The organism is Faecalibacterium sp. An121, assembly GCF_002160915.1.
GTDB lineage: Bacteria > Bacillota > Clostridia > Oscillospirales > Ruminococcaceae > Faecalibacterium > Faecalibacterium avium.
Window position 1 is genome coordinate 1 of sequence record NZ_NFLM01000010.1, and the last position, 109,662, is coordinate 109,662.

General features: G+C 63.7%; 97 protein-coding genes, 7 tRNA genes and 1 riboswitch. Of the genes, 52 read left to right on the plus strand and 52 right to left on the minus strand.

The features are described 5' to 3' along the window. The first annotated feature begins 118 nt into the window (after window positions 1-118). From B5E66_RS07015 to B5E66_RS07065, 11 genes are all read left to right on the plus strand, one after another. Window positions 119-1,054: an ATP-binding cassette domain-containing protein gene (locus B5E66_RS07015; RefSeq protein ID WP_087230629.1), complete on the plus strand. Its 936-nt coding sequence runs from the start codon at window positions 119-121 to the stop codon at window positions 1,052-1,054. A 301-nt stretch (window positions 1,055-1,355) separates the two neighbouring features. After that, window positions 1,356-3,086: a class I adenylate-forming enzyme family protein gene (locus tag B5E66_RS07020; RefSeq protein WP_087230632.1), complete on the plus strand. Its 1,731-nt coding sequence runs from the start codon at window positions 1,356-1,358 to the stop codon at window positions 3,084-3,086. Window positions 3,087-3,305: 219 nt separating this feature from the next. Then, entirely contained in the window at window positions 3,306-4,397 is a 1,092-nt protein-coding gene (locus B5E66_RS07025) for an SGNH/GDSL hydrolase family protein (RefSeq protein ID WP_242958120.1), read from the plus strand. A 244-nt stretch (window positions 4,398-4,641) separates the two neighbouring features. After that, window positions 4,642-4,715, plus strand: a tRNA-Arg gene (locus B5E66_RS07030). 8 nt (window positions 4,716-4,723) lie between these two features. Continuing rightward, window positions 4,724-4,800 (plus strand) — tRNA-His (locus B5E66_RS07035). Between the two features lie 261 nt (window positions 4,801-5,061). Then, window positions 5,062-5,646: a DUF3793 family protein gene (locus B5E66_RS07040; protein ID WP_087230638.1), complete on the plus strand. Its 585-nt coding sequence runs from the start codon at window positions 5,062-5,064 to the stop codon at window positions 5,644-5,646. Between the two features lie 254 nt (window positions 5,647-5,900). Continuing rightward, window positions 5,901-6,113 (plus strand): FeoA family protein, encoded by a 213-nt coding sequence (locus tag B5E66_RS07045; protein ID WP_087230641.1) that lies wholly within the window; start codon window positions 5,901-5,903, stop codon window positions 6,111-6,113. An 86-nt stretch (window positions 6,114-6,199) separates the two neighbouring features. Then, window positions 6,200-6,421: a FeoA family protein gene (locus B5E66_RS07050; protein WP_087230643.1), complete on the plus strand. Its 222-nt coding sequence runs from the start codon at window positions 6,200-6,202 to the stop codon at window positions 6,419-6,421. Window positions 6,422-6,454: 33 nt separating this feature from the next. Beyond that, on the plus strand, window positions 6,455-8,638 hold the full coding sequence (gene feoB / locus B5E66_RS07055; protein ID WP_087230646.1) for a ferrous iron transport protein B: 2,184 nt from the start codon (window positions 6,455-6,457) through the stop codon (window positions 8,636-8,638). 94 nt (window positions 8,639-8,732) lie between these two features. Beyond that, window positions 8,733-8,915, plus strand: coding sequence for a FeoB-associated Cys-rich membrane protein (locus B5E66_RS07060; protein ID WP_242955924.1), 183 nt, complete (start codon window positions 8,733-8,735; stop codon window positions 8,913-8,915). Window positions 8,916-9,003: 88 nt separating this feature from the next. Then, window positions 9,004-9,393, plus strand: a complete 390-nt coding sequence (locus B5E66_RS07065) for a metal-dependent transcriptional regulator (RefSeq protein WP_087230651.1) — start codon at window positions 9,004-9,006, stop codon at window positions 9,391-9,393. Window positions 9,394-9,463: 70 nt separating this feature from the next. Here the strand turns inward: B5E66_RS07065 and B5E66_RS07070 are convergent, their stop codons facing one another. Both B5E66_RS07070 and B5E66_RS07075 read right to left on the minus strand, forming a co-directional pair. Further along, window positions 9,464-9,991: a phosphatase PAP2 family protein gene (locus tag B5E66_RS07070; RefSeq protein ID WP_242958121.1), complete on the minus strand. Its 528-nt coding sequence runs from the start codon at window positions 9,989-9,991 to the stop codon at window positions 9,464-9,466. 12 nt (window positions 9,992-10,003) lie between these two features. After that, window positions 10,004-10,567 (minus strand): DUF1643 domain-containing protein, encoded by a 564-nt coding sequence (locus B5E66_RS07075; RefSeq protein ID WP_087230654.1) that lies wholly within the window; start codon window positions 10,565-10,567, stop codon window positions 10,004-10,006. Between the two features lie 261 nt (window positions 10,568-10,828). On the opposite strand from B5E66_RS07075, the gene B5E66_RS07080 reads away from it, so the two are divergent. Both B5E66_RS07080 and B5E66_RS07085 read left to right on the plus strand, forming a co-directional pair. Continuing rightward, window positions 10,829-12,805: a BMP family ABC transporter substrate-binding protein gene (locus B5E66_RS07080; protein WP_242955922.1), complete on the plus strand. Its 1,977-nt coding sequence runs from the start codon at window positions 10,829-10,831 to the stop codon at window positions 12,803-12,805. A gap of 72 nt (window positions 12,806-12,877) precedes the next feature. Then, window positions 12,878-13,540 carry a metallophosphoesterase family protein gene (locus tag B5E66_RS07085; protein WP_087230657.1) on the plus strand — a complete coding sequence of 221 codons (663 nt, stop codon included), beginning with the start codon at window positions 12,878-12,880 and terminating at the stop codon, window positions 13,538-13,540. Between the two features lie 109 nt (window positions 13,541-13,649). On the opposite strand, the gene B5E66_RS07090 is transcribed toward B5E66_RS07085, so the two are convergent. Beyond that, on the minus strand, window positions 13,650-14,639 hold the full coding sequence (locus tag B5E66_RS07090; protein WP_242958122.1) for a D-isomer specific 2-hydroxyacid dehydrogenase family protein: 990 nt from the start codon (window positions 14,637-14,639) through the stop codon (window positions 13,650-13,652). Window positions 14,640-14,843: 204 nt separating this feature from the next. On the opposite strand from B5E66_RS07090, the gene pepT reads away from it, so the two are divergent. The 4 genes from pepT to B5E66_RS07110 all read left to right on the plus strand — a co-directional run bounded on the left by pepT (window position 14,844) and on the right by B5E66_RS07110 (window position 18,383). Continuing rightward, a complete protein-coding gene (pepT, locus tag B5E66_RS07095; RefSeq protein ID WP_087230664.1) occupies window positions 14,844-16,067 on the plus strand; it encodes a peptidase T in 1,224 nt (407 codons plus the stop codon). Window positions 16,068-16,237: 170 nt separating this feature from the next. Then, window positions 16,238-16,993 (plus strand): GntR family transcriptional regulator, encoded by a 756-nt coding sequence (locus tag B5E66_RS07100; RefSeq protein WP_087230667.1) that lies wholly within the window; start codon window positions 16,238-16,240, stop codon window positions 16,991-16,993. Window positions 16,994-17,007: 14 nt separating this feature from the next. After that, the gene (gene pyrB, locus B5E66_RS07105; protein WP_087230672.1) at window positions 17,008-17,949 is read left to right on the plus strand and encodes an aspartate carbamoyltransferase; all 942 of its coding nucleotides are present in this window, start codon (window positions 17,008-17,010) and stop codon (window positions 17,947-17,949) included. A gap of 2 nt (window positions 17,950-17,951) precedes the next feature. Then, window positions 17,952-18,383, plus strand: coding sequence for an aspartate carbamoyltransferase regulatory subunit (locus tag B5E66_RS07110; RefSeq protein WP_087230675.1), 432 nt, complete (start codon window positions 17,952-17,954; stop codon window positions 18,381-18,383). A gap of 52 nt (window positions 18,384-18,435) precedes the next feature. On the opposite strand, the gene B5E66_RS07115 is transcribed toward B5E66_RS07110, so the two are convergent. Then, on the minus strand, window positions 18,436-19,326 hold the full coding sequence (locus B5E66_RS07115) for a LysR family transcriptional regulator (protein ID WP_087230678.1): 891 nt from the start codon (window positions 19,324-19,326) through the stop codon (window positions 18,436-18,438). A 166-nt stretch (window positions 19,327-19,492) separates the two neighbouring features. On the opposite strand from B5E66_RS07115, the gene B5E66_RS07120 reads away from it, so the two are divergent. The 12 genes from B5E66_RS07120 to B5E66_RS07175 all read left to right on the plus strand — a co-directional run bounded on the left by B5E66_RS07120 (window position 19,493) and on the right by B5E66_RS07175 (window position 31,990). Beyond that, window positions 19,493-20,332: a F0F1 ATP synthase subunit A gene (locus B5E66_RS07120; protein ID WP_087230681.1), complete on the plus strand. Its 840-nt coding sequence runs from the start codon at window positions 19,493-19,495 to the stop codon at window positions 20,330-20,332. A gap of 34 nt (window positions 20,333-20,366) precedes the next feature. Further along, window positions 20,367-20,744, plus strand: a complete 378-nt coding sequence (gene atpE, locus B5E66_RS13570; RefSeq protein ID WP_342394999.1) for an ATP synthase F0 subunit C — start codon at window positions 20,367-20,369, stop codon at window positions 20,742-20,744. Between the two features lie 16 nt (window positions 20,745-20,760). Beyond that, window positions 20,761-21,270, plus strand: a complete 510-nt coding sequence (locus B5E66_RS07130) for an ATP synthase F0 subunit B (RefSeq protein WP_087230684.1) — start codon at window positions 20,761-20,763, stop codon at window positions 21,268-21,270. Further along, the gene (gene atpA, locus B5E66_RS07135; RefSeq protein WP_087230687.1) at window positions 21,248-23,011 is read left to right on the plus strand and encodes a F0F1 ATP synthase subunit alpha; all 1,764 of its coding nucleotides are present in this window, start codon (window positions 21,248-21,250) and stop codon (window positions 23,009-23,011) included. The genes B5E66_RS07130 and atpA overlap by 23 nt, the downstream gene beginning before the upstream one ends. Window positions 23,012-23,014: 3 nt before the next feature. Then, a complete protein-coding gene (atpG, locus tag B5E66_RS07140; protein ID WP_087230690.1) occupies window positions 23,015-23,929 on the plus strand; it encodes an ATP synthase F1 subunit gamma in 915 nt (304 codons plus the stop codon). A gap of 5 nt (window positions 23,930-23,934) precedes the next feature. Continuing rightward, on the plus strand, window positions 23,935-25,338 hold the full coding sequence (atpD, locus tag B5E66_RS07145) for a F0F1 ATP synthase subunit beta (RefSeq protein WP_087230693.1): 1,404 nt from the start codon (window positions 23,935-23,937) through the stop codon (window positions 25,336-25,338). After that, on the plus strand, window positions 25,338-25,766 hold the full coding sequence (gene atpC / locus B5E66_RS07150; RefSeq protein WP_087230696.1) for an ATP synthase F1 subunit epsilon: 429 nt from the start codon (window positions 25,338-25,340) through the stop codon (window positions 25,764-25,766). Before atpD ends, atpC begins: the two co-directional genes overlap by 1 nt. A gap of 126 nt (window positions 25,767-25,892) precedes the next feature. Beyond that, window positions 25,893-27,434, plus strand: coding sequence for a DUF5046 domain-containing protein (locus B5E66_RS07155; protein ID WP_087230699.1), 1,542 nt, complete (start codon window positions 25,893-25,895; stop codon window positions 27,432-27,434). Window positions 27,435-27,453: 19 nt separating this feature from the next. Next, the gene (locus B5E66_RS07160) at window positions 27,454-28,431 is read left to right on the plus strand and encodes a PstS family phosphate ABC transporter substrate-binding protein (RefSeq protein ID WP_087230702.1); all 978 of its coding nucleotides are present in this window, start codon (window positions 27,454-27,456) and stop codon (window positions 28,429-28,431) included. A 282-nt stretch (window positions 28,432-28,713) separates the two neighbouring features. Then, window positions 28,714-30,375 (plus strand): formate--tetrahydrofolate ligase, encoded by a 1,662-nt coding sequence (locus tag B5E66_RS07165; RefSeq protein WP_191425652.1) that lies wholly within the window; start codon window positions 28,714-28,716, stop codon window positions 30,373-30,375. Between the two features lie 254 nt (window positions 30,376-30,629). Next, entirely contained in the window at window positions 30,630-31,316 is a 687-nt protein-coding gene (gene trhA / locus B5E66_RS07170; RefSeq protein ID WP_087230708.1) for a PAQR family membrane homeostasis protein TrhA, read from the plus strand. A 158-nt stretch (window positions 31,317-31,474) separates the two neighbouring features. Then, window positions 31,475-31,990 carry a transporter gene (locus B5E66_RS07175; RefSeq protein WP_143406941.1) on the plus strand — a complete coding sequence of 172 codons (516 nt, stop codon included), beginning with the start codon at window positions 31,475-31,477 and terminating at the stop codon, window positions 31,988-31,990. Window positions 31,991-32,100: 110 nt separating this feature from the next. Here the strand turns inward: B5E66_RS07175 and B5E66_RS07180 are convergent. The 24 genes from B5E66_RS07180 to ybaK form a co-directional block, all read right to left on the minus strand. Next, window positions 32,101-32,177: transfer RNA gene (locus tag B5E66_RS07180), tRNA-Met, on the minus strand. 127 nt (window positions 32,178-32,304) lie between these two features. Beyond that, the gene (locus tag B5E66_RS07185) at window positions 32,305-33,357 is read right to left on the minus strand and encodes a DUF4349 domain-containing protein (protein WP_087230711.1); all 1,053 of its coding nucleotides are present in this window, start codon (window positions 33,355-33,357) and stop codon (window positions 32,305-32,307) included. Then, window positions 33,344-33,832: an RNA polymerase sigma factor gene (locus B5E66_RS07190; protein WP_087230714.1), complete on the minus strand. Its 489-nt coding sequence runs from the start codon at window positions 33,830-33,832 to the stop codon at window positions 33,344-33,346. The genes B5E66_RS07185 and B5E66_RS07190 overlap by 14 nt, the downstream gene beginning before the upstream one ends. 368 nt (window positions 33,833-34,200) lie before the next feature. After that, window positions 34,201-35,343 (minus strand): Gfo/Idh/MocA family protein, encoded by a 1,143-nt coding sequence (locus tag B5E66_RS07195; protein ID WP_087230717.1) that lies wholly within the window; start codon window positions 35,341-35,343, stop codon window positions 34,201-34,203. Between the two features lie 16 nt (window positions 35,344-35,359). After that, window positions 35,360-36,766, minus strand: coding sequence for a S41 family peptidase (locus B5E66_RS07200; RefSeq protein WP_087230720.1), 1,407 nt, complete (start codon window positions 36,764-36,766; stop codon window positions 35,360-35,362). A 177-nt stretch (window positions 36,767-36,943) separates the two neighbouring features. Further along, window positions 36,944-37,018, minus strand: a tRNA-Thr gene (locus B5E66_RS07205). A 54-nt stretch (window positions 37,019-37,072) separates the two neighbouring features. Next, a complete protein-coding gene (gene rsmA / locus B5E66_RS07210) occupies window positions 37,073-37,930 on the minus strand; it encodes a 16S rRNA (adenine(1518)-N(6)/adenine(1519)-N(6))-dimethyltransferase RsmA (RefSeq protein ID WP_087230723.1) in 858 nt (285 codons plus the stop codon). An 83-nt stretch (window positions 37,931-38,013) separates the two neighbouring features. Continuing rightward, window positions 38,014-39,387, minus strand: coding sequence for a S41 family peptidase (locus tag B5E66_RS07215; RefSeq protein ID WP_087230726.1), 1,374 nt, complete (start codon window positions 39,385-39,387; stop codon window positions 38,014-38,016). A 157-nt stretch (window positions 39,388-39,544) separates the two neighbouring features. After that, window positions 39,545-40,810 carry a M23 family metallopeptidase gene (locus tag B5E66_RS07220; RefSeq protein ID WP_242958123.1) on the minus strand — a complete coding sequence of 422 codons (1,266 nt, stop codon included), beginning with the start codon at window positions 40,808-40,810 and terminating at the stop codon, window positions 39,545-39,547. 31 nt (window positions 40,811-40,841) lie between these two features. Continuing rightward, window positions 40,842-41,747: a cell division protein FtsX gene (locus B5E66_RS07225; RefSeq protein WP_087230729.1), complete on the minus strand. Its 906-nt coding sequence runs from the start codon at window positions 41,745-41,747 to the stop codon at window positions 40,842-40,844. Further along, complete coding sequence (gene ftsE / locus B5E66_RS07230; protein WP_087230731.1) at window positions 41,744-42,436, minus strand: cell division ATP-binding protein FtsE; 693 nt, start codon at window positions 42,434-42,436, stop codon at window positions 41,744-41,746. The genes B5E66_RS07225 and ftsE overlap by 4 nt, the downstream gene beginning before the upstream one ends. 137 nt (window positions 42,437-42,573) lie before the next feature. Next, a complete protein-coding gene (locus B5E66_RS07235) occupies window positions 42,574-43,659 on the minus strand; it encodes a PucR family transcriptional regulator (RefSeq protein WP_087230734.1) in 1,086 nt (361 codons plus the stop codon). Window positions 43,660-43,923: 264 nt separating this feature from the next. Next, window positions 43,924-44,628, minus strand: a complete 705-nt coding sequence (locus B5E66_RS07240; RefSeq protein WP_087230737.1) for a pseudouridine synthase — start codon at window positions 44,626-44,628, stop codon at window positions 43,924-43,926. Window positions 44,629-44,685: 57 nt separating this feature from the next. Beyond that, window positions 44,686-44,895: a helix-turn-helix domain-containing protein gene (locus B5E66_RS07245; RefSeq protein WP_087230740.1), complete on the minus strand. Its 210-nt coding sequence runs from the start codon at window positions 44,893-44,895 to the stop codon at window positions 44,686-44,688. 309 nt (window positions 44,896-45,204) lie between these two features. Further along, on the minus strand, window positions 45,205-46,650 hold the full coding sequence (purB, locus tag B5E66_RS07250; protein WP_087230744.1) for an adenylosuccinate lyase: 1,446 nt from the start codon (window positions 46,648-46,650) through the stop codon (window positions 45,205-45,207). Window positions 46,651-46,677: 27 nt separating this feature from the next. Then, complete coding sequence (locus tag B5E66_RS07255; protein ID WP_087230748.1) at window positions 46,678-50,370, minus strand: phosphoribosylformylglycinamidine synthase; 3,693 nt, start codon at window positions 50,368-50,370, stop codon at window positions 46,678-46,680. 70 nt (window positions 50,371-50,440) lie between these two features. Continuing rightward, entirely contained in the window at window positions 50,441-51,736 is a 1,296-nt protein-coding gene (purD, locus tag B5E66_RS07260; RefSeq protein WP_087230755.1) for a phosphoribosylamine--glycine ligase, read from the minus strand. Window positions 51,737-51,757: 21 nt separating this feature from the next. After that, on the minus strand, window positions 51,758-52,939 hold the full coding sequence (locus B5E66_RS07265) for a phosphoribosylaminoimidazolecarboxamide formyltransferase (protein ID WP_087230913.1): 1,182 nt from the start codon (window positions 52,937-52,939) through the stop codon (window positions 51,758-51,760). Window positions 52,940-52,988: 49 nt separating this feature from the next. Continuing rightward, complete coding sequence (locus B5E66_RS07270) at window positions 52,989-53,762, minus strand: IMP cyclohydrolase (RefSeq protein ID WP_087230758.1); 774 nt, start codon at window positions 53,760-53,762, stop codon at window positions 52,989-52,991. Window positions 53,763-53,781: 19 nt separating this feature from the next. After that, a complete protein-coding gene (gene purN / locus B5E66_RS07275) occupies window positions 53,782-54,378 on the minus strand; it encodes a phosphoribosylglycinamide formyltransferase (RefSeq protein ID WP_087230762.1) in 597 nt (198 codons plus the stop codon). Then, window positions 54,372-55,418: a phosphoribosylformylglycinamidine cyclo-ligase gene (gene purM / locus B5E66_RS07280; RefSeq protein WP_087230765.1), complete on the minus strand. Its 1,047-nt coding sequence runs from the start codon at window positions 55,416-55,418 to the stop codon at window positions 54,372-54,374. Before purM ends, purN begins: the two co-directional genes overlap by 7 nt. Before the next feature lie 3 nt (window positions 55,419-55,421). Then, a complete protein-coding gene (purF, locus tag B5E66_RS07285; protein ID WP_087230768.1) occupies window positions 55,422-56,894 on the minus strand; it encodes an amidophosphoribosyltransferase in 1,473 nt (490 codons plus the stop codon). 35 nt (window positions 56,895-56,929) lie between these two features. Next, entirely contained in the window at window positions 56,930-57,430 is a 501-nt protein-coding gene (gene purE, locus B5E66_RS07290; protein WP_087230771.1) for a 5-(carboxyamino)imidazole ribonucleotide mutase, read from the minus strand. Between the two features lie 498 nt (window positions 57,431-57,928). After that, entirely contained in the window at window positions 57,929-58,414 is a 486-nt protein-coding gene (ybaK, locus tag B5E66_RS07295) for a Cys-tRNA(Pro) deacylase (RefSeq protein ID WP_087230774.1), read from the minus strand. Window positions 58,415-58,619: 205 nt separating this feature from the next. Here ybaK and aroF point away from each other — a divergent pair, with 205 nt between their 5' ends. The 9 genes from aroF to B5E66_RS12835 all read left to right on the plus strand — a co-directional run bounded on the left by aroF (window position 58,620) and on the right by B5E66_RS12835 (window position 65,737). Beyond that, the gene (gene aroF / locus B5E66_RS07300) at window positions 58,620-59,633 is read left to right on the plus strand and encodes a 3-deoxy-7-phosphoheptulonate synthase (protein ID WP_087230777.1); all 1,014 of its coding nucleotides are present in this window, start codon (window positions 58,620-58,622) and stop codon (window positions 59,631-59,633) included. 112 nt (window positions 59,634-59,745) lie between these two features. Continuing rightward, window positions 59,746-60,150, plus strand: coding sequence for a DUF3783 domain-containing protein (locus B5E66_RS07305; RefSeq protein WP_087230780.1), 405 nt, complete (start codon window positions 59,746-59,748; stop codon window positions 60,148-60,150). Next, window positions 60,147-61,247, plus strand: coding sequence for an FAD:protein FMN transferase (locus tag B5E66_RS07310; RefSeq protein ID WP_087230783.1), 1,101 nt, complete (start codon window positions 60,147-60,149; stop codon window positions 61,245-61,247). Before B5E66_RS07305 ends, B5E66_RS07310 begins: the two co-directional genes overlap by 4 nt. A gap of 154 nt (window positions 61,248-61,401) precedes the next feature. Then, complete coding sequence (locus tag B5E66_RS07315; protein WP_087230786.1) at window positions 61,402-62,073, plus strand: response regulator transcription factor; 672 nt, start codon at window positions 61,402-61,404, stop codon at window positions 62,071-62,073. Then, window positions 62,070-63,149, plus strand: a complete 1,080-nt coding sequence (locus B5E66_RS07320; protein WP_087230792.1) for a HAMP domain-containing sensor histidine kinase — start codon at window positions 62,070-62,072, stop codon at window positions 63,147-63,149. The genes B5E66_RS07315 and B5E66_RS07320 overlap by 4 nt, the downstream gene beginning before the upstream one ends. Then, the gene (locus tag B5E66_RS07325) at window positions 63,146-63,700 is read left to right on the plus strand and encodes a hypothetical protein (protein WP_087230794.1); all 555 of its coding nucleotides are present in this window, start codon (window positions 63,146-63,148) and stop codon (window positions 63,698-63,700) included. The genes B5E66_RS07320 and B5E66_RS07325 overlap by 4 nt, the downstream gene beginning before the upstream one ends. A 182-nt stretch (window positions 63,701-63,882) precedes the next feature. Further along, window positions 63,883-64,689, plus strand: a complete 807-nt coding sequence (locus B5E66_RS07330; RefSeq protein WP_087230796.1) for an alpha/beta fold hydrolase — start codon at window positions 63,883-63,885, stop codon at window positions 64,687-64,689. Between the two features lie 11 nt (window positions 64,690-64,700). Then, complete coding sequence (locus B5E66_RS12830; RefSeq protein ID WP_143406942.1) at window positions 64,701-64,895, plus strand: hypothetical protein; 195 nt, start codon at window positions 64,701-64,703, stop codon at window positions 64,893-64,895. Then, the gene (locus B5E66_RS12835; RefSeq protein WP_158098341.1) at window positions 64,892-65,737 is read left to right on the plus strand and encodes a DMT family transporter; all 846 of its coding nucleotides are present in this window, start codon (window positions 64,892-64,894) and stop codon (window positions 65,735-65,737) included. The genes B5E66_RS12830 and B5E66_RS12835 overlap by 4 nt, the downstream gene beginning before the upstream one ends. Window positions 65,738-65,940: 203 nt before the next feature. Here B5E66_RS12835 and B5E66_RS07340 read toward each other — a convergent pair whose 3' ends face one another. The 4 genes from B5E66_RS07340 to B5E66_RS07355 all read right to left on the minus strand — a co-directional run bounded on the left by B5E66_RS07340 (window position 65,941) and on the right by B5E66_RS07355 (window position 71,716). Continuing rightward, the gene (locus B5E66_RS07340) at window positions 65,941-67,857 is read right to left on the minus strand and encodes an ABC transporter ATP-binding protein (RefSeq protein WP_087230799.1); all 1,917 of its coding nucleotides are present in this window, start codon (window positions 67,855-67,857) and stop codon (window positions 65,941-65,943) included. After that, window positions 67,847-69,616, minus strand: a complete 1,770-nt coding sequence (locus B5E66_RS07345; protein ID WP_087230916.1) for an ABC transporter ATP-binding protein — start codon at window positions 69,614-69,616, stop codon at window positions 67,847-67,849. Before B5E66_RS07345 ends, B5E66_RS07340 begins: the two co-directional genes overlap by 11 nt. A 75-nt stretch (window positions 69,617-69,691) precedes the next feature. Next, window positions 69,692-70,138 (minus strand): MarR family winged helix-turn-helix transcriptional regulator, encoded by a 447-nt coding sequence (locus B5E66_RS07350; protein ID WP_158098342.1) that lies wholly within the window; start codon window positions 70,136-70,138, stop codon window positions 69,692-69,694. Window positions 70,139-70,498: 360 nt separating this feature from the next. Next, on the minus strand, window positions 70,499-71,716 hold the full coding sequence (locus B5E66_RS07355; RefSeq protein WP_087230805.1) for an ATP-binding protein: 1,218 nt from the start codon (window positions 71,714-71,716) through the stop codon (window positions 70,499-70,501). Window positions 71,717-72,284: 568 nt separating this feature from the next. Between B5E66_RS07355 and ilvB the strand changes: the two genes are divergently transcribed. From ilvB to ilvD, 4 genes are all read left to right on the plus strand, one after another. Next, window positions 72,285-73,949 carry a biosynthetic-type acetolactate synthase large subunit gene (gene ilvB / locus B5E66_RS07360; protein WP_087230808.1) on the plus strand — a complete coding sequence of 555 codons (1,665 nt, stop codon included), beginning with the start codon at window positions 72,285-72,287 and terminating at the stop codon, window positions 73,947-73,949. A gap of 13 nt (window positions 73,950-73,962) precedes the next feature. After that, window positions 73,963-74,538, plus strand: coding sequence for an acetolactate synthase small subunit (ilvN, locus tag B5E66_RS07365; RefSeq protein ID WP_087230813.1), 576 nt, complete (start codon window positions 73,963-73,965; stop codon window positions 74,536-74,538). A 92-nt stretch (window positions 74,539-74,630) separates the two neighbouring features. Next, entirely contained in the window at window positions 74,631-75,650 is a 1,020-nt protein-coding gene (ilvC, locus tag B5E66_RS07370) for a ketol-acid reductoisomerase (protein WP_087230816.1), read from the plus strand. A gap of 151 nt (window positions 75,651-75,801) precedes the next feature. Further along, the gene (gene ilvD, locus B5E66_RS07375) at window positions 75,802-77,460 is read left to right on the plus strand and encodes a dihydroxy-acid dehydratase (protein ID WP_087230819.1); all 1,659 of its coding nucleotides are present in this window, start codon (window positions 75,802-75,804) and stop codon (window positions 77,458-77,460) included. Between the two features lie 221 nt (window positions 77,461-77,681). Here the strand turns inward: ilvD and B5E66_RS07380 are convergent. The 4 genes from B5E66_RS07380 to B5E66_RS07395 form a co-directional block, all read right to left on the minus strand. After that, a tRNA-Gln gene (locus B5E66_RS07380) sits at window positions 77,682-77,752 on the minus strand. 78 nt (window positions 77,753-77,830) lie between these two features. After that, entirely contained in the window at window positions 77,831-79,225 is a 1,395-nt protein-coding gene (locus B5E66_RS07385; protein ID WP_087230822.1) for a sigma-70 family RNA polymerase sigma factor, read from the minus strand. 45 nt (window positions 79,226-79,270) lie between these two features. Further along, entirely contained in the window at window positions 79,271-80,179 is a 909-nt protein-coding gene (gene ymfI / locus B5E66_RS07390) for an elongation factor P 5-aminopentanone reductase (RefSeq protein ID WP_206393044.1), read from the minus strand. Window positions 80,180-80,383: 204 nt separating this feature from the next. Continuing rightward, window positions 80,384-80,881 carry a nucleoside deaminase gene (locus tag B5E66_RS07395; RefSeq protein ID WP_087230825.1) on the minus strand — a complete coding sequence of 166 codons (498 nt, stop codon included), beginning with the start codon at window positions 80,879-80,881 and terminating at the stop codon, window positions 80,384-80,386. 178 nt (window positions 80,882-81,059) lie between these two features. On the opposite strand from B5E66_RS07395, the gene B5E66_RS07400 reads away from it, so the two are divergent. Next, on the plus strand, window positions 81,060-81,914 hold the full coding sequence (locus B5E66_RS07400) for a DegV family protein (RefSeq protein ID WP_087230828.1): 855 nt from the start codon (window positions 81,060-81,062) through the stop codon (window positions 81,912-81,914). Between the two features lie 56 nt (window positions 81,915-81,970). Here B5E66_RS07400 and B5E66_RS07405 read toward each other — a convergent pair whose 3' ends face one another. Genes B5E66_RS07405 through B5E66_RS07420 form a run of 4 tightly spaced genes read right to left on the minus strand, consistent with a single transcriptional unit; the run spans window position 81,971 to window position 85,656 of the window. Beyond that, a complete protein-coding gene (locus tag B5E66_RS07405) occupies window positions 81,971-82,756 on the minus strand; it encodes a sulfite exporter TauE/SafE family protein (RefSeq protein ID WP_242958124.1) in 786 nt (261 codons plus the stop codon). A gap of 21 nt (window positions 82,757-82,777) precedes the next feature. After that, the gene (locus tag B5E66_RS07410) at window positions 82,778-83,659 is read right to left on the minus strand and encodes a serine hydrolase (RefSeq protein WP_087230835.1); all 882 of its coding nucleotides are present in this window, start codon (window positions 83,657-83,659) and stop codon (window positions 82,778-82,780) included. Between the two features lie 34 nt (window positions 83,660-83,693). Continuing rightward, window positions 83,694-84,683 carry a dipeptidase gene (locus B5E66_RS07415; protein WP_087230838.1) on the minus strand — a complete coding sequence of 330 codons (990 nt, stop codon included), beginning with the start codon at window positions 84,681-84,683 and terminating at the stop codon, window positions 83,694-83,696. A gap of 13 nt (window positions 84,684-84,696) precedes the next feature. Next, window positions 84,697-85,656: a C40 family peptidase gene (locus B5E66_RS07420; protein WP_242958125.1), complete on the minus strand. Its 960-nt coding sequence runs from the start codon at window positions 85,654-85,656 to the stop codon at window positions 84,697-84,699. Window positions 85,657-85,939: 283 nt separating this feature from the next. On the opposite strand from B5E66_RS07420, the gene B5E66_RS07425 reads away from it, so the two are divergent. Further along, the gene (locus B5E66_RS07425; protein ID WP_087230841.1) at window positions 85,940-87,694 is read left to right on the plus strand and encodes an ABC transporter ATP-binding protein; all 1,755 of its coding nucleotides are present in this window, start codon (window positions 85,940-85,942) and stop codon (window positions 87,692-87,694) included. Beyond that, window positions 87,669-89,513 (plus strand): ABC transporter ATP-binding protein, encoded by a 1,845-nt coding sequence (locus B5E66_RS07430; RefSeq protein WP_087230844.1) that lies wholly within the window; start codon window positions 87,669-87,671, stop codon window positions 89,511-89,513. Before B5E66_RS07425 ends, B5E66_RS07430 begins: the two co-directional genes overlap by 26 nt. A 52-nt stretch (window positions 89,514-89,565) precedes the next feature. Here the strand turns inward: B5E66_RS07430 and B5E66_RS07435 are convergent, their stop codons facing one another. Continuing rightward, a complete protein-coding gene (locus B5E66_RS07435; protein WP_087230847.1) occupies window positions 89,566-90,930 on the minus strand; it encodes a sensor histidine kinase in 1,365 nt (454 codons plus the stop codon). Further along, a complete protein-coding gene (locus tag B5E66_RS07440) occupies window positions 90,927-91,634 on the minus strand; it encodes a response regulator transcription factor (protein ID WP_087230850.1) in 708 nt (235 codons plus the stop codon). The genes B5E66_RS07435 and B5E66_RS07440 overlap by 4 nt, the downstream gene beginning before the upstream one ends. A gap of 182 nt (window positions 91,635-91,816) precedes the next feature. Here B5E66_RS07440 and B5E66_RS07445 point away from each other — a divergent pair, with 182 nt between their 5' ends. Beyond that, window positions 91,817-92,521 carry a transglycosylase domain-containing protein gene (locus B5E66_RS07445; RefSeq protein WP_087230853.1) on the plus strand — a complete coding sequence of 235 codons (705 nt, stop codon included), beginning with the start codon at window positions 91,817-91,819 and terminating at the stop codon, window positions 92,519-92,521. Window positions 92,522-92,590: 69 nt separating this feature from the next. Here B5E66_RS07445 and B5E66_RS07450 read toward each other — a convergent pair. Continuing rightward, window positions 92,591-92,666: transfer RNA gene (locus B5E66_RS07450), tRNA-Pro, on the minus strand. A gap of 58 nt (window positions 92,667-92,724) precedes the next feature. Here B5E66_RS07450 and B5E66_RS07455 point away from each other — a divergent pair. Both B5E66_RS07455 and B5E66_RS07460 read left to right on the plus strand, forming a co-directional pair. Continuing rightward, the gene (locus B5E66_RS07455) at window positions 92,725-93,204 is read left to right on the plus strand and encodes an HAD domain-containing protein (RefSeq protein WP_087230855.1); all 480 of its coding nucleotides are present in this window, start codon (window positions 92,725-92,727) and stop codon (window positions 93,202-93,204) included. Window positions 93,205-93,226: 22 nt separating this feature from the next. Further along, on the plus strand, window positions 93,227-93,604 hold the full coding sequence (locus tag B5E66_RS07460; RefSeq protein WP_087230858.1) for a PH domain-containing protein: 378 nt from the start codon (window positions 93,227-93,229) through the stop codon (window positions 93,602-93,604). Between the two features lie 76 nt (window positions 93,605-93,680). Here the strand turns inward: B5E66_RS07460 and B5E66_RS07465 are convergent, their stop codons facing one another. The 9 genes from B5E66_RS07465 to B5E66_RS07505 form a co-directional block, all read right to left on the minus strand. Next, window positions 93,681-94,295, minus strand: a complete 615-nt coding sequence (locus B5E66_RS07465; RefSeq protein ID WP_143406944.1) for a toprim domain-containing protein — start codon at window positions 94,293-94,295, stop codon at window positions 93,681-93,683. Then, complete coding sequence (gene holA, locus B5E66_RS07470; protein ID WP_087230861.1) at window positions 94,292-95,317, minus strand: DNA polymerase III subunit delta; 1,026 nt, start codon at window positions 95,315-95,317, stop codon at window positions 94,292-94,294. The genes B5E66_RS07465 and holA overlap by 4 nt, the downstream gene beginning before the upstream one ends. 25 nt (window positions 95,318-95,342) lie before the next feature. Continuing rightward, a complete protein-coding gene (locus B5E66_RS07475; protein WP_087230864.1) occupies window positions 95,343-97,472 on the minus strand; it encodes a ComEC/Rec2 family competence protein in 2,130 nt (709 codons plus the stop codon). A gap of 76 nt (window positions 97,473-97,548) precedes the next feature. Continuing rightward, a complete protein-coding gene (locus tag B5E66_RS07480) occupies window positions 97,549-98,088 on the minus strand; it encodes a phosphoribosyltransferase family protein (protein ID WP_087230867.1) in 540 nt (179 codons plus the stop codon). A gap of 33 nt (window positions 98,089-98,121) precedes the next feature. Next, complete coding sequence (locus B5E66_RS07485) at window positions 98,122-98,463, minus strand: histidine triad nucleotide-binding protein (protein WP_087230871.1); 342 nt, start codon at window positions 98,461-98,463, stop codon at window positions 98,122-98,124. A gap of 70 nt (window positions 98,464-98,533) precedes the next feature. Beyond that, the gene (gene alaS, locus B5E66_RS07490) at window positions 98,534-101,194 is read right to left on the minus strand and encodes an alanine--tRNA ligase (protein WP_087230876.1); all 2,661 of its coding nucleotides are present in this window, start codon (window positions 101,192-101,194) and stop codon (window positions 98,534-98,536) included. A 377-nt stretch (window positions 101,195-101,571) separates the two neighbouring features. Then, entirely contained in the window at window positions 101,572-102,369 is a 798-nt protein-coding gene (locus B5E66_RS07495; RefSeq protein WP_087230879.1) for an MBL fold metallo-hydrolase, read from the minus strand. A gap of 78 nt (window positions 102,370-102,447) precedes the next feature. After that, window positions 102,448-103,734 carry a UDP-N-acetylglucosamine 1-carboxyvinyltransferase gene (locus B5E66_RS07500; RefSeq protein ID WP_164474867.1) on the minus strand — a complete coding sequence of 429 codons (1,287 nt, stop codon included), beginning with the start codon at window positions 103,732-103,734 and terminating at the stop codon, window positions 102,448-102,450. A 282-nt stretch (window positions 103,735-104,016) separates the two neighbouring features. Next, entirely contained in the window at window positions 104,017-106,023 is a 2,007-nt protein-coding gene (locus tag B5E66_RS07505) for a fructose-1,6-bisphosphatase (protein WP_087230886.1), read from the minus strand. Between the two features lie 126 nt (window positions 106,024-106,149). On the opposite strand from B5E66_RS07505, the gene B5E66_RS07510 reads away from it, so the two are divergent. The 4 genes from B5E66_RS07510 (at window position 106,150) to B5E66_RS07525 (ending at window position 109,451) form a co-directional block, all read left to right on the plus strand. After that, entirely contained in the window at window positions 106,150-107,064 is a 915-nt protein-coding gene (locus B5E66_RS07510; RefSeq protein WP_087230889.1) for a 4Fe-4S cluster-binding domain-containing protein, read from the plus strand. A 216-nt stretch (window positions 107,065-107,280) separates the two neighbouring features. After that, window positions 107,281-108,369 carry a sugar kinase gene (locus B5E66_RS07515; protein ID WP_087230892.1) on the plus strand — a complete coding sequence of 363 codons (1,089 nt, stop codon included), beginning with the start codon at window positions 107,281-107,283 and terminating at the stop codon, window positions 108,367-108,369. A gap of 95 nt (window positions 108,370-108,464) precedes the next feature. Beyond that, window positions 108,465-108,566, plus strand: a riboswitch (TPP riboswitch). Between the two features lie 82 nt (window positions 108,567-108,648). Further along, on the plus strand, window positions 108,649-109,221 hold the full coding sequence (thiT, locus tag B5E66_RS07520) for an energy-coupled thiamine transporter ThiT (protein WP_087230895.1): 573 nt from the start codon (window positions 108,649-108,651) through the stop codon (window positions 109,219-109,221). Between the two features lie 154 nt (window positions 109,222-109,375). After that, window positions 109,376-109,451 (plus strand) — tRNA-Ala (locus B5E66_RS07525). The last annotated feature ends 211 nt before the right edge of the window (window positions 109,452-109,662 follow it).

Here is a 109,662-nt window from a genome sequence, read left to right on the forward strand (position 1 = left end):
CCCCTATTTTGAGGTCTCCCCCACCCACAGAGCCAAGACCTGGCTGCTGGACCCCCGCGCTCCCAAAATCGAGCCGCCGGCCGTGGTCCGCCGCCTGCGAGAGGAGGGGATCTGAGCCATGGCACAGCCAGAGATCCTGCTCCAGGTCAAGGACCTGGAGGTCACCTACGGCTCCGGGCGCAAAAAGTACAAGGCCGTGTCCCACGCCAACTTTGAGATCTACAAGGGCGAGACCTTTGGCCTGGTGGGCGAGAGCGGCTCGGGCAAGACCACCATCGGCCGGGCCATCATGCGCATCCTGCCCACATCGGGCGGCCAGATCCTCTACAAGGGCCAGCAGATCAACGGGCACATCCGTAAGGAGCTGGACCGCCAGGTCATCAAGGAGATCCAGATGATCTTCCAGGACCCCCAATCCTCCCTCAACGAGCGGGCCAAAGTCAGCTACATCGTGGGGGAAGGGCTGATGAACGTCCGCCCCGACCTCACCGCCGCCCAGCGGGAGGAAAAGGTGCGCCAGGTGCTGATGGAGGTGGGCCTGCTGCCCGAATTTGCCTCCCGGTTCCCCCATGAGTTCTCGGGCGGGCAGCGCCAGCGCATCGGCATCGCCCGGGCCCTGATCGTGGAACCCGAATTCATCATTGCCGACGAGCCCATTTCGGCGCTGGATATGTCCATCCGGGCCCAGGTGCTCAACCTGCTGCGGCATTTGCAGCAGCAGCGGGGCATCACCTACCTGTTCATCGCCCACGATCTGTCGGTGATGCGCTATATCTCGGACCGCATCGCCGTCATCCACAAGGGGGATATCGTGGAATTGGCCGCCGCCGAAGAACTGGTGGCCCATCCCCTGCACCCCTATACCCGCAGCCTTCTGTCCGCCATCCCCATGCCCAGCCCCCGGCTGGAGCGCCAAAAGAAGCTGGAGGTCTACGACCCCTCCATCCATCACTACGACGCCGATCCGCCCTCCTGGCAGCAGCTGCGGCCCAACCACTGGGTGCTGTGCAACGCCGGCGAAGCGGAGCGCTGGCTGGCGGCCCGTCCCCTGTGACATCGCTTCACAGCCGGACGCCTCTTTCCGTCTGCCTGTCCCGGACACCCATCTGCCGTGTGTCCGGGATTTTTTTGCCTTCGGATGATTTGTGTAAAATCAAAGTGAATACAAGGCAGCGTTCACTATTTCGTCAAATATTTCTGCTATACTGGCCCCTGTATGCAGCCAGGGGACAGCCGGTTTGTATTGACTTTCCCCGCCTGCACACCGTATAATGTGAACGATGCGCCCTCTGGCGGCCTTTTGCCCGCCGCCCTGCGCAAACCCCGCAAAATAAAACGGAAGAAAGAGGAACTTTATGCCTGTCACCCAAGAGCCGGTCTATGCGTCCAAGGCAATGCCCTGGCTTGCCTCCTACGACCCCAAATACCGGGATATGCCCGCACCCAACTGCTCGGCCTTTGACTACATCTGCCGCCAGAACAAGGGCCATCTGGCCGAGTGCGCCCTTATGTACTACAACAATCACATCACCTACGCCACCCTGTTCGTCAATGTCAAAAAGACCGCTGCCGCCCTGCGGGCTGCCGGGGTGGCCAAGGGCGACATCCTGACCGCCGTCAGCGTCATGACCCCCGAGCTGATCTACCTGTTCTATGCCTGCGACATGGTGGGCGCCACCCTCAATCTGGTGGACCCCCGTTACAGCCCCGAAGGCATCAACGAATACATCCGGGAGGTGGATTCCCGGATGCTGATCTGCATGAACCTGTTCTACGACAAGTGCCACCAGGCCGTCCGCCGCACCCGCGTGGAAAAGGTGCTGGTGTTCTCCCCGGCCGAGTCCCTCAAGGGCGCCATGAAGCTGGCCTACACCGCCGCCAACCCCGACCGCAACCGCTACGCCTCCAACGTCATCACCTGGAAGCAGTTCATGGCGGCGGGCCAGGGGGCCAGCACAGCCAGCGAGCCCTACGACCCCGACCATACCGCCGTCATCGTGCACACCGGCGGCACCACCGGCAGCCCCAAGGGCGTACAGCTGGGGGACGCAGCCTTCAACGCCCTGGCCCAGCAGTTCGCCGCCTATGAGGTGGTGTTCCAGCGCCAGCAGAAGCTGCTGAACATCATGCCTCCCTTCATTGCCTACGGTTATGCCTGCGGCATCCATCTGCCCCTGTCTCTGGGCATCACAGTGGTCATCGTCCCCAACCTCGACCCCGCCGAGCTGGGCAAGCTGGTGCTCAAATATAAGCCCGCCCATATGTTCGGCGTGCCCGCCCACTACCAGGTGCTGGCCGCCGACCCCCACATGAAAAAGAAAGACCTGTCCTTCGTGCTCAATTTCTGCTGCGGCGGGGACGCCATCTCCCTGGGCGCCGAAAAGACGGTCAACGACTTTTTGTCCAGCCACGGGGCCCGCTACGCCCTGGCCAAGGGCTATGGCATGACCGAGGTCTGCTCGGCTGCCACCGCCGCCGCCGGTACCCGCAACAAGCCCGGCAGCGTGGGCCTGCCTTTGCCCGGCACCATGGTCTCCATCTTTGAGCCGGGCACCGAGACCGAATTGCCCATCGGGCAGCGGGGCGAGATCTGCATCTCGGGCCCCAGCATGATGCAGGGCTATTACGACAAGCCCGACGAGACCGCCATCATCATGCGCCGCCATGCCGACGGCCGGGTGTGGATCCACAGCGGCGACATCGGCTACATGGACCAGGACGGCTACGTCTTTTTGGACAGCCGCATCAAGCGGATGATCATCCGCCACGACGGCTTCAAGATCTTCCCCTCCATGATCGAAAACGTCATCAGCACCCACCCCGCCGTCTCGGGCTGCTCGGTGGTGGGCTGCACCGACAAGGACCATGTGCAGGGCCGCCTGCCCCTGGCCTATGTGGTGCTCAATCCCAACTGCCAGAAGAAAAAGCGTCAGATCGTCCGGGAGCTGCGGGCCATGTGCGCCGACGAGCTGCCCGAGTACGTCCTGCCGGTGGGCTACAAGTTCATCGACAAGCTCCCCCTGACCCCCGTGGGCAAGGTGGACTACATCGAGCTGGAAAACCAGGTCACGCCCCAGGACTACTAAAGCCCCTTTTCCCCTGCATCCGCAAGCCGCTTTCTTTTGTAAAGAAAGCGGCTTGTTTTTTTGTCCAAATTCTGGAAAATGCCCCCAAAGGGTTGACATTTGCCCCTGGGGCTTTTATGATTGATAAATGTAACCATCCAAAAATACGTCATTTGTCCATATTTTGTCCGCATTTCAGCGGGTGTCCCGCACGGGCCGATGGACAAGAAGGAGTCTGTCATGAAAAAACGCATTCTCAGCTTTTTGCTGGCGGCAGCACTGGTGGTGTCCTGCACGCCTTTGGGCGCTTTCGCGGAAGATCCCGCGGACAGTGGGGTCATCGGCGGCGCCGACGGCCCCACCGCAATCTATGTGACCGAACAGGTGCCTGCGGACGGCCAGACCGCCCCCCAGGACCCTGCCCAGGACCAGGTCATGCTGATCCCCGAGACCCCCGCCGAGGACGCGGCTGAAGGCCCCCAGGACCAGCACTCCTTCACCTATGTAGCCCTCGGGGACAGCATCGCGGCCGGCGTGGGCCTGAGCGATTTCTCCTACACCCCCGCCGAGATCTTCTACGACATCAGCCCCAACTTTACCGGCTACCCCGAGAGCTGCTATGTATCCTATGTAGCCCAGGGCCTTGGGCTGGACCGGCAGCACGCCCTTGACCTGGGCCTGCCCGCCCTGATGACCAAAGACCTGCTGGAGATGGTGCGGGACGGCCAGATGTCCGAGTTCAACCAGCCCGCCGGCACCTATTATGTCTATCCCTCTTTCCCCGATTACATCCGCGAGGCCGACGTCATCAGCATCCAGATCGGCATGAACGACGCCATGGTGCCCTTTGTGGTGTCCATCGGCGAGGCCACCAACTGGAAGTCGGAGCAGCTGGCCAACACCATCGTGTCGGGCGGCTACCGGGACATGGACTTTAAGACTTTCGTCAGCATGGCCGAGCAGCTGTTCGGGATGCGGCTGACTTTCAAGGAGACCAGCGACCTGTTCTACGCCCTCACCACCGGCGCCTCCAAGGTGTGCAACCAGGCCTACGAGAACGTGGAGACCTACCTGCCCCAGATCATCGAGGCCATCCGGGCCATCAACCCCGACGCCCAGATCCTCCTGCTGGGCTGCTACAACCCTGTCCCCCTGCTGTGGACCTGGAGCCATTTCTTCAACCGCTACAACCGCTTTGTCCGCCAGCTGGCCGAGGACACCGGCTGCACCTATGTGGGCATCCCCCGCACCCGCACCGCCAACGACGGCCACCCCACCACCGCAGGCCACAAGTACATCGCGAATCAGATCATCGACGCCATCGACCGCTGAGCGGCCCCGTTTTGGCTGCACGATCCTTGTTCCCCGCCCGTGTGCACGCGCTGCCCGGACGGGGCTTTTTTGGCTGCGGTCCGCGCTGGAACGCATCTTTTTTCGGTGCGGCGGGTCGGCGAAAAAAATCCCGCACTTTTTTCCGGTTTTTTCTTGACAGACCGGCCCGATTATGCTATTATATCTCTCGCAGCCTGTGCCGAACGGCTGTCCCAACAATATCACCCCAATGGGATCAGGACGTGCGCCCGTAGCTCAGCTGGATAGAGCAACTGCCTTCTAAGCAGTGGGCCGGGGGTTCGAGTCCCTTCGGGCGCATTGCTGTGGTGCCCATAGCGTAGTCGGTTAACGCGCCAGATTGTGGATCTGGAGATCGAGGGTTCGAGTCCCTCTGGGCACCCCACCAAGCCTCTCTTGCCTACGCAAGGGAGGCTTTTTTGCGTGACGGAAAGGTCATGTTCGCTTCTCTGCGTCATCTTGTGCTTGACACAGGCGGTCCGGATGTGGTAAGATACACTCGTTAGTAATAGCTAACCTTTAAGGCAGACTTTCCTGCCTTCTTTTTAGCCCACAAGGTTAGCTTTGACTTACCATTTTGTATACCCGGCCCATTACCAGGCATACTGGATAGGGACCCATTCTGACTTGTGCGAGGTATGACCTTATGGAGAGAAACTTCGAGACCGTGATGATCGAGCAGTGCTCCCCCGTTCTGGCGGGGCTGAAGGCCGCCAACCTGTTCCGCCATGAATGCCGGGACCGGCAGGCCCTCTATGCCACCGTTGCCGGCTGGAACGCCCAGCTGAGCGGCCGGGGCATCCGCCTGCTGGTTTTGAAGGAATGCCCCATCCGGCATTGGTTCCTGATCTACCTGTACCGGCCCGCCCGGCTGGAAGCGGTACTGGGACGGCCCGAGGTGCGCCAGTTTTTGCAGCAGGAAGGCTACGCCCTGCCCTTGCAGGCGGCCGGCGATGCCTGCCAGCCGCTGCTGGCCCAGCTGGCGGGACGGCTGGCCTGCGACGGCGATTTCCCCCACGAGATCGGGGTCTTTCTGGGCTACCCGCTGGAGGATGTGGTGGGCTTTATCCGCAACCGCGGCCAGAACTTCACCTGCTGCGGCTGCTGGAAAGCCTACGGCGACCCCGACGCAGCCCGCCGCCTGTTTGCCCAACTGAACAAGTGCACTGCCGTCTATCTGCGGCTGTTCCACAGCGGCACCCCCATCCTGCGTCTGGCCGTGGCGGCCTGAGCTTTGCGTTTGGGCGAAGCCAAGTTCCATCCCCGCCTTTGCTTTGGTGCATCCGTTTCAGGCGCCAAAAGCGCCAAAAAGCCGGTTCCGGCCAGGGAGGAAAATTGTTAGTTTTTACAAACTTACCAAATTTTGGTCAAAGCGATTGACTTTCGAAGTTAGTAAGAGTAAACTACCTACTGTGAAGTTTGTATGAACGAACCGCGCCGTCCCCTGCCTGCGGCGGCGCGCCGATGAAAGGAAGCTGTATCGATATGATGCCTCTGACAATGGCAAGGCCGGGACAGACCGTCACCATCCGGCGGATCACCGGCCGGGACGAAGTGCGCCAGCATCTGGCCGAACTCGGCTTTGTGGTGGACAGCAATGTAACGGTGGTCCAGTCGATCGGCGGCAGCCTGATCCTGCAGGTCAAAGACGGCCGCATCGCCCTGGACGGCGGCATGGCCAACCGGATCCTGTTCTGACCCGCCCCTGTTTTGGTAAAACGGCCGGGGCCCCTTGCCCTGACGGTTTTGTATATTGCGATTTGATGCAGTAGGAGGAACAAACTATGAAAACGCTGAAAGACGCGAAGGTCGGCGAGACCGTCACCGTCGCCCGCCTGAACGGCGCCGGCCCGGTCAAACGCCGCATCATGGATATGGGCATCACCAAGGGCGTCCAGATCTATGTGCGCAAGGTCGCGCCGCTGGGCGATCCCATGGAGCTGAACGTACGCGGCTATGAGCTGAGCGTGCGCAAGGCCGACGCGGAAATGGTGGAGGTCAACTGATCGCGCATTGCGCACAGAAAGGAGAAGCTGTACATGGCAGAAATCAAGATCGCACTGGCAGGCAACCCGAACTGCGGCAAGACCACCCTGTTCAACAGCCTGACCGGCGCCAACCAATACGTGGGCAACTGGCCCGGCGTCACGGTGGAAAAGAAGGACGGCAAGCTGAAGGACAGCAAGGATGTGGTCATCCAGGACCTGCCCGGCATCTACTCGCTGTCCCCCTATACCCTGGAGGAAGTGGTCTCCCGCAACTACCTGGTCAGCGAAAAGCCCGACGCCATCCTGAACATCGTGGACGGCACCAACATCGAGCGGAACCTTTACCTGACCTCCCAGCTGATCGAGCTGGGCATCCCGGTGGTGGTGGCCGTCAACATGATGGACCTGGTGCGCAAGAACGGTGACAAGATCGACCTGGGCCGGCTGGGCGCCGCCATGGGCTGCAAGGCCGTGGAGATGAGCGCCCTGAAGGGCGAGGGCTGCAAGGCCGCCGCCGATGCCGCCGTGGCCGCCGCCCGCAGCGGCAAGCCCGCCGATCTGCCCAAGGTCTTTACCGGCAGCGTGGAAAAGGCCATCGAGACCATCGAGAGCCTGGTGCAGGGCAAGGTGGAAAGCCGCTTTGTCCGCTGGTACGCCGTCAAGCTGTTTGAGCGGGACGAAAAGGTGATGGCCGAGCTGCACCTGGACAGCGCCACCGCCGCTCAGGTGGAGCAGGCTGTGGCCGCCGTGGAGCAGGAGCTGGACGACGACGCCGAGAGCATCGTCACCAACCAACGCTATACCTTCATCCACACCGTCATCCAGAAGGCCTATACCCGCAAGGCCCGCAAGGACAACCTGACCGTTTCGGACCGCATCGACCGCATCGTCACCAACCGGATGGCGGCCCTGCCCATCTTTGCGGTGGTGATGCTGGTCATCTATACCATCGCCATGGGCGGCACCCCCATTTCCTTCGGCACCATGGGCACCGACTGGGTCAACGACGTACTGTTCACCGAGATCGTGCCCCCCGCCGTGGAGGGCTTCCTCCTGTCCATCGGCTGCGCCGACTGGCTGGTGGGCCTGATCAACGACGGCATTGTGGCCGGCGTGGGCGCAGCCCTGGGCTTTGTGCCCCAGATCCTGGTGCTGAGCTTCCTGCTGGCCATCCTGGAGGATATCGGCTACATGGCCCGTATCGCCTTTGTGATGGACCGCATCTTCCGCCGCTTCGGCCTGTCGGGCAAGAGCTTCATCCCCCTGCTGGTGGCCTCGGGGTGCGGTGTTCCCGGCGTCATGGCCAGCCGCACCATTGAGCAGGACCGGGACCGCAAATTGACCATCATGACCACCTGCTTCATCCCCTGCAGCGCCAAAATGCCCATCATCGGCCTGCTGGCCGGCGCCATCTTCGGGGGCAGCAGTCTGGTGGCCACCAGCGCCTATTTCATCGGCATCGCCGCCGTGGTGGTCAGCGGCATCATCCTGAAAAAGACCAGGGCCTTTGCCGGTGACCCGGCGCCCTTCGTCATGGAGCTGCCCGCCTACCATGTGCCCGCCTGGGGCAACGTGCTGCGCGCCACCTGGGAGCGCGGCTGGTCCTACATCAAGCGGGCCGGTACCGTTATCCTGGCCTCCACCGTGGTGCTGTGGTTCCTGCAGGGCTTCGGCTTCACCGACGGCGGCTTCGGGATGGTGGAGGACACCAATACGTCCCTGCTGGCCGCCATCGCCGGCGTGGCCGCTCCCATCTTTGCGCCTCTGGGCTTTGGCACCTGGCGCGCCACCACCGCAGCCGTCACCGGCCTGATCGCCAAGGAGAACGTGGTGGCCACCCTGGGCGTGCTGTACGGCCTGGCCGAAGTGTCCGAGGAGGGCGAGGAGATCTGGGCCAACATCGCCGCCGATTACACCGCCCTGTCCGCTTACAGCTTTATGATCTTCAACCTGCTGTGCGCCCCCTGCTTTGCCGCCATGGGCGCCATCAAGCGCGAGATGAACAACCCCCGCTGGACCGCCTTTGCCATCGGCTATATGTGCGTGTTCGCCTATGTGGTCTCCCTCATCGTCTACCAGCTGGGCGGACTGATTACCGGCGAGGTCGCCTTCAATCCCTTCACCGTCGTGGCGGTGGTGCTGCTGGCCGTCCTGCTGTACCTGCTGCTGCGCAAGAACCCCTACGAGTCCAAAGACGGCGTGCGCCTGAACCGCAAGGCCGCCGCCAACGCCTGATTTTTCCCATCCGGGATCTGTGCCGGAGCGCGCCGGTTCAAAACGCCGGCGTGCTCTCCGGATCCCCCTGCACCCTGCAAGGAGGTTTGCCGTTATGCTGGAGTTTCTAGCCGCCAATCTGTCCACCATCGTGGTGGGTTCCATCGTGTTCGCACTGGTGGGGCTGTCGGTGCGCGCCACCGTCCGCGACCTGCGGTCGGGCAAGTGCAGCGGCTGCAGCGGATGCAGTCACTGCGGCTCCGGCGGCAGCTGCCATGGCTGCGGCGGCTGCCACTGAGCAGATCCGCAAGCGGGCGTGTGCCGCCTTTTCCGGGGGCCGCGCCCGCTTTTTGGCTTCCATTGTGCCGAAAGGAGCTGTTCTTTTTATGGAGCTTTCCGCCGCCCACCTGCGCTATCTGCTGGCCATCTACCAGACCGCCCACACCCAGCGAGACGTCAGTTCCCGCACCATTGCCGAGCGGCTGGGGGTCACACGGCCCTCGGTGGCCCGGGCCCTGGGCCAGCTGATGGACCGCGGGATGATCGTCAAGGCCCACTATGGCAAGATCTATCTGACCGACCGGGGCATCTTTGTGGCCCGGCGGGTGCAGCAGCAGCTGGACTGCGTGCTGGAGCACTTCCCTCCCCTGGCCCTGGAACTGACTGCGGACGAAAAGCACCGGGCCGCCCTGGCCCTGGCTGCCGCCCTGCCCGAACGTCTCTTTACCGGTGAATACGAGCGCCTGTTCGGCCCCGACGACGCCCTCACCGGCTGAACCAGCAAAAAACGGCCCTGCCTCCCAAGCGGAAGCAGGGCCGTTTTGCGTTTGGATCTTCCGGGCGGCCTCACAGGCACAGGCATCCCACGGCAAAGCCAAGGGCTGCGCCGGCCAGCACGTCTCCTGCCGTATGCACCCCTGCCACCACGCGCTCGGCGCAGATGGCCGCATCCACCGCCGCCAAAACCGCGGCCCAGAGGGGACACACCGGCAGCCAGGCCATGGCGATCACCGCGCCGCTGACGGCGTGCCGGGAGGGAAAGGACCGCCCCCGGGTCTTTTTGGGCACCAGAGCCTCAAAGCCGGGCTGCTGGTAGGGCCGGGGGCAGTCCAAAACCCGGCGCAGCCAGCCGCAGCCCAGGAAAGCTGCCGCCGGCACCAGGACTGCGCGGGCCAGCTGCTGCATATCCTGATCCGTGGCGGCCCATCGCGCCCCCAGCACGGCCAGCAGCACCCCGTAGGAGGCCGCCGTCACCCAGGGCAGGCCCCGGTCCAGGGCCCGCAGGACACGCAGCGCCGCAGGGCGCGCCTCAAACCAGGCCCGTATCTTTTGGTACTGGGCCGGGGACATCCCCAGCCGGCTGCTTTGCATCATCCTGCCGCCCCCTCAAAAGCAGCTGTCCAGATACCCCTCCACATCGAAGGGCTCGGGCACCGCGTCCTTGCGCAGATAGAGCGGGTGGTGGGGGTGGCCCTTTTTGCTCCGTTTGCCGATGGTGACCCAGGGGATATCTTTTTCCCGGGTCAGCGCCACCATCTCCCGCATCAGGCCCGGCAGATAGGCCCGCTTTTCGATCAGGGTGCCCCAGGCTGCCCACATGGTGGGCTGCGTTTGGGCCAGCACTGCCGCCAGCCACCGCAGGTTCTCATCGCACAGGGCCCGGTCGGGCACAAGGTCCATATCGTTGGGATCGGTGGCCCGCTGGGGGTAGACATTGAACATGATCCAGCTGTCGAAGCCGTTGGAGGCCGCCAGCCGCTCCACGCTCTTGACGGTGGGGTCCAGCGCGCCGGGCTGTGCGGTGCTGGGGTTGATGCCGATGCACACCAGCGGCCTGTGTCCCGGCCGCCCCAGCACATACCGGTAGGGCATATAGACATGGGGCTCATAATACCACAGGCCCCCGGCGTATTCCCCCGCCTGGAGCGCGGGGAGGGTTTTTGTTTCCATCTTGATCCTGTTCCCTTCGTTTTTCTTTTATGGTACCTGAAAACCGGGCCGGTTGCAAGCGCCGGGCGCAAAAAAGGCCCTGCGCGTCTGCCCGGGGCGCCGGGGCTGCCGGCCGTCCCCCGCTGATGTATCCCAGCACTGTCTGCCCGACGGTAGAGACAAAACACAAAATCTGTGGTATACTGTAGGATAAGGCGGGCCGCCCCCGCCTTTGTGTGTGTGAGATCCGGCTTTTTTGCAAAGAAAGGAGCCTTTTACATTATGTCGATGGAAGAATATAAAGCAGCCCTCAAGGCAGGTCAGAAAGACTACCGCGCCCATGTGGCCCGGGGCCAGAACCCTTACCTGCCGGTGTTGGACGACATCCTTGTCAACGTGGACATTGTGGCCACCGAGCCTCTGGGCCTGGTGAATATGCCCAGCGAGAGCATCGTGGGCACCAAGACCAGCGGCCGCCACACCGCTTTTGCCCCCAACTTCATGCCCTTGCTGGACGTGGACACCGAGTTTGCCACCAAGTGGTCCAACCTCTGTGAGGCCCATCTGGAAGAGGGCATCCGCAACCCGGTCACCGCCTATGAGTTTTTGAACCAGTTCTATATCGAGGAGGGCAACAAGCGGGTGTCGGTGCTCAAGCACTTCGACTCGGCCAGCATCCCCGGCACCGTCGTCCGGCTCATCCCCGCCCGCAACAACAGCCTGGAGAACCGCATCTATTACGAGTTTCTGGATTTTTACAAGCTGAGCCGGGTGAACATCGTCCAGTTTTCGCGGCCGGGCAGCTACGCCAAGCTGCAAAAGCTGGTATGCAAGGCGTCGGGGGAGGAGTGGACCGATGACGACCGGCTGAACTTCAATGCCCTGCACACCAAGTTCCGCAAGCAGTTCCGGGCTCTGGGAGGCGCACAGCTGCCCCTGACGGTGGGCGACGCGCTGCTGGTGTACCTGTCGGTCTACCGCTACTCGGACGCCTGCGACGCCACCCCCGCCCAGATCAAGGAAAACCTGGCCCGCATCTGGGACGAGATCACCGTCCTGACCAAAGACCAGGCGGTGGAAGTGGTGCTGGAGCCCCACCCCGACACCGCCTCGCCCCTCACCAGCCTGACCAGCCTGACCAAGGGCAAGCTAAATCTGTTCAACCCCCGCCCCAGCGAGCTGCGCGTGGTCTTTCTGCACGAGTACAACAAGGCCACCAGCGCCTGGGTGCGCGCCCATGAAAAGGGCCGGGACGCCCTGGCCAACACCTTCACCGACCGGGTGATCCTGTCCTCCCGGGAGAACGTGGACCCCCAGGTGGACGCCGAGCAGGTGCTGGAGGAGGTGGCCCACGACGGCGCCGACGTGGTATTCACCACCAGCGTCCGGATGCACACCGCCTGCCTCAAGGTGGCGGCCCAGCACCCCAAGACCAAGTTCCTGAACTGCTCGCTCAACGCCCCGCACCCCCTGGTGCGCACCTATTACCCCCGCACCTATGAGGCCACCTATATCCTGGGGATGCTGGCGGGCATCCTCTCCCCCACCGACACGGTGGGCTATGTGGCCGCCAACCCCGTCTATGGCACCCCCGCCGCCATCAATGCCTATGCCCAGGGCCTGCGCTCGGTGCGGCCCTCCGGCCGGGTGGCGCTGCGCTGGGCCTGCCTGCCCGACCCGGCCCATCCCCTGGACTTTTCGGACCGCCCCGACGTGACTCTCTTTTACGCGCGGGACAGCCGTGAAGCTCCCGATTCCCACCGGGATTACGGCCTGTGCCAGCGGCTGCCCGACGGAGTCATCCGGCCCCTGGGCCTGCCCGACTGGCGCTGGGACGTGTTCTATGTGGAGATCATCCGCTCCATCCTCAACGGCAGCTGGGACAACGCCGACACCGGCAAGGCCATCAACTACTGGTGGGGCATGAAGAGCGGCGCCGTCAGCATCCGTTACAGCGACGGGCTGCCCGGCGGCTCCCTGCAGCTGCTGGGCCTGATGGAGACCCAGCTGCACAGCGGCCTGCTGACCATCTTCCCCACCAAGGTCTATGCACAGGACCATCAGATGCACTCGCCCCAGAAGGTGGTCTACACCCCCAAGGAGCTGATGCTGATGGATTGGCTGGACGCCTGCGTGGAGGGCGAGCTGCCCGGCTACGACCAGCTGGACGTCAAGACCCGCGCCCTGGCCGACATCTGCGGCCTGGACGTCATCAAGGGCCAGCCCGAAGCGCTGGCCGCCCCCAAGGCAAAGCAGTGACCCCCGCTGCGGCAAAACGGCAAATGGTAAAAAGGTAAAAGGAAATTCAAACAGAACGGAGCATGAGGGAACGTGAAGATACTCGCAATTTCGGATGTAGCCTCAAAGGCGCTGTGGTCATCCCAATGCCGGGAGCGGCTGGATGGCGTAGACCTGATCTTGTCCTGCGGGGACCTGCCCCGCGCCTACCTGGAATATCTGACCAACTTCACCGCCGCGCCCATCCTCTACGTCCACGGCAACCACGACAACGATTACGCCCAGCATGAGCCGGGCGGCTGCATCTGCGTGGACGACGGGGTCTACAACTGGAAGGGCCTGCGGATCATGGGCCTGGGCGGCTCGATCCGCTACAACCGCGAGAGCCCCTACCAGTACACCGAGCGCGCCATGCGCCGGCGCATCGCACGGCTGCGGCCCAAGGTGCGCCGGATGGGGGGCATCGACGTGCTGCTGACCCACGCCCCCGCCCGGGGCCTGAACGACGGCGACGATCTGCCCCACCAGGGTTTCGCCTGCTTCAACAACCTGCTGGATGAGCTGAAGCCCAGGTGGTTCGTCCATGGGCACATCCATTTGTTCTACAACTACAAGCTTCCCCGGGTGTGCCAGCGGGGCGAGACCACCGTCATCAACGCCACCGAGCGCTATCTCTTTGAGGTGCCCGACCCCGAGCCTCTGGATACACGGAAAGTGTTCTTCTTCCGCTCCGTTATTGCGTCCATCTCCAAATAACGACCCGCTTTGGGACCCCCGCGGCTTTGGCTGCGGGGGTTTTCGTGTACCGAAAAACAGGCCCCGCCCGGACGCATCGCATCCGGACAGGGCCTGTTTGGATGAGGTTTTACGCCAGGCTGACGTCGTGGCGGGTCGGCTCTCCCCTGGCAAAGGCGGCGGCGCTCTCAAAAACGCCCCGCACCATGCTCTCCACATCCTCGTCGGTGTAGAAAGCGGTGTGGCAGGTCAGGAGCACGTTGGGGAAACTGCGCAGCAAAGCCAGCTCGGTGTTGGGGATGGGGTCTCCCGAGCGGTCGTAGTAGTACAGGCCGTTCTCGTTTTCCAGCACATCCAGGGCGGCGGCCCCCACCTTGCCCTGCTCCAAAGCAGCGATGAGGGCGTCGCTGTCGATCAGGCTGCCCCGGGCGGTGTTGACGATCACCACCCCGTCCTTCATCCTGGCCAGGGCGTTGGCGTCGATCAGGTGATGGTTGCCGGCGTTGGCGTTGGTGTGGAGGGTGATGACGTCGCACTGGGCAAACAGGGTGTCCAGGTCCACATACTCGGCGTATCTGCCCCCCTCCTCGCTGGGGTAGAGGTCATAGGCCAGCAGCCGGCACCCGAAGCCGGACAGGTGCTGCAGCACCGTGCGGCCAATGTGCCCGGTGCCGATGACGCCCACCGTGCAGCCCGACAGATCCCGGCCGATCTTGCCTTTCAGGCCGTAGTCCTGCACCTCTCCCCGCTTGAGGATGTGCCCCACCCGCCGCAGGCTCATCAGCATCAGCATGATGGCAAAGTTGGCCACGCCCCGGGGCGGGTAGTCCACGTTGGATACCTTCATCCCCAGCTGGCGGGCCATCTCCCGGTCCACGTGCTCGTAGCCGATCGAGCGGCAGCAGATGTACTTGACCCCCAGCTGGTGGAACCGCTCCACCATGGCCGCGCCCATGTCGCAGGGGGTCATGGATACGGCGTCGCAGCCTGCGGCCAGGGCGGCGTTCTCATAGGTAGGATAATCCTCGCAGCCGTCAAATGCGATGCCGGTCTCGGCGCTGAGCTTTTGGGCGCAGGCCAGCTCGTCAAAAGGGCGGAGGGCATAAAAGAAGATCTTCATGGTGATCCACCTTCCTCATTGCAATGTTTGGGATACGGCTGCCTTTATGATAGCACGTTTTGGCCCCGGCGCGGCAGGCTTTTGGGGTGAATCTTTCTCACCTGCAAGGTGAATTCAGACGATATCCGCCGGCTCTTGTAAATGGAGGCAAAATAGAGTATCCTAAAAGGCAGAGAATTTCACCCCCAGGAAAGGAGCCTTGTCATGCGCGCTTACGAACGCCTGCTGCAATACGCGAAAGTTTACACCACCTCCGACCCCGAGTCGGGCACCCATCCTTCCACCGGCCGTCAGTTCGATCTGGCCCGGCTGCTGGTGGAGGAGATGAAGGGCATGGGGATCGAGGACGCCGCCGTGGACGAGCACTGCTACGTCTATGGCACCATCCCCGCCACCCCCGGCTGTGAAGGCCGGCCGGCTCTGGGCCTCATCGCCCATATGGACACCGCCCCCGACGCCGGCGGCGAGAACGTCCGCCCCATCCTCCATCAGAACTACGACGGCAAGGACGTCACCCTGCCCGGCACCGGCGCCGTCATGAAGGTGGAAGCTTTCCCCTTCCTGGCCTCCATGAAGGGCGAGACCCTCATCACCACCGACGGCACCACCCTGTTGGGCGCGGATGACAAGGCCGGCATCGCCGAGATCCTCACCGCCGCCGAGGCCGTCATCACCCAGGGCCTGCCCCACGGCAAACTGTGCATCGCCTTCACCCCCGACGAGGAGATCGGCGAGGGGGCCAGCCTGTTCGATCTGGAGCGGTTCGGGGCCGACTTTGCCTACACGGTGGACGGCGGCGATGTGGGCGGCATCGAGTACGAGAACTTCAACGCCGCTTCGGCCACCGTCACCGTCCGGGGCCTGTCGGTGCACACCGGCAGCGCCAAGGACACCATGATCAACGCCTCCAATGTGGCCATGGAATTCCATCTGGCCCTGCCCATGATGGCCCGCCCCGAGACCACCGAGGGCCGCCAGGGCTTCTACCACCTGTGCCAGATGTACGGGGACGTGAACCAGGCCAAGCTCGGCTATATCCTGCGGGATCACGACGCCGCCCGTCTGGAATACAAAAAGGATGAGCTGCTCCAGATCGCCGCATGGCTGAACGGCCGCTACGGCCCCGGCACCGTCACGGTGGAGCTCAAGGACGGCTACCGCAATATGCTGGAAAAGATCAAGCCCCATTTCCATCTGGTGGAGACGGCCCGCACCGCCATCCACATGGCCGGGCTGGAGCCGGAGGAGATCCCTGTGCGGGGCGGCACCGACGGAGCCGTCCTGAGCTGGAAGGGCCTGCCCTGCCCCAACCTGGGCACCGGCGGCTTCAACTTCCATGGCGTGCTGGAGTGCACCACCGTCGAGCGGATGGACAAGGCCACCGAAGTGGTGCTGAACATCATCGGCCTGTACGCTCAGGAACGCTGAGCTCTTTGCGGCCCGCCCTGTGAAAAATCATACTTTGTCTCTTTTCCCGCCCTCAACCGGTTTCAAAACTTGTCAGAATATGGTATACTGTCCTCAAACGTTTTAGGTGCGGGGCCTGCCGGGGTCCGGCGCCGTCCGCCGCCCTGCGGCGGGAAAAGGGAGGCATTGCGATGAAAGAACCTACCCCTGACACTTCGGGGCGCCTGGGCGGCACCATCATCAGCGACCGGGTGGTCGCCCAGCTGCTGGAAGAACTGCGCACCGGCCGGTACGCCGGCGCCGACCGGCTGCCTGCCGAGCTGGACCTGGCCGCCCAGATGGGGGTGAGCCGGACCGTCATCCGGGACGCCCTCAATACCATGGAGCGCTCGGGCTATGTAGAGCGGGTGCGGGGCATCGGCACGGTGGTCAACCGGGCTGTGCTGTCCCTGCGCAGCCGCCTGGACCAGAAACTGGAATACTATCCCCTGATCCGCTCCTTTGGCAGCTATCCCCATGCAGACGGCATCCAGGTGCAGCCCCAGCGCGCCAGCGAGGAAGTGGCCCGCAGCCTGGGGCTGGAGCCGGGCGCCGAGGTGATCTGCATCCGCAAGCGGGTGCTGGCCGATTCCACCCCGGTGATCTACTCGGTCAACTATCTGCCCCGGGCGCTGCTGGGCGGCCTGGATTACACCCGGCTGGATCTGAGCGGCTCCATTTTTGAGGTGCTGGACCACATCTGCGGCCAGCAGGTCTCCTCCACGGTGGCCCACATCAAGGCCAGCTGCGGGGATGAGACCATCCGCTCGGCCATGCGCCTAGCCCCCGGGGAGGCCATGCTGCTGCTGGACGAGGTGTGTTATACCCGGCTGTGCAGGCCCGTGCTGCGGGCGCTGAGCTACTACACCAACTTTTTTGATTTTTCCATCCTGCGCAAGCTACTGTAAGGAGGCAACTGCCCATGCGCCATCTGATCGACCCGCTTGACTTTACCCGGGAGGAGACCGACGCCCTGCTGGACCTGGCCTGCCGCATCCGCGAGGACCCTGCGGCCTACCAGGACGTGGCCGCCCGCAAAAAGCTGGCCACCCTGTTTTACGAGCCTTCCACCCGCACCCGGCTGTCCTTTGAGGCCGCCATGCTCAATCTGGGCGGGCGCGTGCTGGGCTTCCCCAGTGAGAACGTATCCAGCGCCACCAAGGGCGAGAGCGTGGCTGACACCATCCGGGTGGTGTCCTGCTATGCGGATATCGCGGCCATGCGCCATCCCAAAGAGGGCGCGCCTTTGCGGGCCAGCCGCTACTCCCGCATCCCGGTGATCAATGCCGGCGACGGCGGCCACCAGCACCCCACCCAGACCCTGACCGACCTGATGACCATTCGCAGCCGCAAGGGGACCCTGAGCGGGCTGACCATCGGCCTGTGCGGCGATCTGAAGTTTGGCCGGACCGTCCACTCCCTCATCAAGACCATGGTGCGGTACGAAGGGGTACGCTTTGTGCTGATCAGCCCCCAGGAGCTGCGGGTGCCCGACTACATCATCACCGATGTGCTGGAGGGCAGCGATATCCCCTATGCCGAGACCCGCAGCCTGGAGGAATCCATGCCCGGGCTGGACATCCTGTATATGACCCGGGTGCAGAAAGAGCGCTTTTTCAACGAGGAGGATTACATCCGGCTGAAAAACAGCTACATCCTCACCAAGGAGAAGATGGCCCTGGCCAAGCCCGACATGGCCGTGCTGCATCCCCTGCCCCGTGTGAACGAGATCGCCCTGGATGTGGACGATGACCCCCGGGCCGCCTACTTTGAGCAGGTGCAGAACGGCGTCTACGTCCGCATGGCCCTCATCATGACGCTGCTGGGCCTGCCCGACCCCAAAGCCCAAAAGGAGGGTGTATGAATATGCTGAACATCGACGAGATCCAGAACGGCATCGTCATCGACCACATCAAGGCAGGCACCGCCGTGGGCCTGATGGACCTGCTGGGCATCAAGGGGAACCGCACTGCCAGCGTGGCGCTGATCCAGAACGCCCGCAGCCACAAGGCTCCTTCGGGCCGCAAGGACATCATCAAGGTGGAGGGGGACGCTTCCTGGCTCAACCTGGACGTGCTGGCCTACCTCGACCCCAACATCACCGTCACCACCATCCAGGACGGCAAGGCCGTCAAAAAGGAAAAGCCCCATCCGCCCCGCCGGCTGGTGAACATCGTCTGCTGCCGCAACCCCCGCTGCATCTCCACCATCGAGGAGGAGTGCGACCAGATCTTTGAGCTGGGCGCCGGCGGCAAGTACCGCTGCATCTACTGTGAGCAGGAATTGCAGGTAAAATAATCCAGACAAAACCCCCGCTGTCCCGCAACGGACCGTGGGGGTCTGTTTGTTGTCATCCTTTCCCGCAGATCAGCTCCCGCATGGCCTTCATGGCGGTGGAGCGGGGACGGGCGGTGTCCTCCACCAGTGTGATGGCCCGCTCGGGGACAGGCTGGTCCAGCGGGATGCAGAACAGCTCGCCCCGGGCGATGCGGGGCGCCACCAGCTGCTCGGGGTAAAAGCCCACCCCCAGCCCATGCTCCACCACCGGCAGGATCTGGTCCATGGTCGCCACCTCGATATCCACCCGGAAGGACAGCCCGTTGGAGGTGAAGAACTGCTGGTAAAAATCGTAGGTGCTGCTGTCCTGGCCGATGCACGCCAGGGGATACCGGGCCAGCTGGCTCAGACTGCACCGCCGGGTGGCCAGGTCGCTGAATGCCGGCCCGCACACCGCCACCTCCCGGAAGCGCACCAGCTCGGTCTGGCGCAGGCCGCGGGCGGTCAGCAGGGGGGCGGTGATCACCGCAAAATCGCTCTGGCCCTGCTTCAGCCGCTCGATGGCCTGGGGGGTGGTCTCATTGGTGATCCGCAGATGCACCCCGGGGTAGCGGGTGCGGAACACCGACAGCTTGTCCAGCAGGATCATATGCAGGGCCGCCTCGCTGGCACTGATGGACAAAGAGCCGCTCTCCAGGCTGCCGTCCTGGCGCAGCTCCTCCTCCCCCAGACGGATCTCCTCCATGGCCGCCGCCACCCGCCGGTACAGCCGCTGGCCCTCGGGCGTCAGGGTGATGCCCTTGTTGGAGCGGTGGAACAGCTTGCAGCCCAGCTCCTGCTCCAGGTTCTTCATGCAGCGGGTGATGTTGGGCTGATTGTTCTTCAGCACCTCCGCTGCCCGGGTAAAACTGCGGCATTGGGCTACCGCATAGAAGATCCGGTAATAATCATAGTTGATGGTCATAGAAACTTTTCCTTTATCTCAGGATTTATGCGCGCTTTGCCATACAAAAAATATATTGCTAGCATATTAACAAGATATTTTACAATTCCGACTGTCAATAGTATAATACGCTCGACCCAAAATTGCAATTTGACCATACAGTGTAGAAAGGAGTCTTTCCAAAACCATGAAGCAGAATAAGCGGAAACTTATCCTGTGGCTCGTCCTGATCGTGGTGCTGGCGGCTGCATGTGTCCTGACCGGCGGGTCCGGCGGGGAAACCGAGACCGTGCAGGAAGTCATGCGGGACGCGGTGCTCCATGAGAGCGGCCAGGTGAGCCTGTTTGGGATAAGGAATGTAAACCCGGGCCTGATCTCGGCCTATGTGGTGACGGCCCTGCTGCTGGTGCTGGCCGCCTGCCTGCGCATCTTTGCGGTGCCCCGCTTCCAGAATGTACCGGGCAGGCTGCAAATGCTGATCGAGCTGTGGGTGGGTACCTTCAGCGGGATGGCGCAGTCCAACAGCCCGCACCACAACAAGGTGCTGGGCCCCTATATCTTTGGCGCGGGCACCTATATCTTTGTCAGCACCCTGTTCGAGATGTTCGGCCTGCAGGCCGTCACCACGGCGGGCCGCTCCATCGCCCTGCCCGCTCCCCTGTCGGATATCAACGGCGCCATCGCCATGGGCGTGCTGTCCTATCTGTTCATCCTGTCGGGCGGCGTGTCGGCTGTGGGCCTGCGCGGCGTGGGCCGCACGCTCAAGGAGTTCTCCCTGCCCATCTCCATGAGCTTCCGTCTGTTCGGCGCTCTGCTGTCCGGCCTGCTGGTGACCGAACTGGTCTACTATTATATCACCCTCAGCTTTGTGCTGCCGGTGATCGTAGGCGTCATGTTCACCCTGCTGCACGCACTGATCCAGAGCTACGTGCTGACCATGCTGGTGGCCCTGTACTACGGCGAGGTGTCCGAGCCCGTCCATCCCAAGCAAGAAAAGAAGAAAGACAAGAAGGCAGTTGCGGCTTGAGGTTTTGCCGCTGATCTAGGAGGTAAATACGATCATGAAGACCCTGAACATCAAAAAAGTCCTTTCCGTCCTGTTGGTCATGCTGGCCATGGTGGTGACCATGGCCGCCCCCGCTTTTGCTGACGAGCCCGCTTCCGCCGAGCCCGCCGCCACCCAGTCCGCCCAGGCCGAGACCGAGGCCGGCGATTCCACCACCGGCAAGGCCATCGCTTCGGCTGTGGCCGTGGGCCTGGCCGCCGCCGGCGGCGCCATCGGCATGGGCCTGCTGGGCGCCAAGGCCACCGAGAGCATCGCACGCCAGCCCGAGGCCGACGGCAAGATCCGCACCACCATGATGCTGACCCTGGTCTTTATCGAGACCGCCATCATCTATGCCCTGCTGGTGGACATCCTGATCATCTTCGTTCTGTAAGGCGGGAGGTGTCATTATGAGTGGTCTCCCTCTTAACATCGATATCCAGCAGATCCTTCTGCATATGCTCAACTTTGTCATCCTGGCAGGCGGGCTGTATTTCATCCTGTATGCCCCGGTGAAGAAGTTCATGGACCAGCGCGAAGCCCACTACGCCGAGATGGACCAGGCTGCCGCCGACAAGCTGGCCGAGGCCGAAAAGCTGGCCGCCAGCCACCAGGCCCAGCTGGACAAGGTGGAGGACGAGCTGCGGGAGCGCCGCGCCGAAAGCCAGAAGATCGCCCAGGCCGCCGCCCAGCAGCAGCTGGACCGCGCCCAGCAGCAGGCCGACCAGATCATCGCCGGCGCCCGCAAGAGCGCCGAGAGCATCCGCGCCAAGGCCGTGGCCGACAGCCAGAAAGAGCTGAAGGAGCTGGCCATGGCCGCCGCCGAAAAGCTGGCGCTGGGCTCCAGCCGGGACGCCTTTGACGAATTTTTGAACCTGGCAGAGGAAGGGAAACGCAATGAGCAACATGAAAAAGCCTGATGAAGCCACTGCCGCCCTCCTTTACAGCGCCGACGCGCCCAGCGAGGAGCAGCGCCAGCGGTTTGCGGACTTTCTGGCCCGCACCTACCCCGACCGCACCCTGACGCTGGAGTGGAAGCGGGATATGCGCCTGAAGGGCGGTTTCCGCCTGGAGGTGGGCTCCGATATCTACGACTGGAGCCTCAAGGGCCGCATGGCCCAGCTGCGCAGCCGCATCGATGCGCTGGACGAGCGGCAGGAGGACATCCTGCCCCTGATGCGCCAGACCATCGAGGACTGGCGGCCCAACGTCAAACCCGAGGAGATCGGCACCGTGCTGACGGTGGGCGATGAGATCGCCACCATCAGCGGCCTGGAGGACGCCGTCTACGGCGAAGTGCTGCTGTTTGCCAACGGCATCCGGGGCATGGTACAGGAACTGCGCCCCCACGAGCTGTGCTGCGTGCTGTTCGGCGACAGCAGCGACATCGAGGCCGGCGACCCCGTCATCCGCACCGGCAAGGTGGCCGGCGTCCCGGTGGGCGAAGGCTTCCTGGGCCGGGTGGTGGATGCCCTGGGCAGCCCCATCGACGGCGGCGACCCCATCCAGGCCGATGCCTTCTACCCCGTGGAGCGGCCCGCTCCCGGCATCATCGACCGCCAGCCGGTCAACCAGCCCATGGAGACCGGCCTGCTGGCCATCGACGCTTTGTTCCCCATCGGCCGGGGCCAGCGTGAGCTGATCATCGGCGACCGCCAGACCGGCAAGACTGCCGTGGCCCTGGACACCATCCTGAACCAGAAGGGCAAAAACGTCGTCTGCATCTATGTGGCCATCGGTCAGAAGGCAAGCTCGGTGGCCCTGCTGGCCGAGAACCTGCGCAAGCGGGGCGCCATGGACTACTGCATCATCGTCAGCGCCTCGGCCAGCGACTCGGCTTCCCTGCAATATATCGCCCCCTACGCGGGGTGCAGCCTGGGCGAATACTTCATGCACCAGGGCCGGGACGTGCTGATCGTCTACGACGATCTGTCCAAGCACGCCATCGCTTACCGCGCCCTGTCCCTGCTGCTGGAGCGCAGCCCCGGCCGTGAAGCCTATCCCGGCGACGTGTTCTATCTGCACAGCCGCCTGCTGGAGCGGTCGGCCCACCTGTCCGACGAGAAGGGCGGTGGCAGCATGACCGCCCTGCCCATCATCGAGACCCAGGCCGGCGACGTGTCGGCCTATATCCCCACCAACGTCATCTCCATCACCGACGGCCAGCTGTTTTTGGAGAGCAGCCTGTTCTTTGCCGGCCAGCGTCCCGCGGTCAACGTGGGCCTGTCGGTGTCCCGTGTGGGCGGCGACGCCCAGACCAAGGCCATGAAAAAGGCCGCCGGCGCCATGCGCCTGGACCTGGCCCAGTACCGCGAGATGGAAGTGTTCACCCAGTTCTCCAGCGATCTGGACGAGACCACCAAGCGCCAGCTGACCTACGGCCAGGGCCTGATGCGCCTGCTGCGCCAAAAGCAGTACCATCCCCTGACCCAGCACGAGCAGGTCATCACCCTGGTGGCGGCCCTGGCCCATGTGCTCCAGGACATCCCCGCCGAGCAGATCAACGCCTGCCAGCAGGAGATGCTGGCCTGGTTCGGCCAGCAGGACCCCGCCCTGTGCCAGCGGATCGACTCCACCGGCCTGCTGAGCGACGACGACCGCCAGCAGATCATCGACCTGGCCCGCACCTTTGTGGCCGGTTATCAGAAGAAGGGGCAGTAAGCCATGGCAAGCACCAAAGAGATCAAAGACCGGATCGAGAGCGTTCGCCAGACCCAGAAGATCACCAACGCCATGTACCTGATCTCCTCCACCAAGCTGCGCCGCGCCCGGGAGGACCTGGCCCATACCCGCCCCTATTTTGAGGCGCTCCGGGCCGAGATCAAGCGGATCTTCCGCACCTCCAGCGACATCCAGAACCGGTACTTCTATCCGCCCCATGAGGATGACATCAAGGGTGGGCCCTATGCCTGCCTGGTCATCACGGCGGACAAGGGCCTGGCCGGCTCCTACAACCAGAACGCCGTCAAGGAGACCATGCATATCCTGGCCGACCACCCGGGCACCAAGCTGTTCGTGGTGGGCGAATACGGGCGGCACTACTTCAACCAGCACCAGATCCCCATCGAGCAGAGTTTTCTCTACACGGCCCAGAACCCCACCCTGCAGCGCGCCCGGGAGATCAGCGCCATCCTGCTGGACGGCTACAACAAGGGCCTGTGGAAAAAGATCTATATCGTCTACACCGATATGGCCAACAGCCTGTCCTCGGCAGCCCAGAGCACCCGCCTGCTGCCTTTCCACCGGGCCCACTTTGCTTCCGCCGACGAGGATCACGCCTCGGACAGCTTTGAGTTCATGCCCGATATGGCCACCGTGCTGGACAACATGATCGAAAGCTATATCTCGGGCTTTATTTACAGCGCCCTGATCGACAGCTTCTGCAGTGAGCAGAACGCCCGCATGACCGCCATGGACTCGGCCAACGAGAACGCGCAGCGGCTGCTGGACGAGCTGTCGCTGCAGTACAACCGGGTGCGGCAGTCGGCCATCACCCTGGAGATCACCGAGGTGTCGGCCGGCGCCAAGGCCCAGCGGCATAAGCGCGAAACGGCCCGCAATGCACGAAAGGATGTGTGACCCACTTGAATACAGGTAAAATCGTACAGGTCTCGGGCCCTGTGGTGGACGTTGCCTTCGGCACGCCGCCCCTGCCCCATATCCGCGAGGCGCTGACCGTCACCGTCGGCGGAAGCCAGCACGTGATGGAAGTCTCGCAGCATTTGAACGACCACACCGTCCGCTGCGTCATGCTGGCCGCCAGCGAGGGCCTGGCCCGCGGCATGGAGGTGCAGGCCCCCGGCCACACCATCCAGGTGCCGGTGGGCGAGGCCGTGCTGGGCCGTATGTTCAACGTGCTGGGCCAGCCCATCGACGGGGGCCAGCCCGTACCGGCCGATGTGCCCGTCAAGAGCATCTACCGCAAGCCCCCTCCCTTTGAGGAGCAGAACCCCGCCGTTGAGATCCTGGAGACCGGCATCAAGGTCATCGACCTGCTGGAGCCCTACGCCAAAGGCGGCAAGATCGGCCTGTTCGGCGGCGCCGGCGTAGGCAAGACGGTGCTGATCCAGGAGCTGATCTACAACATCGCCACCAGCCACAACGGCTATTCCATCTTCACCGGCGTGGGCGAGCGCAGCCGCGAGGGCAACGACCTGTGGCGCGAAATGAACGAGAGCGGCATCGCCGACAAGACCGCCCTGGTCTTTGGCCAGATGAACGAATCCCCCGGCGTCCGTATGCGGGTGGCTTTGTCGGGCCTGACCATGGCCGAGCACTTCCGGGATGAGGAGCACAAGGATGTGCTGCTGTTCATCGACAACATCTTCCGCTTTGTCCAGGCCGGCAGCGAGGTATCCACCCTGATGGGCCGGATGCCCTCCGCCGTGGGCTATCAGCCCACCCTGGCCAACGAAATGGGCGAGCTGCAGGAGCGGATCACCTCCACCAAGGACGGCTCGGTCACCTCGGTGCAGGCCGTCTACGTGCCCGCCGACGACCTGACCGACCCCGCCACCGCCACCACCTTCACCCATCTGGACGCCACCACCGTTCTGAGCCGCAAGATCGTGGAGCAGGGCATCTACCCCGCCGTGGACCCTCTGGAGTCCACCTCCCGCATCCTGGAGCCCGACATCGTGGGCGAGGAGCACTACCGGGTGGCCCGCAAGGTGCAGGAGATCCTGCAAAAGTACCGCGAATTGCAGGACATCATCGCCATCCTGGGCATGGATGAGCTGAGCGAGGAGGACCAGAAGATCGTCAGCCGCGCCCGCAAGGTGCAGCGCTTTTTGTCCCAGCCCACCCATGTGGCCGAAAAGTTCACCGGCATCCCCGGCGTCTACGTTCCCCTGAGCGAGACGGTCAAGGGCTTTGCCGCCATTGTGGACGGCCAGATGGACCAGTACCCCGAGGCTGCCTTCTTCAACGTGGGCACCATCGAGGAAGTGCCCAGAAAAGCCGCCAAGATCGAGGCAGGTGAGCTGTGATGAACACCTTCCATCTGCGTGTGCTGGCCTCGGATGACCTGTTCTTTGAGGGCGAGTGCGACAATCTGGTCGTTCCCTGCCCCGACGGCTCCTTTGGCATCCAGGCCTGGCACGCCAACATGATCTCGGCCGTTTCCCCCGGGGAACTGCGCTACCGCCCTGCCGACGGCGACCAGGCCAGCCAGGAGCAGATCGCCGCCGTTTCCTCGGGCCTGGTCAAGGTGGAGAACAACGACGTGCTGGTGCTGGTGGATACCGCCGAGCACCCCGAGGAGATCGACGCCAACCGGGCCCGCCGGGCCGCCGACGCGGCCAAAGAGGCCCTGCTGCAAAAGCGCAGCATCCAGGAATACAAGGTGGCTCAGTACAACCTGGCCCGCGCCATGAGCCGGCTGCGGGTGCACAGCGACTTTGAGAACCGCCGCTGACTGCTTTTCTTCCCCCGTCCTTTGCAAGGGACGGGGGATTTTTGCTTTTGCTGCAATCTTTTGCCTGCAAGGACCGTATTCAAGATAGAGAGTTCCCTTGTCGATGATCCAAGAGAGGTGATCCGCATGAGATTTGCAAGGTTTTTCGTTCCGGCAGCCTGTCTGGCGCTGGCAGGGGCCATGCTGACGGGGTGCGCTCCCACCGTCCAGCCCGGCCCTTCTTCCAGCGGCGGCAGCAGCAGCCAGACCTCCGATCCCGCCCCTGCGGCAGACAGCCGCCTGGACGATGGGGTGCTGCGCTTTCTGGGCGCCTTTGAAAATTATGGAGGCGGCACCTTGCTGCAGGGCGATCGGGTGATCTACCGCGCCACCCCCGCCGAGTCCATCAGCCTCTTGTACGATGTGGACACCGGCGCCCAGGCCGGCTGGCTGCTGGCCACCAACGATCCCGACGGCACCCGGCGCACCGATGTCTATGACACGGAGGGAAATCTGCTGTGGTCCGGCCCGGGGAACTACGCCGCCTCCATCTCCCGGCAGCTGCTGGCCCTCTCCCCCGGCACCCTCTACGACGGCAGCGGCATCGGTTCGGACAGCGGCTCCGGCCCCAAGCTGATCCGCCTGTCGGACGGCGCCGAGCTGCCCCTGCCCGCGGGAACGGTCAGCTGCTATATGGTATACGGTGGCTATACCGTCGTCAATGTACCCGGCAGTGCCCAGGAAGCGGACGGCTACACCCCCACCAACGCCATCCTGCTGGGGCCCGACGGTTCCCAGCTGCAGGTGTTTGAGAACTGCTCGGTCTATGAGCCCGGCTACGAAGGGTCGGACGGGTGGCTCTGCGTCCACCCCTTTGGCCAGAGCAGCATCCACCTCTACCGCCCCGCAGACGGCGCGGTGATCGAGGGCTACCGGAGCTTCTGCGGGGACGGCTATGTCTGCTGCGAGGCGGGGGATGGCCGCTACTACGTCCGCTCGGTGGATGACCCCACCCCTCTGGCCGACTATGGCTCCTCCTGCCTGCTCTATCAGCCCGGGGGCCTCACCCTGCTGGGCTACGACGAGACATCCAACGCGCCTTTGCTGGTCATGCCGGACGGCGTCACCCACCCTTTGCAGGATTTCGGGTCCTATGTCATCGAGGAGGACGGGATGGGCTTTCTGCTGGCCGACGGGACCCTGCTGCTCTACGGCCCCGACGGCAGCCAAACGTCCTTTGCGGTGAAGGCCCAGCCGGGCTCCACCCTGACCCTGGCCTCGCTGGACAGCGGCTATGCCCTGCTGCTGGGCCATGACAGCGACTACAACCTGGTGGAAATGCAGATCTGGAACGAGGACGGCCTGCAGGCGGGTTCCTATGCCCCCAGCGGGCTGGGATATGAGTATTCCTCTGTCTATTACCTGGCCACCGGCCCCGACGGCCCCCTTTACGCCGCGCTGCGGCAGGGCATCGGCGGCAGCTGGCTGTACGACGTCCTCGACCACACCGGCCAGCCGGTCCTGAAAGGCCTGGCCAGCGTGGTCAGCGGCAGTGTCGCAAGTCTGCCCGAGGGCTGCTTTATGGCCCGGCGCGGCTTTGAGCAGGGCTTTATGGACGCCGAGGGCCAGTGGCTCTATCACGAAAGCATCTTTGACGCCGTAGGGGACGAAGACCCTGCCGCCTGGTGAACACAAGGAGGTATATGCCATGACCGATCGACCCATCCTTTCCCGACGCAGTTTTCTGGCCGCCCTGGGCCTGACCGGGGCCGCCGCCCTGCTGGCAGGGTGCGGGGGCAGCCCCGTTTCTTCTTCCAGCGAGGCACCCGCCTCCAGCGAAGCGCTCGCCTCCAGTGCGGCTTCCAGCCAGGTGGAGCCCGAACCCTTTTTGACACCGGATGAGTTCCCCGGGCTGGACGGCAGCACCGCCTGCATCCCCCTGATGGCCCAGATGATGGCCGACACCACCGGCATCGACCTGGCCGAGGCCCAAAGCGCCGTCACAGTCAGCACCACCGCCTATGCCTGGGAGAACCTGGCCGTCTACGACTCCATCTATGTGCAGATGCTGCTGGTCTACGAGGCGCCCGACTATGTCAAAGATGAGATGGAACAGGCCGGCATCCCCCTGGAACAAAAGGCCGTGGGCCGGGACGCCCTGGTCTTTATCGTCAACCAGGATAACCCTGTCCAGGGCCTGACGCTGGACCAGCTGCGGGACATCTACGCGGGCCGCGTCACCAACTGGAAGGAGCTGGGCGGGGCGGACAGCCCCATCGTCGCTTTCCAGCGGGGCGAGGACAGCGGCAGCCAGACCCTGTTCAAAAAGCTGCTGATCGGGGACGGCGAACGGATGGAAGCCCCCACCGAGCTGGCCCCCGCCGCCATGGGCGAACTGGTGGACCGGGTGGCCGAGTACAACAACAGCGCCAGCGCCATCGGCTTTTCGGTCTACTATTACATCGACCAGATGTACAGCCAGCCGGGGCTGCGGCTGCTGGCCGTGGAAGGGGTGGAGCCCTCGGCCCAGACCATCGCCGACCAGAGCTACCCTCTGTGCAACGACTTTTATGCGGTCATCCGCGCTTCGGCAGCTGCCGACAGCCCCGAACGCCAGCTGTATGACTGGCTGTCCACCCCGGCGGGGGCGGCCTGCATCCGGAAAGCCGGCTATGTACCGGCCTGAAGCGGCAAGGCACATCCGCCCTTTTGACCCGAGCCCAGAGGGCTTTGGAAACACGCCCAAGAAATCCTGCCGGTTTGCCTTGACAATACCCGCCTGTCTATGTTATTCTTAGCAGGCAAGGAAACCCTGCCGCGCTGACGGAAGATGAGGGGCCGCGGCCCTTCTTTGTGGAGCGCAACCACATGCGGGCAGGGCAGATCAAAGCCGACCGTCTGGGCAGCCTTGCGCGGCATGAGCCGCGCAGCGCTGCCTTTTTGTTTTGCCAGCAAAGGAGAATGCAAGATGAAGTCCGACATCGAGATCGCCCAGGAGGCCGTTCTGCGCCCCATCACCCAGATCGCCGCTCAGCTTGGCCTGGAGGAGGACAACGTCATCCCCTACGGCCGCTACAAGGCCAAGATCGACCATCACCTGGCCGAAAAGCCCGGCAAGCAGGGCAAGCTGATCCTGGTCACCGCCATCAGCCCCACCCCCGCCGGCGAGGGCAAGACCACCACCAGCGTGGGCCTGGCCGACGCCCTGTGCGCCCTGGGCAAAAAGACCATGCTCTGCCTGCGGGAGCCTTCGCTGGGTCCCGTGTTTGGCATCAAGGGCGGCGCCGCCGGGGGCGGCTATGCCCAGGTGGTGCCCATGGAGGACATCAACCTCCACTTCACCGGGGACATCCACGCCATCGGCACCGCCAACAACCTGCTGGCCGCCATGATCGACAACAGCATCCAGCAGGGCAACCCCCTGCACATCGATCCCCGGCGCATCACCTGGAAGCGCTGCATGGACATGAACGACCGCCAGCTGCGGTTCATCGTGGACGGCCTGGGGGGCAAGGCCAACGGCACCCCCCGGGAGGACGGCTTTGACATCACGGTGGCCAGCGAAGTGATGGCTATTTTCTGCCTGGCCTCCAGCCTGCACGACCTGAAAGAGCGCCTGAGCCGGATCGTCTGCGCCTACACCTACGACGGCCAGCCGGTCACCGCGGGGCAGATCGGCGCAGCGGGGGCCATGGCCGCCCTGCTGAAGGACGCCATCGACCCCAACCTGGTGCAGACGCTGGAGCACAACCCCGCCATCATCCACGGCGGGCCCTTCGCCAACATCGCCCATGGCTGCAACAGCGTCATGGCCACCCGGCTCAGCCTGGCCCTGGCCGACTATGTGGTCACCGAGGCGGGTTTTGGCGCCGACCTGGGCGCCGAAAAGTTTCTGGATATCAAGTGCCGGGCTGCGGGCATCGCTCCCTCGGCCTGCGTGCTGGTGGCCACCGTCCGGGCCCTCAAGAGCCACGGCGGCGTAGCCAAGGCCCAGCTGAACCAGCCCGACCCCGACGCCGTCCGGGCCGGCCTGGCCAATCTGGGCCGCCACATCGAGAACATGAAGGACAATTTCGGCCTGCCTGTGGTGGTGGCGGTCAACGCCTTCCCCACCGACACCGCCGAGGAGCAGGCCATCGTGGCGGATTACTGCGCCGGCCTGGGCGTCAAATGCGTCCTGAGCGAAGTCTTTGCCAAGGGCGGCGAGGGCGGCAAGGCCCTGGCCCAGGCGGTGCTGGACAGCATGGAGGACCGTCCCATCCACTTCACCTATCCCCTGGAGGCTTCCCTGCGGGATAAGATCGGCGCGGTGGCCTCCAAGATCTACCGTGCCGACGGGGTGGACTACACCCCCGCCGCCGCCAAGACCCTGGATGAGCTGACCGCCATGGGCTATGGCAGCTTGCCCGTCTGCATCGCCAAGACCCAGTACAGCTTCAGCGACAACGCCAACCTCAAGGCCGCTCCCACCGGCTTCCGCCTGAACGTCCGAGAGGTGCGCCTGGCCGCCGGCGCGGGTTTTGTGGTGGTGATCTGCGGCAGCATCATGACCATGCCCGGTCTGCCCAAAGTCCCCGCCGCCGTCAACATCGACGTCACCGACGACGGCAGGATCACCGGCCTGTTCTGAGTTTTTCCTCCTTCTTTACCATAAAAAGGCCCCCGTCCCAAAGGACGAGGGCCTTGCTGTAAGTTAGACGTAGTTTTCCAGCGGATTCCCTCCGGCAGGGGAATTTCGCACAATTTCCTCCTTTTCTCCTCTTGACACCGGACCCATTGTGATGTATATTACCTTGTATCAAGTTTTTGAAAAACCTATAAAACGCTTACAACAACCTTTCCTGTCCGGCAAATCCGGGAGAGAACCGAAAGGATGATTCCATTATGAGTACTTCTGCCGCTTGTCCCCGCCGCCGCCACCTCCTCTATATCAAGGACCCGGCCAGCGCCATCACCCACTTTATTGCAGCCATCGGCTTTGGGGGCGCCAGTGTGCCCCTGCTCATCAAAGCCTGCCAGACCGGCCGGCCCCTGGCGGTGTTCGCCATGGCGGTCTATGCCGCCAGCCTCATCGCGTTGTATGCGGCCAGCACCGCCTATCACACCGTGGCGCCCGGCAGCGCCCACGAGCCGCTGCTGAAAAAGATCGACCACATGATGATCTTTGTGCTGATCGCAGGCAGCTACACCCCGGTCTGCCTGCTGGCTCTGCCCACCTTTGTGGGCGGGCTGCTGCTGGCCGTCATCTGGGGCTGCACCATTTTGGGGGTGTGCTTCATGTTCCTGCTGGTGCACTGCCCCAAGTGGATCTCCTCGGTGCTGTATATCGCCATGGGCTGGGCCTGCATCTTTGCACTGCCCCAGCTGCTCAGCTGCCTGTCCCCTGCCTGCTTTGGATGGCTGCTGGCCGGCGGCCTGCTCTACACGGCGGGTGGCGTCATCTATGCCTGCAAGCACCCCGGCTTTGAGCGGCGCCACCCCAACTTCGGGATGCACGAGATCTTCCACCTGTTCGTGATGGCGGGCAGCTTGTGCCACTATATCGTCATGTACGTCTATATGCTGGGCTGAACGCCCACTTCTGCCGCTGCGGCCTCCACAGGCTGCGGCGGCTTTTTGTTTGGTATCCGCTCTTGTATCCCAGCCCGGACCATGGTATTATTAAAATGTACATACAGCGCACCCGCTTTTGTGTCCAGCCCATTTTTCCACAGAAAGGATGTTGCACCATGAAGGAAAATGTTTCCCGCCCGGCGCGCAGCCGCCTGCGTCGCACCGAAGAACGTCTGAAATACATCCTGCGAGAACAGATCGCCGAGCTTGCCAGCCTGCTGGAGGTGGTCATCTCGGTGCTGGTGCTGCTGGGCCTGCTCATCAGCGCGGTGCCGGTGGCCCGGGAGATGCTGTCCCTGTGGAGCAGCGGCAGCACCGACGCCTTCCAGACCTTCCTGGGACACGCCTTCAACCTGGTCATCGGCATCGAGTTCATCAAGATGCTGTCCAAGCACAGCCCCGGCAGCGCCCTGGAGGTGCTGCTGTACGCCATCGCCCGCAATATGATCCTGGGCCATGGCTCCACTATGGACAACCTGCTGGGCGTATTCTCCATCGGGCTGATCTTTGTGATCCGGAAATTTCTGTTCGTGCCCTCCTTTGGCTCCAGCCGGCCGGGCAGTGAGGTGATCCGCCCTTCCGTTCCCGCCGCACCGGACACCAAGGCCCCGGATGACGCCCCTGTCCCCTGACCATCCCGGCGCCGTTTCAACGCAAAACACCTGCCGATGCTTTTCCACATCGGCAGGTGTTTTTGACACAAAAAGAAATATGACCGGCTGGATACAACCGGTCATATTGGTGGTTGCGGGGGCTGGATTTGAACCAACGACCTTCGGGTTATGAGCCCGACGAGCTACCGGACTGCTCCACCCCGCGCTATCTTTGATCTGCACCCTTCGGCTTTGTTTGGAAGCCGTATCGCTTGGTGCTCCATTATAATAGCACAGGGCAGGGGAAATGTCAATAGATTTCGGAGAAATTTTTTGGCAGAGTCGCCAGAAGGTCATCTGCGGCGGCGGCGCACGATCACCACCACAGCCACGACAGCCGCCACCAGCAGCACCACAGGCCACAGGCCCGCCAGCAGCACCAGGACTGCGGACGCCCCATGGATGAAGTTCTGCCAGCCCTCGGCAAAGGCTGTGCCCAGCCGCTCCAGGAAGGAACCGCCGGTGGGGGTGTATGTCTCCACCTCCTGCAGGGTGACGGTGACGGTGCAGCTGGCAATCTGGTCGTCGTACCAGTCCAGCTGGCCCTGCCAGCTCTCCAGCTGATACTCCACGTCGGACAGCTGGGCTTCGATGTCCAGCAGATCGGACAGGGTGGCGGCGCTGGCCTGCAGCTCCCGCAGGCGGTCCCGCTGGCCTTCCAGGTTGGCGATCCGGCCGGCCACGTCGGTGTACTGGGCCGTGACATCGTCAGCCCGCTGGTACTTGTTCACCAGGCTGCCGGTCTGGCCCGCCGCCTCCAGAAAGCTCTCGTAGTTGGCTTCGGGCACCCGCAGCGTCATGGACAGGGTGCGGGCTTCGCCGGTGTAGTTGGATTCGCTGCTGCTCTCCATCCAGCCGCCGGCGTCGGCCAGGGCCTGCTCCAGACTGGCGCGGGCCCCTTCGTAGTCTTTGGTCTCCAGGGTCAGGTCTGCGGTGTAGATGATCTTGTCCCCGGCCAGGGCGCTCTCGGTGCCGGCGGCACTGCGGGCCGCAAGGTCACCGTTGGCCATGTCCAGGCCATAAGTAGCCATCTGGGGCGCGCTGGCCAGGGCCGTACTGGACGCCGCGCCGCCAGACCGGAGGCTCATGGTATCGATGCCGCTGCCTGCGGGGCCAAGGGCCTGCAGGCCCACCACGGCCACTGCCGCACAGGCCGCGATCCCGGCGGCCCACCGCTTCCAATGGGGAAAGCGGACCGCCCTGCCTTTGGTCTTTGTGTCTTGGGATACGGGGGTATGGGAAGTGCTCTGGGGCTGGGGTTTGGGCTGCATGGCAAGCAGACGGGCTTTCAGCTCATCCGAAGCGTGCAGCTGGTCTACCTCCATTTTGTATTCAAACCATTTCATCCTCGATCTCCTCCTCCAGCATGGTATGTAGAAGGGCCCGCGCCCGATGCAGCCAGCTCAGCACCGTGTTGGTGGGCGCGCCCAGCATCCGTCCGATCTCCGCCGCCGTGTACCCTTCGTAATAGTGCAGATAAATGGCGTTGCGGTATTGTTCGGGCAGGGCGCGCACCGCTTCCAGCACACTGCCGTCGGCGGCCGCGGGGGCCGGCATGGTCTCATCCAGGGGCACATCCTTCTGGCTGGACGCCCGGGTCAGGTCGTGGCAGCGGTTGATGGCCACTCGCAGCAGCCACGCCTTGAGATGCTCCTCACTGGAAAAACTGCCGCGATATCTCAGCAGCTTTTCAAAGACGTCCTGGACCACGTCCTCGGCATCGGCGCTGCTGCTGCAATGATGCACCGCAGCGCGATACACCGTATCGCTGTATTTCTCCACCGCAAGGCGGAATACTTCTTCCTGACTGATACGCCACATAGTTGCTCCTTTGCCGGCATTGCAGGCCCTTTCACCTGAGATACGTTTCGCCATTGGCAAAAATTGCATCCGGGCTGCCGGTCTTTTTATCTTAATCATCCCTGGGATGTATCCGAAAACTTCCCAACGCTGGTCCATTCTGCCAAAAGCGCCATCTGCTGCGCTGCATGCGGCACTTTTGGGCGAATATCTCGGCATATTTGACTTCTCAGGTACACCCTAACGATCGTCTTTTCCTTTGATGCAGTCCTATTGTACCATGCCCGGCGCCAAAACAAAAGCCCTATTCCGGCCCGGGCGGCTGAAAAGAACTGGAAGTCCGCACAAAAAAACCCGGCAGCAGAGCCTGCCGGGCGCGGATGGGCGGTTTAAAACTGCCGCCGCCAGTTTTCTTCAAAAGCGCGCTCAAAGGCGCTCTCCTCTGCGCTGCCGGGCGCCGGGATCTCCACCGTCTGCCCCGTCCAGGAGGACAGGTAGATGGCGTTGGACAGCAGCAGGCTCTTGCGGCCCTCCTCCCAGGGGGCCAGCAGATCCTCAGGGCGGCCGGCCGCCACTGCCCGCGCAAAATCCGCCAGCACCACCCGGTAGGCCTCGGGCTCTTTCTCCATGGGCCGGTCTTCCCAGTGGGCGGCGGGCTTCTCAAAGCCGGTGCCCGGAGCGGTGCGGTATTCCATCTCGGGCTTGTCCAGCCGGGCAATCCTGACCCCGTCGGGCTGGCAGAGGATCAGGCCGTCATCCAGGGCGATCTCCAGCCGGTTGACCCCCGGGGCTTCCCCGGTGGATGCCACAAAGACGCCGGTGGCCCCGCCCGGCCACTCCAGATAGGCGGTGGCCTCATCCTCCACCGGGATGGGATGGTACTTGCCGTTGTGGCAGAACGCACGGGTGCGGGCGGGCATACCGCAGATCCACTGGAGCATATCCAGGTTGTGGGGGCACTGGTTGAGCAGAGTGCCGCCCCCATCCTTTTCCCAGCTGCCGCGCCAGCCGCTGCCTGCGTAGTAGGCGTTGGAGCGGTACCAGTCGGTCACCGTCCAGCTGACCCGCTTGAGCTTGCCCAGCTCACCGCTGCGCACCAGCTGGCGGATCATCCGGTAGGTGGGGAACGTGCGCTGCTGGAACACATACCCGCACACCAGCCCTGCGGGGCGGGCCTGCTCCATCCGGCGGGCCGCCGCGCTGGCGATCCCGGCGGGTTTGTCGCAGAGCACGGCCAGCTGCCGCTGCATGGCGTCCACTGCCTGCTGCTCGTGCAGGCGGTGCGGGGTCGCGATGATCACCGCGTCCAGGGCCAGCTCTCCCCGGTCCACCGCCGCAAACAGGGCGTCCGCGGTCGGATAGACCGGCAGTCCCACCGGCAGCACCAGCCCCCGGGCGGCCAGCATCTCGGGCCGCACCCGGGTGACAGCCGCCAGTTCCATACCGGGCACCTGCCCTGCCGCCAGCAGAGCCGCATACTGGCTGCCCATATTCCCCATGCCGATGACAGCCGTACGGATCGATCCTTTCATAGCAAACGCCTCCTTCTTATGCGGCCGGGCTGGATGCTTCGCCTTCGGCCTGCACTGCGCCCAGGTTTTCCATCAGCTTGACGGCCAGCTCCTCCGCCTCCCCGGCAGGGACCCAGAGGTCGGGCTGATAGCCGCGCAATTCCTCGTAATAATCCCAGTCCTGGGGCACTACAAACAATCCGTGCCCCATCGTCACAACGCACCCGCTGTTGGGCAGTTGGACATGATAGGCGGCCGACGCCACCTGCGCTCCCCAGGTATTTTCTCCGATGAAAAGGACATTTTCCACATTGTGCGCCATATCCACAAACGTCTCTGCCGCCGACGCAATATTTTTGCTGGTCAGGACGATCAGTACACGGTCGTTTTCGATCCAGCCGTCCTCGGCCCCGCTCCCACCGGAAAAGACATTCATCAAATATTGGTTCCTGTACATGGGACGTTCTGTATCCGTATAGGTATACTGACGCAGCCATGTGTTCCCTACGCTATCCGAGCCGCCCAGATTGGCCCGCAGATCCACGATCCCTACCGGATATCTCGCAACCATGATGGCGCCCACTGCGATCTCGTCCATAGCGCCATTGTAACTGGAATCGATCGTAAATACCGGGATCTCTCCGTCCTTGTGGTATTCGGTAATGGTATCCCCTTCGATCTGCTCCTTGTACCGCTCGAACGGCTCGGCGGTCAGGGTCTGGGCGCTGCCGTCGGTATAGTGGATGGTCAAGGTCACATCACCGGCCTGGAGCCCGTCCTCTTCGAGCAGGATAGGATAGTAGACGATCTCCCCTTCCGGTGAGATGGAACGTTTGAACAGCTCGTCCAGATCCTCGTACCCATCCACCGACGCCACCCGCTTGCCATCCTCACGGATGTAGCCGTCCTCCATCCGGTAAAAAGCCGACTCGCGGAAAAAGAAAGGGACTTTCCACGGGTTTGGTCTCTGGCCGTTGACCGCAAAATGCCCATCCTCAAAAAAGCGCAGCCCTTCCAGCAGAAGGTCTTGCACTTCGGCGGCGGTCCAGCTCTCCTTTTCCTCCAGCCGGGCCTGCAGTTCCGCCTTATGCCGGCCGAATGTCTCGTCCCCGCCGAAAAAATCGTAAGGGCCGTACAGAGTACGGAACGCGTCGAACAGGTATTCCATATCCTCCGTGGCCTGGGCGGCGGTCACCACGGTGTCCGGGTCAAAGGCCGTCTGCTCGCCGCCGGTAAAGTAGTCCACCGTTTCCTCATCCGGCGCCGGACGTATCATATATTGGCTCGCATCCACCTGCGGCTTGGTCACCGCCTGATGGGATGCATTGGTCTCGGCCAGCAGCTCGTCCAGGGTGGGCTGGGGCGGCAGATCCGGGGCCGAAGCGCAGCCCGCCAGCAGGCAGGCCGCCAGGACCAGGGCACAGCTCTTTATGAATCCGTTCACATTGCATTCCTCCTTTTTGACGTAGGTGCCGGCAAGAAACCGTACGATCCCAGTATAGCACGGCGGCTGGCCCACTGGCAAGCGAGATACAGTGAACAGGCGGTTTTGCCTTCAAACCGGCAAGGCTTTCCTGTTATAGGAAAAGGCCCCGCAACTTGATCGTTGCGAGGCCTTCTCTGGAGCTAGTGACAGGAGTTGAACCTGCAACCCACTGATTACAAATCAGTTGCGCTGCCATTGCGCCACACTAGCAGAAGCTATTACCCAGATAGTATACCACTTCGGCGGCGTTTTGGCAAGAAGAATTTATCGGCCTGCCCGCAGGGCGGCGTCCACGGCTGCAAAATCCTCCAGCGTCAGCTGTTCGGGGCGCACCCGCGGGTCCAGCCCGGCATCCTGGAGCGCCTGGGCCACCTCCTGGCGGGACAGGCCCAGCCCTGCCGCAATGGCATTGGCGGCGGTCTTGCGGCGCTGGCCAAAGGCGGCCCGCACCAGGGCAAAGTAAGCGCCCTCATCCGGCACCTGCACCGCAGGGGTGGGGCGGATATCCAGCCGGACCACCGCGCTGGTGACCTTGGGCGCCGGGTAAAAGCTGCCCGCCTGCACCGTGAACATCACCCGGGGCTGGGCAAAATACCGCACAGCGCAGCTGACGGCGCCGCTGGCCCGGGTGCCGGGCTGGGCGGCCAGGCGCTCGGCGGCTTCCTTCTGCACCATGACGGTGATGTTTTCCACCGGCAGTTTTTCCTCCAGCAGCTTCATGATGATGGGACTGGTGATGTAGTAGGGCAGGTTGGCGCACACCACCACCGGCATCCCCTCAAATTCCCGGGCCATCAAAGCGCGCAGGTCCGTCTTGAGGACGTCCTGCAGCACCACCTGCACGTTGTCCAGGCCGGCCAGGGTCTCCTGCAATACCGGGGGCAGGCGTTTGTCCACCTCCACCGCCACCACCTTGCCCGCCCGGCTGGCGATCTCCCTGGTCAAAACGCCGATGCCGGGGCCGATCTCCAGCACCCCGTAGCGGCGGTCGATGCCTGCGGCGTCCACGATCTTGGGGGGGACCCCCGGGTTGACGATGAAGTTCTGTCCAAAGCCCTTGGAGAGGGCAAAGTCGTATTTTTCGCACAGGGTGCGGATGGTGCCAAGGTCGGTCAGCTCCATATACAAATCCTTTCTGTTGGCTGCAAAAAGACCTCCGGCAGGGCCGGGGGTCTTGGGGTGTCACATACGGACTCGGGACCGGGTCAGCCGGCCTCGCTGGAAGCAGCTTCGCTGCTGGCGGCTTCACTGGAGGCAGCTTCGCTGGAGGCGGCTTCACTGCTGGCAGTTTCACTGGAAGCGGTCTCGCTGCTGGCAGCCTCACTGCCGGCGGCCCCACTGGAGGCGGCATTCACGCCGCCCACGGTGGCGCTGCCGCTCATGGTCTGAGCCGTATTTACTGCGCGGAGGATCTGCGGATCGGTTTCCAAAGTGTAATCGTAGTAAGCGGCCTGCTCGTCGCTGGTCAGGTCACGCTCCACGTCCACCGTCAGACCCACGCTGTCAAAAGTCTCGCCGCTGGAGGGGATCAGCTGGGCCACCGTGACCACCACGGCGCTGCCGTCGCTCAGGCGCTGGGGGCTGCTCTGGATGGTGCCCTTGCCAAAGGTAGTCGTGCCCACCAGCCGGGCGCCGCTCATATCCCGCAGGCAGCTGGCAAACAGTTCGGCCGCGCTGGCGGTATTGCCGTTGACCAGGCAGACCATGGGCAGATCCACCACACTGTCCCCGCTGCTGCTGCCCAGGGCTTCCCGGGTGCCGTCCCGGCTTTCCGCCCAGGCCATCACCCCTTCGGGGCACACCAGGTCGATGCAGTTCAAAGCCACGTCCAGCAGACCGCCGGCGTTGTCGCGCAGATCGAACAGCAGGCTGGCTGCGCCTGCGTTGCGCAGGGTGCGGATGGCGTAATCCAGCTCGCTGAGAGTGGTGGCGTCAAACTGGCGGATCTTGATATAGCCTACGTCCCCCGCCGTCAGCTGGTAGTCGATGGTGGTGGTGATGTAGCTGGAACGGGTCAGATCCACCGTCTGCTCCGCCGACTCGCTGTTGAGCCAGACCAGGTTGACGGTGGTGCCTGCCTCGCCCCGCAGCCGGGCCTGGATGGCGTCGGCGCTGCTCATGGTGCGCACGTCGGCGCCGTCGATGGTGGTGATGTAGTTGCCCTTCTCCACCCCGGCCTCCTGGGCAGGGCTGCCGTCATAGACCTTCAGCACCTTGGCATAGCCGGTCTGGTCCTGGGCCACCTCGACGCCAATGCCCATCAGGACGCCGTTCTGGATATCCAGCAGCTCGGCATAGGCCTCGGCGGTATAGTAGCGGGCATACCGGTCCCCGGTGCCCAGCAGGTAGCCCGACGAAATGGTGTCGTACAGCCGGGTCTCGTCGATGGTGTAGTAGTCGTTGCTGCGGACATAGCGGTCCAGCTCGGAGATCTTGTTGTACATGCTCTCCTTTTCCTTGACGCTGCTGACGGTGCTGTCAAACAGCCGCATGGCCAGCAGCATGGTGACCGAGAATGTCACGGTCATCGCCAGGATCACAATGGTCAGCATCATCCCGACCGATATCTTTTTGTTCATCGGTGCCTCCTATCAGCCCAGCAGCATCAGCAGGGTGCTGCCCAGCAGGGACAAAGCCAGCAGGACTGCCAGCACGATGCAGGCTGCGCGCTGAAAACGCTTGTGCTTATCGGTTCTCATGGATTCTTTCCGCCTCTCTCTATTTGCTGTTCAAAATTCAGATGGGGACATAGCTGCGGGGGTTGACGCGGCCGGCGTTGGTCTTGCCCTGCCACACCTCCAGGTGGAGGTGGTTGCCGGTGGAGTTGCCGGTGGAGCCCACATACCCGATCACATCGCCCTGGTTGACATAGGTGCCCTGTTTTGCGGCGATGCGGCTCATATGGCCGTACAGGGTGGAGTAGGCCTTGCCGTCCCCCATGGTACCGTGGTAGATCACCACATAGTTTCCGTAGCCGCCGGTGCTCCAGCCGGCCACCGATACATAGCCGCTGGCGGCCGCATAGATGGGCGTGCCGCCCGGCGCCGCAAAGTCGATGCCGCCGTGCAGCTTGTACACCCCGGTGACGGGGTTGGTGCGGTAGCCGTACTCCGAGGAGATGCGGCTGTAACTGCGCAGCGGGCAGATAAAGCCGGTGAAGCTCAGTTCGCTCTGCTTGGACGCTGCCGCGGAGATGATGGCCTGGATCTGTCCCTGGACGGCCTCGTAGTCCATCTCATCCGACTCGATGGCCTCCTGGGCGGCCTTTTGGGCGGCCTCCGCCTCCTCCTGGGTCAGCTGCGCCTGGGAGATGCTGGCGGTCAGCTCGCTCTGCTTGGCCTTCATCTGGTAGTTTTTGGCGTCCAGATTGGCCTTCTGGGTCTCCAGGGAAGCCTTTTCGCTGGCCAGCTGCTGGTAATCGTTTTCCAGTTCCTGTTTGGCGGCTTCCAGCTCGTCCAGCATCTGGGTCTCCTTGACCGAGATATCCTGCATCATCTCATTGAAGGTGAGCAACTGGTACAGGTCGGTGACCGCCGACAGCATCGCCACGCTGCCGCCTTCCCGCAGTTCCTGCATAGCGCCCATAAAGGTCTTGAAGTCGTCCCACTGGTTTTCGATGTCCAGTTCTTTCTGGTCGATCTCGGCCTGCTTGGCCGTGATCTGCTGCTGCTTCTGACCGATGGCGTTCTGCACCTGGGCGATCTCCCCGGCCAGCACAGAGATCTGGCTCTGGATCACCTGGACCTGCTGGCGCAGATCCTCCTCCAGCGCAGCGGCGGCGTTCTCCCGTTTTTTGGCGTCGGCCAGCTCCTGCCGGTGCTGGGCCATGCTGGACTGGATCTCCTCCAGCTGCTTTTGCAGGTCAGAGACACTGGCCGCCGACACCGCCGGCGGTACGCTGCCGATGGCGGCCATCAGGCACAGCGATGCGGTCAGCAGGCTGACCGTCCGACGCAGCCGCGCGCCCAGCCGGGACTTCTTGGCGTGTTTTGCCCTCTTCACCGAAAGACCCCCTTTGTTCAAGCGTTTTGGATCACACGTTCAGATGCTTGCGGATGGAGAACAGGCTGCCCAGGCCGCCCACCAGGCCGCCGCCCAGCAGGCTGCTGCTGAGCACGGTGGACCACACGGCGTCCAGAGGCACCAGCGAGGTACCCACCAGCACATCCCATACGCCGCTCAGCCCGTCGGCCGCCCCTACCAGGTAGGCATACAGGGCCAGGACACCGCCCGAGGAGATGGCGCCCGCGATCAGGCCCATCGCCAGACCCTCCACCAGGAAAGGCAGGGTCACCAGCCAGTTGGTGGCGCCCACATACTTCATGATCTCGATCTCGCGGCGGCGGGCAAAGACGCTCAGGCGTATGGTGCTGCCCACCGTGATGACGCTGACCACCATCAGAACCAGCACAAAGGCGCGGCCCATCCGGGTGACGCCCTGCTGGATCTCCACAAAGATGCTGCCCATCTCCACCGGGGCCGTCACCTTGACCACCCCGGGGATCTTTTCCATCTGGCTGCTGATGCTGCTCAGCTGCCCCAGGTCCGAAACGGTGACCCGGTAGTTCGCTTTAAAGGGATTGTCGTTTTCAAATTCGTCCCACAGGGAGGCATACTCCTCCATGTAGCTCTCATAGGTGTCCAGCACATCCTGCTTGGACATATAGCTGACGTTGCTCACCCCGTTGATGGCAGAGATCTGCTGGCCCACCGCCTGGGCGGTGGCGTCGTCGCAGGCGGGGTCCAGAAAGACCACCGTCTCGTTCTGCCGGCCCAGATAGCCGATCATGCTGTCCACATTGACCTCTACCAGACTGGCCAGGGTATTCAGGCTCATACAGACCGCCAGGGACGCCACGCACGCAATGGTCATGGCCCAGTGGGTGCCCAGGTTGCGCAGGCCGCGCCCGGTCAGGAAACCAAAGGTCGAAAGTTTCATACCAGCACCCCCTCTTGGACGGCGGGCACATCCGAAACGATCCTGCCATGATTCAGCGTGACCACCCGCTGATGGAACCGGTGCACCAGCTCATGCTCGTGGGTGACCACCAGCACCGTGATGTTGCCCTCGCGGCTGACCCGCTCCAGCAGCTCCATCATCTCCAGGCTCAGCTCGGGGTCGATGTTGCCGGTGGGCTCGTCCGCAATGACCAGCTTGGGTGCGTGTACCAGTGCCCGGGCCACCGCCACCCGCTGCTGCTCGCCGCCCGACAGGTAATCGGGGTAGCTGTTGGCCTTGTCCTCCAGGTGGACCAGCTCCAGCATATAGGGCACCCGCTGTTCGATCTCCTTTTTGGAGATGTTGGTCACGTGCATGGCAAAGGCCACGTTCTCATACACCGTCATGCTGGGGATCAGCCGGAAGTCCTGAAAGATGATCCCCATCTGGCGGCGGATAAAGGGGATCTTGTGCCGGCGCAAAGCCGCCACGTCGTTGCCGTTGACAAAGACCTTGCCCTCGGTGGGGACGATCTCCCGCAAGATCAGCTTGAGCAGGGTGGATTTGCCCGCGCCCGAGTGCCCCAGCAGAAAGACGAACTCACCGGGGTCCGCCTGGAAGTCGATGTCCTCCAGAGCCAGCCGGCCGCCCTTTTTATATTCCATGGATACGTGTTCAAATTTTACCATCGGTACATCTGGCATGTCTGTACGTCTCCGTTATGTATAAATTTCCGCGTTTTATGCCCGCAGGCAAAGGAAAGACCGGCCGCGCGGTGGCACGCTGGCCGGTCCGCACCGACGCGCGGAGCGCCGGGGTGCTTGCATCAATATTTGGCGGGGTTGTTGGACAGGTACTTTTTGACCATCAGCGCCACCTTGAACACGATGGCGTCGTCGAATTCCCGCAGGTCCAGCCCGGTGAGCTTTTTGATCTTCTCCAGCCGGTAGACCAGGGTATTGCGGTGCACGAACAGGCCGCGGCTGGTCTCGGACACATTCAGATTGTTTTCAAAAAAGCGCTGGATGGTGAACAGGGTCTCCTGGTCCAGGCTCTCGATGCTGCCCTGCTTGAACACCTCTTTCAGGAACATCTCGCAGACGGTGGTGGGCAGCTGATAGATCAGGCGGGCGATGCCAAGGTTGTCGTAGCGGATGATCTGCTTTTCAGTGTCGAACACCTTGCTGACCTCCATGGCGATCTGGGCTTCCTTGAAGCTGGTGGCCAGGTCCTTGACATTGGAGATGGGGGTGCCGATGCCCACCACTGCCTTGATATAGTGTTCCCCGGACAGGGTGTCCACGATGCTGGCGGCCAGCTTTTCCATATCCACGCGGTCGATGCCCTTGCGGATCTCCTTGACCAGCACGGTGTCGGTCTCGCTGATGTTGAACACGAAGTCCTTCTGCTTATCCGGGAACAGGCTGCTGACCACGTCATAAGCCGAGATGTCCCCGCCCGACACCACCCGGACGATGAACACCACCCGGGACACATCGGTGGCAAAGTGCAGCTCCCGGGCCTTGGCATAGATGTCCCCGGGCAGGATGTTGTCCAGCACTACATTCTTGATGAAGTTGGCTTTGTCGAACTTTTCGTCGTGATACTGCTTGATGCTCTGCAAGCTGATCGCCAGCACCGCCGCAAACTGGCTCGCCACCTCGTCCGCGCCCTCCACAAAGACGGCGTAGTCATTGTGCTTTGCGCTGGAGAACTGCTGGTAGCTGTAGCCGCCCCGGGCAAAGCTGTCCTTGCCAGACATACGCTCGGCCACAAAGTCCTCCTGCACTTCGCCGATCAGATTCAGCTCCGAGCAGGCGATCACGGCGCCAGTCTCATCCACCACACCTACCACACGGTCGATCGCGTCCTTCATCTGGTAGATCACGCTCTGAAATACTCTGTTGGCCATAAACGCATACCCCTTTTCCTCGATTGTGCCGGCGGTGGAAGATCGGATTGGCATATTTCCACAATTTCGCCGCACTACAATCTATATTTTACACAAAAGAATTTACTTTTGCAACATATTTCACCAAAAAAGATTGCATTCTCTTGGTGAAATTATCTCCCAGGGCATTTTTTCGGCCAAAAACCACTTGAAACCGTGGTTCTGACCTCTATTTTAGCGGTAAAATGTGATGCTTGTTTGAAAGTCTGGTGAAAGCCGGCCCCCTCACCGGCCCGCGATGGCGGCCACTTCGGCCTCGGTCAGCTCCCGCCACTGGCCGGGGGCCAGGTCCTGGTCCAGCCAGACGCTGCCGATGGCCTCCCGGTGCAGCTGGTCCACCCCGGCCCCATACACCCCGAACATCCGCTTGATCTGGTGGTAGACGCCCTGGTGCAGCACCACCCGCACCGTCCTGCCGTCCGCCGTCAGGGGGGAAACTTCGGCCGGGGCCAGCTGCACCCTGTCGGCCAGCACCACTCCCCGGGCAAAGCCCTCCGCCATCTCCCGGGTCAGGGGGGTGTCGATGGTCACCCGGTAGGTCTTGGGCACATGGTGCCTGGGGGCCAGGATATCATGGGCAAAAGCCCCGTCGTCGGTGATGAGGACAAAGCCGGTGCTGGTCTTGTCCAGCCGGCCCGCCGGGAACAGCTCGCGTCTCGGATAGGCGCTGTGCACCAGATCCACCACGGTGGTGTCCCGCTTGTCAGCCGAGGCGCTGACCACCCCTGCGGGCTTGTTCAGCATGATGTACACGAACGCCTGCCGGGGCCGGCTCTTGCCGTCCAGCGCAATGGAGTCCATCTCGCTGACCTGCTGTTCGGGCCTGCGGCAGACCGCGCCGTTGACGCTCACCCGCCCTTTGCGGATCAGCTCCCGGCTCTCGCTGCGGGTGCACTGGGCCGCCTCTGCAAGGTATTTATCCAGTCGCATAGAAACCCCTCTCTTTCATTTTTTGTATAGTATAGCATATTTTGCCGCCTTTGGGAATCAATTCATTGTATCCTTTAACCCCAGGATATAGTCCGAACTGACCCCATAATACCGGCACAGGGCGATCAGATGCCGGATGGGCAGCTCATTGGCCCCGCGCTCATAGCGGGCATACATGGTCTGCGAGGTGCCCAGCACCTGGGCAATCTCCTGCTGGGTCTTGTCCCGGTCCTCCCGCAAGTCCCGGATCCGCTTGACATACTCCATACCCTGCCTCCCCTTTTCAGATTAGACAAAGTATAGGTCAGTAAAGATCTTTACTATTGACTTTAGTAAATATTTGTACTAAAATAAGTCTTGTCCATCCTCTTTCGCCTTTTTCAGCCTTTTGGGGAGGTGCTGCCATGATCCCTGTCCTACTGGAAGCGCTGCGCATTTACTGGGTCTTTTATCTCTACTGCGCCCATTGGCTTCTGACACAGGTGTTTTAACTGCATACAGCGCAAAAGCCCCCGGGCCGGCCATTCCGTCATGCCGTCCCGGGGGCTTTTTGGTCGATCTGTTTTTATGCAGGGCTCAGACGCTCAGGTCCGCGTGCTGGGCCAGGGCGTCAGGGTTTGCGTCAAAGATGGGCTGGAGCACCTCTGCGAGGAACTCCTCCACCTGCTGGGGGGCGCGGCCCACAAAATTCTCGGGCACCAGACCCGCCTGGATCTCCTCCCTGGTCAGACCAAAGGCGGGATCGGCGGCGATGCGGTCCACCATATCGTTGGGCAGACCCTCCTCCTTGACCTGCTTGCCGGCGGCGATGGCGTGCTGGCGCAGCCGCTCGTGCAGCTCCTGGCGGTTGCCGCCCTTTTCCACGGCCTGCATCATGATGTTCTCGCTGGCCATGAAGGGCAGCTCTGCCATCAGGCGGCTGCGGATCACCTTGGGATAGACCACCAGCCCGTCGGTGACATTGAGCATGATGTTCAGGATCGCGTCGGCGGCCAGGAAGCCCTCCGCCATGGCGATGCGCTTGTTGGCGCTGTCGTCGAGGGTGCGCTCGAACCACTGGGTGCCTGCGGTGAAGCTGGGGTTGAGCACATCCGCCATCAGATAGCGGGCCAGGGCGCAGATCCGCTCGCACCGCATGGGGTTGCGCTTGTAAGGCATGGCGGAAGAACCGATCTGGTTCTTCTCAAAGGGCTCCTCCATCTCCTTGAAGTTGGCCAGCAGGCGCAGGTCGGTGGCAAACTTCATGCAGCTCTGGGCGATGCCGGCCAGGGCGTTGAGGATGAAGGCATCCACCTTGCGGCTGTAGGTCTGGCCCGACACCGGGATGACGGCCTTGGGGTCAAAGCCCATCTCCTGCGCGATGGAGGCATCCACGGCGCGGATCTTCGCCGCATCCCCCTTGAACAGCTCCATAAAGCTGGCCTGGGTGCCGGTGGTGCCCTTGACCCCGCGCAGCTGCAGCACGGCCAGGCGGTGGTCGATCTCGCCCAGGTCCATCACCAGCTCGTTGGCCCACAGGGTAGCGCGCTTGCCCACGGTGGTGGGCTGGGCGGGCTGGCCGTGGGTGTAAGCCATGCAGGGCATATCCTTGTAGGTCCGGGCAAAGCGGGCCAGCTTGGCCAGCACGCCGATCAGTTTTTTGCGCACCAGCTCCAGGCCCTGGCGCATGACGATGATGTCGGTGTTGTCGCCCACATAGCAGCTGGTGGCGCCCAGGTGGATGATGCCCGCCGCATGGGGGCACTGCTGGCCGTAGGCGTAGACGTGGCTCATCACATCGTGGCGCACCTGTTTTTCACGGGCGGCGGCCACATCGTAATTGATGTCGTCCACATGGGCCTCCAGTTCGGCCACCATCTCGGGGGTGATGTTGTCCAGCCCCTGGTCCATCTCGGCCCGGGCCAGGGCCACCCACAGGCGGCGCCAGGTGCGGAACTTGTTGTCGTCCGAGAAGATGTACTGCATCTCGTCCGAGGCGTACCGGGTGGAAAAGGGGCTGATATAGCGGTCATGCTGGGACATTGGTGTTTCTCCTTTCAGCGCGGGGCATCAGATGCGGAAATAATCCACGCCGCCCTCGAAAATAGGCTGGAATTTGTCGCCCGACACATTCTCGTACAGGCGGTCGCCCCGGCGCTCCGAGTGGCCCATCTTGCCCAGGATGCGGCCGTCGGGGCTGGTGATGCCCTCGATGGCCAGCATCGAGCCGTTGGGATTGTAGCGCAGGTCCATGGTGGGCCGGCCGTCGGCGTCGATGTACTGCGTAGCCACCTGGCCGTTGGCCACCAGCTGGTCCAGCACGGCCTTGGGGGCCACAAAGCGGCCCTCGCCGTGGCTGATGGGCACCAGGTGCTCCTCGCCCAGGACGCAGCGGCTGAGCCAGGGGCTGCCGGTGGAAGCCACACGGGTGCGCACCAGCATGCTCTGGTGGCGGCCGATGGTGTTGAAGGTCAGGGTGGGATCGTCGGGGCCGATGGGCTGGATGTCCCCGTAGGGCACCAGGCCCAGCTTGATCAGAGCCTGGAAGCCGTTGCAGATGCCCAGCATCAGGCCGTCCCGCTGGAACAGCAGCCGGCGCACCGCCTCGGTGACGGCGGGCGAACGGAAGAAGGACGCGATGAACTTGGCGCTGCCGTCCGGCTCGTCGCCGCCCGAGAAGCCGCCGGGCAGCATGACGATCTGGGACTGGTCGATGGCCTTGACCAGGGCCTCGCAGCTGGCGGTGACGTCGGCCGGGGTCAGGTTGCGGATCACCAGGATCTCCGGCTCGGCCCCCGCAGCGCGGAAAGCCTTGGCGGTGTCATACTCGCAGTTGGTGCCGGGGAACACCGGGATGATGACTTTGGGTTTTGCCACACCCACCTTGGGGGCTGCGGGCGCGCGGACGCTGCCCGAGATGGCCTCCACCGTGGGGCCTGCCTTGCGGTAGGGGTAGACCGGCTCCAGCTTGGACTCCCAGATCTCCTGCAGGGCGGCGCTGTCCAGCGTCTCGCCGCAGGCGGTGAACTGGTACTCCCGGGTGGTGACGCCCAGCAGCTTGCCGGCGGGCGCGCCGGTGGCGATCTCCAGCACCAGAGAGCCGTAAGCGGGCTCGAACATCTCCTCGGGAGACATATCCGCGATCATCCGGAAGCCCACATGGTTGCCCAGGCCCATCTTGAACAGGGCCTCTGCGATGCCGCCGTAACCCACCGACGAGGCGGACAGGACGATGCCCTCCTCCATCATCTGGCTGGCGATGTAGTAGTTGGATTTGAGGGACTCAAAGTTGGGGGTGACGCCGTCCTCTTTGTAGAAGGGACGGAGCAGCACCACCGAGCTGTGGCCCTTCTTGAACTCGGTGGACACCACCCGGTGGGTCTTGCCGATGGCGGTGGCAAAGGACACCAGGGTGGGCGGCACGTCCAGTTCCTCAAAGGAGCCGGACATACTGTCCTTGCCGCCGATGGCGCCAATGCCAAGGCCCATCTGGGCATCCAGAGCGCCCAGCAGGGCGGCCAGGGGCTTGCCCCAGCGCTCGGGCTTGTCGCCCAGACGCTCAAAGTATTCCTGGAAGGTCAGGTAGGCGTCCTGGTAGTGGAAGCCCGCCGCCACCAGCTTGGTGACGCTCTCCACCACCGCCAGCATGGCCCCCTTGTAGGGATTGGCGCTGGTCAGATAGGGGTTGTAGCCCCAGGCCATGCCCGAGCAGGTGGTGCTCTCGCCATCCACCGGCAGCTTGGCCGCCATGGCCATCTGGGGGGTCAGCTGGTGGCTGCCGCCAAAGGGCATCAGGACGGTGGCCGCCCCGATGGTGGAGTCGAACCGCTCGCTCAGGCCCTTCTTGCTGCAGATGTTCAGGTCGCCCACCATGCTCTCCATCTGCTGGCCAAAGGTACTGCCGGCCCACTGGGGCTGCCAGACCGTGCCCTTCTGGATGTGGACGTTCTGGTGCTTTTCCGCGCCGTTGGAGTTGAGGAAGTCGCGGCTGATATCCACGATGGTGGCGCCGTTCCACACCATCTTCAGACGCTTTTCCTCGGTGACGGTGGCCACAGGGGTGGCCTCCAGGTTCTCCTCGGCGGCCAGGGCGATGAAGCGGTCCACGTCCTGGGGCGCCAGGGCCACGGCCATCCGCTCCTGGCTCTCGCTGATGGCCAGCTCGGTGCCGTCCAGGCCCTCATACTTCTTGGTGACCTTGTTCAGGTCGATGTAGAGGCCGTCGGCCAGTTCGCCGATAGCCACCGACACGCCGCCCGCGCCAAAGTCGTTGCAGCGCTTGATCATCCGGCAGGCGTCCTCCCGGCGGAACAGCCGCTGCAGCTTGCGCTCGATGGGGGCGTTGCCCTTCTGGACCTCGGCGCCGCAGCTCTCCAGGCTCTCGTGGTTGTGCGCCTTGGAGGAACCGGTGGCGCCGCCGATGCCGTCGCGGCCGGTGCGGCCGCCCAGCAGCACGATCACATCCCCGGGGGCGGGACACTCGCGCCGCACATGGCTGGCGGGGGTGGCGCCCACCACCGCGCCGATCTCCATCCGCTTGGCCACATAGCCGGGGTGGTAGATCTCATCCACCTGGCCGGTGGCCAGGCCGATCTGGTTGCCATAGGAGGAATAGCCCGCCGCCGCGGTGGTGACCAGCTTGCGCTGGGGCAGCTTGCCGGGCAGGGTCTGGCTGACCGGCACCAGGGGGTCGCCCGCGCCGGTGACCCGCATGGCCTGGTAGACATAGCTGCGGCCGGACAGGGGGTCCCGGATGGCGCCGCCGATGCAGGTGGCCGCACCGCCGAAGGGTTCGATCTCGGTGGGGTGGTTATGGGTCTCGTTCTTGAACAGGAACAGCCAATCCTGATCCTCGCCGTCCACATCGCATTTGATCTTGACAGTGCAGGCGTTGATCTCGTCGCTCTCGTCCACGTTCTTGAGGATGCCCTGCTGCTTGAGGGCCTTGGCTCCGATGGTGGCCACGTCCATCAGGCAGCGGGGCTTTGCATCCCGGCCGGTCTGCTGACGCAGGGCCATGTAGCGGTCGAAGGCTTCCTGCACCATGGCGTCATCGATCCGGACATCGTCCAGGATGGTGCCAAAGGTGGTATGGCGGCAGTGGTCCGACCAATAGGTGTCGATCATCTTGATCTCGGTGATGGTGGGGTCCCGCTGCTCGCTGCGGAAGTAATCCTGGCAGAACTTGATATCCCCGAAGTCCATAGCCAGGCCGTTGTCCCGGATAAAGTCCTTCAGCCCCGCTTCGTCCAGCTGGCCGAAGCCGGTCAGGGTAGCCACCGCCTGGGGCACCGCATAGGTCATCTGCAGTGTTTCACGGGTCTCCAGGGATGCCTCACGGGCCTCCACCGGGTTGATGACATACTTCTTGATCTCCTCCACCTGGGCGCCGGTCAGATCGCCGTCCAGCAGATAGACCCGGGCCGAGCGGACCAGAGGCCGCTCTCCCTGGCTGATCAGCTGGATGCACTCTGCGGCGGAGTCGGCGCGCTGGTCGAACTGGCCGGGCAGGTATTCCACCGCAAAGGCCGTGCCCGGATGGGCCGGCAGCTCGGTGCAGACGCTGTCCACCGGCGGCTCGCTGAACACCGTGTCCACGCACTGGCGGAACAGCTGCTCCGAAATGCCTTCCACGTCATAGCGGTTGAGCAGCCGCAGCCCCGTCAGGCTGCCGATGCCCAGCAGGCTGGTCAGCTCGTTCTGCAGCTGGCGGGCCTCGCCGTCGAAGCCCGGCTTCTTTTCCACATAGATCCTGTATACCATAGGCTCATCTCCTCATTTCGATCTGGTAGGATCAGGCTTTCTTTTCATTTACCCTTGCGCTCGGGAGCGCTCATTCCTGCACGTTCAGCGCCTGCAAAGCCCGCCGGCCGATATCGCTGCGGCGGTGCATCTTGTCGAACCGGATCCGGTCCGCCGCCTGGTAGGCCCGCTCCAATGCCGCAGGCAGGCTGCCGGCGACGGCCGTGACGCCCAGTACCCGCCCTCCTGCGGTGACCAGCCTGCCGTCCTGGACGGCGGTGCCGGCGTGGTATACGGTGACATCCTCCGCGCCGGGCAGCTGGCCCTCGGTCAGGCCGGTGATCTCTTTGCCCTTCTCATAGCGGACGGGGTAGCCGCCCGACGCCAAAATGACGCAGGCCGCCGCGCCGTCCCGGAACCTGACCTCGGTGTCCTCCAGGGTGCCGCCGGTGCAGGCGGTCATGACGGTCAGCAGGTCGCTGTCCAGCAGGGGCAGGACCACCTGGGCCTCGGGGTCCCCGAAGCGGCAGTTGTATTCGATCACCTTGGGGCCGTCGGGGGTGATCATCAGGCCAAAGTACAGGCAGCCCTTGAAGGGGCAGCCCTCGGCCTGCATGGCCCGGATGGTGGGCAGGAAGATCTCCTCCATGCAGCGCCGGGCCACATCGGGGGTATAGTAGGGGTTGGGGGCCACCGTACCCATGCCGCCGGTGTTCAGGCCGGTATCCCCGTCGTTGGCGCGCTTGTGGTCCATGGAGGACACCATGGGCTTGACCACCTTGCCGTCGGTGAAGCTGAGGACGCTGACCTCGGGCCCGGTGAGGAACTCCTCCACCACCACATGGTTGCCCGAAGCGCCGAACTTCTTGTCCAGCATGATCTCCTTGATCCCTTCCTCGGCCTGCCGGACATCCTCACAGATCAGCACGCCCTTGCCCAGGGCCAGGCCGTCTGCCTTGATGACCACGGGCCAGCGGTCCCGGGTGCGGATAAAGTCCAGCGCCGCAGCCGGGTCGTCAAAGGTCTCATAACCGGCAGTGGGGATGCCGTATTTCTTCATCAGGTCCTTGGCAAAGACCTTGGACGCCTCGATCCGGGCGGCTGCCCGGTCGGGGCCGAACGCAGGGATGCCCACTTCCGCCAGGGCGTCCACCATCCCCAGCGCCAGGGGGTCATCCTGGGCCACCACCACATAGTCGAAGGCTTCCTGCTTTGCAAAAGCCACCATGGCCTCCACGTCGGTGGCCTTGATGTCCTTGCATTTGGCGTCGTAGCCGATGCCGCCGTTGCCGGGCGCGCACCAGATCTCCCCGCAGGCGGGGCTCTTTTTCAGGGCCCGGATGATGGCGTGTTCGCGGCCGCCGCCGCCCACAACCAGAATCTTCATTGCAGTTTCCCCTTTCCCGGATCAGTGATGGAACAGCCGCACACCGCAGAACGCCATGGCGATGCCGTACTTGTTGCAGGTGTCGATCACCTGCTGGTCACGGATGGAGCCGCCGGGCTGCACGATGGCGGTGACGCCGCTGCGGCGGGCCCGCTCGATGTTGTCCCCAAAGGGGAAGAAAGCGTCCGAACCCAGGCACACCCCGGTGACATGGCTGAGGTACTCTTTCTTCTCCTCGGCGGTCAGGGGTTCGGGCTGGCGGGTAAAGGTCTCGGCCCACACGTCATCCCCGATCACATCCTCGGGGGTGTCCCCGATGTAGACGTCGATGGCGTTGTCGCGGTTGGGCTTGGAGACGTCCTCCCGGAAGGGCAGGTCGAGCACCTTGTCCATATGGCGCAGCTGCCAGTTGTCCGCCTTCTGGCCCGCCAGACGGGTGCAGTGGATGCGGCTCTGCTGGCCGGCGCCCACGCCGATGGTCTGGCCGCCCGAGACATAGCACACGCTGTTGGACTGGGTGTATTTGAGGGTGATCAGGCTGATGATCAGATCCCGCTTCTGCTCCTCGGTCACCGTCTTGTTCTCGGTGACGAAGTTGTTCAGCATGGTGTCGGCGTTGATCTCCAGCTCGTTGCGGCCCTGCTCAAAGGTGATGCCGTAGACCTGCTTGTGCTCGATGGGGTTGGGACGGTAGGCGGGGTCGATGGCCACCACGTTGTAGCTGCCTTTCTTCTTGCCGGCCAGGATGGCCAGGGCCTCCGGCTCATAGCCGGGGGCGATGATGCCGTCCGACACCTCGTGCTGGATCAGGCGGGCGGTGGGCACGTCGCACACGTCGCTGAGGGCGATCCAGTCCCCAAAGGAGGACATCCGGTCGGCGCCCCGGGCCCGGGCATAGGCGCAGGCCAGGGCAGACAGCTCCATGGCGGGGTCCACATGATACATCCGGCGCTCCACATCGGTCAGGGGCAGGCCGATGGCTGCGCCCGCCGGGGAAACGTGCTTGAACGAGGCAGCCGCCGGCATGCCCAGGGCCTTCTTCAGCTCGAACACCAGCTGGATCGAGTTGAGGGCATCCAAAAAGTTGATATAGCCCGGACGGCCGTTCAGCACGGTGACGGGCAGGTCCTCGCCGTTCTCCATATAGATACGGCTGGGCTTCTGGTTGGGGTTGCAGCCGTATTTCAGGGCAAGTTCATTCATGGCGTTTTCCTCCCAAATCTTCATTCCAACCAGGGGCATGGCCCCTGGGTCATCCTTCCATCTCCTCGGGCAGCAGGGGCGGCTCCTCGGGGTCGTCCAGCGAACTGTCCACGGCGTCGTACTTGTTGTAGATCATGTCCCCGCTCTCGCCGCTCTCCAGGTCGATCACGCGGGCGAACAGGCTGACTTTGTTGTCCTCGTTCAGGCTGCTCCACAGGCCCCGGGCGAAATCCCCCACCGTGCGGGGGCAGGCAAAGCGCAGAGGCTCCCCTTCAAAGCTGGGGATGGGGTCGCCGTTGCACTTGTAGGTGCTGATGAATTGCCCCTCCCCTGCCACCGGCTGGGGATAATCGAAGAAATAGCGCTGGACGCTGTCCCCGTTGCCGTCGGCCGACTTGAGGATGCTCATCTGGTAGCTGCCGTCCGCGTACACCACCGCCGAGATGCGGGGGGTCCAGTTGGGGCCGTCCGGCTCAAAGGTGCGGGTGCGCAGGGCGTCCGCAAAGCTCAGCCCGCGGCACATCCCGTCGTAGATGGTATCGGTCTGGTCGCCGTTGGTGACGATGTGGGTGGTGCCCAAAGTCAGCACGGGGTTGTAGATGATGAGGCTGGGGTCCTCCAGCTTGGCCGGGTCGGCGGCCATCGTGCAGATGCCGCCCCGCTCGGGCAGGGGGTCAAAGACCCGGTTGCGGCTGTTGGCGCTGCGCCCCATGATGAAGTAGCCGATGAACATCTGGCGCCCGTCGGGGGCCTTGGCCACCGCAATGCCCCGGCCGGGATACTCGTTGCCGGCCAGGTAAGCGTTCAGGTCGATCTTTTCCATAGCAGTTTTCCTCCTGTCATCAGACGATCTCGCCGCTGCACACCATGGCCACGGCTTTGGGCAGCAGCTTCCACTCAGCCTGCTCCATCACCCGCTTCTGCAGCGTCTCGGGGGTGTCGCCGGGCAGGATATCCACGGCCTTTTGCAGCAGGATGGGCCCGCCGTCGCACTCCTCGTTGACAAAGTGGACGGTGGCGCCGGTCACCTTGCAGCCCCGGGCCAAGGCGGCCTGATGGGGCCGCAGCCCATACATTCCCGGCCCGCAGAAGGCAGGGATGAGCGCCGGGTGAACGTTCAGGATACGGCGGGGATAGGCCTGCACCACCCTGGGACCCAGCACCGACAAAAAGCCGGCCAGCACCACCAGGTCGATGCCGTGGCCCCGGAGCACCTCCAGCAGGGCCTCGTCGAACGAGTCCGGGGAAGCGTAGTCCCTGCGGCTGACTACGCAGCTTTCCACCCCGGCCTTGGCCGCCCGCTCCAGGGCATAGACCCCCGGCTTGGAGGCCACTACCAGGGTGATCTTGCCATGGGGGTTCTCCCCCCGGGCCTCGCTGTCCAGCAAAGCCTGCAAGTTGGTCCCGCCGCCCGAGACCAGCACCGCGATCTTCAGCACAGTTCGACCCCCTCGCCCTCTGCGATGACGCCCAGACGGTAAGCGCCCGGCTCACCGTTGGCGTGCAGGATCTCCAGAGCCTTGTCCGCCTGTGCGGCGGGAACGGTCAGCACCATGCCCACGCCCATGTTGAAGGTATTGAACATATCCCGCTCGGGGATGTTCCCCGCTTTCTGCAGCAGGCCGAACAGGGCCGGGGTGCGCACGTCGCTCCTGGCGATGCGGGCGCAGCAGCCCTTCTTCAGGCTGCGGGGGATATTCTCATAGAAGCCGCCGCCTGTGATGTGGGAGATGCCTCTCACCTGCACCTGCTCCAGCAGGGCCAGCACCGGCTTGACATAGATCTTTGTGGGGGCCAGCAGGGCCTCGCCCAGGGTGCGGCCCTCCAGTTCGGCGGGCTTTTCCTGCAGCACCTCGGGGTGGCCCTCCAGGTCGAACACCTTGCGCACCAGGGAGAAGCCGTTGGAGTGCACGCCCGAGGAGGGCAGCGCCAGGATCACATCCCCCGGCTGCATGGTATTGTTGTCCAGAATCTTGCTCTTATCCACCACGCCCACGGTGAAGCCCGCCAGGTCGTACTCGTCCTCGGGATAAAAGCCGGGCATCTCGGCCGTCTCGCCGCCCACCAGGGCAGCGCCCGCCTGGACGCAGCCCTCGGCCACGCCCTTGACCAGGTCGGCGATCTTTTCGGGCACGTTCTTGCCGCAGGCGATGTAGTCCAGAAAAACCAGGGGCTTGGCGCCGGCGCAGATGACGTCGTTGACGCACATGGCCACGCAGTCGATGCCCACCGTGTCGTGCTTGTCCAGCAGCATGGCGATGCGCAGCTTGGTGCCCACGCCGTCGGTGCCCGAGATCAGCACCGGGTGGTCGATGCCGGTGCAGTCCAGCTCGAACAGGCCGCCAAAGCCGCCCAGGCCGCCGATGCAGTGCTGGTTCATGGTGCGGCTGACATACTGCTTCATCAGCTCCACCGAGCGGTAGCCCGCGGTGATGTCCACACCGGCTGCCTTATAGCTTTCCGAATAGCTCTTTTCCATGGTTCATTCTCCTAACTTTTTCTCCCCCTTGGGCCGCTGGCGCAGGGGACGGTCGTGGATGTCGGTGGAGAGCACCACCTCGGGCTTGACGGCGTACCGGCCGGTGAAGCAGGCGGTGCAGAAGCCGCAGCCCGCCTTGGGCGCCAGCTGCACCACATGTTCCTCCGACAGATACCCCAACGTGTCGGCGCCGATGATCTCGTTGATCTGTTCCACCGTGCGGCCGGTGGCCACCAGCAGTTTCTGGTCGGGGATATCGGTGCCGAAATAGCAGGGATACTTGAAAGGCGGGGCGGACACCCGGAAATGGACCTCTTTGGCCCCGGCGTCCCGCAGCAGCTTGATGATGCGGGCCGAGGTGGTGCCCCGGACGATGGAATCATCGATCAGCACCACGCGCTTGTCACGGACGGTGCTGGCAATGGCGTTCAGCTTGATGCGCACGCTGTTTTCGCGCTGTTTCTGGCTGCCCTGGATGAAGGTGCGGCCGATATACTTGTTTTTGACAAAGCCGATGCCGTAGGGGATGCCGCTGGCCTCGGCATAGCCGATGGCCGCATCCAGGCCCGAGTCGGGCACACCGATCACCACATCCGCTTCCACCGGGTGCTCCTGGGCCAGGAAGCGGCCCGCCTGCATCCGCGCCTCGTGCACCGAGCAGCCCTCGATGATGCTGTCGGGCCGGGCAAAGTAGATATACTCAAACACACACATCTGGCTGGGCTTGCTGTTGCAGCGGTCCCGGATGCTGCGCAGGCCCCGGGCGTCGGCCACGACGATCTCGCCCGGCTCCACGTCCCGCAGCAGGGTGGCCCCCACCGCATCCAGAGCGCAGCTCTCGCTGGCAAACACATAGCCGCCCCCCGGCAGGGTGCCGATGCACAGAGGCCGGTAGCCCCGGGGGTCCCGCACGGCGATCAGCTTGGTGGAGGACATGATGACCAGGCTGTAAGCCCCCTCCAGGGAATCCATGGTGGCGGCCACCGCCTGCTCGATGCTGCCGTGCTTGAGGCGGTTGCGGGTGAGCAGATAGCAGATCACCTCGGTGTCCGAGGACCCATGGAAGATGGCGCCGTCGTTCTCCAGGGCGTTGCGCAGCTGCACCGCGTTGGTCAGGTTGCCGTTGTGGCACAGGGCCATGGTGCCCCGGCCGTGGCGGACGATCATGGGCTGGGCATTGGCCCGCACCCGGCTGCCGGCGGTGGCGTAGCGCACATGGCCGGTGGCCATATGGGCCTCGGGCTTGCGGAGGCTGGCCATCACCTGGGAGGTGAACACCTCGTTGACCAGGCCCAGGTCCCGGTGGCCGGTGATGACGCCGTCCTCGTTGACGGCCATGCCGCAGCTCTCCTGGCCCCGGTGCTGCAGCGCATACAGCGCCGCGTACACCGCCACCGCCACGTCCTCGGTGCCGGCCTTATCGTAAATTCCAAAAACGCCGCATTCCTCATGGAGCGGATAGGCAAAATCAGACATTCTATCTCCTTCGTTGTGCTGTGTAGCTTTTCCTTTTACAGAGCGGCGATCTCCTGCTGGAGCCTGGCTTCCTTGGCGGCGATCTCATCGCCCATCTTGACCCGCTCAGCCTCCAGCCGCGCGGCCAGCTGCTCGTCGGACAGAGCCAGGATCTGGGCGGCCAGCCAGGCGGCGTTCTTGGCGCCGTTCAAAGCCACGGTGGCCACCGGGATGCCGCTGGGCATCTGGACGGTGGCAAGCAGAGCGTCCAGGCCGTCCATGGTGCCCCCCTTCATGGGGATGCCGATCACCGGCAGGGTGGTATTGGCCGCAAAGGCCCCGGCCAGGTGGGCCGCCATGCCGGCGGCGCACAGGATCACACCAAAGCCCGCCTCTTTGGCCCCCTTGGCAAAGGCGGCAGCCTGGGCCGGGGTGCGGTGGGCCGAAAGGATATGGGCTTCAAAGGGGATGCCCAGATCCTTCAGCTGGGCGCAGGCCCCCTTGACCACCGGCCAGTCACTGTCCGAACCCATGATAACGGCAACTTTACGAATCATACTCTTTTGTCCTCCATCCTAAATCCTGTGAAAAGCGGGCCGAAGCCCCGGCAAAACAAAAAAGGCTGTGATGCGGCTACACCACGGCCTTATTCTGCAAACATGACGGTACGGCAAAGCCCGGCGGAAGCAAACGACAGCCGCCAGCCGAAACCATTGAGACAAACCAGCCGTCCATTCGGCAGCTGCGTCCCAGCCAAGCTCTTGTTGTCAAAGCCCATGCTCCGTCCGCCTCCGGGCGCCCTGGGGCGCCTGCCTTCTTCTTTTCCCGCAGGGCGCACAGCGCCCCGCTCACGTTTACAGTGTACGGCAAAAAACCGGCTTTGCAAAGAGATTTTACACAAATTCTCCCTTGTGTTTTACCTGCCCAAAGCCCGCCGGGAAAGTTTTGTGCAATTTTCCCCACATATCCCCGTGGTAGTACGACTTTCCCCGCCTTCCGGCCTTTTGCGCCGCGCGCCGCGTTTTTTCCACAAACTGCCGTCAATAAAGCCGGCCTCACTGGCGGGTCAGGGGGGCGGTGCCGGCTTTGGCCGCCCGGATCAGGTCGGCCGGCGCGCAGCATACCTGCAGCCCGATCCGCCCCGCCGAGACGTAGATCTTCTCCTGCTGCAAAGCGCTCTGGTCAAATACGGTGGGATACTGCTTTTTCATCCCCACCGGGCTGCACCCGCCCCGTACATAGCCCGTCACCTTGTTGATGTCGGCCACATGGATCATGGCTACGCTCTTTTCCCCCACACTGCGGGCGGCGGCTTTCAGATCCAGCTCGGCTTCCACCGGGATGACGAACACAAAATAGCCGCGGCTGGCCCCCTGGGTCACCAGGGTCTTGAACACGCAGGCCGGGTCCAGCCCCAGGCTGCGGGCCACGGTGGCCCCGTCCACCGCCACCCCCTCCTCATGGGGGTATTCCCGGGCGGTGTAGGCCACCTTCTCCTTTTCCAGCATCCGCATGGCGTTGGTCTTGGCTTCTTTTGCCATCCTGATCTCTCCCTCTCTCCTATATATATTTATAATACCACAAATTCCGCCCAAAGAACACCCGCAGGGGCCCTGCGGCAAAAATTTTTCTTTGCCCCTTGACTTCACGCTCCTGAAGTGTTATAGTAGTCCCACCGATTCATTACACTGAAGCAAAGCAGAGGCGCCGCCGGACGCCGCTCCGGGGCGGAAAGGGAGAGCCGCTATGATCATCATTCTCAAACAGGACGCACCCGAAGCGCAGGTGCGCGAATTCTGCCACGAACTCATGGGCATGGGCTTTGAGATCAACGATTCCAAAGGCCGGGACACCCATATCCTGGGCCTGATCGGGGACACCAAAGCCATTGCCGAAAGCTGGGTGCTGGCCAACCCCGTCGTGGAGACGGTGCGCCGGGTATCCGAGCCCTACAAAAAGGCCAACCGCAAATTCCACCCCGACGACACGGTGGTGGACGTGCAGGGGGTCAAGATCGGCGGGGGACATTTTGCGATGATCGCCGGGCCGTGCAGCATCGAGAGCGAGGAGCAGATCACCTACTGTGCCCAGCGGGTCAAAGCCGCCGGGGCCAGCCTGCTGCGGGGTGGCGCCTTCAAGCCCCGCACCTCCCCCTACTCGTTCCAGGGGATGCGCAGCGAAGGGCTGGACCTGCTCAAGCTGGCCCGCCGGGCCACCGGCAGCCCCATCGTCACCGAGATCATGAATACCGAACACCTGCCCCTGTTTGAAAACGTGGACCTGATCCAGATCGGCGCCCGCAATATGCAGAACTTTGAGCTGCTGAAAGCGGTGGGCCGTCAGAAAAAGCCGGTGCTGCTCAAGCGGGGGCTGGCCAACACCCTGGAGGAGCTGGTGATGAGCGCCGAATACATCATGGCGGAGGGCAATGAGAATGTGATCCTCTGCGAGCGCGGCATCCGGACTTTTGAGACCAGTATGCGCAACACCCTGGACCTGGCCGCTGTGGTGATGCTGCACAAGATGACCCATCTGCCGGTGGTCGTGGACCCCAGCCATGCCTGCGGCCAGGCCTGGATGGTGCCCCAGCTGGCCAAGGCCGCCGTCGCGGCGGGGGCCGACGGCCTGATGATCGAGGTGCACAACGACCCCGCCAAAGCCAAGTGCGACGGCGCCCAGAGCCTGACCCCCGACCAGTTTGACGAGCTGACGGACTTTTTGAAGCGTGAAGTGGAATTTTTCGGCAAAATGTGGAATTGATCCTCCCTGCCCCGGCCCCGCCGGGGCTTTTTTGTGGCTGCGCTGTTTTCTTTCCGGACGGTTTGTGGTATACTCTGAACGATTTACACACACCATGAAAGAGGTATATCCCATGAAAGCTCATATTGCCCGCAACCAGAACGCCGGCGTGCCCATGGTCCTGGCCTGGAACCTTGCTCCCGGCGACCGGGGCATCCTGGACGGGATGGCGGACGCCTTCGGGATGAAGGTGCAGCTGGTGCCGCCCGCCAGCGCAGGCCAGACCGTGGCCCAGCTGCTGGGTGAAGTGCCCCTGGCCGCAGCCCGCACCCTCAGCCTGGCCCCCGGCGCCTACCCGCCCGCCATCGTTCTGGCCAACTTCCGCCCCAGGGATGCCGCCACCCTGCTGGACCTGCTGGACAACGCCAAGGCCCAGATCCCCCTGCGGGCGCTGGTCACCCCCGCCAACCGCCAGTGGGTCTTTGCCGACCTGCTGGGGCAGCTGGCCGCAGAGAAAGGCCAGGTGAGCCGGGGATGAGACGAACCAAACGACTGCTGGCCGCCCTGGCCTGCCTGGGGCTGTGCCTGGGCCTGCTGGCCGGCTGCTCCAGCCAGCCCAAAACCACCGTCAGCGACAACGCCCAGCGCTTTACCGCCTACTATTTCGATGTCTTTGACACCATGACCCAGGTGATCGCCTACTGCGATTCCCAGGCCGAGTTCGACGAGCAGATGGACGCCCTCCATCAGGACCTGGTCGCCTACCACCAGCTCTACGACATCTACAACGACTACGACGGCATCAACAACATCAAGACCATCAACGACAACGCGGGGGTGGCCCCGGTCAAGGTGGACCAGCGGATCATCGATATGCTGGATGAAGCCATCCGGCTGTACGACACCACCGGCGGCAAGCTGAACATCGCCATGGGCAGCGTGCTGGCCATCTGGCACGATTACCGGGAGGCCGCCGAAGCCGACCCCTCCGACGAGGACAACGCCCTGCCCACCCAGGCCGAGCTGGAGGCCGCCGCCCAGCACTGCGACATCAACGACATCATCATCGACCACCAAGCCGGCACCGTCTATCTGGCCGACCCCGAGATGCGGCTGGACGTGGGCAGCGTGGGCAAAGGCTATGCGGTGGAGCAGGTCTGCCGGGCGGCCCAGGCCCGGGGCCTGATCAGCGCGTCGGTGAGCGTGGGCGGCAACCTGCGCTCCATCGGCTCCAAGCCCAAGGGCCAGCCCTGGGAAAGCGGCATCGCCAGCCCCTGGAGCGACCAGCTGATCTACAACAGCCAGACTTCCCTGATCGCGGTGGTGGACTCGGATGACCGGGCGGTGGTGACCAGCGGCGACTACCAGCGCTACTATACGGTGGACGGGGTGCGCTACCACCACATCATCGACCCCGACACCCTCTGGCCCGCCGACTATTTCACCGCCGTCACCATCCTCTGCTCCGACTCGGGCCTGGCCGACTGCCTGTCCACCGGCGTCTTTTGTATGCCCCTGGAAGAAGGCATGGCCCTGATCGAGAGCCTGGACGGGGTGGAGGCCCTCTGGTGCACCAAGGACGGCCAGGTGGTCACCTCCAGCGGCTTTGCCCAGTACCAGATCGAAACGGAATAACGATACCCGGTATCCCGCAGCCCCCGGCTTTCTCCGTGCGAGAGAGCGGGGGCTGTTTTCGGTTTTTATCCCCTTTTGGCCCCATCTTAACAAAACCCAAACAATCCTGTGGTATGGTAGGGGCAAAACCACGCCAGCCAGGAGGGCTTTTGCCATGATCCATATCCTTGTTGTAGACGATGACCCCAAGCTGACCCAGGCGGTCTGCACCTATCTGAACAACAGCGGCTACCAGGCCAAGGGCTGCCTGAGCGCCCAGGCCGCCTACGACGCCATGTACAGCCAGATGTATGACCTGATCATCTCCGACATCATGATGCCGGGCACCGACGGCTTCCACTTTGCCAAAACGGTGCGCACCCTGAACAAGACCATCCCCATCCTGTTCATCTCGGCCCGGGACGATCTGTCCTCCAAGCAGAAGGGGTTCGACATCGGCATCGACGACTATATGGTCAAGCCGGTGGACCTGAGCGAGCTGCTGATGCGGGTGCGCGCGCTGCTGCGGCGGGCCCGCATCGAGGCCAGCCGCCGGCTGACGGTGGGCAGCCTGGTGCTGGACGCCGACGCCCTGACCGCCGCCGTAGACGGCCGGGAGATCCCCGTGACCACCCGGGAGTTCAACATTCTTTACAAGCTGCTCAGTTACCCCAACCACGCCTTTTCCCGCTCCCAGCTGATGGACGAGTTCTGGGGCGTGGAGAGCGACACCGGCCTGCGGGCTGTGGATGTCTACATCGTCAAGCTGCGGGACAAATTTGCCTGCTGCGGCAGCTTTGAGATCAAGACGGTGCGGGGCCTGGGCTATAAGGCGGTGATCCTATGAAACGCAGCCGGATGGATTCCCTTTTCCCCTTGTCCCTGTTCTTCCTCTACCTTGTGGTCCTGCTTTTGATGTCGGGGGTCCACACCGGACTGATCATCCTCGCCAACGAGGAGGGCTGGAGCGACCTTGTCCAGATCAGCCTGCCCTTCCTCTACTGGGCGGCGGTGGCAGCCGGCCTGACCTTTTTCACCCGCAAAAAGATGATCCAGACCTACGACCGCCCCATGAAGGAGCTGGCCCGGGCCGCCGGTCAGGTGGCGCAGGGAGATTTCTCGGTCTATATCCCTCCCATCCACACCGCCGACCGGTACGATTACCTGGACCGTATGATCCTGGATTTCAACCAGATGGTGGCCGAACTGGGCAGCCTGGAGACCATGCGCACCGATTTCATCGCCAACGTCTCCCACGAATTCAAGACGCCTCTGGCCGCCATCCAGAACTACGCCCAGCTGCTGGAGCAGCCCGGCCTCTCCCCCAAAGAGCAGCGCGCCTGCACGGCGGCCATCCTCGGCAGCACCCGGCGGCTGTCGGCGCTGGTCACCAACATCCTCAAGCTGAACAAGCTGGAAAGCCAGCAGCTGAAGCCCCAGCCGGTCCCCTATGACCTGTGCCGCCAGCTGAGCGACTGCGCCCTGGCCTTTGAACCGGTCTGGGAGGAAAAGCAGATCGAGTTCGACGCCAGTCTGGAGGACCGCACGGTCATCCAGGCCGACGCCAGCCTGCTGGAACTGGTGTGGAACAACCTCTTGTCCAACGCATTCAAGTTCACCCCGCCGGGCGGCCGGGTGACCCTGACCCAGTCCTGCCGGGACGGCTGGGCTGTCGTGACGGTGGCCGACACCGGCTGCGGCATTTCCCCTCAGGCGCAAAAACACATTTTTGACAAATTCTACCAGGCGGACCCATCCCATGCCTCCGCGGGCAACGGCCTTGGGCTGGCGCTGGTCCGCCGGGTGCTGGAACGGACCGGCGGCCGGATCACCGTGGACAGCGCCGAGGGGCGCGGCTCGGCCTTCACGGTGCAGCTGCCTCTGGGTACATCTGCTATGCAAAGCGAGGACACAGCCTTATGAATCAAACTTCTTACACCGGCTATGAGTACCGCGAGATCACCGTTCCCGAATCCCATGCCTCCCTGTGCATGGACAGCTACCCCTGTTTTGGCTGGCAGCCCGACCCCAACAAGCCCACGCCGGCGATGGCCAGCAGCTTTTCTGCCAAAGGCCGCCAGCGGCAGCCCTGGGTCACCCTGGCGTTCCGGCGGGAGCGCGCCATTGCCAACCGCCCCGAACTGACCCGCCTGCAGCGCCATTTTGACAGCTGCATCGGGGAACTGGCCTCGCTGGAAAAAGCCCGCCGCAGCCGGCCCGCCGCAGCCGCCTGGGGCCTGGCCCTGGCAGGCACCGCCTTTATGGCGGGTTCCACCTTTGCCGCCGTGGCGCAGCCGCCCATCGTCTGGCTGTGCATCCTGCTGGCCATCCCCGGCTTTGCAGGCTGGATCGGGCCCTATTTCCTCTACCAGGCCGTCCTGCGCCGGGAGAGCGCCCGCATCGCCCCCCTGATGGAGCAGAAATACGACGAGATCCACGAAGTATGCGAAAAGGGCAGCCGCCTGCTGTACTGACTGTGACGCCGCAGAAAAACTGCGGCGTTTTTATATTTTTCTAACACGGCCCAAGCAAAACCCAAATCTCCCCCTTGTATCCTCGCATCGAACTGTTAACCGCTCCCGGCCGCAACCCCGCGGCCTTGCAGACACCGGCAAAACCTGCTATAATCAGGCAAAACGTGCGGGAGGGCAGCGCTATGCAGGAAAAGATCCATCACACCACCCAGGGCTCCATCCATTACTGGACCGATGCCTGTGCGCCGGGCCCCATGACCCTGGTACTGTTGCCCGGTCTGACCGCCGACCACCGGCTGTTCGACCGGCAGATCGAAGCATTCCGGGGGCGGTGGCGGCTGCTGGCCTGGGACCCGCCCGGCCATGGGGCATCCCGGCCCTTTGCCCTCACTTTCGGTCTGGCCGACAAAGCCCGGTGGCTGCACGCCATTTTGGAGCAGGAAGGGGTGAGCCGGTTCTGCCTGGTGGGACAGTCCATGGGCGGGTATGTGGCCCAGAGCTTTTTGCAGCAGTTTCCGGGGCAGGCGGCGGGGTTCATCTCCATCGACTCGGCCCCGCTGGGGCGGCGGTATACCACAGCCGCCGAGCTCTGGATGCTGCGCCGGTGCGAACCGGTCTACCGCCTGTACCCCTGGCAGGCGCTGCGCCAGGCGGGGGCCAGCGGCTGCGCCCGGAGCATTTACGGCCAGGCCCTGATGCGCCATATGATGGACGGCTATACCCACAGCGAGTACGCCGCCCTGGCCGGGCACGGCTTCCGGATGCTGGCAGACGCCATCGCCTCGGACCTGCCCTACCCCATCGACTGCCCGGCGCTGCTGCTCTGCGGCAGCCGCGACCAGGCCGCCAGCACGCGGCGGTACAACCGGGCCTGGGCCAAAACCACCGGCCTGCCTCTGGTGTGGGTCCCCCATGCGGGCCATAACTCCAACACCGACAACCCCGCCTTTGTCAATCAGCAGATCGACGCCTTTGTACGCAGGCTGTGAAAGGAGAAACGATGGCACAAGAGATCGATCCCGGCCAAACCAGCCGGGCCGCCGCCTTTGCGGCTCGGGGGCTGCTGGGGGCAAAACTGCCCATCTCGTTCCAGTTTCATCATGTCCAGATGGATGGCCAGCAGGCTGTGCAGTTTCTCAGCCGCCTGCAATGGGCCATGCTCCACCCCGGCCGGAAAGGAGGCCCCGCCCTATGAACAAGCCCAACGCCCGCACCGGCACCCTGTGCGTTTTTCTGGCCGCCCTGCTGTACAGCATCGGCGGGCTGTGCATCAAGGTGATCCCCTGGAACGGCATGGCCATCAACGGGGGCCGAACCGCCATCGCCCTGGTGGTCATCGGGGGGTATCTGGCGGTCATACGGCACCCGCCCCGGTTCAACCGCTGGATCCTGCTGGGGTCGCTGTGCATCTTTGGCACCAACGCCCTGTATTCGGTGGCCAACAAGCTGACCACCGCCGCCAACACCATCGTATTGCAGTTCACCGCGCCCATCTTTGTGATCGTGTTTTCGGCGCTGTTCTGGCACAAAAAGCCCCAAAAACTGGACCTCGCCGCCTGCGCCGTGGTCTTTGGCGGGGTGCTGTTCTTTTTTGTGGACAGCCTGGAGGCGGGAGGCGCTCTGGGCAATCTGCTGGCCATCCTCTCGGGGGCGGCCTATGGCGGGGTGTTCCTGCTCAACGACTTCCCCGATGCCGACGCCATCTCGGCGGTGTTCTGGGGGGATGTACTGTCGGCGGTGACCGGCCTGCCCTTCCTGCTGCAGGAAACGCAGTTCACCCAGACGGCCCTGGTCAGCCTGGTGGTACTGGGGGTGTTCCAGGTGGCGGTGGCCTATATCCTGCTGACCATCGGCCTGCGCACCACCCCGCCGGTGACGGCCAGCCTGGTATCCGGCATCGAGCCGGTGCTCAATCCCCTGCTGGTGGCCGCCTTTTATGGCGAGCGGGTCGGCCCCTTTGCCCTGGCGGGGGCCGCCATCGTCATCTGCGGCGTGGTGGGGTACAACATCCTGAAAAAGCGCCAGCCCGCAGGGTAACAAACAGCGCCCCCGGCCCTCTTTGCAGGAGAGCCGGGGGCCGCTTCGTTTTGGGTGTTTGGGAAGGTATACTTTTCCAAACCGGCCTGTTTGCTTTTGCGCCGGGTACATTTCCGGACAAACAGGCGCAAAAAGCCCGCCGCACAGTTGTGCGGCGGGCTTTTTGAAAGATTTGAAGGTGTATCCGATGCCCAGCGGGCGGATCAATCCAGTTCCAGTGCGCCGGTGTACAGCTGATAGTAGGTGCCGTGCTGGGCGATCAGCTGATCGTGGGTGCCGCGCTCGATGATGCGGCCATGGTCCAGCACCATGATGGCATCCGCGTTCTGGACGGTGGACAGACGGTGGGCGATGACGAAGGTGGTACGGCCGGTCATCAGGGCGTCCATGCCGCGCTGCACGATGGCCTCGGTATGGGTGTCGATGGAGCTGGTGGCCTCATCCATGATCATCACCGGGGGGTCGGCCACGGCGGCGCGGGCAATGGCCAGCAGCTGCCGCTGGCCCTGGCTGAGGTTGGCGCCGTTGCCGGTCAGCATGGTGTTGTAGCCGTCGGGCAGGCGGCGGATGAAATCATCGGCGCCGGCCAGACGGGCCGCAGCGATGCACTCCTCGTCATGGGCTTCCAGGTTGCCGTAACGGATGTTCTCCATGACGGTGCCGGTGAACAGGTTGGTATCCTGCAGCACGATGCCCAGCGAATGGCGCAGATCCGCCTTCTTGATCTTGCGGATGTTGATGCCGTCGTAGCGGATCTTGCCGTCCTGGATGTCGTAGAAACGGTTGATCAGGTTGGTGATGGTGGTCTTGCCGGCGCCGGTGGAGCCAACGAAGGCCACCTTCTGGCCCGGCTTTGCATACAGGGAGATGTCGTGCAGGACGGTCTTTTCGGGCACATAGCCGAAATCCACGTCATAGAACCGCACATCGCCCCGCAGGCGGGTGTAGGTGATGGTGCCGTCGTGGTGGGGGTGCTTCCAGGCCCAGACGTTGGTGCGCTCGGGGTATTCCTCCAGCGTGCCGTCCTCTTTCTCGCGGGCGTTGACCAGGGTGATGTACCCCTCGTCCACCTCGGGCTCCTCATCCAGCAGGGCAAAGATGCGGTGGGCACCGGCCAGGCCCATGACCACCATGTTGACCTGGTTGGACACCTGGCCGATGGCGCCTGCAAACTGCTTGGTCATGTTCAGGAAGGGCACCACGATGCTGATGTTCAGGGCCATGCCGGACAGGCTCAGGTTGGGCGCGCCGTTCAGCAGCAGGCTGCCGCCCACCAGGGCCACCAGAACATAGGTGACGTTGCCCATGTTGCCCAGCAGGGGCATCAGGATGTTGGCGTAGCGGTTGGCTTTTTCACTGTTCTCGAACAGGGCGTCGTTCACCTTGTCGAAATCGGCCTTGGCGCCTTCCTCGTGGCAGAACACCTTGATGACCTTCTGGCCGGTCATCATTTCCTCCATGAATCCCTCGGCCTTGGCCAGGGTGACCTGCTGCTGCAGGAAGTAGCTGGAGGAGTGGCTGCTGACGTACCGCGCCGTAAAGAACATGACGATGACGCCGCACAGCACCGCCAGCGCCAGCCAGATGCTGTAATAGATCATGATGCAGAAGACGCTCAGCAGGGTGATGGCGGAGATCATCAGCTGGGGCAGGCTCTGGCTGATGAGCTGGCGCAGGGTGTCGATATCATTGGTGTAGAAGCTCATGATATCGCCGTGGTTGTGGGTGTCGAAGTAGCGGATGGGCAGATCCTGCATATGGGCGAACATCTTCTCCCGCAGCTTGGCCAGGGTGCCCTGGGTGATGATGGCCATCATCTGGTTGAAGGCCGCGCCGGCCGCCAGGCTGATGACGTACAGGGTGACCAGGATGATCACCAGGCGGAAAATGCGCCCGGACACGCTGGCCCAGTCCCCTGCGCGGTATACTTCCTCCACGATGGAGATCACGTTCTGCATAAAGACCGACGGCATCGAGCTGACGATGGCGTTGACCAGGATGCAGCAGATGGTGATGGGCAGAAGCACCGGATAGAAGGAAAAGATGGTGCGGATCAGCCGGGGCATGACCCCCTTGGGAGCGCGCCGGCCCCGCTGGGTGCTGGTGGTGTTATTCGGCATCCTTGTCACCTCCGTTCTGGGTCTGGCCGATGCTGGAGCGGTTCTGGGTGGTGTACAGGTCACGGTAGACCTGGTTCCTCTCCATCAATTCCTGATGGGTGCCCACATCCACGATGCGCCCGCCCTCCATCATAATGATGCGGTCGGCGTCCTGCACGCTGGACACACGCTGGGCAATGATGATCTTGGTGGTCTCGGGGATGAACTCCCGGAAGCCCTTGCGGATCAGGGCGTCGGTGCGGGTGTCCACGGCGCTGGTGGAGTCGTCCAGGATCAGGATCTTGGGCTTCTTCAGCAGGGCGCGGGCAATGCACAGGCGCTGTTTCTGGCCGCCCGAGACGTTGGTGCCGCCCTGCTCGATCCAGGTGTCATACTTGTCGGGGAACTGCTGGATGAACTCGTCGGCCTGGGCCAGGCGGCAGGCTTCCAGCATCTGCTCGTCGGTGGCGCCGGGGTTGCCCCAGCGCAGGTTGTCCTTGATGGTGCCCGAGAACAGGACGTTCTTTTGCAGCACCACCGCCACCTGGTTGCGCAGGGTCTCCAGATCGTACCGGCGCACATCCACGCCGCCCACCTTGACGCTGCCTTCGGTGGCGTCGTACAGGCGGGGGATCAGCTGCACCAGACTGGACTTGGACGAACCGGTGCCGCCCAGGATGCCGATGACCTCGCCCGACTGGATGTGCAGGTCGATGTCCGACAGGGCGCTGCGCTCGGCGGTCTTGGAATACTTGAAGCTGACGTGGTCGAAATCCACCGAACCGTCCTTGACTTCGGTCAGGGCATCGGCGGGGCTGGTGAGGGTGCTCTCCTCGGTCAGCACCTGGACGATACGCTCGGCAGACTCCTGGGACATGGTGATCATGGTAAAGACCATGCTCAGCATCATCAGGCTCATCAGGATCTGGAAGCTGTAAGTCAGCATGGAGGACATCTGGCCCACGTTCAAAGCCAGGCCCTGGGTGGTGATGACGGTGTAGGAGCCATAGGACATGACGAACACCATGCCGGCGTAGACGCAGAACTGCATCATGGGGCCGTTCAGGGCCATGATCCGCTCGGCCCTGGTGAAGTCCCGCTGGACGTTCTCGGCGGCGGCGGCAAACTTCTTTTTCTCGTAGTCCTCACGGACGTAGCTCTTGACCACCCGCATGGCCTGGACGTTCTCCTGCACCGAATCGTTCAGGGCGTCGTACTTGCGGAACACCTGCCGGAACAAAGGGGTGGCCGCACGGATGACCAGCAGCAGGCCGATCAGCAGCAGCGGAATGGTGACCAGGAAGATCATGGCCAGGCGGCCGCCCATCACAAAGCCCATGACAAAGGAAAAGACCAGCATCAGGGGGCAGCGCACCGCCACGCGGATGATCATCATGTAGGCCAGCTGGACGTTGCTGATGTCGGTGGTCAGACGGGTGACCAGGCTGGAGACCGAGAACTTGTCGATGTTCTCAAACGAATAGTCCTGGATATGGTAGAACATATCCTTGCGCAGGTTGCGGGCAAAGCCGGCCGATGCATTGGCGCAGGTGGCGCCGGCGGCAGCGCCGAACACCAGCGAGATGATCGCCATTGCCAGCAGCTGGATGCCATACCGCACGATGACGTCCATCGTACAGCCGGCCTGCATCTGGTTGACCAGATTGGCGATCACAAAGGGGATCGCACATTCCATCACCACTTCCACCGTCACCAGCAGAGGGGTCAGGATCGAGGTCTTCTTGTACTCACGGATGCTGTGGGACAAGGTCTTGACGATATGATTCATTCCTCGTGTATTCCTCCTTACAATGTTTGTTCTTGCGCGAACTTGTTGGGGGCGCAGAGGGCGCCGTCAGCGGGCGTTTTCCGCTTCGGCGTCATCCAGGTTCTGCGCCATGGCGGCCAGCGTCTCCTTGAACAGCTGTACCTGCCCGCCGGACAATCCCCGGGTCAGCACCTCCTCGGTCTGACGCAGGCAGGCCCGCACCTCCGCATCCAGCTGGGCGGCCCGGCCGGTGGGCACAAGGCTTTTCAGCCGTGCGTCGCTCTCCACGCTCTCCCGCCGCAGCAGCCCCTTTTCTTCCAGCTGCTGCAGGATGCCGGTGGCGGTGGAACGGCTCAGACTGAAAACCTGTTCGATGTCACGCTGGAAAACCGGTGCTTCCTGCCAGTGGTTCAGGATGTAGAAGATCACCTGGCTCTGGATGAAGGTGATGTCCACCCCCTGCAAAGTGGCGTTCAGACGGCGTTTTACCTTGCGGGACAACAGATTGATCCATGCGCCGCAGTCCTTTTCCAACCTATCCCACCCCCCTTGCGCGCCAGGCATGGCCCGGCGGTTTTGTTCGTGTACGAACAATAGATTACAGGTTTTCCCTTGAATTGTCAAGGCGGAAAGCCCTATTTTTCACATTTCTTGCACAGTTTCTTGTCCAATTTATTGCATAAAAGTGAACGTTAAAAATCGTGCAAAGTGACAAATCCATCCTTCGTGCGTTCTTTCGCCTTATTGTACAAACAAAAACGTTCAAACTTGTGCAATCGTTCCCCGTTTCCTCCGCACGGCCGGGAGCCGTGGCCCGGGGTCAAAAAAAGTCCCGGCTGCACGTCCGATGCGTACAGTCGGGACCGATCCAAGACGCAAAGCCGCGGCAAACAATCAGACCATGCCGGCCCGGCACTGCTCGATGAACTGGCGGGCAGCCCGGGGGCTGCGTCCCCCGGCCCGGATGGCGAAGGCCTCGCCCCGGGTGATCAGCAGATCGGAGGGCATGGGGATCTGGTACTGTTTGGCCAGCTGCAGCAGGATCTGGCTGTAAAGGGCCTTGTCCGGGCGCTGGAAGGTGACGATCAGCCCAAACCGGGCCGACAGGCTCAGCAGTTCCTGGCGGGTATCCGCTTCGTGCAGGTCATCGCCGGTGCGGTCGGACAGGGTCTCCTTGACCAGATGCCGCCGGTTGGAGGTGGCATACACCGCAAGGTTGGCCGCACGGCCCCCCGCGCTCCCCTCCAGAATCGCCTTGAGGGCGGCAAAGTTGTCGTCGTTGGAAGCAAAGCTCAGGTCGTCGATGAACAGGATGAACTTGAGGGGGTTGGCCGCCAGCTTGTCCATCAGGTCGGGCAGCAGGTACAGCTGGTTCTTTTTCACTTCCACCAGCCGCAGCCCCTGGGAGGCGTACTCGTTGGCGATGGCCTTCACCGCGCTGGACTTGCCGGTGCCCGCGTCCCCATACAAGAGTACATTGTTGGCGGGCAGCCCGGCCAGCAGGGCCTTGGTGTTGGCGATGATCTTCTCCCGTTCCCGCTCGTAGCCGGGCAGGTCCTCCAGGCGCTGGGGGTCGGGGTGGCGCACCGGCGCCAGCCTGCCCTCGTCGCCCAGCATAAAGACATGGTGGCGGGCAAACATCCCATAGCCCCGCCGGCCCATCTGGCCCAGGCGGTCGGTGTACGCGGCGGCCAGGCCGGTGGGATGGGCCTCCCACCGGGGCAGGAAGGCCAGCTCCTCCCGCCGGCTGTCCTCCAGGCCGGCGGCCTCCAGCAGGCCGTCCAGGCTCAAAGCGGACAGCTGCTCCAAAAAGTCCAGCTCCCCTTCCAGGGCTTTCTTCAGCCCGGGGGCCAGGGCGCCCCGGGCCGCCTGCCGGGCGCAGATATTCTCACACTCCAGCACGGCGGCCAGGATGTACTCGCTCAGGTCGTCGGTATCCTGCGCAAACAGCAGCGCTTCCATCTCCCCTGCCGCCTGGCAGACCGCCTGCAGGCCGGCCCCCTGGGCCAGCGCTTCGGCCAGACGGCCGTAGGCCGCCACCACAGGGTCCTCCAGCAGGCTGCGGAACACCGCCAGCCCCACCAGACGCGCACAGATCTGTTGTATCCTCATGGAAAGATCCCCCTCATTTCCGGTAGATTCGACGGGCGATCCAGCCGCCCATACTATTTTAGTATAGTGCGCGGGCCCTCCGCGTGCAAGGGGCAAGGGGGCGCAGAGGGTCAAAAAGTGAATTTTTTTCATCTTTTGGGTGAAGCGAGGCGAAAAATATATCGATTGACAACCCCCTGTTTTTTTAGTATAGTAAAGTTCAACACAGAGAATCAACTGCGCAGATGGGAACAAGTAGCGCACAGGTCCCCGCTCTCCAGAGAGCCGCCGGTGGATGCAAGGCGGCGGGCGGGCCGGGCGCAAAGTCCTCCCGGAGCAGCGCTGCCCAAAGGCATCGCCCGGTAAGCAGCGCCGGATGCACCCGTTAGCGTGCGGGGCCAGGCACCAGCTGCATGGCCCGTGAGAGGGCGCGGCCAAAGCCGCGTCAACGAGAGTGGTACCGCAGAGAGCTTTTTGCAAGGTCTTTGTCTCTTGGTCAACAGACGGGGGGCGAGGGCTTTTCTTTATTGCCGGAGCCCGCCTGCTTCGGTCCGCAGGAGTAAGTATAGGGAAACAGGAGAGATGAACAATGCTGCTGAACGGTTCTCAGATCTTTGTCGAAGTCCTCTGTGAGCAGGGCGTTGACACCATTTTTGGCTACCCTGGCGGCGCGGTCCTCAACTTGTACGATGAGCTGTACAAGAACGCCGACCGGATCCAGCACGTGCTGACGGCCCATGAGCAGGGCGCGTCCCACGCAGCGGACGGCTACGCCCGCGCCACCGGCCGCACCGGCGTGGTGCTGGCCACCAGCGGCCCGGGCGCCACCAACCTTGTCACCGGCATCGCCACCGCTTATATGGACAGCGTGCCCATGGTGGCCTTTACCGGCAACGTATCCACCGACCTGCTGGGCCGGGACAGCTTCCAGGAAGCGTATATCGAGGGCATCACCATGCCCATCACCAAGCACAATTTCACCGTCCGCCGGGTGGAGGACCTGGCCGATACCATGCGTGCGGCCTTCCGGATCGCCCAGAGCGGGCGCAAGGGCCCGGTCCTGGTGGATATCCCCAAGGATGTCACCTCCAACAAGTGCGAGTTCACCCACCGGCAGCCCGAGCCCATCCGCACCGTCACCACCTTTGACGAGCAGGAAGTGTCCTGGGCGGCCGAGATCATCAACGGCGCCCAGCGCCCCCTGGTCTATTTTGGAGGCGGCGTGCGCAGCGCGGCCAGCTGCCAGCCCCTGCGGGACCTGATCCACAAGGCGGGCATCCCCGCCACCTACACCCTGATGGGCGCGGGCGTGGTCCCCTACGGCGACCCGCTGAACATCGGCATGATCGGGATGCACGGCTGCTACACCGCCAACCGGGCCGTCAGCGAGGCGGACGTGGTGGTGGCCATCGGCACCCGCTTTTCGGACCGGGTGGCCCTCAAGCCCAGCACCTTTGCCCAAAAGGCCACCATCATCCAGATCGACATCGACCCCAGCGAGGTCAACAAAAACGTGGAGGTGGATCTGTCGGTGGTGGGCGACGCGGCCTACATCCTGCAGGCCATGCTGCCCATGATCGAGCCGGCCCAGCATCCCGAGTGGATGGCCCAGATCCAGAACTGGCAGTCCCACGACTACCATCCCGTATCCGACGCCAGCCGCCTGATGCCCCACCAGGTGATCGGAGAGATCTGCAGCCAGTGCGGCCCCGACACCGTCTACGTCACCGACGTGGGTCAGCATCAGATGTGGGCGGCCCAGTACCTGCACCACGCCAGGAGCCGGGGCTTTATCACCAGCGGCGGCCTTGGCACCATGGGCTTTGGCTACGGCGCCGCCATCGGCGCACAGATGGCCCTCGGGCGGGACCAGCGGGTGGTGATGCTCACTGGCGATGGCTCGTTCCACATGAACCTGAACGAAGCCTGCACCGCCGTCAGCTACAACCTGCCCATCATCACGGTCATCTTCAACAACCAGGTCCTGGGCATGGTGCGCCAGTGGCAGACCGCTTTCTACGGCAGCCGCTATTCCCAGACCGACCCCCACCGCAAGACCAACTTTGTCAAGCTGGCCGAGGGCTTTGGCCTCAAAGGCTACCATTGCGAGAACCTGGCCCAGTTCCAGCAGGCTTTTGCCCAGGCTTTGCAGAACGACGGCCCCACCTGGATCGAGTGCATGATCGGCAAGGACGAGAAGGTCCTGCCCATGATCCCGGGCGGCGGGGATATCAACGACATCATGATGGAATAAGGAGGTAACCAGCATGGAACGTACGGAACAGCGTCAGGTGGTCAGCCTGCTGGTGGACAACCAGACCGGCGTCCTGGCCCGGGTGTCCAGCCTTTTCTGCCGCCGGGGCTTCAACATCGAGAGCCTGACCGTGTCGGCCACCAACGATCCCACCGTCAGCCGCATCACCGTCACCGTTTACGGCGATGAGCGGCGGCTGGACCAGCTGCTTTTGCAGACCGAGCGGCTGGAAGTGACCCGCCAGGTCTTTGTGCTGGACGAGAAGAAGGCCCTGCAGCGGGAGCTGCTGCTGCTGAAAGTGGCGGCCACCGTGGCCAACCGGGCCGAGCTGCGGGAGATCGCCAGCATCTACAAGGCAAAGATCATCGATCTGTCCCCTGACAGCATGATCTTTGAGCTGACCGGCAAGCCCGAGAAGATCGATGCCTTCCTGCGTATGTTCGAAGGCTATACCATCCTGGAGCAGTGCCGCACCGGCGTCACCGCCCTGGAGCGGGGCGGGATGCATCAGCACATGCAAAAGCCGCCGCAGGAGGTGCGGGCCACCCAGTTCCCCCTGCCGGGCGTGGTGGGCAGCTGCCCCAAATAACGTGTTTTTTCGCTCCTCGCGAGGGGACCGGAGATAGAATTTGACTGGATTTCATCTGTTCTGAAACGGAAAACAGCAAAAGGAGAACGATTATGGCGATCAAGAAGTATTACGACAGCGACTGCAACCTGGGCATCCTGGACGGCAAGACGGTGGCCGTCATCGGCTTTGGCAGCCAGGGCCATGCCCATTCGGAGAACCTGGCCGAGAGCGGCGTGAACGTGGTGGTGGGCCTGCGCAAGGGTTCGAGCCACTGGGTCAAGGCCGAGGAGTTCGCCGCCTCCCATCCCAACTTCAAGGTGATGGAAGTGGAGCAGGCCGCCCAGGCCGGCGACGTGGTGATGATGCTGGTGCCCGATGAGCTGTGCGCCGACATCTACAACAAGCAGGTGGCCCCCTATATGACCGAGGGCAAGGCCCTGGCTTTTGCACACGGCTTCAACATCCACTTCAAGACCATCACCGCCCCCAAGAATGTGGACGTCATCATGATCGCCCCCAAGGGCCCCGGCCACATCGTCCGCCGTCTGTACACCGAGGGCGAGGGCTGCCCCAGCCTGATCTGCGTGGAGCAGGACTACACCGGCAAGGCCAAGGAGATCGCCCTGGCCTACGCTTCCGGCATCGGTGCGGGCCGCGCCGGCATCCTGGAGACCACCTTCCGCGAGGAGACCGAGACCGACCTGTTCGGCGAGCAGGCTGTGCTGTGCGGCGGCGTCTGCGAGCTGATCCACGCCGGCTTCGATACCCTGGTGGAGGCCGGCTACGCCCCCGAGATGGCCTACTTTGAGACCTGCCATGAGATGAAGCTGATCGTTGACCTGATCAACGAGGGCGGCTTCTCCAAGATGCGCTACTCCATCTCCAACACCGCCGAGTACGGCGACTACCGCACCGGCAAGCGGCTGATCACCGAGGAGACCCGCAAGGAGATGAAGAAGATCCTGTCCGAGATCCAGGACGGCACCTTTGCTTCCGAGTTCCTCACCGAGATGAGCGACAAGGGCGGCCGCAAGGTCCACTTCCTGGCACAGCGCCGGATGCAGGCCGAGCACCCCATCGAGAAGGTGGGCGCTGAGCTGCGCAGCATGATGAGCTGGCTGAAGAAATAACCACACGCCGGCCCCGGCGGCCCGGGGTGCATCTGAATCCCCGCTCTGCGCGCCCCTGCCCGGATGCAGGCGGCGGCCAGGCGCCGGAAACGGTTCGGAGCACCACTGTGCCGGGGCCGGTTTTGTATGTCCAAGGAAGGAGACCACCCCCATGAGAAGCGACAATGTGAAAAAGGGCTCGGAGCGCGCCCCCAACCGCAGCCTGTTCTATGCCCTGGGCTACACCCCCGAGGAACTGGACCGTCCCCTGATCGGCGTCATCTCGGCTTACAGCGAGATCGTGCCCGGCCATATGAACCTGGACAAGATCGCCGACGCGGTCAAGGCCGGGGTCCAGATGGCGGGGGGCACCCCCATCCTGATGCCCGCCATCGGGGTGTGCGACGGCATCGCCATGGGCCATGTGGGCATGAAATACAGCCTGCCCAGCCGGGAACTGATCTGCGACAGCGTCGAGACCATGTGCCAGGCCCACCAGCTGGACGGCCTGGTGCTGGTGCCCAACTGCGACAAGATCGTGCCCGGCATGGTAATGGCGGCCTGCCGGCTGGACGTACCCGCCGTGGTATGTTCGGGCGGGCCCATGCTGGCCGGCACCTATGGCGGCGAGGAAGTCAGCCTGAGCAAGATGTTCGAGGCGGTAGGCGCCTACAAGGCCGGGATGATCACCGACGCCCAGCTGGAGGACTGCACCTGCAACTGCTGCCCCAGCTGCGGCAGCTGCTCGGGCATGTACACCGCCAACAGCATGAACTGCCTGTGCGAGGCGGTGGGCATCGCCCTGCCCGGCAACGGCACCATCCCCGCCGTCTACTCCAAGCGGCTGCAGCTGGCCAAGCATGCGGGCATGGCCGTGATGGACCTGGTGCGCAAGGGGGTCACCGCACGCCAGATCATCAACGAGCGCTCCCTGCGCAACGCACTGACCTGCGATATGGCCCTGGGCTGCTCCACCAACACGGTGCTGCACCTGCTGGCCATCGCCCATGAGGCGGGCGTCCCCATCGACCTGGCCATGTTCAACGAGATCTCGGCCCGCACCCCCAACCTCTGCCACCTGGCTCCCGCCGGCCCCACCCATATGCCGGATCTGTACGCGGCAGGCGGCATCCCGGCGGTACAGGCCGAGCTGGCCAAGAAGGGCCTGCTGGATCTGGATGTCCCCACCGTCACCGGCAAGACCCTGGGTGAAAACATCGCCGGCGCTCACATCCTGGATGAGAAGGCCATCCGGCCCATCGACGATCCTTACAGCCCGACCGGCGGCCTGCAGATCCTGTGGGGCAACATCGCCCCCGACGGCTGCGTAGTCAAGCGCAGCGCCGTGGCGCCCGAGATGCAGACCCACAGCGGCCCGGCCCGTGTATTCAACAGCGAGGAGGAGGCCATCGCCGCCATCTACGCCGGCAAGATCGTGCCCGGGGACGTGGTGGTCATCCGGTACGAAGGCCCCCGCGGCGGCCCCGGGATGCGGGAGATGCTCAACCCCACCTCGGCCCTGGCCGGCATGAAGCTGGACACCACCGTGGCCCTGATCACCGACGGGCGTTTCTCGGGCGCGAGCCGCGGCGCCGCCATCGGCCATGTCAGCCCTGAGGCTGCCGCCGGCGGCCCCATCGGCCTGATCGAGGAGGGCGACACCATCACCATCGATATCCCCAACGCCAAGATCACCCTGGAGGTGTCGGAGGAGGAGCTGGCCGCCCGCAAGGAGCGCTATACAGCGCCCCAGCCCAACGTCCGGTCGGGCTGGCTGAGCCGCTATGCCCGCATGGTCACCAGCGCCAATTTCGGCGCAGTGCTGAAGTAAGCCGGCGCAAGATCCATCCGCTGCCCGGAGAGCCGTTCGACCCCAAACGGGCCGCGCAGACCAAAGCAAGAGATCCAACAAACGCCCCTGTGCTGCACCTTGACGGTGTGACACAGGGGCGTTTTTGCAGGCTTTTTCGAATCGCCTGCAAACAGGCCGCAAAAACAAAAACCCCGCATGGACACTTGGTTTTTCAAGCATCCATGCGGGGACTTATCAAGTTGCGCCAGCAGGAGTCGAACCTGCGATGGGGGAGTCAAAGTCCCCTGCCTTACCGCTTGGCGATGGCGCATTGCAAGCACGGCGGGCCCGGGCGGACACGCCGTGCATCGTCATTCAGTATACCACAAACGGCTGCCGGATGCAACCATTACTCGATCAAGCCGTTGAGCAAGGTCAGGCATTTGCGGCTGTGCAGCTTGCGGATGGCCTTGGCCTCGATCTGGCGTACACGCTCGCGGGTGACGCCAAAGTCCCGGCCCACTTCTTCCAGGGTGCGGGGACGGCCGTCGTCCAGGCCGAAGCGCAGCCGGATCACCTTTTCTTCCCGGGGGGTCAGGCTCTTGAGGGCCAGGTTGATCTGCTGGGCCACCATGGCGCGGTCTGCGGCCTTGCCGGGGGCCTCGGCGTTCTCGTCGGCCACAAAGTCCCCCAGAGAGGAATCTTCTTCCTCGCCCACGGGGCTTTCCAGGCTGGCGGGCTCCTGGGCCATCCGCTGGATCTCCCGCACCCGCTCCACCGTCATATCCATGGCCTTGGCCAGTTCCTCGGCGGTGGGCTCATGGCCGTTCTGGTAGACCAGCTGGCTGGTGGCCTGGCGCATCCGGTTGATGGTCTCCACCATATGGACCGGGATGCGGATGGTGCGGGCCTGGTCCGCGATGGCGCGGGTGATGGCCTGCCGGATCCACCAGGTGGCATAGGTGGAAAAGCGGAAACCGCGGGCGCAGTCGAACTTTTCGGCCGCCTTGATCAGGCCGATGTTCCCCTCCTGGATGAGGTCCAGGAAAGCCAGATTGTGGCCCACATGTTTTTTGGCGATGGACACGACCAGGCGCAGGTTGGCCTCGCTGAGGCTGCGGCGGGCGTTCAGACCGTCCTGCCGGGCCTTCAGCAGCTCCTCCCGCTTTTCGTCGCTCAGAGGGCCGTCCTCCACAGCCTCCATGGCTTCCTTTTCCTCGGCGGCGTCCTCAGCGGCATCCTCGGGGCTTTCCTTGTCCCGGCGGTCCTCCGCGTCCTCTGCATCCTCCGGCTCCTCATAGTCGGGGGAATTTTCGTCCTCCTCAAAGGAGAAGCGGGCGGTATTCTTTTTGATGTAATCGGGGCGGTTGTACTTGCGGCGGTCGGCCTGCAGGATGCGGGCCGCCTCGGCGCCCGCGTGGATGCGGCGGCTCAGCTCCACCTCCTGCTCCGCCGACAGCAGGGGGATCTGGCCGATCTGCTTCAGATAATTCTTGACGGGGTCGTCCAGCAGCTCGTCCATGGCGGCCTTCAGGTCGGCGGGGTTCTCCTCGATGTGGTCGTCCTCCGGCTCATCGTAGTCGGTCTCGTTGGCGCTGTTCTCGGCGCTCTCCACCTCGGCCAGGATGCTGTCCACATCCAGCGCGGCCTCGTTCTCCTGGATCTTGATGCCCCGTTCTTCCAGAATGGTGTACAGGCTTTCGGTATCCAGACCGCACTCCTGGGCCAGTGCGCGCACCTCGTCGGCGTTGACGGTGCCATCGCTTGCGCCCTTGCGCAGCATCTCTTTTAAGGTCATGCCCATAATAATCTCTCCTTTTTCCTCAACAGGCCAGCGGGGGACGGCGGATCATATCACCAGACCGCCGTTCACCCCAAACACCTGCCCCGTGATGTACCCGGCTTCTTCCCCTGCCAGGAAAAGCAGGGCCCGGGCCACCTCCTGGGGGCTGCCCAGACGCCCCACCGGGGTCTCCTCCGCCAATGCCTGACGGTCTGCCGGGGTAAAGGCGGCCATCATATCGGTGTCGATGACCCCGGGGGCCACGCAGTTGACGGTGATGCCGCTGGGGCCTTCTTCCCGCGCCAGGGCCTTGGTCAGGCCGATCAGGCCAGCCTTGGCGGCGGAATAGTGCACCTCGCAGCTGCCGCCGGTCTGGCCCCACATACTGCTCACCGTCAGGATCCGTCCCCATTTGCGGCGGATCATGCCGGGCAGGGCCAGCTGGCACAGATGGAACGCGCCGGTCAGGTTGACGTCCAGCATATGCTGCCATTCCTCCGGGGTGATGTCGGTGAACAGCTTTTGCTGGGCAATGCCGGCATTGCAGACCAGGATGTCCACATGGCCCAGCATCGCCTCCGCTGCGGCAAAGGCCGCCTCACAGGCAGGGCGGCTGGCCACATCGCATTGCAGCGCGACACAGCCGGGCAGGCTTGCCTCCAGGTCCGCCGCCGCCTGGGCGTTGGTGTGGTAGAGCACCGCCACCCGATACCCCGCCTGATAAAAAGCGCGGGCCGCAGCGGCGCCGATCCCGCGGTCCCCGCCCGATACCAGCACGCCCCGGCCCGGCGTGTGCCGGGCTGCCGCAGCAGACGGCGCCTGTTCCGGGCGGGCCTGGGGCACAGGCTCTGCTGCCGGCTCTGTCTTGGGCGCCTCCGCGGCGGGGGCCGGCTCTGCAGAGGCCGCAGCGGAAGGCTCATGGTCCTCCGCGGGGGGGTCCAGATCAAAAGTCAGCTCAAAATCATCTTCGCGCATGGGCTTTTTCTCCTGCTTGATAAATCGGCTGCCGATGCTTCACAGGGCCTGTCCCTGTGCCCGCTGCCGCGCCGCCTGAACTGCATCCGCCGGAATCGCCGGCCCTGCGGCATTTTTGAGCATAAAAGCGGGAACATTCGGCAAAATACCATCGTATATTATACACCATCGGCGCGAAAAAAGAAAGAGGGTGTAAAAAAATTGTCATTCTTTTGTCTCGGGATCTTTGGGGCGCCATTTTTTCCGCGTGCCGCGCTGGGCCCGCAGGCGCGCAAAGAACTCTGCCAGCAAAGCCGAAGCCTCCTCTGCCCGCAGCCCTCCTTCCACCGCCGGATGGTGGTTGAAAGGCAGGGCAAACAGATCGGTCACCGAACCGCAGCACCCGGCTTTGGGGTCGGCGGCGCCGTATACCACCCGCCGGATGCGGCTGTTGAGAATGGCGCCCGCGCACATGGGACAGGGCTCCAGGGTGACGAACAGCTCGCATTCCCACAGCCGCCAGCCCCCCAAAGCCTTGCAGGCCCGGTCGATGGCCAGCAGCTCGGCATGGTGGACCGCGTTGCGCTCGGTCTCCCGCGTGTTGTGGGCAACGGCTACGATCTCGCCCCGGCGGGCCACCACCGCGCCCACCGGCACTTCTCCCAGGGCGGCGGCCTTCTCCGCCTCGGCCAGGGCCGCGCCCATCAGCTCATGATCTGTCATGCAGGGTCCTCCTTTTAAAATGTTCGCATATGCGCCGCAAAACGCGGCATGACCATTTTGTTCAAAGAATTGACTTTCCGGCGGATGGCCGGTATACTATACACAGCCTGCACCTGTTGCGGCGCAGGGAGAGAGAGGGCCGGGCATCCCCTGCCCGTTAGGGAGGTAAAAGAAACGTATGGTACGCATCCTGACCGATTCCGCAGCCGACTTCACACCCGCCGAGGCGGAGAAGCTGGGCATCACCGTCATTCCCCTGAACGTCACCTTTGAGGACGGGTCTGTCATCCGGGACAGCATCGACATGACCCCCGACGAATACTACCAGGCCTTGAGCCGATGCAAGAAGCTGCCCACCACCAGCCAGCCCAGCCCGGCCCTGTTTGAGCACGCCTTTGCCCAGGCGGCCGCCGAGGGGGACCAGGTGGTGGCCATCCTGATCTCCGAGAAGCTGTCCGGCACCTGTCAGTCGGCCCGGCTCGGGGCCGAGATGGCCGGCTGTGACAACGTATTCGTGATCGACAGCACCACCGCTACCCTGGCCCAGGCTTTGCTGGTGCGGCTGGCCGTCCGTCTGCGGGACGAGGGCAAACCGGCCGCCCAGATCGTGGCTGCCATCGAGCAGGCCAAAAAACACGTCCATCTGGCCGCCGTCATCGACGATCTGAATTACCTACGCAAAGGCGGCCGCCTGCCGGCGGGCGTGGCCTTTGCCGGCGGGATGCTGGGGGTCAAACCTCTGATCGCCGTGGCGGAAGGCAGGGTCAAGCTGATCGGCAGCGCCCGGGGCCTGCCCGGAGCCTATGTAGCCCTCTTTAAAAAGGTAGAGGGGATGGGAGGGGTCAATCCCCGGTTCGAGACGGCCGCCTTCTACACCGAGAATCCCCGGGAGGTGGAGCCCATCCAGACCTATCTGACCCACAACCTGCATCTGTCCCAGCCCCATCTGGGCCAGATCGGCTGCGTCATCGGCACCCACGCGGGGCCGGGGGCCTTTGCGGTGTCCTTCTTCGACCCGGATCTCACGTTGTAACCACGATAAAACACAGGGCCAGCCGTACTTGCTACGACTGGCCTTTTTGATTGGATTCAGGCCAGGCCCGCAGCCTGGGCGGTCAGGCGGCCCAGCAGCAGCACCAGCACCACCAGCATCATGGGGCGGATCACCTTGGCGCCGCCCCGCAGAGCCAGACGGCTGCCGATCAGGTTGCCCACGATGCCGCTGATGGCGCAGGGGATGGCGATGTGGAACACCACCAGTCCCGAGGCCAGATAGGTCACCAGGCTGGCATAGTTGCTGGCCAGGTTGAGAAGTTTGGCGTTGCCGCTGGCCCGGCGCATATCGTACCCCATAAGGGTGCTGAACGCAATGATGGCAAAGGTGCCGGTGCCCGGGCCAAACAGACCGTCGTAGCATCCGATGCCCACGCCGATGGCCAGGGCCTGGGCTATCCTGGCCCGGGTCAGCGGACAGTCGCCGCAGTCATGGTCGGGGCGCTTCCACTGGGTCAGGATGACCACCGCCGCCACCGGCAGGATGCACAGCATCATCAGGCGCAGCACGCCGTCGCTGAGCCACACGGCCAGATGGCTGCCCGCGGCGCTGCCCACAAAGCTGCCCGCCGCCGCCAGCAGGCCCACCTGCAGGTCCACCGCGCCGCCCCGGAAAAATTTGGCCGTGGCAAAGGTGGTGCCGCAGGCGGCGCTGAATTTGTTGGTCCCATAGGTATAGTGCACCGGCAGCCCCGCAAACAGGTAGGCCGGCAGGCTGATCAGGCCGCCGCCTCCCGCCGCCGAGTCCACCACCCCGGCAAAACCGGTCATACAGATCAAAAAGAGCAGCATCGGGCTGCTTACCGTAATATCACCCATCATGATCCTCCTCTGCGTTGTATTTCAAAACCGGCGCTCCGCTCCATCCGACGGGCCGGTCAGCCACAGGCTGCCCTCACAGGCCAGCACCTGGTCCAGCACCATACGGCTGACCCTGGCCCCATATACCATGGCCGGATGGGCGTTGTACTCGATGATGTCCTCAAAGTTCTTGTTCATCAGCACGATGACGTATTCCCCATAGGGGGTGTGGACGATGCCGCCGTCGTTGCGGCAGGCGTTCATGCTTCCGCTCTTGCTGGCCACCCAGATCAGTTCCGGGTCACCGGTCTCCTCGCAGTCCAGGTAGTAGGGCGGGAAATCGGCCGTCAGCATGGTGTTGTAGTGCTGGGCCCGGAAAATGGTCAGCATCTCCCGGCTGGCCTGGGGACTGACCAGGCTGCCCCGGGCCACCTGCGCGAACAGGCTGCCGTAATCCCGGGGCGTGGTGGTGCCCAGCTGGCTGTACCGGTCAAAGTGGAGGGTGTTGTGCAGCACGGTGTGCGCAAAGCCCAGCTCCCGGATGCAGCGGTTGATCTGGTCCAGGCCCAGGTAATCGATGATCATATTGGTGGCGATGTTGTCCGAGCAAATGATCATCAGGGTGGCGGCATCCTTCACCTTGAGGGCCGCCCCCACCCCCAGGGCCCGCAGCATCCCCGAGCCATCCACAAAGTGCTGGGGCTGGTAGGTGATCCGGTCCTCCAGGCTGGCCTGGCCCCGGCTGGCCTGCAGATACAGAGCCGCCAGGATGTAGGCCTTGATGGTGGATGCCGTTTCAAAGGGCTCGTCCGCCCCGATCTCCACCGTGTGCCCCCGCAGGTCGTCCAGGTAGACGCTCATCTGCCCGCGGTACGAGTACAGTTCGGCGGCGATCCGCTTTTCCAGGGTCATATTTTTATCCATATCGTTGTTATACCTCGTTTTTGTCCCGTATGTATCACAGGTTTTCCTCAAAGAATCGCCGGGCGTTGCGCCAGAAGATCCCCTCCACCTGGTCCTCCGAGAAGCCCTCTGCCCGCAGCGCATCCGCCAGCAGGGGCAGTTTGGAGCAGTCGTCCATCTCCAAAGGGCCGCCGATGCCGTCAAAATCGCTGCCCAGGGCGATCATCTCCGCTCCGCCCACCTGTCGGAAGTGGGCCGCGTGCTTTGCGATCAGGGCCGCCGTGCTGCGGCAGGCCGCCGGGTCGGGCTGGTCGTCCAGGAAGGCGGTGCAGTAGTTCAGCCCCGCGATGCAGCCCCGCCGGGCCATGGCCCGGATCATCTCGTCGGTGAGGTTGCGGCAGTGGGGAGCCAGGGCGCGGCAATTGGAGTGACTGGCCGCAAAGGGGCGGGTGCTGTGCTGCACGACGTCCCAGAATCCCTTGTCCGACAGGTGGCTGACATCCACGATCATGTGCAGCCGCTCCATCTCTGCCAGAAAAGCCAGGCCCGTCCCGGTCAGGCCATGCAGGGTGTCCGGGGGGCAGGGCCACAGGAAGGGACCCTTCTCCTTGACATTGGAGGCTGCCAGCTGGTTGTCGTAGTTCCAGGTGAGGGTCATCATCCGCACCCCCAGTTCGTACAGGCGGCGCAGCACCCCCAGGCTGCCCTTGCAGCAGCCCCCCTCCTCCACCGTCAGCATGGCGCTGATCCTGCCGGCGTCGGCGTTGCGGCGGATGTCGGCGGCGGTGTACACCGGCGCGATGCGGTCCGGGTAGGCCGCCATCAGCTCCTTGAAGATGTCGATCTCCTCCAGGGCGGTCACCAGGGGGTCATCCTCTGCCCCCAGGTTCACAAAAGCCGCAAAGCATTGCAGCATATAGTCCCCCGCCTCCAGCTTGGCCAGGTCGATGTGCAGTCCATTGCGGGCAAAGCTGAGGGGCCGGCCCGCCTGCCGGGCATGGCGCAGCTCGCTGAGGGTGTCGCAGTGCAGATCCCAAACTTTCATACCGTTCTTCCTTTCAGTTCTCCAGTACCGTGCCCACGGCGGTCAGCTTCTGGTCCAGGTCGGCGCGGTAGATGCCGCTGGCCGGGTCCAGGCTGTTGTACACCACGCCGCCGCTGGCCGCCGCCCCGGTGGAATGGATGTACAGCCCTTCCCCCAGATACAGGGCGATATGCCCCGGGAAATAAAGGGCGTCCCCCGGGCGCATCTTTTCCCGTGGGATGGAGCGCATGGGCCAGCCCGGCTTGATCTGGGCGTTGCGGTAGATCAGCACCCCGTTCTGCATATAGACGCTGCTGACCAGGCCCGAACAGTCCAGGCCGCTGCCGGCCCGGCCGCCCCAGCGGTACTGTGCCCCCAGGTACTTTCGGGCCGTCTCGCACAGCGCCCGGCGGAAAGCCCCGGGGTCTCCCCCGTGCCACCGGTCCAGAGCGCGGCGCACCAGCTGCCCCGGCTCCACGCCCAGAGCCTGGGCCAGGGCATCGTCAAAGGGCAGGCCCTCCCGCTGGGTAAAGACCGCGTCCTCCTCCCAGCACAGAGGCTCCAAAGACCTGTCCCACACCCAGGCGGCGCGGCCGTCGGCCAGAAGCACCCGGGTCCAGCCGTCGGGCTTTTCGGCACAGGGGGCCAGCCGCAGCCGGGCGCCCCGCTCCACCGTCAGCAGCGGGATGCCCGCCACCTGGGGACAGCTGAGCAGGTCGGCGGTGCGGGCCGCCATCACGGCGGGGGCCGCCAGATAGGCCTGCATCTGCTCCCGGGTCAAAAAGCGCAGGCTGTCCCGGGCCGCATAGCCCGGATACCCATAGAAGGTGCGCACCCGCACCATCTCCCCCGCGTCCTCCAGCACCTGACAGCTCTGGCCGTAGAGGCCCTGGTCCCCGATGGCCGAGACGGTCTGGCCGTCCTGCCCCGGCATGGTGGGCTGGGGCAGGTCGTAAATGGTCACCGCCGGGCGGTCAAACACAGCATATTGCACAAGGATAGCCCCCTTTCTTTGTTCAGGCCTTCATTGTAGCATTCCATACCGAAAATTGCAATAAGACACCCCCGGTCATTCGACAAAAAATCGCGGGTGCTGGAATCCTGCCGTCCCATCTGGTACAATGGTATAAAGCCGCCACCGGCATCATCTTCGACTGGAACGCCGATCTGCGGCGGTGACCGGCGGCGCGGCCGGATATTGACAAACCCTACCGCCGCGCTATAATAAAGGGATCAAGCCCGGTCCGCCGGGCGAATACGCGGGAAGAAGGTATGCTATGAACGATTTGAAACGTCTGTCTGGCTATATGGGCCCCTACCGCCGGGACATGGCCCTGGGGATGCTGCTGGTGGTGATCGAGACCAGCTTTGAGCTGGTAATCCCGGTGCTGATGAGCGACATCATCGACCAGGGCGTGGCCCGGGGGGACGTGGGCTGCATCCTGCGCATCGGAGTGGAAATGTCCCTGTGCGCGCTCCTGGCCCTGGTCACCGGGCTTTTGTATGCGCGGTATGCCGCCCGGGCCTCCTACGGGTTCGGCGCACGGATCCGCGGGGCCGAGTACGCCAAGGTGCAGCAGTACGCCTTTGGCAACCTGGACCACTTTGAGACTTCTTCCCTCATCACCCGGATGACCACCGACGTCACCGTGCTGCAGAACGCCATCAACGGCGGCTTCCGCCCCCTGGTGCGGGGCCCTTCCATGCTGGTGCTGGGCATCGTCCTGTCCTTTATGATGAGCCCCCGGCTGGCGGTGGTGTTCTTTGTCTGCGGGCCGGTGCTGGGGGCGGTGCTGTTCTTTGTGGTGCGGCGCATCGCCCCCATGTACACCCGGCTGCAGCAGTCGATGGACCATCTGAACAACGTGGTGCAGGAGTGCCTCACCGCCATCCGGGCCGTCAAGGCCTTCGTGCGGGGGGAGTATGAGGAGGAGAAGTTCCGCCAGGTCAACACCGAGCTGATGGACACCAGCCTTTCCACCTTCCGCACCGCGGTGCTCAACCTGCCCGCCTTCCAGCTGACCATGTACGCCGCCATGGTGCTGATCCTCTGGTTCGGGGGGAACATGATCCTGCACGGCAGCCTGACGGTGGGCCGGCTGACCAGCTTCCTCAGCTATGTGCTGCAGGTGATGAACTCCCTGATGATGATCTCCAACGTCTTTCTGCTGATGACCCGCTCGCTGGCCAGCGCCCGCCGGGTGGCGCAGGTGCTGGACGAGCCGGTCGAGCTGACCAGCCCCAAACACCCCGTCACCGACATCCCCGACGGCGGGGTCCGGTTCGAGCACGTCTCCTTCAAATACCATCCCGACGCGGCGGAATACGCCCTGGCGGACATCGACCTGGACATTGCCCCGGGGCAGACCGTGGGCATCCTGGGCGGCACCGGCAGCGCCAAATCCACCCTGGTCCAGCTGATCCCCCGGCTGTACGATGCCACCGAAGGCCGGGTGCTGGTGGGCGGCCGGGACGTGCGGGACTACGACCTGACGGCCCTGCGGAACGCCGTGGGGATCGTGCTGCAAAAGAACGTCCTGTTCTCGGGCACGGTGCGGGACAACCTTCTCTGGGGCGACCCCGGCGCCGACGACGACGCCCTGTGGGATGCCTGCCGGGCGGCCTGCGCCGATGAGTTCGTGCAGCGGATGCCGGGCGGCCTGGACGCCGACCTCGGCCAGGGAGGCGTCAATGTCTCGGGCGGGCAGAAGCAGCGCCTGTGCATCGCCCGCACCCTGCTGAAAAAGCCCAGGGTCCTGATCTTCGACGATTCGGTCAGCGCGGTGGACACCGCCACCGAGGCGAAGATCCGCAAGGCTCTCGGCGCCCTGGAGGGGGTCACCAAGATCATCATTGCACAGCGGGTCACCTCGGTGATGGCCACCGACAAGATCGTGGTGCTGGAGGACGGGCGCATCCATGCGGTGGGCACCCACCAGCAGCTGCTGGCCGGCGACCCCATCTACCAGGAGATCTATCACTCGCAGATGAAAGGAGGCAGCCCCGATGCCGGCACGGCAGATCACCGGTAAAAAGCCCAAGGATTTTTGGGCCACCCTCAAGACCCTGCTGTCCTACATGGGGCGGCATAAATTCCTCTTCCTGGCGGTGGCGGTGCTGGTCACCGTCAGCGCGCTGGGCAACCTGCTGGGCACCTATATGATCCGCCCGGTGGTCAACAGCGTGGGCGCCAGGGACGTGGACGCTCTGGCCCGGGGGGTCATGGCCACCGCCGTCATCTGCGGCATCGGGGCCCTGGCCGCCTTCGGCTACACCCAGACCATGGTCTACGCGGCCCAGAAGGTGCTGTACGACATCCGCCGGGACCTGTTCGCCCACATCCAGTCCCTGCCGCTGCGTTTTTTTGACACCCAGCTCCACGGCGACATCATGAGCTATTTCACCAACGATGTGGACACGGTGGCCGACGCGCTGAACAACAGCTTTGCCATGACCATCCAGAGCTTCATCCAGATGACCGGCACCCTGGTGCTGCTGTTCGTGCTCAACTGGCGCCTGTCCCTCATCGTGGTGGTGGGCTATGCGGCCATGTTCCTCTACATCCGTTACAGCGCCAGGCGCAGCACCGCCTACTACACCACCCAGCAGAAGGCGCTGGGGGACGTGAACGGCTACATCGAGGAGATGGTCAGCGGCCAAAAGGTGATCAAGGTCTTCAACCACGAGCCCGAGAACCTGCGTCAGTTCGAAGCGCGGAACGAGGCGCTGCGCAAGGCAGGCACCGGCGCCCAGAGCTATGCCGCCACCATGGTGCCCGCCGTGGTCAGCATCTCCTATATCAACTACGCCATCGTGGCGGTGGTGGGGGGCCTGATGGCCCTGGCCGGCATGACCGATATCGGCAGCCTGTCCAGTTACCTGGTCTTTGTGCGGCAGGCGGCCATGCCCATCAACCAGTTCACCCAGCAGAGCAACTTCCTGCTGGCTGCCATGGCCGGCGCCGAGCGCATCTTTGAGGCCATGCACCTGCCCTCCGAGACGGACGACGGTAAGATCCGCCTGGTGAACGCGGAGGAAAAGGACGGCGTCCTGACCGCCTGCGCCCACAAGACCGGACGCTGGGCCTGGCAGAAGCCGGACGGGCAGCTGGTGCCCCTGCGGGGGGATGTGCGGTTCCATGACGTGACCTTCAGCTATCAGCCCGGCCACCCCATTTTGCAGCACATCAGCCTGTATGCCAAGCCCGGTCAGAAGATCGCCTTTGTGGGCTCCACCGGCGCCGGCAAGACCACCATCACCAACCTGATCAACCGCTTTTACGACATCGACGCGGGAAGCGTCACCTACGACGGCATCGATGTGCGGGACATCCAAAAGGATTCCCTCCGCCGCTCCCTGGGCATCGTGCTGCAGGACACCCATCTGTTCACCGGTACCATTGCCGACAACATCCGCTTCGGCAAGCTGAACGCCACCCGGGAGGAGATCGTCGCCGCCGCCAAAATCGCCAACGCCGACAGCTTCATCCGCCGCCTGCCCCAGGGCTACGACACCCGCATCACCTCGGACGGCGCAAGCCTCTCCCAGGGGCAGCGGCAGCTTTTGGCCATTGCCCGGGCGGCCGTGGCCGACCCGCCGGTGCTGATCCTGGATGAAGCCACCAGCTCCATCGACACCCGCACCGAGTCCCTGATCGAAAAAGGGATGGACCGGCTGATGGAGGGCCGCACCGTGTTCGTCATCGCCCACCGTCTGTCCACCGTCCGCAACGCCAACGCCATCATGGTGCTGGAGCACGGCCGGATCGTGGAGCGCGGCGACCACGACGACCTGCTGGCCCAGAAGGGCGAATACTATCAGCTCTACAACGGTATGTTCGAGCTGAGCTGAAAGAAGCAAAAGACCCTGCCTGTACCCAGACAGGGTCTTTTTGTCTGTTTTTTCACGCGGGCAGGTGCACCGTCACGGTCAGGCCGTGGGGCTGGGTCTGGGCGAAGTGCAGCCTGGCCCTGTGGGCCTGGACGATCTGGCGCACGATCCGCAGGCCCAGCCCATGCTCCGCCCCGCCGGGGACTGCCGCCTGGGTGCTGGCCACCGGCGCGCCCCGGTTCAGGCTGGCCAGCCGCTGGGGGCTGACCCCCACCCCGTCGTCCGTCACGGTGAAGCAGCAGCCGCCCCCCGCGTCCGGCGTCACCGACACGGCGATGCGGCAGCCCTCGGGGTTATGGTCGATGCAGTTGCGCACCAGGTTGAACAGCATCCGTTCCAGCAGGGCCCCGTCCCCTGCCACCGTCATCCGGCAGTCCGGGTCTGTCTCGGCAAATTCCAGGACATAGCGGTCGGGCAGGCCGCTGTTCAGCACTTCGCTCACCGCCTGGCGGGCCAGCTCCACCGGGTCCAGGGGCTTGCGCTCCACCGGCCGCAGGGCGTATTCCAGCTTGGTGGTCAGATTCAGGTCGGCCACCAGACTGGTCAGTTTTTCGCCCTGGCGGCGGATCACACCGGCCTGGCTGCGGGCCGCTTCGGGCAGGGCCGGGTCCTCCTCCAGCTGGCTGGCATACCCCAGGATCACCGACAGCGGGGTCCGAATGTCGTGGGAGATCCCCCGGATCCACTCGGCGCGGGTGTTGTCCTTCTGGGCGATGTAGGATGCGGCGCGGTTCAGGCTGGCGCTGATCTCGGCCAGCTCCCCCACCTCTTTCAGGGTCTGGGGCTTGCCGTCGGCCAGGCCCCGGATGGCGTTCAGGATGGGCCCCATGGCCTTTTCCACCCGGCGGGTGCTGCGGATGAACAGTCCCACCACCAGCAGAAGGTTTGTGTAAAAGATGGCGCTGGCCAGCACGGTCAGCAGGTCCATATAATCCCGGTCCAGCGAGACATAGTATTTGACCATCGACCCTTTGGGACTGCCCACCACCACCAGGCTGCCGTCCTCCTGGGCCCATACCGTCACCGGCCAGTCCTCCAGATACGACCGGCTGAAGCGGGCGATATCCCCTGCGGTATAGGGGTGGTCCAGCTCCGGGGGCAGCCGGTATTTCCAGGCCACCTGGCCGGCAGGGTCCAGCACCATGGCCCAGGCCTCCCGCTCATCCAGCATCTGCTGGCCCACCACATTCACCTTCCAGTCCCCGCCGCTCCCGGTCAGGTTGTCGCAGAAAGCGGAGATGGAAAAGGTGGTGGGAACGGTCATCTCCCCCACCAGCAAAAGCCCCGCCAGCACCGCCACATTGGCCGCGAACAGCAGTGCCAGCAGCCCCAGCGTGGAAAACACATACCGGCGGAAAAACCGCTCCACCCCGTTCATCGCGCCGTCCCCTTGGGGTCGGGCAGATCCAGCCGGTAGCCCAGCCCCTTCACCGTCACAATGGACACCGGTCTGGAGGGGTTCGACTCGATCTTTTCCCGCAGGTGGCGGATATGGGTGGCCAGGGTGCTCTCATAGCCCTGCCATACCGGCCCGCACACGGCTTCGCACAGGGCCCCGGTGGTGACGATGCGGCCGGCATTCTCGTACAGCTTGCGGAACAGCAGCAGTTCCTTGGCGGTGAGGGGGTAGCTGTCCTGGCCCCGGCGGGCGGTGGCGGTGCCCAGATCCACGCTGGCCGCCGCCAGCTGCACCCGGCCCCCGGTGTCCGGGCAGGTGCGCCGCAGGATGGCCTGGGCGCGGAACAGCAGCTCCCGCGGAAGGAAGGGCTTGGCCAGGTAATCGTCCGCTCCCGCCTCAAAGCCCGCGAATTTGTCCTCGGCCTCGCCCCGGGCGGTCAGCATCAAAACCGGCACCCGGCTGTCCTGCCGCAGGGCGCGCAGCACCGCAAAGCCATCGATATCGGGCAGCATCACATCCAGGATCACCAGGTCCGGCATGGCCTGGCGGCACAGTGCCAGGGCCTCGGCCCCTGTGCCCGCCGTCAGCACCTGACCATAGCCCGCCCGGGCAAAGATCCCCTGCACCATCTGGCGCAGCTCGGCCTCGTCATCCACGATCAGGATGGTCTTATCTTTGTTCATATGGGCACCTCCCCTTTTGCCCTATTGTACCACAGCCGCCGCCCAAGGCACAGCCCGCCGGGGCATTCTCAAGCAAAACTTAATCTGTCCCCCCTCGACAGAAGGCCGGCGCCGTGTTAAGATAGAAAAAACACAGCCCGACGCAGGCTGTGCCCATCCTGATTTTCCTGTGAGGTACCGCCATGAGGATCATCCGCAAACTGTTCACCCGGCTGCTGCTGCTCGTACTGGCCGCGGCGGTGGCCGTGTGCTGCCTGGTGGGCGCCGGAGGCTACCGGATGTACCGGGCGGCCCTGGCCCAGCAGAGCCTGCAGGACCGGGTGGCCGGCATCCGGGCCCAGCCGGGCTATACCCCCCTGGATCAGCTGTCCCAGCTGTATCTGGACGCGGTGGTGGCCGTGGAGGACCGCCGGTTCTATCAGCACGCGGGCATCGACCCCATCGCCATCGTGCGGGCTGCGGTGCACGACCTCTCCACCGGCACCCTGGACCAGGGAGGCAGCACCATCACCCAGCAGGTGGCCAAAAACCTGTTTTTCACCCAGGAAAAACAGTTCGTCCGCAAGGCGGCGGAGGTCTTTATGGCCTTCGCGCTGGAGGACAGCTATTCCAAGGACGACATCCTGGAACTGTATGTCAACACCATCTATTTCGGGGACGGATACTATGGCATCCACGATGCCGCACAGGGGTATTTCGGCCAGTCGCCCGCCGCCCTGACCCCCTATCAGTCCACACTGCTGGCGGGCATTCCCAACGCGCCCTCGGTGTACTCGCTCACCGCCCGGCCCGACCTGGCCGCCCAGCGCCAGCAGTACGTACTGCGGCAGATGGTCCGCAACGGCTATCTCACCCAGGCCCAGGCGGACGCCATCGTCCCTTCGTAGTGCAGATCTCTGTCCCCGCACATCAAAAAACTGCCGGCCGGCCCCTCGGGCCTCACCGGCAGCGGTTCCTGGTCGGAGTGGCGAGACTCGAACTCGCGGCCTCCTGCTCCCAAAGCAGGCGCGCTACCAACTGCGCAACACCCCGGAACATCCTTCTTAGTATAACGCGTTTGACCTGTTTCGTCAACTGGGAGGCGGCATTTATGCCCGTGCTTTTTCTCGATATCGACGGGGTGTTGTGCACCCCGCGCAGCACCCGGCTGGACTGGCTGCTGCGCCGTCCCATAGACCGTCCGTCCCTGGACCCCCTTGCCCTGCACCGGCTGGGCAGGCTGGTACGGCGCGCGGGGGCGCAGGTGGTGTTGTCCTCTTCCTGGCGGTACGGCTTTGACAGCGAGGATCCTCCGGTCCGCCGCATCCTGCAAAACCTTTCTTCTGTCCTGGCCGCCCACGGCGCGCCGCTGGACGGGATAGCTCCTGTGCTGGGCCTGTCCAAAGGCGAGGAGATCGCCGCCTGGCTGGCGGACGCCCCTGCCGGGCCCTATGCCATCCTGGACGACCGGGCCGACGAGTTTACCGCTGCGCCTCAGCTGCGGCCGCATCTGGTGCTGGTGGACAGCCGTTATGGGCTGCGCCGCCGGGACTGCCGCCAGGCTCTGGCCCTGCTGGGACGAAATTTTTGATCCATCCAAGGAGGTATCAACCATGATCGACTTTGAAAATCCGTCTTTCCTCAAGCTGCGCCCGGTCAGTGATTCCAAGCTGGCGCGTCTGGTGAGCCCCCTGCTCTGCCCCGGCGAGCAGATCATCCAGGAATTCCAGAGCGTACGGGACGGGGTGATCTTCACCGACCGGCGTGTCATCGCCATCAACATCCAGGGCGTCACCGGGATGAAAAAAGCCTACACCATCCTGCCTTACAAGCGGGTGCAGGCCTTTGCCATCGAGACCGCCGGCATCGGCGATCTGGACGCCGAGCTGCAGCTGTGGTATTCCGGGCTGGGCACGGTCCGTTTCGAGCTGCTGGCAGGCAGCGACCTGGCAGCCCTCTGTCAGGCCATCGAGACCGGACTGGAAGCCTGAGCGCATCCGGGACTACGCTACACAAACAGCCAGGGACAGGCCCCTTCTGAGGTCGTCCCTGGCTTTCGTTTTTGTCTCACAGCAGTTCCAGCTGGGCCAGCAGGCCGTCCAGCTGTTCGAAGGTGTACAGGCGGTTGAACACCTCCAGCATCTCTTTTTTGGACAGGCGGGGCGGCAGGCCCAGGGCCTCCAGCAAGCGGTATTTCCGCTGGACGGCCCCTGCCGTGCCCGACAGCCCCCAGTCGTACAGATCCCCGTAGGTGATCGCCCGGCCCTGGGGGGCGGGGGCCTCCTGGCCGTCCTCCCCTTCGGGGCCCAGCGCCTGGCGCAGGCTGCACAGCACCACCTCATCGGGCACCCCTTCCACCCCCAGCAGGCCCTCCTTGCCAGGGGCAGCCTTGCGGCGCTCCTTGCCGGGCATGGCCGGGATATAGGCCTGGGCCACATATTTCGCGCCCACCAGATTGGTGATGTAGGTGCGGATCTGGAACCCCGCCCGGTCCGAGTCGGTCAAAAGGATCAGGCCGTTTTTTCTGGCCAGCTCTTTGAGCAGCCTCTGACGCTTTTTATCCGAGAAGATGGCAAACCCCCCGGTCAGAAGGATCATGGCGTCGGTCAGACGGGCCAGGCGGGCCGCGTCGTATTTGCCCTCCACCACCAGCACCCGGCTGGTGTGCAGCCGGCCGCTCACTGGCTGCCTCCCGCCATGGCCAGGCGGCACAGGGCCGTCTCCAGCAGCACCTGCGGACTGACCGGCTGGCTCTTGAGGGCCTGGTCCAGTTCCAGCAGCACCTGAAGGCAGGCTTTCAGCTGGGGCAGGGTGTAGCCCGCTGCCGTCTGGGCCGACTTTTTCAGCCGGTAGTCGCTGCCCTTGTAGCCAAAGTCCTTGAACACGGCGCTGTAATTCTTTTTGTTCTGCTGCCCCAGTTTGACCCGGTACAGATCCACATAGCTGCCGATCATGGCCGCGGTGATGGCGATGGGCTCCTGGCCCAGCCGCAGCAGGATATGCAGCTTTTTGCAGGCGGCGGCCGCATTTTTGCCGGTGACCATCCGCACCATCTCAAAGACGTCCGCCTCCAGGCTGACCACTCCCGCCTCCGCCACCATGGCCGGGGTGATGGTCTGGTAGCCCGACAGGGCCGCCAGCTTGTCCACCTCGTTCTCCAGCAGATAGGGGTCCTCGCCGCAGCGCTCCAGCAGGGCGGTCAGGGCGGGCCCTGTCAGCTGGGCGCCCTGGGCCTGGGCCCGTTCGGCCGCCATCTGGCGCAGCTCGGTGGGCCCGGGACGGGTCATCTCCTCCGCATAGCCCAGTTTTTTGCACTGGGCCACCAGGCGCTGGGCCCGTTTGCCCGGCCTGGGCTTGCCGGTGCGGTCGGCCTCAAAGACGCTGCCCAGCACCAGCACGGCGTTTTCCAGACTGGCCACCGTATCCATAAAGGCTTCCAGATCTTTTTCGCCGTAGGCCCCGGGGTCCAGTTCCGGCAGGCAGACCACCCGCCGGGTCCCAAAAAAGGAAATGGTCCCCGCCGCCATGATCAGCTGTTCCACCTGGGGGGCGGCTCCGTCCAGCACCGTCACTTCCTCCCCGCCGGCCAGCACCCGGCAGGCCAGGCGCACCGCCTGGCGCACCAGATATCCCTCGCTGGAATAAAAATAGAACACCGGACAGCCCTGCCGGGCCAAGTCCGCCAGTTTGCTCTCTGTGGGCATCCGCTTCGCCTCCTGTCTGTGTGTATCATGGGATTGCCCTTGCGCCGCCCTCCGGACGCAGCCGCAGGATGCGGGCAGGCGGCTGCTCCATCCAGTCATAGGCAGAAGCAGCCAGCACGCCCTGTGCCTCAAAGGCGGCGCTTTCCGTCCGTCCTGCCAGCAGCCAGTCCACCGGCTGGGGCCGGCCAAGCCAGACCCCCTGGGTGGCCGCGCCGATCTGCCAGGGGCCCACCGTCACCCGGGCGGCGTTGCCTGTCTTCAGATGGACCATCTCCACCTGGATGTCCCCGCAGGCAATGCGGTAATCTCTCAGCTCCCAGCTCTCGCCCAGCCCCTGCACCGTGACGGTGCGGGCCGCGTCGGGGCGGTCGCGGTAGCCCGGCTGGGTGCGCAGGTCCACCAGCCAGTCGGCCTGACGGATCCCCCGGCGCTCCAGGGCCTGCTCCACGGCGGCCCGTCCGCCCTGATAGAGCACCACCGCCCGGCCGTCCTGTACCAGCACCGCCGAAGGCCCGCTGCCCACCGCAACCACCTCCACCACGCCCTGGCTCAGCCAGGAGCTGACGCTCAGACTTACAGCCCCTACCAGCACCACGGCGTACAGACAGTGGACGGGCCTTATCTTCCAGCGGCGGGCCAGCAGGCACAATCCCATCAGCACCAGGCAGACCACCGCCGCATAGTGGGTATCAAAGGAGAGCTCGGCCCGGGGCCAGGCAGCTGCCATCCGGGCCCAGCCATTCAGGATGCGCACCAGAATCCCGGCGCCCCAAGCGCACAGGTGGTACAGGGGCTGCAGCCCGGCCCACAGGCCCAGCAAAGCCGCCGCGATGCCCAGCACCATCAGCGGCTCCACCAGCCACAGGATCAGCACCCCGGACACCAGGGCGTAGGGGCTTGCACTGAGGCCCCGCAGCACCAGCACCGGGAAGGTGGCCGCCGACGCGCACACCGAGATGCACCCCGCCTCCCAGAAGCTCCGTCCCAGCCGTCCCAGAAAGGCCGCAGCCCCGTTCCCATACGGCAGGGGATCTTGGGGCGGCAGGATATCCCGGGCCAGGGCGGCCCCGGCCAGGGTGCCCGCCACCGCCGCAAAGGACAGCTGAAAGCCCACATCGCACACCGCATAGCTGTTGAAAGCGCTCATGACCAGTCCGGCCGCAGCCAGGCTGGTCAGCGGGTCGGAGGGGGCCAGCAGCCATACGCCCAGCGCGCCGATGACCACCGCCGCCACCGCACGCAGCACCGACGGCGTAAACCCGGTGATCCCGCACAGCAGCACGGCCAGACATACCGGCCACAGGGCCGCCAGCCGCTGCCGCCACAGGATCCCGGCGTGCCAGCCGCCCACCGCGGGCCGGGGCGCCGCCTGCTCCTCCCGGGCCAGACACAGACCCAGGCGGCGGTAGACGCGGGAGCCGCTCCGTCCCGGCAGGAAGATGGCCAGCTTCTGGCCCCGGTCCAGCCAGCGGCGCTTCTCCAGCAGACCCGGCTTCAAAAAGCCGCACAGCAGGGTGACGTGCATTCCGCTGACCACCAGCACATGGCTCAGGCCTGCCGCCCGGTAGTCATCGTTCAGCTCCTGGCTGATGCGGGTGCGGTCCCCTACGATCATGGCCGCCAGGGCTCCGGCCTCGTCCCCCTCCAGCTCCCGGCAGAGGGCGTCGCTGAGGCGGGTCTGCAGCCGCGCCGACCAGGCCCGGAATCCGGGCGCCGGGCCGGCCGTCTCGAACCGCCGCTTGTAGTAGGCGTCGAACGCCACCCCATCGGCATAGCGGTCCGCCCGGCTGTCCATGGACGGCGCCTCCAGCAAAAACCGCCCCGTGATCCGGTCCCCGGCCTGGCACAAGGGCAGATCGTCGCACCAGCAGCAGAAATCCGCCGCCTCGCCGTTTGCCGTCTGTACCCGCAGCCTGGCCCGCACCGTATCCTGGGTGTAGCCGGGGCGCAGATCCTCCACGCAGGCGGTCAGGTCCACCAATTCTCCGTCGTACCGTTCGGTCCACACCGCAAAGCGGGCCGCTGTCTGCCAGCTGAACGCCGCCCCCAGCACCGCCCCGGCCAGAAGCCACAGGCCATAGCCCCGGGCCTGGCGGCCCAAAGCCAGCAGCGCGGCGCAAAAGATGGCAAAAAGAGCCGCAAGCGGCCAAACCACCTGCGGCTCAAAGGCAGCTGTCAGCTGCGCCCCCAGCGCTCCCAGGAACAGGGCGCAGACCGGCCGCCTGACCCCATCAGTGGAAGAACAGGGGCAGCGGCTCCAGGAAGATGATGTCCTGGCGCTTGGCTGCGTCCCCTTCCGCCAGAACGGCGGCCTGGCCCACGATCTCGCAGTGGGTCTGCTCGGCCAGCGCATCCAGGGCTTTCAGGCTGCCGCCGGTGGAGATCACGTCGTCCACCACCAGCACCCGCTTGCCGTTCATCTCATCCAGCTCTTTGCGGTCGATGACCAGCTTCTGCTTGCCGGCCGTGGTGATGGACTGATCCTCCACCACCACCGGGTCCTTCATATACAATTTGACATTCTTGCGGGCGCAGACATAGGGCTTGCCGCTCTGCCGGCTCATCTCGTGGGCCAGGGGGATGCCCTTGGCCTCGGCGGTGAGCAGGATATCAAATTCGGGGCACTTTTTCAGCAGCTCCGCAGCGGCGGCCACCGTCAGCTCGGTGTCCCCCAGCATGATGAAAGCCGCAATGTCCATGTGGTCGTTCACCTTGCAGATGGTCAGCTCACGGGTCAGGCCCGCGACCTTCAGGGTATAGGTTTCTGCCATGATATCTCTCCTTACTTGTTGCAGCCTGCGCGCTCAGCCCGCAGGCCAGCCCATCTGGCGTTTTGCCATGACGTGGAAATGCAGGTGCTTGACGCTCTGGCCTGCATCCTCCCCCACATTGGACACGACGCGGTAGCCCCCATCGCAGCCCAGGCTGTCGCACAGCCGGGCGATGGTGGCGAAGATGTGGCCCAGCAGGGCCCCGTCCTCCTCGGTCAGGGCAGCAGCCGACGGGATGTGCTTTTTGGGGATGACCAGAAAGTGCACCGGCGCCTGGGGGTCGATGTCGTAAAAGGCCAGCAGCCGGTCGTCCTCGTACAGCTTGTTGGAGGGCACTTCCCCCGCGGCGATCTTACAGAACAGGCAATCTTCCATAGATGGGACAGCTCCTTTCGTATGGTTCTTTTTATCGGTCAGCGCGGCCCGGCAGGCCGCGGTCGGGCCATCAGTTCATCTGCTGGGCCACAACGCCTGCGGCGGCGTGGAGGGCCTCGTCGATCTTGTTGGGGTCTTTCAGGCCGGCCATGGCAAAATCAGGCTTGCCGCCGCCCTTGCCCCCGGCGATGGCAGACAGGTCCTTGACCAGGCTGCCCGCCTTGAGACCCTTCTCCTGCGCCAGCTTGTTGACAGCCACCGCCATCGAGATCTTGGCGCCGTCGCTGCCCACCAGCACGGCCACCACCGGCTTGACGGCCTTTTCGCGCAGCGTATCGCACATCCCGCGCAGCGTGTCGCCGGTGGTGCCTGCAAAGTAGGCGGTGACGATCTTGACGCCGCCCACTTCCTCGGCAGCCTCGAACAGGCTCTGCACCCTGGAGGCGGCCACCTGGGCCTTCATGTTGTCCAGTTCCCGGTGCATGGCCTTGTTCTCTGCCATCACAGCCTCGGCGCGGGCCACCACGTCGGCCACGTTGTTGGCCTTGAGGGCGGCGGCGGTGCTGCGCAGCACCATCTCATTCGTGTTGGCGCGCATCAGCAGGTTTTTGCCGGTGACGGCCTCGATGCGGCGGATGCCTGCCGCCACCGAGGACTCGCTGATGATCTTGAAGCCGCCGATCTGGGCGGTATTCTGCACATGGGTGCCGCCGCAGAACTCGGTGGACCAGCCGCAGACGTCCACCACCCGGACGATCTCGCCGTACTTTTCGCCAAACAGGGCCATGGCGCCCATCTTCTTGGCCTCGTCCAGAGCCATGCTGCGGACATCCACCTGCATGGAGTCGTAGATCTTATCGTTGACGATCTTTTCCACCCGGGCCAGCTCCTCGGGGGTCACTGCGCTGAAGTGGGTAAAGTCGAACCGGGTGACATGGGCGTCCTGATAGGAGCCGGCCTGGTGCACATGATCGCCCAGCACCTCCCGCAGGGCAGCCTGCATCAGGTGGGTGGCGGTGTGGTTGCGGGCAATGGCCCAGCGGTATTCCTTGTCCACCTGAGCGGTCAGGGTATCGCCCACCCGCACATAGCCGTTCTCCAGCACGCAGGTGTGGACGAAGTATCCCTTGGGAGTCTTTTTCACATCCAGCACCCGCAGCGCGCAGTTGTCGCCGGACAGCACGCCGTGGTCGGCCACCTGGCCGCCCATCTCGGCGTAGAAGGGGGTCTTATCCAGCACCACCAGCACCCCTTCCTTGGCCTGGTCATCGGTGGAAATGCCGTCGGTGAGGGTCTCCTCATCGGACAGGGCCACCACCACGCCGGTATCGGTCAGGGTGTCGTAGCCGGTAAAGACGGTGGGGGCTGTGGTCAGCTCACCGAACAGGTCGGCGCTCCAGCCCGAAATATTCTTCTTGAGGCGCTCGGCGCGGGCGCGCTCTTTCTGCTTGGTCATCTCGGCGTGGAAGCCGTCCTCGTCCACCTGGATGCCCTGCTCGGCGGCGATCTCCCGGGTCAGGTCCAGGGGGAAGCCGAAGGTATCGTTCAGCTTGAAAGCGTCCAGGCCGCTGAGGATATGCTGATGGGCCTTTTCCATGGCGTCGATCAGGCCGGTGAGGATGTTCATGCCGGCATCGATGGTGCGGGCAAAGTTGGCCTCCTCGGTGCCCACCACCTTCTTGATGTAGGCGGCGTGCTCCCGCAGCTCGGGATAGGCGCTCTCACTGGACTGGATCACCGTCTCCACCAGGTCCACCAGGAAGGGGCCCTGGATGCCCAGCAGGCGGCCATGGCGGGCGGCCCGGCGCAGCAGACGGCGCAACACATAGCCCCGTCCCTCATTGGAGGGCAGGATACCGTCCGACACCATAAAGGTGCAGCTGCGGATATGGTCGGTGATGACGCGGATGGACACGTCGGTCTTTTCGTTCTGCTTATAGGTCTTGCCGGCGATGTGCTCCACATGGTGCAGCACGCTCTGGACGGTGTCCACCTCAAACAGGTTGCCCACCCCCTGCATCACGCAGGCCAGACGCTCCAGGCCCATGCCGGTGTCGATGTTGGGCTTGGGCAGACGCTCATAGTGGCCCTTGCCGTCCGAATCGAACTGGCTGAACACCAGGTTCCAGATCTCCATATAGCGGTCGCAGTCGCAGCCGGGGCCGCAGGTGGGCTTGCCGCAGCCGTACTCGGGGCCGCGGTCGAAGTAGATCTCGGAGCAGGGGCCGCAGGGACCGGAACCGTGCTCCCAGAAGTTGTCCTCCTTGCCCATGCGCACCATGTGGTCGGGGGCGATGCCCACCTTCTGGGTCCAGATGTCATAGGCCTCGTCGTCGTCCAGGTAGACCGAGATATACAGCTTGTCCTTGGGAATGGCCATCCACTCGTCGCTGGTCAAAAACTCCCAGGCCCAGGGGATCACCTCATCCTTGAAGTAGTCCTGGAACGAGAAGTTGCCCAGCATCTCAAAAAAGGTGCCATGGCGGGCGGTGATGCCCACCCGCTCGATGTCGGGGGTGCGGATGCACTTCTGGCAGGTGGTCACCCGGTGGCGGGGCGGCTCCTCCTGGCCCAGGAACCATTTCTTCATGGGGGCCATGCCGCTGTTGATCAAAAGCAGGCTGGGGTCATCCTTGGGCACCAGAGGGAAGCTGCCCAGGCGCAGGTGGCCCTTGCCCTCAAAAAAACTGAGGTACTTCTCACGCAGTTCATTCAAACCGGTCCATTGCATATACGATTCTCTCCTTGTTCTAGATATGACACGGCAGCGGAGCGGAAACAAAAACAGCCCCCGCCCCGACCAGGGACGAAGGCTGCCGTGTAACTGCTCCGTGGTACCACCCAATTTGCGGCGGGCTGTGGCCCTGCCGCCTCTTTTTGCCGCAATAACGCTGCGCCGCGCCCGGCTTATCTCACCGGGAGCTCGAGGGTGGCATGGGGTGTGGTCAGACCGGAGGGCCTTGCAGCTGGAAAGCCCTCTCTCTGCGCGGCTGCGCCGCACCCCTGGCCCTGTCATAGCCAAGTAAACCTTTTTTGATTCCGGCTGCGGCCCGCAGGGCCGCACCGATTAAATTATAGCATGTACGCGGCTTTTGTCAACCGTTTCGCTCAAAATTCCAGCGCGGGGCTGATCTCGCTGCGGCGCTGGGCCTGCACCACACAGTCTTTGCCGGGCACCACGCTCCCCGCCCCCAGGGTGGTAAAGACGGTTTGCAGCGCCAGGGCCGGCGTGTTGTTCTCCTGGGACAGGTGGCACAGGGCAAATTTCTCACACCCGCCCTGCACCAGCTCCAGCAGCTTCTCGCTGCATTCGTCGTTGGAGAGGTGGCCCCGGGGGCTCTCGATGCGGGCCCGCAGATAATACGGATACGGCCCGTTGCGCAGCATATAGGGATCGTAATTGCTCTCCAGCGCCACCAGGTCGCACCCGGCCAGGGCCTGGTGCACCGGCTGGGTCAGGGTACCCAGGTCGGTGGCAATGGTCATCACTTTGCCGTCGGGGGTACAGATGCGGTAGCCCACGCAGGGCACATCGTGGCTGGTGGCAAAGGCCCGCACGCCAAACCCGGCTACATCGGTCTCCTCCCCGGCTTTTTCGTCCATCACCCGCAGAGGGCAGGCCGCCGGGACGGTCCCCGAGGCCTCCAGCGCCTGCAGGGTGGCCTCGGCCCCATACACCGGCAAAGGATGCCGCTTGAGGAAGGTCGCCAGGCCCTTGATGTGGTCGCTGTGCTCATGGGTGACCAGGATGCCCCCGCAGCCGGCGGCGTCCAGCCCCAGCTCCCGCAGGGCCCCGGTGGTCACCCGCACCCCTTTGCCCATATCCACCAGCAGATAGGCATCCTTGCAGCGCACCACGCTGCAGTTGCCCGACGATCCGGAATAAAGCGAGATAAATTCTGCCATCCAAAGGGGCCCTCCCCGCCCCACAGGAAAGGAGCCGCACCCCTGGGATGCAGCTCCCGCTGTCGTACATCGATCCGATCAGAGCGCCTGCTCCAGCGCGGCGGGCACCCGCTCCACCTTGCGGATATCGGCCCCCAGGCCCTGGAGCTTTTCCACGATGTTCTCGTAGCCCCGCTCGATGTGGCTGATCTCCTCGATCTCGCTGGTGCCGTCGGCCATCAGGGCCGCCACCACCATGGCCGCGCCGGCCCGCAGGTCACTGGCCCGCAGGGGCGCGGGGATCAGGTGGTCCACCCCTTCGATGACCGCCACCTGGCCGTCCACCTGGATGTTGGCCCCCATCTTGCGCAGCTCGTCCACATAGCGGAAACGGTTGTCCCAGATACCCTCGGTGATGGTGCTGGTCCCCTTGGCCACGCTCAGGAGCACCCCCATCAGGGGCTGCATATCGGTGGGGAAGCCCGGGTGGGGCATGGTGTTGATCTTGGTGGGCAGGATGGGCCCGGTGCGGCAGACGTGCACCGAGTCGTCAAACTCCTCCACCTCGGCGCCGCAGCGGCGCAGCTTGGCGGTGATGGGCTCCAGGTGTTTGGGGGTGACGTTCTTGATCAGCACGTCCCCGCCGGTGGCCACGGCGGCCACCATATAGCTGCCGGCCTCGATCTGGTCGGGGATGATGCTGTAGGTGCACCCATGCATCTGAGTGACCCCCCGCACCTTGATGACGTCGGTGCCTGCGCCCCGCACATCGGCGCCGCACATATTCAGGAAGTTGGCCAGGTCCACCACATGGGGTTCCTTGGCGCAGTTCTCCAGCACGGTCTGGCCCTCGGCCATGACGGCGGAGAGCATGGCGTTCATGGTGGCGCCCACGCTGACCTTGTCAAAGAAGATGCGGGCGCCCCGCAGTTTCTCCCTGGCCCGGACCGTGATCATGCCGTAATCCACGCTGTCCTGGGCGCCCAGGGCGCTGAACGCCTTGAGGTGCTGGTCGATGGGACGGGGACCCAGGTTGCATCCGCCGGGCATGGCCACCTGGGCCTTGCCGAAGCGGGACAGCAGCGCCCCCAAAAAGTAATAGCTGGCCCGCATCTGGCGGGACAGATCGTCCGGCACATTGGTGCCCATCAGATGGGTGGTGTCGATCTCATAGGTGTTCTTGCGCAGCATGCGCACCTGAGCACCCAGAGCGCTGAGGATGTTCAGACTCACCGACACGTCGCTGATATTGGGCAGATTCTCGATCACACAGACGCCGCCGGCCAGGATGGTGGCGGGCAGGATGCCCACTGCCGCATTTTTGGCGCCCGATATGGTGACTTCGCCCTGCAAAGGCTTGCCGCCTGTAATAACAAACTTCTCCAAAGTAATGATCTCCTTCATGGGTCCGCAGATTGCATAAACGTCCCACGCCGCTTTCCCTCCGGCCCGCCCCGCAGTTTTTGCACACAGACAGGCGCATTTTGGGGACGGCAAACAGAGGCCGCCCCATTGCGGCTCACCTTATTATACACAACTCTCCGAAAAAAGCAAAGTTTCAGGCCGTGGGTTTGCCCTTATTTTCTGTTTTGCCCAGATTCTCCATATTCATTCTGCTTTTTTCTCCCTTTTTCACAGAATGTACAACACCGCCCCGGCCACTGCGGCTCACCACACCCGGTCCTCGATGGCGGTCTCCTTGATCCAGCCCAGCTGGTAGGCGGCCACCAGCTGCTTGAGGTCGTGCACTTTTTCCCGCAGGACCTCCCCTTCATCCACGTCCTCCACCAGGACCCGGTGGTTTTCCTGCTCCAGGATATTTTCCCGCGAAACGATGTCGATATTCTCGGTGATGGCCTTTTCTGCGCTGATAAAGGGCTGATGGGTGCGCAGGGACATATCCCGGCTGGAGTAGGTCAGGGTATATCCCGCGATGCCGGTCTTGTCGTGGTAGGCCCGGCAGAACCCGCCGTCGATGACGATGAGCCGTCCGCCCCCCTTGATGGGGCTCTCGCCGTTTTTCTCCTGGACCGGCACATGGCCGTTGATGATATGGCAGGAGCCCGGCAGCCCGAACTCCGCCAGGATGCGCCGGCAGACCGACTCCTCGTTGTACCAGGTATAGTAGGGGTCCTTCACCTCCACGTGGGCGGCGGGGTCGGCCACATACAGCCGCTCAAAGGTGGTCATGGCGCTGCGCCCAAACAGCGGGGACAGCTTGCCGCACCACAGATACCACAAAAAGTCCTGGCCGCTGCGCCGGGCCGGGCTGTCCTCGGGGGCATAATAGCCCAGCCGCGCCCGCTGGTCGCAGTAATCCATCAGGGCACGGCCCGCATACAGCCGCCCTTCAAACCGCTCGGCGGCAAAGTCCCCCGCCGCGGTCATGGGCACCGCCCCGTGATAGAGCAGGTTGCCGTTTTCGATGTGGTAGACGCTGCCCTTGGCGTAGAGGAACCGGACGTGCTGCTGGAGCCGGGCGCTCTGCCGGAAGGAGGCCACCAGCCGCTCCACCACCATCTGCTCGTCCTCGTTCAGGGCGGCGGGGTCGGCGGGGTCCACCGTGGGGAAACTGGTGTCCCGCAGCGGGTACTCCCGGCCGCCGATGTCCACCGTCCCCCTGTCCCAGTGGATCCGGCGCAGGAAGTCCCGACCCTGCATCTGGAAATCGGGGTTGCGGTCGATGACCGCGCACTCCAGCTTGAACAGGATGATGGAAATGGCCTTGTGCATGACGGCGCAGCGGTAGAGCATCCCCTCGGTGTAGGGGCCGCGGGCGGCGTCGGTGTGGGGCATCCAGATGGTCAGATCGTCCCGGCCGTAATACTGGTCGGCCATCCGCTGCAAATGCCGCAGATTGATGCCATAGCTGTCCTCGATCATGCCGTGGTTGTGGTAAGCAAGGGTGGTCTTGAGAACGGTGGCGCAGCAGATGGGGCTGCCGGCCGCCGCGCCCATCCACACCACATCGTGGTTGCCCCACTGGATGTCCACGCTGTGATGGCGCAGCAGCAGGTCCAGAATGATGTCGGGGCGGGGCCCCCGGTCGAACAGGTCCCCCACGATGTGCAGCTTATCCACCGCCAGCCGCTTGATCAGCTCACACAGCCGGGTGATGAACCGCTCGGCCCGCCCGTTCTCAATGATGCTGCCCACGATCTGGCCATAGTAGAGGTCCTTGTCGTGGTCCTCGAAGTGGGCGTGGAGCAGCTCGTCCAGAATGTAGCCGCAGCTGGACGGCAGGCAGGAGCGCACATAGTTGCGGGTGTGCTTGGAGGACACCAGCCGGCAGATGTCGATGAGGCGGAACAGCGTCTGGCTGTACCAGTCCTCCAGCGCGGCCTCGGTGGACTGTTTTGCCTTGAGCTGAGGCAGCTTTTCGGCCGGGTAGTAGATCAGGGTGGCCAGCTCGGCCCGGGTCTCGGGGGGCACTCCCTGGCCCAGCACCTGGTCCACCTTCTCCCGGATCACCCCCGAAGCCGAGTTGAGGATGTGGACAAAGGCTTCGTTCTCCCCATGCAGGTCGCTCATGAAATGTTCGGTGCCCTTGGGCAGCTTGAGCAGGGCCTGGGTGCTGATGATCTCGCTGGCCGCAGCCGCCTGGGACGGGTAATCCCGGGCCAGCAGCCGCAGATATTTCAGATTGCGGCGGATCTCCTCGTGTTCAGTCTGCATCGCTTGTCCCTCCCTGTGCAGCGGTATACAAGTTTTTTCTGTATCAGTATAACACGGCGGGGGCAAAAAATGGTATACTGTTTGCGAAACACACCGGTAAATCTTTTGGAAGGGACTTTATGCAATATGTCTACATCATTCGTCATCCCCAGCCGCTGCACCCTCTGCCCCCGGCGCTGCGGCGCTGACCGGGCCGCCGGGCGCACCGGCTACTGCGGCGCGGGGGGCACCCTCAAGGTGGCCCGGGCCGCCCTGCATTTCTGGGAAGAGCCCTGCATCAGCGGCACCCGGGGCAGCGGCACCGTCTTTTTCTCGGGGTGCGCCCTCCAGTGCTGCTACTGCCAGAACTACCCCATCAGCGCCCAGTGTTTTGGCAAGGAGGTCACGGTGGAGCGGCTGGCCCAGATCTTTCTGGACCTGCAGGCCCAGGGGGCCCACAACATCAATCTGGTCACCCCGGGGCAGTGGCAGCCCTGGATCATCGCCGCCCTGACCCTGGCCCGGGACGCCGGGCTGGACCTGCCCATCGTCTGCAACACCGGCGGCTACGAGACGCCGGACAGCATCCGGCGCTGGCAGGGCTTCATCGACATCTGGCTGGCCGACCTGAAATACGTCTCCCCCGCCCTCTCGGCCGAGATGAGCGCCGCCCCCGACTACTTTGCGGTGGCAAAGCAGGCCATCGAGGCCATAATGGCCCAGACGGGCCGCCCGGTCTACGGCCCCGACGGGATGCTGCGCCGCGGGGTGATCCTGCGGCATCTGGCCCTGCCCGGCCACATCGACGACAGCTTCCGGGTGCTGGACCAGATGGCCGCCTGGAACGACGCCGACCCTGGGTGCCTGGTGCCCAGCATCATGAGCCAGTACACCCCCTTTTACAAGGCGGCAGAACACGGCATCGGCCGGCGGATCACCACCTACGAATACCGCCGGGTGGTCAACTATGCGGTGGACAAGGGCCTGACCAGCGGCTTTATGCAGCAGAAAAGCAGCGCCCGGGAAGAATATACCCCCGCCTTCGATCTGACCGGCGTGTGAACTTCTGCCCCTCTCTCCAAACCCGCGCAGCTGCGCCGGAAGTGCGCGTTTTCATCCAGATGCACAGCAAATTTGACGAAAATTTGGTATATTTTTCTCCTTTGTTTCAGCAAGACTGCTTGAAATCCGTTCCAAAAAGAAATATAATGGATACAACAATTACAATGCGGCAGTTTGGCTGCATCCACTCCCATGGGAAACTGAAGGAGGAACCTTATGGAACACTATAACCCCCTGCTGAGCAAAGATACCACCGCCCCCAAGTTCATCACCTGCGGCGAGATCATGCTGCGGCTGACCCCGCCCAACTACGAAAAGATCCGTATGACCTCCAGCTTTGAGGCCAGCTATGGCGGCAGCGAAGCCAACATCGCCCTGGCCCTGGCCAACCTCGGGGTGGACAGCACCTTTTTCAGCGTAGTGCCCAACAACAGCCTGGGCAAGAGCGCCGTGCGTATGCTGCGCTCCAACGACGTGCACTGCACTCCCATGATCCTGGCCACCCCCGAGGATGTGCCCACCCACCGTCTGGGCACCTATTATCTGGAGACGGGCTACGGCATCCGGGCCTCCAAGGTCACCTATGACCGCAAGCACAGCGCCATCACCGAGTACGATTTTTCCCGGGTGGACCTGGATGCTTTGCTGGACGGCTTTGACTGGCTGCATCTGAGCGGCATCACCCCGGCCCTGGCCCCCAACTGCCGTACCCTGACCATGGACCTGCTGAAAGTGGCCAAACAGAAGGGCCTGACCGTCAGCTTTGACGGCAACTTCCGCAGCAGCCTGTGGAGCTGGGAGGACGCCCGGGACTTCTGCACCGAGTGCCTGCCCTATGTGGACGTACTGCTGGGCATCGAGCCCTACCATCTGTGGAAGGACGAGAACGATCACAGCAAGGGCGACTGGAAGGACGGCGTCCCCCTCCAGCCCAGCTACGAGCAGCAGGACGAGATCTTCCAGCGTTTCATTGAGCGCTATCCCAACATCAAGTGCATCGCCCGCCATGTGCGCTACGCCCACAGCGGCAGCGAGAACAGCCTGAAGGCTTTCATGTGGCTGGACGGCCATACCTTTGAGAGCAAGCTGTTCACCTTCAACATTCTGGACCGGGTAGGCGGCGGTGACGCCTTCGCCAGCGGCCTGATCTACGCCATGCTGCACCACTACAAGGCCATGGACATCATCAACTTTGCGGTGGCCAGCAGCGCCATCAAACACACCATCCATGGCGACGCCAACATCACCGACGATGTGCGCACCATCCGCAACCTGATGAACATGAACTACGACATCAAGCGCTGACCTCGTACTTATCCCGCCCCCGGCTGGTAGCCGGGGGCTTTTTGCATCCCAAAAAAGCTTGACATTTGCCCTGCTGCGCTTATACTGAAAGACGGACATGAAAACAGGGGCGCCGAAAGGCTGAGATCCGCACAGGCGGAGCACCCTTTAACCTGATCCGGGTAATGCCGGCGTAGGTAAGTTTGCGGAACGTCCGTTTTGTGAACACCCCGTGCGCCTGCTGAATGCCAGCGGGCGCATTTTGTTTTTGTGTACTATTTTTGAGGAGGGATCTTTCCCATGACCAAAACTTACTCCAAGACCCGCATCCTTGTGGAATGCGCCCTGATGATCGCAGCGGGCACCGTGCTGTCCAACTTCAAGATCTATGAACTGCCCAACGGCGGCAGCGTCACCTTCCTGAGCATGCTGCCCTTCGTGCTGGTGTCCTTCCGGCATGGAGCCAAGTGGGGCCTGTTCACCGGCTTTGTGAACAGCCTGCTGCAGATGCTGCTGGGCTTCTATGCGCCGCCGGTGCCCAGCTTCCTGTATTTCCTGGGCGAGGTGCTGCTGGACTATGTGCTGGCTTTTATGGCGCTGGGCCTGGCCGATCTGTTTGCCCGCCCCTTCAGGAACCGCGCCGTGGGCATCGCGGCGGGCACCTTTGCGGTGGGCTTTTTGCGGTTCATCTGCAGCTTCTTGTCCGGCGTGCTGGTGTGGGGCAACCTGAACGAGGGCCTGGCCGCCTGGACTTACAGCCTGGGCTACAACGCCAGCTATATGCTCCCTGAGACCCTGCTGACCATGGCAGGCGCCCTGCTGATCTACAAGGCCGCGCCCCAGCTGTTCGCGCCGCAGGAGCGCAAAGGCTGAGCGCAAAAACAACGCATTGCCGCCAGGCTTCAACGCCCGGCGGCTTTTTTGCAGAAAAAGTCAAAAACAGGCTTGACATTCTCCCCGCCCTTTGCTATAATAACTGACGTCGCCGGTCAAACACCACCGCGGCGGCCCGCAAAACGGAACATTTGGGGGTATAGCTCAGCTGGGAGAGCGCTTGAATGGCATTCAAGAGGTCAGCGGTTCGATCCCGCTTATCTCCACCAAGACAAAGACCTGAAGCAACTGCTTCGGGTCTTTTTGTTTGCCAGCCTTCAGAAGCTGTCACAAAAATTGCATTCAAAAATTGTTCCATATGTCGTAACCGCCCCATAATCCCCCGTCTAGCAAAGCGGCGGAAGAAGTGAGAGAATAAGAAAAAGAGACAAATGAGATCAGAGGTCTCAGAAGTCTAAGAAGTGCCGGAAGTCTCAAAAA

Excerpts from the sequence above, each read along its gene's own strand:
- B5E66_RS07185 (WP_087230711.1), bottom strand. The coding sequence starts at position 33,357 with ATGAAATGGTTTGAATACAAAATGGAGGTAGACCAGCTGCACGCTTCG.
- atpC (WP_087230696.1), top strand. The coding sequence starts at position 25,338 with ATGAACACCTTCCATCTGCGTGTGCTGGCCTCGGATGACCTGTTCTTT.
- B5E66_RS07515 (WP_087230892.1), top strand. The coding sequence starts at position 107,281 with ATGGAACACTATAACCCCCTGCTGAGCAAAGATACCACCGCCCCCAAG.
- B5E66_RS07190 (WP_087230714.1), bottom strand. The coding sequence starts at position 33,832 with ATGTGGCGTATCAGTCAGGAAGAAGTATTCCGCCTTGCGGTGGAGAAA.
- B5E66_RS07060 (WP_242955924.1), top strand. The coding sequence starts at position 8,733 with ATGCTGGAGTTTCTAGCCGCCAATCTGTCCACCATCGTGGTGGGTTCC.
- ilvC (WP_087230816.1), top strand. The coding sequence starts at position 74,631 with ATGGCGATCAAGAAGTATTACGACAGCGACTGCAACCTGGGCATCCTG.
- alaS (WP_087230876.1), bottom strand. The coding sequence starts at position 101,194 with ATGCAATGGACCGGTTTGAATGAACTGCGTGAGAAGTACCTCAGTTTT.
- ilvN (WP_087230813.1), top strand. The coding sequence starts at position 73,963 with ATGGAACGTACGGAACAGCGTCAGGTGGTCAGCCTGCTGGTGGACAAC.
- B5E66_RS07310 (WP_087230783.1), top strand. The coding sequence starts at position 60,147 with ATGAGACGAACCAAACGACTGCTGGCCGCCCTGGCCTGCCTGGGGCTG.
- aroF (WP_087230777.1), top strand. The coding sequence starts at position 58,620 with ATGATCATCATTCTCAAACAGGACGCACCCGAAGCGCAGGTGCGCGAA.
- B5E66_RS07130 (WP_087230684.1), top strand. The coding sequence starts at position 20,761 with ATGAGTGGTCTCCCTCTTAACATCGATATCCAGCAGATCCTTCTGCAT.
- B5E66_RS07395 (WP_087230825.1), bottom strand. The coding sequence starts at position 80,881 with ATGACAGATCATGAGCTGATGGGCGCGGCCCTGGCCGAGGCGGAGAAG.
- purE (WP_087230771.1), bottom strand. The coding sequence starts at position 57,430 with ATGATTCGTAAAGTTGCCGTTATCATGGGTTCGGACAGTGACTGGCCG.
- pyrB (WP_087230672.1), top strand. The coding sequence starts at position 17,008 with ATGCGCCATCTGATCGACCCGCTTGACTTTACCCGGGAGGAGACCGAC.
- B5E66_RS07480 (WP_087230867.1), bottom strand. The coding sequence starts at position 98,088 with ATGGCAGAAACCTATACCCTGAAGGTCGCGGGCCTGACCCGTGAGCTG.
- B5E66_RS07160 (WP_087230702.1), top strand. The coding sequence starts at position 27,454 with ATGACCGATCGACCCATCCTTTCCCGACGCAGTTTTCTGGCCGCCCTG.
- B5E66_RS07460 (WP_087230858.1), top strand. The coding sequence starts at position 93,227 with ATGATCGACTTTGAAAATCCGTCTTTCCTCAAGCTGCGCCCGGTCAGT.
- ymfI (WP_206393044.1), bottom strand. The coding sequence starts at position 80,179 with ATGCGCGAAGATGATTTTGAGCTGACTTTTGATCTGGACCCCCCCGCG.
- B5E66_RS07020 (WP_087230632.1), top strand. The coding sequence starts at position 1,356 with ATGCCTGTCACCCAAGAGCCGGTCTATGCGTCCAAGGCAATGCCCTGG.
- B5E66_RS07430 (WP_087230844.1), top strand. The coding sequence starts at position 87,669 with ATGCCGGCACGGCAGATCACCGGTAAAAAGCCCAAGGATTTTTGGGCC.
- pepT (WP_087230664.1), top strand. The coding sequence starts at position 14,844 with ATGCGCGCTTACGAACGCCTGCTGCAATACGCGAAAGTTTACACCACC.
- B5E66_RS07165 (WP_191425652.1), top strand. The coding sequence starts at position 28,714 with ATGAAGTCCGACATCGAGATCGCCCAGGAGGCCGTTCTGCGCCCCATC.
- B5E66_RS07425 (WP_087230841.1), top strand. The coding sequence starts at position 85,940 with ATGAACGATTTGAAACGTCTGTCTGGCTATATGGGCCCCTACCGCCGG.
- B5E66_RS07495 (WP_087230879.1), bottom strand. The coding sequence starts at position 102,369 with ATGGCAGAATTTATCTCGCTTTATTCCGGATCGTCGGGCAACTGCAGC.
- B5E66_RS07320 (WP_087230792.1), top strand. The coding sequence starts at position 62,070 with ATGAAACGCAGCCGGATGGATTCCCTTTTCCCCTTGTCCCTGTTCTTC.
- B5E66_RS07080 (WP_242955922.1), top strand. The coding sequence starts at position 10,829 with ATGTCGATGGAAGAATATAAAGCAGCCCTCAAGGCAGGTCAGAAAGAC.
- B5E66_RS07385 (WP_087230822.1), bottom strand. The coding sequence starts at position 79,225 with ATGGGCATGACCTTAAAAGAGATGCTGCGCAAGGGCGCAAGCGATGGC.
- atpE (WP_342394999.1), top strand. The coding sequence starts at position 20,367 with ATGAAGACCCTGAACATCAAAAAAGTCCTTTCCGTCCTGTTGGTCATG.
- purB (WP_087230744.1), bottom strand. The coding sequence starts at position 46,650 with ATGTCCCAGCATGACCGCTATATCAGCCCCTTTTCCACCCGGTACGCC.
- purF (WP_087230768.1), bottom strand. The coding sequence starts at position 56,894 with ATGTCTGATTTTGCCTATCCGCTCCATGAGGAATGCGGCGTTTTTGGA.
- B5E66_RS07235 (WP_087230734.1), bottom strand. The coding sequence starts at position 43,659 with ATGGCCAACAGAGTATTTCAGAGCGTGATCTACCAGATGAAGGACGCG.
- B5E66_RS07325 (WP_087230794.1), top strand. The coding sequence starts at position 63,146 with ATGAATCAAACTTCTTACACCGGCTATGAGTACCGCGAGATCACCGTT.
- B5E66_RS07045 (WP_087230641.1), top strand. The coding sequence starts at position 5,901 with ATGATGCCTCTGACAATGGCAAGGCCGGGACAGACCGTCACCATCCGG.
- B5E66_RS07115 (WP_087230678.1), bottom strand. The coding sequence starts at position 19,326 with ATGACCATCAACTATGATTATTACCGGATCTTCTATGCGGTAGCCCAA.
- B5E66_RS07305 (WP_087230780.1), top strand. The coding sequence starts at position 59,746 with ATGAAAGCTCATATTGCCCGCAACCAGAACGCCGGCGTGCCCATGGTC.
- B5E66_RS07415 (WP_087230838.1), bottom strand. The coding sequence starts at position 84,683 with ATGAAAGTTTGGGATCTGCACTGCGACACCCTCAGCGAGCTGCGCCAT.
- B5E66_RS07445 (WP_087230853.1), top strand. The coding sequence starts at position 91,817 with ATGAGGATCATCCGCAAACTGTTCACCCGGCTGCTGCTGCTCGTACTG.
- trhA (WP_087230708.1), top strand. The coding sequence starts at position 30,630 with ATGAGTACTTCTGCCGCTTGTCCCCGCCGCCGCCACCTCCTCTATATC.
- B5E66_RS07025 (WP_242958120.1), top strand. The coding sequence starts at position 3,306 with ATGAAAAAACGCATTCTCAGCTTTTTGCTGGCGGCAGCACTGGTGGTG.
- B5E66_RS07315 (WP_087230786.1), top strand. The coding sequence starts at position 61,402 with ATGATCCATATCCTTGTTGTAGACGATGACCCCAAGCTGACCCAGGCG.
- purD (WP_087230755.1), bottom strand. The coding sequence starts at position 51,736 with ATGAAGATTCTGGTTGTGGGCGGCGGCGGCCGCGAACACGCCATCATC.
- B5E66_RS07065 (WP_087230651.1), top strand. The coding sequence starts at position 9,004 with ATGGAGCTTTCCGCCGCCCACCTGCGCTATCTGCTGGCCATCTACCAG.
- B5E66_RS07330 (WP_087230796.1), top strand. The coding sequence starts at position 63,883 with ATGCAGGAAAAGATCCATCACACCACCCAGGGCTCCATCCATTACTGG.
- feoB (WP_087230646.1), top strand. The coding sequence starts at position 6,455 with ATGGCAGAAATCAAGATCGCACTGGCAGGCAACCCGAACTGCGGCAAG.
- atpA (WP_087230687.1), top strand. The coding sequence starts at position 21,248 with ATGAGCAACATGAAAAAGCCTGATGAAGCCACTGCCGCCCTCCTTTAC.
- B5E66_RS07050 (WP_087230643.1), top strand. The coding sequence starts at position 6,200 with ATGAAAACGCTGAAAGACGCGAAGGTCGGCGAGACCGTCACCGTCGCC.
- B5E66_RS07455 (WP_087230855.1), top strand. The coding sequence starts at position 92,725 with ATGCCCGTGCTTTTTCTCGATATCGACGGGGTGTTGTGCACCCCGCGC.
- B5E66_RS07245 (WP_087230740.1), bottom strand. The coding sequence starts at position 44,895 with ATGGAGTATGTCAAGCGGATCCGGGACTTGCGGGAGGACCGGGACAAG.
- B5E66_RS07510 (WP_087230889.1), top strand. The coding sequence starts at position 106,150 with ATGTCTACATCATTCGTCATCCCCAGCCGCTGCACCCTCTGCCCCCGG.
- B5E66_RS07195 (WP_087230717.1), bottom strand. The coding sequence starts at position 35,343 with ATGAAAGGATCGATCCGTACGGCTGTCATCGGCATGGGGAATATGGGC.
- B5E66_RS07240 (WP_087230737.1), bottom strand. The coding sequence starts at position 44,628 with ATGCGACTGGATAAATACCTTGCAGAGGCGGCCCAGTGCACCCGCAGC.
- B5E66_RS07225 (WP_087230729.1), bottom strand. The coding sequence starts at position 41,747 with ATGAAACTTTCGACCTTTGGTTTCCTGACCGGGCGCGGCCTGCGCAAC.
- B5E66_RS07070 (WP_242958121.1), bottom strand. The coding sequence starts at position 9,991 with ATGATGCAAAGCAGCCGGCTGGGGATGTCCCCGGCCCAGTACCAAAAG.
- B5E66_RS07340 (WP_087230799.1), bottom strand. The coding sequence starts at position 67,857 with ATGCCGAATAACACCACCAGCACCCAGCGGGGCCGGCGCGCTCCCAAG.
- B5E66_RS07355 (WP_087230805.1), bottom strand. The coding sequence starts at position 71,716 with ATGAGGATACAACAGATCTGTGCGCGTCTGGTGGGGCTGGCGGTGTTC.
- B5E66_RS07410 (WP_087230835.1), bottom strand. The coding sequence starts at position 83,659 with ATGGATAAAAATATGACCCTGGAAAAGCGGATCGCCGCCGAACTGTAC.
- B5E66_RS07075 (WP_087230654.1), bottom strand. The coding sequence starts at position 10,567 with ATGGAAACAAAAACCCTCCCCGCGCTCCAGGCGGGGGAATACGCCGGG.
- B5E66_RS07270 (WP_087230758.1), bottom strand. The coding sequence starts at position 53,762 with ATGGAAAAGATCGACCTGAACGCTTACCTGGCCGGCAACGAGTATCCC.
- B5E66_RS07090 (WP_242958122.1), bottom strand. The coding sequence starts at position 14,639 with ATGAAGATCTTCTTTTATGCCCTCCGCCCTTTTGACGAGCTGGCCTGC.
- ilvD (WP_087230819.1), top strand. The coding sequence starts at position 75,802 with ATGAGAAGCGACAATGTGAAAAAGGGCTCGGAGCGCGCCCCCAACCGC.
- ybaK (WP_087230774.1), bottom strand. The coding sequence starts at position 58,414 with ATGGCAAAAGAAGCCAAGACCAACGCCATGCGGATGCTGGAAAAGGAG.
- B5E66_RS07110 (WP_087230675.1), top strand. The coding sequence starts at position 17,952 with ATGCTGAACATCGACGAGATCCAGAACGGCATCGTCATCGACCACATC.
- ftsE (WP_087230731.1), bottom strand. The coding sequence starts at position 42,436 with ATGGTAAAATTTGAACACGTATCCATGGAATATAAAAAGGGCGGCCGG.
- B5E66_RS07100 (WP_087230667.1), top strand. The coding sequence starts at position 16,238 with ATGAAAGAACCTACCCCTGACACTTCGGGGCGCCTGGGCGGCACCATC.
- rsmA (WP_087230723.1), bottom strand. The coding sequence starts at position 37,930 with ATGGAGCTGACCGACCTTGGCACCATCCGCACCCTGTGCGAAAAATAC.
- B5E66_RS12835 (WP_158098341.1), top strand. The coding sequence starts at position 64,892 with ATGAACAAGCCCAACGCCCGCACCGGCACCCTGTGCGTTTTTCTGGCC.
- B5E66_RS07040 (WP_087230638.1), top strand. The coding sequence starts at position 5,062 with ATGGAGAGAAACTTCGAGACCGTGATGATCGAGCAGTGCTCCCCCGTT.
- B5E66_RS07265 (WP_087230913.1), bottom strand. The coding sequence starts at position 52,939 with ATGAATGAACTTGCCCTGAAATACGGCTGCAACCCCAACCAGAAGCCC.
- B5E66_RS07175 (WP_143406941.1), top strand. The coding sequence starts at position 31,475 with ATGAAGGAAAATGTTTCCCGCCCGGCGCGCAGCCGCCTGCGTCGCACC.
- purM (WP_087230765.1), bottom strand. The coding sequence starts at position 55,418 with ATGGAAAAGAGCTATTCGGAAAGCTATAAGGCAGCCGGTGTGGACATC.
- B5E66_RS07485 (WP_087230871.1), bottom strand. The coding sequence starts at position 98,463 with ATGGAAGATTGCCTGTTCTGTAAGATCGCCGCGGGGGAAGTGCCCTCC.
- B5E66_RS07400 (WP_087230828.1), top strand. The coding sequence starts at position 81,060 with ATGGTACGCATCCTGACCGATTCCGCAGCCGACTTCACACCCGCCGAG.
- B5E66_RS12830 (WP_143406942.1), top strand. The coding sequence starts at position 64,701 with ATGGCACAAGAGATCGATCCCGGCCAAACCAGCCGGGCCGCCGCCTTT.
- B5E66_RS07505 (WP_087230886.1), bottom strand. The coding sequence starts at position 106,023 with ATGCAGACTGAACACGAGGAGATCCGCCGCAATCTGAAATATCTGCGG.
- holA (WP_087230861.1), bottom strand. The coding sequence starts at position 95,317 with ATGCCCACAGAGAGCAAACTGGCGGACTTGGCCCGGCAGGGCTGTCCG.
- B5E66_RS07440 (WP_087230850.1), bottom strand. The coding sequence starts at position 91,634 with ATGAACAAAGATAAGACCATCCTGATCGTGGATGACGAGGCCGAGCTG.
- B5E66_RS07435 (WP_087230847.1), bottom strand. The coding sequence starts at position 90,930 with ATGAACGGGGTGGAGCGGTTTTTCCGCCGGTATGTGTTTTCCACGCTG.
- thiT (WP_087230895.1), top strand. The coding sequence starts at position 108,649 with ATGACCAAAACTTACTCCAAGACCCGCATCCTTGTGGAATGCGCCCTG.
- B5E66_RS07405 (WP_242958124.1), bottom strand. The coding sequence starts at position 82,756 with ATGATGGGTGATATTACGGTAAGCAGCCCGATGCTGCTCTTTTTGATC.
- ilvB (WP_087230808.1), top strand. The coding sequence starts at position 72,285 with ATGCTGCTGAACGGTTCTCAGATCTTTGTCGAAGTCCTCTGTGAGCAG.
- B5E66_RS07155 (WP_087230699.1), top strand. The coding sequence starts at position 25,893 with ATGAGATTTGCAAGGTTTTTCGTTCCGGCAGCCTGTCTGGCGCTGGCA.
- atpG (WP_087230690.1), top strand. The coding sequence starts at position 23,015 with ATGGCAAGCACCAAAGAGATCAAAGACCGGATCGAGAGCGTTCGCCAG.
- B5E66_RS07255 (WP_087230748.1), bottom strand. The coding sequence starts at position 50,370 with ATGGTATACAGGATCTATGTGGAAAAGAAGCCGGGCTTCGACGGCGAG.
- B5E66_RS07015 (WP_087230629.1), top strand. The coding sequence starts at position 119 with ATGGCACAGCCAGAGATCCTGCTCCAGGTCAAGGACCTGGAGGTCACC.
- B5E66_RS07120 (WP_087230681.1), top strand. The coding sequence starts at position 19,493 with ATGAAGCAGAATAAGCGGAAACTTATCCTGTGGCTCGTCCTGATCGTG.
- B5E66_RS07215 (WP_087230726.1), bottom strand. The coding sequence starts at position 39,387 with ATGAACAAAAAGATATCGGTCGGGATGATGCTGACCATTGTGATCCTG.